Below are 115,343 nucleotides of genomic sequence, written 5' to 3'. Positions count from 1 at the left end.
TCATCACATACAACGACACATCGGAATGGTCCATGATTTCGGTATCCGATTGCCCGATCCCCGACGTTTCGAGGATAATCAAATCGTATTTGGCCGCTTTCAAAACTTCAATCGCTTCGGCTACATATTTCGACAGCGCCAAGTTCGATTGACGCGTCGCGAGTGAACGCATGTAAACACGTGGATTGTTGATCGCATTCATACGGATTCGATCGCCCAAAAGCGCGCCGCCCGTTTTTCTTTTCGATGGATCGACCGAAATCAATCCGATGGTTTTCTCCGGGAAATCGATCAGGAAACGACGCACGAGTTCATCGACCAAAGACGATTTTCCAGCCCCGCCAGTTCCCGTAATCCCGAGCACCGGGGTTTTGGAACCTTTGTTTTTTTCGTGGATCGAAGCCATGGCAGTTTTCGCTACTTCGGGGAAATTCTCCGCCGAAGAAATCACACGCGCAATCGCCGTTGGATTTTTGTCTTCGAGGTGGTTGACTTCGCCGTTGAGTTTGTCGCCGACCGGAAAATCGGAGCGCTTGACCAAATCGTTGATCATCCCCTGGAGTCCAAGTTCACGGCCGTCATCGGGCGAATAGATGCGTTCGATGCCGTATTCGTGCAGTTCGGAAATTTCGCTCGGCAAAATCACGCCGCCGCCGCCGCCGAAAATCTTGATGTGTCCGGCGCCTTTCTCTTTCAAAAGGTCGTACATGTATTTGAAATACTCGTTGTGCCCGCCTTGGTAAGACGTCATCGCAATCGCGTTGGCATCTTCCTGGATCGCCGTGTTGACGACTTCCTCTACGCTGCGGTCGTGCCCGAGGTGGATGACTTCGACACCGGTCGACTGGATGATGCGGCGCATGATGTTGATCGCGGCGTCGTGGCCGTCGAACAAGGAGGCTGCGGTTACGATTCTTACTTTATTGACAGGAGAATAAGGCTGTACTTGTTCCATTTTGAAATTTGTGCTAAAATATGGGCCGCAATTTACGAAATTCTGAAAACGTTGTAGTTGGTTTTTGGGGAAAGTTTTGAGTTGATTTTTTGAGTTGATTTGTTATTTGCTTCGCCAAGCCAACACAACTGCTCCTAGCCCCGATTGCAGCAAGTATCCTCGCAGAGATACTGCGGAAAGCGGGAACAAGCTCCTAAAAAAAAACGCCCACCATAGTGAGCGTCTCTATTTAATTGTTAACCCGTGGATCGGAAAAAGCATTAACTTCATCCATCGTCAAGCCCAGTGCATTCGCAACACCGGTACCGTAGGCCGGATCGGCCTTGAAGCAATTGCGGATGTGGCGGATCTGGATGAATTTTTGTGCGCCACCGACTTGGGCCGCGGTATTCTTGAACAACAACTGTTTCTTCTCATCGGTCATGAGGCGGAATAAATTGCCCGGTTGCGAAAAATAATCCTCATCGACGCGGTGGTCCCAGGCATAGGCGTCGCCGTGCAAGGCCAATGGCGGCTCCTTGTGTTTGGGCTGTTCCTGCCATTCACCGAAACTGTTGGGTTCGTAACTTTTGGCGCTTCCGTAATTGCCATCGACACGCATCGCCCCATCGCGGTGGAACGCATGGAACGGACATTTGGACGCGTTGACAGGAATCTGGTAATTGTTGACGCCAAGCCTATAACGCTGCGCATCGCCGTACGAAAACAATCGCGCCTGCAGCATTTTGTCGGGCGAATAACCGATGCCGGGAACAATATTGGCCGGATTGAACGCCGCCTGTTCGACCTCGGCGAAATAATTGTCGGGGTTGCGGTTGAGTTCGAATTCGCCGACCGGAATCAATGGATAATCGCCATGCGGCCATACTTTCGTCAAATCGAATGGGTTGATTGAATAGTGGTTCGCTTCGGCTTCGGTCATGACCTGGATGAACATTTTCCATTTCGGGAAATCGCCGCGTTCGATCGCGTCGAACAAATCGCGTTGGTGGCTTTCGCGGTCACCGCCGACGAGTTGGGCTGCTTCCTCATCGGATAAATTCTCGATGCCCTGTTGCGTGCGGAAATGAAATTTGACCCAATGCCGCTCGTTGTCGAAATTGATAAAGCTGAACGTATGGCTGCCGAAACCGTGCATGTGACGGTAGGATTTCGGGATGCCGCGGTCACTCATGACAATCGTGACCTGGTGCAAGGCTTCGGGCAATAGTGTCCAGAAATCCCAGTTGTTGTCGGCGCTTCGGAGGTTCGTTTTGGGATCGCGTTTGACGGCGTGATTGAGATCGGGAAATTTCATCGGGTCGCGAAAAAAGAATACCGGCGTGTTGTTGCCCACCAAATCCCAATTGCCTTCCTGGGTGTAGAATTTGATCGCAAAACCACGGATGTCGCGTTCGGCATCGGCGGCACCGCGTTCTCCGGCCACGGTCGAAAACCGCAAAAACAGATCGGTCTTTTTGCCGATGTTGGAAAACAGGTTGGCTTTGGTGTACTTGGTGATGTCGTGCGTGACGGTAAAGGTCCCGTAAGCAGCCGATCCTTTGGCGTGCATGCGTCGTTCGGGGATGACTTCGCGGTCGAAGTGTGCCATTTTTTCAAGGAACCAGAAGTCTTGGAGTAAAACGGGGCCACGTAGTCCGGCAGTCATGATGTTCTGGTTGTCGGGCACTGGGGTTCCGGTAGCCGTCGTTAGTTTTTTGTCGTTGTTGCTCATGATTTAATAATTTTCAGGTTGGTTTCCCAAATTTAAAAAATCATATTGTATAATCAAAATCGATTATTTTAATTTTTTGATAGTTTTACATTATTTTAAAACGGTTTGATATTTGCTAACTTTGGGCAAAATTGAAAAAAAATGAAGAAAATTTTCTGCCTTTGCCTACTCGTTCCATTCATCGGAAATGCCCAATTAAAAGACTTAATCAACCAAGTGGCCGGACAAACGACCGGTTCGACTTTAAACACCAACGGACTCGACATCAGTGCCGGGCTCAAGGAAGCGCTCAACAACGGCATCACCAAACAGGTTTCCAAATTGACTGCCGTGGACGGTTTCTACAAAAACGAAATGGTCAAGATCCTGATGCCTGCCGAACTCCAAAAAGTAGACAAAGCCTTACGCAGCATGGGGATGTCGAAACTCGCCGATGATGGCGTCAAAGCCTTGAACCGCGCCGCCGAAGATGCAGTCAAGGAAGCCACGCCGATTTTTGTCGATGCGATCAAAAACATGAGCATCGGCGACGCCAAGAACATTTTGATGGGCAGCAACAATGCAGCGACTTCTTATTTGCAACAATCGACATCGTCGGCATTGTATGCGAAGTTCAGCCCGGTCGTGCAGCAATCGATTGGCAAGGTCGGTGCCGATCAGATCTGGGCGACCATTATTTCGCAATACAACAAATTGCCGCTTGTAAACGATGTGAATCCAGACATCACCGATTATGTGACCAATAAAGCGATGGAAGGTGTGTTTAAAATGATTGCCGTCGAAGAAGGAAACATTCGCACCAAACTGGGCTCGAGAAGTTCGGATTTGCTCAAACAGGTGTTTGCGTTGCAGGATAAGAAGAAGAAAAAGAAATGATATAGAGGAGAAAGCCAGTTGCGCTTCGGGCAACTTCTTTAAAAATTACTTTTGACAATTATAGTTTTTCTGTAAGGGTTGTGCTTTAAAAAAAAGTATTTTCGCTTTAGGGAAGGGGGCTATGAAGGTATACCCAACAAATTAAAAAAACATATTCAAAACAGAAAATCTGTACTTTTTGTTAAATATTACATTTGCCGACCGACCACTGTATAGTACTAAAAAATTGCCACCAAATACTTCCATAACCAGCCTTTGGACCATGAAAAAAATACTCCTCCTCCCTGCCCTTTTCCTGACCTGGAGCTGTGCCGAATTGCAACAGGTCGCCAATCAATACCCCGAACTCGGCCAAATCGGATCGACGGTTTCCAACACCGATATTGCTGCCGGTCTCAAAGAGGCACTCAACAACGGCATCACCAAACAAGTTTCGAAATTGACAATGACTGATGGATTTTTTAAAAATGAAGCCGTCAAGATTTTGCTTCCCGACGAACTCAAGAAAGTCGACAAGACCTTGCGCGACATCGGGATGTCGAACTTGGCCGACGAAGGCTTGAAAGTACTCAACCGCGCCGCCGAAAATGCCGTCAAGGAAGCCACGCCGATTTTTGTCTCGGCGGTCAAAAACATGACCTTTACCGATGCGCGCAATATTTTGTTGGGCAACGATTCCTCGGCGACGACCTATCTGCAAAATTCGACTTCGACGCAATTGTACGCCAAATTCAACCCGGTCGTCAAAAGTTCGCTCGGGAAAGTGGGCGCCGATAAAGTATGGAACCAGATCATCAGCAAATACAACTCGATTCCGCTCGTGAATAAAGTCAATCCCGACCTCAATGATTATGTCACCAACCAAGCCATGAAAGGCGTTTTCAAGATGGTCGCCGTCGAAGAAAAAGACATCCGAAACAACCTCAGCGCACGCAGTTCGGAACTGTTGAAAAAAGTGTTTGCGTTACAGGACAATCCGCGTTAAAACCAAGACTTAAAATTTTGCTAATCAATAACATATATATAACTAAACCTTAACACATTCGCGAAGATAATTGTCGGACATTTGTACCATATAATAAAGGGTTTTTATTATTTGGTTTAGAGTTAGTTAAAAAGATGCCGGCAGTTCTAGGATTGCCGGTTTTTTTTTCTTTTTCAGCCGAGCCTTTCGTGCAGTTTCTTGAAATAAGCAAACGCTTTGACCAGTCGGCTGCCGTACCACGAAAACATTTCCCCATCGATAAAAACCGTCTTGGCGTGGTGCGTAAACCGACCGATTTCAAAGGCATGTTCTTCCTTGAACGGATAAGGTTCCGACGAAAGAAACACCAAATCGGGGTCGCCTTCCAACCGTATTTTCTTGGGTTCGATTTCAGGATAACGGCCTTTGTCTTCATAAATATTTTTGAAGTGGTTGAGCCGAAGCATTTCGTTGATGAAATTGTCCGAACCCGCCACCATCCATGGGTCGCGCCAAATGAAATAAGCGGCTTTCTTTACCGGTTTGTCTTTGATGAAATTTTGGAAATCCTGGTAGGCGAAATGGGTTTTGTCAATCCATTTTTGCGCCTCGGTCCTTCTGTTGAACAATTTTCCGAAATCGGCGATCATTTGCAGGTTGTCTTCAATCGTGATGATGTTGGTCACCCAAACCGGGGCGATTGCCTTCAATTCCTCGACAATCTCCAATGTATTCTCCTCTTTGTTCGCGATGATGATGTCGGGCCGAAGCGCGCGGATTTTTTCGGCTTTGACTTTCTTGGTTCCGCCAACAATCGTTTTGATCGACTTCAAATGAAACGGATGCACACAGAATTTGGTAATCCCGACAAGGTTTTCTTCCAAACCCAAATCACACAGCAATTCGGTTTGCGACGGAACGAGCGATACAATCCGCTTCGGAACCGATTCAAAATCAAACACATTGCCCAACTGATCCTCGAGTTTCACGTGCATAAAATGTAACTTAACTGTTAAAATCCTGTAAATGCGAAAGTAAGTAATTGATTTAACTTTAAATAAAAATTAATTCCGCAAAAAATGAAGCGACTGCATTTCCTTTTTTTACTGCTGTGCACTTGTATCCTTTCTGCCCAAAACCATAAGCCTTTGCGTGCCGGATTTGACAAGGATGAATACCGTCAGTTGCTGCGCGCGTTCTCCTGCTGGGGCGACAGCACCATTTACAAAGGCATACCAGAAAGTACGGCTTATCGTACCATTTATCGCTCTAAGGTCATCGGCATGGAGAACCAATGGGAATTGTATGAAAACCATACGCACTCGGTCATTTGCCTGCGCGGAACGGCCAGCAACAAAATCAGTTGGATGGCCAACTTTTATGCGGCGATGGTTCCGGCGGTGGGGCAATTCCAGCTCAACGATACGCTGAAGTTCGATTACCATTACGCCGATAACCCGAAGGCGGCAGTGCACATCGGCTGGGCGCTTTCGAGTGCTTACCTGCTTACCGATATCCTGCCCAAAGTCAAGGAGCAATATGCCAAAGGATTCAAGGCGTTCATGATTTTTGGCCACAGCCAGGGCGGCGCGTTGGCCTATTTCATCACAGCCCAATTGCGCCATTACCAGAAAACTGGTTTACTCCCGAAAGACATCGCGTTCAAGACCTATTGCAGTGCGGCGCCCAAACCCGGCAACCTGTATTTCGCCTACGATTATGAAGCGGCTACGCAGATGGGCTGGTCGTTTAACGTGATTAATGCCGCCGATTGGGTGCCCGAAGTTCCTGTAAGCATCCAGAATGTAGGAGATTTCAATACGCTCAATCCGTTTACCGACGCCAAAAAGAAGATCAAGACTTTGCCTTTTCCGCAAGACAAATTGCTCAGTTTTATCCATTCGCAACTGACCAAGCACAACAAAAAAGCGCTCAAGAAGTACCAATTGTATTTGGGAAAAATCGCCTCGAAGATGGTCGAGAAAAATGTACCGGGTTACAAGGCGCCCAAAGAATTCTATCCTTCAAACAATTACATGCGCTGTGGCAATTCGATCATCTTAAATCCAGACGCCGCCTATTACCAGAAGTTCCCCGATCAAAAAGACAAGATTTTCCAGCACCACAGCCTGTTGGCCTATCTGTACCTGCTCGACAAATTACCGCCAGAGTAAAACCTGCATTTCCTTTTGGATTTTGAGTGCTTCTTCCCTGGCCTTTTCAGCAAAATCGGTTTTGCCCGAGGCATAGATGATCCCACGCGACGAATTGATCAGCAAACCTACATTTTTGTTCATACCATACTTGCAAACTTCGCTTAGGCTGCCACCTTGCGCGCCCACGCCCGGAACCAAAAAGAAACTGTCGGGCAACAACGCGCGGATTTCGGTCAAATATTCGGCTTTGGTCGCGCCTACAACATACATCAAATTATGCGCATTCTTCCAAGTCTTGGAAGTTTCGATCACGCGTTTGTACAATTCTTTCCCGTTCGTATCCAAGGTCTGGAAATCGAAAGCGCCTTCGTTCGAAAGTCAGTGCCAACATGATCGTATGCTTGTCCTCAAAGGCCAAAAAAGGCTCCACTGAATCCTTGCCCATATAAGGCGCCACGGTCACCGAATCGAATTGCATGTCCTCGAAAAAAGCCTTCGCATACATCGAGGAAGTGTTCCCGATGTCACCGCGTTTGGCATCGGCTATCGTAAAAATTTCAGGGTAATTTTCATTGATGTATTCGATGGTTTTCTGCAGCGATTTCCAGCCCATGATGCCGTTCGCTTCATAAAAAGCCGTATTCGGTTTGTAGGCCACGGCCAAATCGTGTGTCGCATCGATGATCGCCTTGTTGAATTCGAAAATCGGGAATTCGGCATTCGACAAATGCGCCGGAATCTTGTTCAAATCGACATCAAGGCCGATACAGAGAAATGATTTTTTTTGTTGGATTTGGGTAATGAGTTGTTGTGTAGTCATGGTGCAAAGGTAATTTTTTGGGAGCTTTTTCCCGCTATCCGCTGCAATCTTTTTTGTTAACTGCGCTACGCTTCGTTAACAAAAAAGGATTTTCGCTGCTATCGGGGCTATGCTGCCGCAGGCTTATTTTTGCCTCGCCGTCCCGAAGCGTCGGGATTGCAAAAGGGCGTAGCGCGCAATCGTTCGGCGACATACTCGTTTTCAAGCCCTAAATTGAAAGAACTCGCTACGCTCAGACAGCTTTCAATTTTACGGGTTCTTCAAGCGGTAGGTGCCCGCCTGCCACGATTGAATCGCGCTGACCTCACGTAGAACGTTTTTGGTAATTGAAAAATTATTTTTCGCTTTGCGGGTGAAGTCGTCCAATTCCCAAAAGACGTTCTTAGGAGGATTTTCGGCGCTTCGTTAGAAAGCCGAAAATAAAACAAACATTTCCGCTTAGTTGCGGCATTCGCCAGATGAGCGTTAAAAAAATCAAATGCGTGCGCGTTAAAAGCCAGACGCTGTCTGAGCCGTAGGCGAGTTTGTCTGGCTTAGCAAGCGCATTTGATTTTTAGCGAAGATGGTGTGCCGCTCCGCCTTTTTGCTTCTTTTAGCTCACCAAAATAATATTGGTTTTTGTGTTCGCTGAATCTTCGATTTGTTGCGAGACAAAAGTAGATAGCCCCGATAGCAGCGGAAATCCTTTTGCGGCCGCAGCGCAGCGGAGGCCGTAAAAGATTGCAGCGAATAGCGGGAACTAGCTCCCAAAAAAAAGCCGCACTTAAAAGCACGGCTTCCCTATTCTTAAAAATGAAATTTAAAAAACCTCACTGGCTTCCTTGAGTTTCTCGGTGTTGTTCACCAGTTGCAACTCATCGATGAGTTTCTGCACACCGCCGTTCATTACCCCGTCCAAGTCATACAAGGTCAAACCGATGCGGTGATCGGTGACGCGGCCCTGCGGATAATTGTAGGTGCGGATCTTGGCCGAACGGTCGCCCGAAGAAACCTGGGACGAACGTTTCTTGGCATCTTCTTCCTGCTTCTTGGCGAGTTCCTGTTCGTACAAACGCGAACGCAAAACGGTAAATGCCTTATCTTTGTTCTTGTGCTGTGATTTCTCGTCCTGGCATTGCGCGACCAACCCAGTCGGGATGTGCGTCAGACGTACCGCCGATTTGGTCGTGTTGACCGACTGACCACCGGGACCTGACGAACAGAAAAAGTCGATACGCACATCGTTCATGTCGATCTGCACGTCGAATTCCTCGGCTTCGGGCAAAACCATTACCGTCGCTGCGGAAGTATGGATACGGCCTTGGGTTTCGGTTTGCGGCACGCGTTGCACGCGGTGAACGCCGGCTTCAAATTTGAGCGTTCCGTAAACGTCCTCGCCCGTCACCTCGAAAATGATTTCCTTGAAACCACCCGATGTGCCTTCGCTCATATCGACCACCGAAGTTCTCCAGCCTTTGCCTTCGCAATATTTGGTATACATGCGGAAAAGGTCGCCCGCAAAAATCGAGGCTTCGTCCCCACCGGTTCCGGCACGCACTTCGACCATGACATTCTTGGCGTCTTCCGGGTCTTTCGGGATCAGCATGAATTTGATTTCTTCTTCGAGGATTGGCAGTCGTTCTTTGGCTTCGTCGAGTTGCATCTTGGCCATTTCGACCATTTCGGCATCGCTGCCATCGGATATGATTTCGTTGGCCTCAGCAATATTGCCCATCACATTGACGTATTCGTCGCGCTTTTCGGCCAACGCCTTGAGGTCCTTGTATTCTTTGTTCAATTGTACGTAGCGCTTTTGATCGGCGATGACATCGGGCTGGATGATCAGGTCCGAGATTTCGTCGAAGCGCTGTTTTACGATTTGAAGTCTGTCTAACATTTTGTATCTCCTTTATTTTGGAGGCGCAAATTTACGAAAAATAGTTGAATGAAAAAGCCCACACCAAAGCAGTATTTTTGTTAATTTTGAATGACTTAAAACCGCGCACAATTGGATCCGATTACCATCAGAATGGCCGTGGCCGAGGACTTTCAAACCGTCTACCGTTTCATCAATCTATTGGAAGACGACACTTTTAATGAAACCACGCAGCATTTGCTTTTCGCCGAAAACCTCGCCAACCCGAATGTGGTTTACCTGATCGCTTTCGCAGATGAAAAACCAGTCGGCTTGTTGAGCTGCCACATCCAAAACCTGTTGCATCACGCGGGGAAAGTGGGCGAAATCCAGGAAATGTATGTCGAGGAAAGCGCCAGAAGTTTGGGGGTCGGCAAAAAACTGATCGATGCCTTGAAAGCCATCGCCCAGCAGCGCAATCTCGTCCAACTCGAAGTGACCTCAAGTTTCAAAAGGGCCGATGCGCACCGTTTTTATGAACGCGAAAATTTTATCTTTACGCACAAAAAGTTTACCCTTCCGCTAAAATAAATCGATTTGGATTACCAGGTTTACCAGCCACAGCAAAAGCTCGAACGCTACGTCAAGTATTATTGGACGCTGCACAACGACGATGATCTCGTGCCGCATTCGCGCGAACGCGTATTTCCCGACGGCTGCATCGAACTCATTTTCAATTACGCCGATCCCATGCGCATTTTTGAGAACGACCAAGCCGTCATCCAGCCGCGCAACATCGTGCACGGCCAGCTCAAAAGATTCATCGAACTCGAATCGACGGGAAGGATCGGACTTTTCTGCGCGCGTTTCCAGGCAGCCGGATTCCAACCCTTTATCGATTTTGACGTAAGCGATTTGACGGATCGTTCGATGACGATTGCCGAAATTTGGGGCAAAGAAGGAACAACGCTCGAAAGCGAAATGCAATCGGCCAGCAATACCGACCAGCGCATGGTCCTCGTTGAAGCATTTCTAATCAACCGGTTGGCGAAATCCAAAAAAATAAATACCGAAATCAGCCTTTGCGTAGACGACATCATCGCTTCCGATGGCTTGATGACCATAGATGAACTTTCTCAAAAATACCACATCGGCAAACGGCATCTCGAGCGAAAATTCCTGTCGAGCGTGGGCCTGAGCCAGAAATTATTCGCGCGCATCGTGCGTTTCAACCATGCGCTGCAGATGATCGCCAACAAGGATTTCAGTACGTTTACGCATGTGGCGCACGAGGGCGGTTTTTACGACCAGGCGCATTTCATCCGCGACTTCAAAGACTTTACGGGATTGAATCCGAAGCAATATTTTTCGGAAAACCTCGAAATGGTCAAATTCTTTAATCTAGAATAAAAGTCGTTTTTTTACAATTCCATTCCGATAAAACCAATCATCTTTGCTCCAACTAAAAACAAGACTCATGAAAAAAAATACTTTATTACTGGCTTTAGCGGTGGGCACATTCATTATTTCGTGTGACAAAAAAGCCGAGAAACAACCCGCGCAAATCACCAAAGCCGACTGGCTGCTTGGCGACTGGGAAAACAAAACCCCACAAGGCGACCTCAGCGAAAGCTGGCAAAAAGCCAACGACAGCACATACAACGGCGCGAGTTATTTCATCAAGGGCAAGGACACTTTGTTTGCCGAATCGGTGGTGCTTTCCGAGAAAAACGGCGAGGTTTTGTATACCGTCACAGCCAAAGGCCAGAACAACGATTTGCCGGTGGCATTCAAAATGACGACCGCCACGGCCAAGCAAATCATTTTCGAAAACCCCGCACACGATTTCCCTACCAAGATCCAATACCAATTGGTCAACAAGGACAGCATCGTAGCGCAAATTTCGGGTAAGCAGGAAGGCAAACCGGCTTCGGAAACTTTTGCTTTCGGACGAAAAAAATAAATTAACCGACAAGAAAATTTTAACCGCCAAGCAACAAAGACCTACGCAAAGCCCACAAAGCTTAATCTAACTTTGCGACACGAGACCGCAGGTCGAACTGACGAAGTAGAACTTAGCGTACTTTGCGGTGAAAAAAACAATAAATCAACAAATAAACTAAAAACAAAATGGCTCAGATTAATCCTTACCTCACCTTCAACGGAACCTGCGAGCAGGCGTTCCAATTTTACAAATCGGTTTTCGGGGGCGAATTCGCCTTCATCGGAAAGTTCAAGGACATGCCGTCCGAACAACCGTTGCCTGATCATGTAGGCAACCTGATCATGCACGTCTCGTTGCCGATCAGCAGCGAAACCGTACTGATGGGCAGCGATGCCAACGAACATTTCGGGCAAACCGCTTCGGCCGGAACCAACTTCGCCGTATCGATCAACACCGAAAGCGAAGCCGAAGCCAAGCGTCTTTTCGACGGATTGTCGGCTGGCGGAACGGTCACAATGCCGCTCGACAAGACTTTCTGGGGCGCTTATTTCGGAATGTTCACCGACCAATTTGGCATCCACTGGATGGTCAACTACGATTACGAACAGCAATAATCGTTAGCCACAATGAAATTCGAAACGCACTGTAACCGGTGCGTTTTTTTTATGTCTAAAAGTTAAAGTTTTCTTAGCTTATTCATAATAAATCTAAATAATCATTGGGTTGCCTATATTTGTGTTTCCATAAAACAAACCCATGAAGCAGCAAAAAATACGCGACCTGCACCGCGACCTCGGATATTTTTACGTCGGATTGATTATTTCATTCGCCTTTTCGGGCATCTTGATGAACCACCGCGAAAGCTGGCATCCCGACAAATACACCGTCGAAACCAAAGCGATCAACGTAGGTCCGCTCGACGAAGCCAAACTGTCTCCCAAATTCGCCGAAGATTTAGGAAAACAACTCGGCATCGAAGACAAAATGCGCCGCAGCAGTGTCAAGGAAGGCAAATTCAAAATCTCGTTCGAGAACAACGACGTCGAGATCGACAACGCCACAGGAAAGGGCGAAATCGTCTCGTTCAAGAAAACGCCGCTGATCAGCCACACGATGAAACTGCACAAAAACACCTCGAACTGGTGGATTTACTATTCGGATATTTTCGGTTTGTCGCTCATCACCATTGCGCTCACGGGAATTTTCATGATCAAATACGGCAAGAATACGTTCAAGGCGCGCGGCTGGAAATTGGCCGTCGCCGGGATTGTGTTTCCGCTGATTTTCTTGTTTTTGCTGGCGTAAATTAGGAGCTGTTTCCGGCTTTCCGTTGCAATCTTTCACGGTCTGCGCTGCGCTGCGACCGCAAAAGGATTTCCACTTCAATCCGGGCTAGGGCTTTTGGGTTCCATCTGCATTTATTTTTGATTTTACGATTTTCTCACAATATCAAAAACCGGTTTTTCGTTAGAAAATGTAAACCTCTTGGTTTCATCAACTAACCTTAAAACCAAACGTCATGGCCGAGTTAAACCAAGCTCCAGCCGGAGCCGCAAAACCCAAAAAAATTAGACGCCGGAAACTCAATTCAAGAGTCGATTTGACCGCGATGGTCGATCTGGCCTTCCTGCTCATCACGTTCTTTATGCTGACCACTTCGCTGAGCAAGCCCAAATCGATGAACCTCTCGATGCCCGATCCCAACGGAGAGCCAGGCAATGTAGACGAACACCGTACGATGACCATCCTGATCGGCGACCACAACACCGCCTATTGCTACATGGGTTTCCCATCGGAGAAAAACGAGAAAAAAGTCGTACTGGGCACCAATGCCCTGCGACAGGAATTGGCCCGACGCAACAAGGAAGCGCTCGCCTATTCCGAAGCCAAAGGCAAGAAAGGCCAAGGACTGATCGTCATTATCAAACCGGGCAAGAAATCGAGTTATGGCAACCTGGTCGATGTTTTGGATGAAATGGCGATTTCGAATATCGGGACTTACGCGATTTCAGAAATCGACAAAAAGGAAATTGACCTTTTGGAAAAATAACGAACCATCAATAAATGAAAAAGCCACTCGAAAAGTGGCTTTCTTTTTTAACCGCAAAGGATACAAAAGTTCCGCAAAGTAACACAAAGCTTTGCAAAACTTTGCGGGGCCTTTGCGCCTTTGTGTAAAATTATTTGGCTGGAATATTTTGAAGGATTTCCAAAACGAACTTCCAATATTTCTGCGCCGAGGAAATGCTCGCGCGTTCATCGGGCGAATGCGCGCCGTGGATGGTCGGCCCGAACGAAATCATGTCCATTCCCGGATAATTGGTCCCGAGAATACCACATTCCAATCCGGCGTGGCAGGCCACCACTTTGGGTTTTTCGCCATTTTGCTTTTCGTAAATATTGACCAGGACATCGAGAATTTCAGAATTCACATTGGGTGTCCAGCCTGGATAAGAGCCTGTAAAACTCACTTCGCAACCCGTCAATTCAAAGGCCGAACGCAACGCATTGGCCAAATCGAATTTCGAACTTTCGACCGAAGAACGCGTCAGGCAGCCGATCATGATTTCGCCGTCCTTGATCACGACACGCGCGATGTTGTTGGAAGTTTCGACCAAGTCTGCCATATCGGCACTCATGCGGTACACGCCATTGTGTGCAGTATACAACGCGCGGATGATGCCTTCCTGCACGCCCAAATCCATGACTTTTTTAGGCAAATCCGATTTGGTGATTTCAATCGTCAGGTTCGGTTCGGTCGTTTTGAATTCGGCTTTGATGTCGTTGATCGTTTCCTGCATATCGAACACATAGGCTTCGTCATACATCGACGCAATAATCACCCTGGCCACGCTTTCCCTTGGAATCGCATTGCGCAAACTGCCGCCGTTGATTTCTGCAATCTGCAAACCGAAGTTTTCAAATCCGTCGAACAGCAAGCGGTTCATGATTTTATTGGCGTTGCCCAAACCTTTGTGGATGTCCATACCCGAATGCCCACCGTTCAGACCTTTGACAGTAATCGTATATCCGGTTGAACCTTCTGGCGTTTCTTCTTCGGTGTAGCTTCTTGTGGCCGTCACATCGACACCACCGGCACAACCGATGTCGATTTCGTCGTCTTCCTCGGTATCGAGGTTCAAAAGAATTTCGCCCGTCAGGATGCCGCCTTTGAGATTCAATGCGCCTGTCATTCCGGTTTCCTCATCCACCGTAAACAAGGCTTCAATGGCTGGATGCGCAATGTCTTTGGATTCGAGAATCGCCATAATTGTCGCTACGCCGAGGCCGTTGTCGGCGCCCAAAGTTGTTCCTTTGGCCCGTACCCAGTCACCATCGACGTACATCTCGATGCCTTGGGTGTCGAAATCAAAAACGGTATCGTTGTTTTTTTGGTGCACCATATCGAGGTGGCCCTGCATGACAATCGTCTTGCGGTTTTCCATGCCCTGTGTCGCAGGCTTGCGGATGATGACGTTGCGGATCTCGTCTTCGAAGGTTTCGAGTCCGAGTCTATTGCCGAAGTTTTTCATGAATTCGATCACGCGTTCTTCTTTTTTGGACGGGCGCGGGACGGCATTCAAATCGGCGAATTGGTTCCAAAGTACTTTGGGTTCGAGGTTTCTGATTTCGTTGCTCATGGTATGGTATTCGAATATTGAGCCCCAAAGGTAAACTATTATTTATTGTTTATCTTTAATTATTTAGGAGCGGATGGATAAAAAATAGCCTAAAGCCGTTTCGCATTCGCCCATCACAATTGTCCCATTCAACCCTTTTGTGCGAACCTATTATTGCTCAAATTTGTAAGAACAAAAAACAGCAGCATGAGAAAATTAAAATTACAGATGCAGATGACCATCAACGGCTATGTTGGCGGACGCAACGGCGAAAACGACTGGATGACCTGAAACCCCGATCCAGAATTCATTGCATTCCTAAGTTCGCTGATTGATACGTCGGACACGCTTTTATTGGGCAGAAAAACCGCGGAAGGCATTATCGATTTTTGGAAAAACGAGGCCGAAACGAATCCCGCGCACCCGTTCGCGAAAAAGATTGCCGCCATCCAAAAGGTGGTTTTTACCCAAACACTCGATGCGTCTACTTGGAGCAACACCCGATTGGCCAAAGGAAATCTCGCGCACGAAATCGCCAATCTAAAAGCGCAGGACGGCAAGGACATTTTGGTTTTTGGCGGAGCCGATTTTGTCTCGGCATTGATCAAGGAAAACCTAATTGACGAATTTCACCTGATCATCAATCCAACGGCGATGAGCAATGGGATGACGATTTTCCATGCGGCGGACGGCATCCAAAAATACAGCCCAATCGCCTCCAAACTTTATCCAGGCGGTAAAACGGTGCTGAGTTTCATCCCGAAAAGAGAATAAAACCGTCCAATAAACCAATAAGTAAATTGAAAATAAACTGTTCGGGATTACGCGATGTGCTTTTCGAACAGTTTTTTGGCGTCTTTCTTGGAAACTTTACCGACGCACTCGTTTTTGTGGATGCAGATTACCGGTGCGTGCTTGCACATGCCCTGGCATTCCATTTTTTTGATCGAGACCGAATCCTTGAGCCCGGCTTCCTTGACGAGGTCCTTGAAACAATCCTTGACCTCGCTGTTGTACCTGCAGCATTTTTTTCCGTCACACAACAGAATCACCTTCTCCTTTTTCGCTTTCTTTCCCATGCCGATAACAGAATTCACCGCAAATGTATCGCATAATTCTTATTTGTTCTAAATAAGCGCGTTAAAATTTCAAAAAAGAAATTAACAATGAGCCGGGCTGTGCTTATATTTACGCAACGAAAAAAACGATGCGCAAAAAATTCCTACTTCCCATTTTACTGTTGGTCCAAATCATTCTCGTAAAGATTCTTTCGCTCTTTCCGGATTGGATCGAATGGCATTACAGTTTGGCGGTTTACCAATCGATGTCGAAGTTTTCGCGTTCCGTTTTGGGAAGCGTTCCGTTTTCTGTTGGCGATGTGATTTACTTCATCTTCATTTTCTTGGTCCTACACTGGTTTTGGAAAAAACGCGGCACCTGGAAGATGCAATGGCGTTCACATGCATTGCAGATTTTGTCGTTCCTTTCGGTGTTTTATTTCCTGTTCCATGCCCTTTGGGCACTCAATTACCACCGCGAGAAATTGTTCGACAAATTGGCCATCCAGCGCGAATACACCGATGCCGACCTGCTCCAATTCACCCAAAAATTAATCACCCGAACCAACGAAATCCATTACAAAATCACGCATAACGACAGCGCCAAAGTCGTTTTCCCCTACAGCCAGGAACAAACGTTTCGAATGAATCTGGACGGCTACAACCGAATCGCCAAAATCCATCCGTATTTCGCTTACCAAAATTTATGCGTCAAGAAATCGCTGCTCAGCTTGCCGCTTTCCTACATGGGATTTGCAGGTTATCTGAACCCTTTTACCAACGAAGCGCAGGTCAACGACAAGATTCCGATGTACAATTTCGCAACGACCTCGGCGCACGAAATGGCGCACCAGATTGGCTATGCGTCCGAAAGCGAGGCCAATTTTATCGGGTATTTTGCCTCGGTCCACAACACCGATTTGTATTTCCAGTATTCGGGTTATTCGTACGCGCTCAAATATTGTTTGCGCAATTGGAAAATCCGCGACGAGAAAACACTCGAGAAGTTAATGCCGACCATCCACCCGGGAATCCTCAAAAACTACGAAGAATCCGAACAATTCTGGGCGCAATACGAAACGTTTATCGAAACCGGCTTCAAAATTTTCTACGATAATTTCCTCAAATTCAACCAGCAGAAAGACGGTTTGGAAAGCTATAGCAAATTTGTGGATTTGCTTGTGAATTATTATAAGTTGGAGAAATTTTAGGCGCAATTTGCTTCGCCAGTTCGCTCCAAATATTTTTTATTTGGAGCTCGTGTCCCGCTATTCGCTGCAATCTTTTACGGCCTTCGCTACGCTGCGGTCGCAAAAGGATTTTCGCTGCTATCGGGGCTAGTTCTTCAGCTTTTGCCTCGCCGTCCCGAAGCATCGGGATTGCAAAAAGGCGGAGCGCCCAAATTACAATCTCAAAAACTATCTCAGGAAACACTCCGCGCACCAAGCCGTTCGCCCTGCGGGCTCAACTCCAGGTGCGCTGACGCTTATTCCTTTCGTTGTTTTTTACGATTCTCATTTGACGGCGCGCCAGTCAGGAACTGCATATTTTATTTTCGGCTTTTTTCAAAGCGCCGAAAATCCTCCTAAGAACGTTTTTCGGGAATTTTACGTTTTTCCGTTCCAAGCGAACAATAAATTTTCAATCACCAATAAAAGTTCTCCGTGAGGTTGCGCGATTCAATCGTGGCAGGCGGGCACCTGCAATTTGAAAAAGCCGTAAAATTGAAAGCTGTCTGAGCCGCAGGCGAGTTCTTTCAATTTAGGCTTTGAGAATTAGCAGGTCGCCGAACGATTGCGCGCTAGGCATTTTTGCTTCTTTTGTTGCCAGACAAAAGAAGATTAAATCTCATCACTCGTAAACGCATAAAAACTTTTCCGCTTATACGGCCGTATAATCAACCTACCTTCCCTATCGAAACGAATATAATTGTAAATCCAATTCGTCAAAACCACCGCTTTGTTCTTAAATCCGATCAGTGAAATCAGGTGGATGAACATCCAGACAAACCAAGCAAACACGCCATGAAAATGCACACGCGGCAAATCGACGACGGCCTTGTTGCGCCCGATTGTGGCCATTGAGCCTTTGTCGTTGTAGACAAACGGCATCATTTTTTGGCCTTTGATTTTGCGGATGATGTTTTCGCCCAATAATTTTCCCTGTTGCATCGCGGGCTGGGCGAGCATCGGGTGACCAAGCGGATAATTTTCGCAAACCATCAGCGCGATGTCGCCAATCGCAAACACATTGTCGAAACCCGCCACTTGGTTGCATTCGTTGACTTTGTAGCGCTCGCTTTTTTCGACAAAAGCCGAAGCCGGGAAACCATCGGGTGTGTTGCCTTGCACCCCAGCCGTCCAAATTACGGTGGCCGAGTCAAAAGTTTTGTCGGTGTTGGTCGTGATGACCTTGCCGTCGTAGCCCGTCACGCGGATGTTCTTGTTGACCTTGACCCCGAGTTTGGTCAAATATTCCTCGGCGGCCGCGGATGATTTTTCGCTCATCGTGTTCAAGATGCGGTCGCCGCTTTGGATCAGGTTGATCTGCATTTTGGAAATGTCGAGGTCCGGATAATCTTTATGCAGAATGGCGTTTTTCATTTCGGCCAAAGCCCCTGCCAATTCCACTCCGGTCGGGCCGCCGCCTACGAGACAGAAATTAATCAGGCAATTGCGTTCGTTTTCGTCTTTCGAGCAAAATCGCCTGCTCAAAGTTTTCGAGGATCAAACTGCGGATGTTGAGCGACTGCGGGATCGTTTTCATCGCCATCGAATTGCGTTCGATTTCGGAGTTGCCGAAGAAATTCGTTTTGGAACCGGTCGCAATGACGAGATAATCGTAATCGAGTTCCCCGATGTCGCAGATGACTTTATTGTTTTTGGGGTCGAGTTCGGTGACCATACCGAGGCGGAAATAGAATTCCTTGTGGTGGTGCATGACCTTGCGGATCGGATAAGCAATCGAGCCCGCTTCGAGTCCGCCGGTGGCGACCTGGTACAACAATGGTTGGAATGTATGGTAATTGTGTTTGTCGATGAGCACGACCTGCACGCTTTTGTTTTTGAGTTTTTGGGCGAAGGCGATACCGGCGAAACCACCGCCAATAATGACAATTCTTGGGAATTTAGATTTTGGGATATTCATTTAAAAGGAAACTTTTAGAATCTGTAAGTTACGATTTCTTTTTCTTTTGTAAAAGAAAGAAATGTCGCTGCCACGGGTTTCTCAACTTTTGCCTCGCCGTCCCGACGCTTCGGGACGGCGAGGCAAAAGTAGAAAAATCGCCGAAAGAATTACGAAACGTATTCCCTAGCCCCGATTGAAGCAAAGTAGCTGCGCAGCACTACTGCGAAAAGCGGGACGAAACTTCCCAAAAACCACAAAAGTTTTGCTCCTAAAAATAAAAAACTTACTTTGTAACAAATTTTCACCAACGAACACTAATGCCCTCATGAGCCAAGATTTGGAACAAGCTTTTGTCAAGCAGTTGCGCGAAAACCAGAATATCATCCACAAGATTTGTAGGCTGTATACTTCGGGTGAGGATGCGCACAAGGACTTGTTCCAGGAAATCACGATCCAATTGTGGAAGGCTTATCCCAAATTTCGCGGCGAAAGCAAATTTTCTACCTGGGCTTACCGCGTGGCGCTCAATACGGCGATTACCTTGTACCGGAAAAGTACGCGTTCGGTGCAGACTTCTTCATTCGATACCTCGAACCATTTCATCCGTCAGGAAGATTACAATTATGAGGAGGAGGAACAAATCAAGCTCATGTATCAGGCGGTGTACCAGCTCAATGACATCGAAAAGGCTTTGGTTTTTATGTATCTCGAGGACAAGGATTACCAGGAAATTTCGGAAACATTGGGAATCAGCGAGGTGAATGCGCGTGTGAAAATGAACAGAATCAAGACTAAACTGAAAAAAATATTAAATCCTTAGGATTATGGATGAGTTGGATTTATTAAAAAAAGACTGGAAGAAAAAGGAGCATTCCTTTGCGCAGGTTTCCGATGGCGAGATCAATAAAATGACGCACCGGAACTCGTCTTCTATTGTCAAGTGGCTGCTGATCATCAGCATCGTGGAATTCTCGTTTTGGGGATTCATCACCTTGTTTTTCAACGACGACCAGTACCAGGTGAAATTGCACCGTTACGGATTGGAGGATTGCATGTTTTGGGTCAACGTGGTCAATTACATCATCCTCGTCGTTTTTATATTCCTGTTCTACAAGAACTACCGCACGATATCGACGACCGATTCGACGCGGCAATTGATGAAAAATATCCTGAACACGCGCAAGACCGTTCAGTATTACATTTGGTACAACCTCGGCATTGTTGCAATCAACATCATCTTGTCGATTTTAATGCTGTTCTACCACAACGACCAGATGAAATCGATGATGGAAAACGCCGCCGAGAAAGGGCATCAGGAATTGTTCCTCATTATGTGCATCGGGGTTTCGTTGTTGTTCATCCTGATCATCATCGGCTTGTTCTGGCTATTCTATAGATTGCTTTACGGTATTTTATTGCGCAAACTCAATGCGAATTACAAAGAGTTGAAGAAGTCGGATTTGGAGTAATTTTTTTAGAAGCTATTTACTTCGTCAGTTCACTCCAAATATTTTTATTTGGAGCTCGGGTCCGGCTATCCGTTGCAATCTTTTGCGGCGCCACTGTGTTCTGCCGCAAAAGGATTTCCACTTCTATCCGGGCTAGGGCTTTCGGTAAACAAAAACAATCATCACAATCAAAAACAGAAAGAATCATAATGGCTTTCAAAGGCAAGCAAATCAACAATCCAAAAACCGGACAACACATCCTGTTCCTTCAAACCGCCAAAGACACAAATGGCCAGCTTCTGGAAATGGAAACAACTTACAACGCAAAATCCAAGGAACCTGTCGCGCATTACCATCCGTATCAGGCAGAAGATTTTACGGTTTTATCAGGCGAGCTTACTGTTCGAATCAAAGGACAATTGAAAACGTTGCATGCGGGCGATACCTTACACATTCCCGCCAATCAAGTCCACGCGATGTGGAACGCCTCCACCGAAAAAACCATCGTCAATTGGAAAGTACAACCCGCGATGGATACGGAATATTTGTTCGAAATGATGTACGGATTGGCCCATGACGGCAAGACCAACAAAAATGGCATGCCCAATTTTTTTCAATTGATTCTAACGGCAAGAAAATTTTCAGATGTGTTTAGGTTGGCCAAACCATCGTTTACCATCCAGGAAATCTACTTTTTTTTCTTATCGCCTTGGGCCCACTTGTTCGGTTACCGATCGACCGACAAAAAGTATCTGGATTGAGATTTTGAAACTGTAAGATTTAAAGACTTTTCAACTTGAGGCTTAGTAACTCCAGCGGCGCGTCTCATTGAGTTTCTCCTGTTCCTCGCGTTCTTCGGCCGGAATCACTTTCAAAAAGGACGGATGTTGTTCGATGGCGTATTCGACTTTCTCGACAATCTGCTCGATCGTATCGTTTTCATAATCGATCACAAGCGGTTCCTTGATGATGAACGACTGCAAAATGCCTTTCTTTTTCATGCGCAATCCTTTCTTGTCGAACGATCGGCGGAAACCGTCAATTACTATCGGAACCACCACGGGTTTGTGCTGCTTGATGATGTGCGCGGTGCCTTTCCTGACGGGCTTGAACGATTTGGTCGTACCCTGCGGAAACGTGATCACCCAACCATCTTCGAGTGCGATCTTGATGTTTTCGGTGTCGTTCGGATTGACTTCGCGCTGCACATCTTTGCCTTTGGCGCGCCAGGTTCTTTCTACGGTAATCGCGCCAACGTAAGATAAAATGCGTGGCAGCAAACCTTCGCGCATCGTTTCCTTGGCCGCCACATAATAAATATTGAGTTTGGGCTGCCACAAATAACCGATGTTCTTGATGTTGTCCTCGCGTCCGGCAAGGCTCGCGTTGAACACATGGAACATCGCCACGACATCGGCGAAATAGGTCTGGTGGTTCGAGATGAAAAGGACGTTCTTATCGGGCAGGGCGCGGATGATTTCCGAACCATCGATTTGGAGTTGGTTGAATCCATGGTAACGCCGGTGCGTGATGGAGCCAAAGATGCGGATCAACCATTTCTTGATGAACAGTATGTGGCCAAAAGGGTTTCTTTTGAATAATCCCATAGTTCGCTTATTGTGAAAAAAAATGAACGGCAAACATACAAAAACTTTATCTTTTGTATGATTTTCAGAGATACAGATTTTCAGATTTTCAGAAAATCTTAACCATTCCCGTCCAGTAATCTGACAATCTGATGATCTGATAATCTGATGATCTAATTCACATCCATTACCGACTTCAAAACGTCTTTAAGTTCACCCATCATCATCGCCGTCGCGCCCCAGACGCGGTGTTCGTTGATGGTAAACACCGGCACGTCGATGGCCAAAGAATAGGAAGTCGCCATCGTCTGGCTGTGCATGTTGACATCATCGAGGAAATGGTCGAGTGGCATCTCGATGAGCCCGGCCACTTCGTTCGGGTCGGGTTTGAAAATGAGCTCCTCGCAACTGTACCCCAGAAATGGATGCACGAGAAAATTACTCGGCGGAATATACACTTGCGAAAATTGGCGCACGACGGTAATCTGGCTCGGGGAAATCCCAATTTCTTCTTCGGTTTCGCGCAAGGCGGTTTCCATAAAAGACGCATCCGATTTTTCAATCTTGCCGCCCGGAAACGCAATCTGCGACGAATGCACACCCGGATAGGCATTGCGGATAATCAAAATGAGATTCGTTTTCTCGTTGCGCGGATAGAACAGCATCATCACCGCGGCCTGCTTTGGGTTCTTGGCCTTGAGGTCGAGCGTCTTCATGATTTCGCAGCGTTCGGGCGGCGACATCTTGGCGTGCGACTGCTCGCCGGGAAGAAAAGCATGTTCTATTTTGGGAATCAGGCGAAGAAAATCGGAAAAATCCATGGTAAGGCGTATTTTTGTGCTACGAATTTACGAATAATACCATGTACTCCAAACAGGAAGCCCAACAACTCAAGCAGGAATTCTGGATTGCGTTTGCCGAAAAGTACCCGCGCAAATGGCTGTTGTATGACACCAAGATCAAGGATTTCTCGCTCAAATTCTTTGTCGACAACAAGAAGGCGCAGGTCCTGATCGACATCGAGCCACGCAACGACGAGACGCGTTATGCCTATTTCGAAAAGATCGAAGCCTTAAAAAATATACTCGAGGAAGACCACATCCAGGATCTTGTGTACTACCGCGATTTTACGCTCGAGAGTGGCAAAACCATCAGCCGCATTTTTGTGGAAAAAGACGGTTTGAGCGTGAGCAACCGCAACCATTGGGACGCGATTTTTGATTTCCTGGCTGAGAAAATGAACGCGCTCGAATTGGCGTTCTACGAATTTGAAGACTACATCAAAGACATTTGACCATGTGTGAACACCTCGCCGCTTTAGACAATGAACTGAAAGCCAATGGCATTGCCGAAATCTTCCGCGGACAAGCCTGGAGCGACCATTGCCGCGAGTGGGTGTATTACGATTGTGTGCTCGATTTGGAAAAAATCAGACAGCGCCATCAATTTCCCGACTTTGTCAAAATCCATGTCAACGCCGACAACAAATCGGGTATGGAAGCCGGGTTGGTCTGCGAAATGTGCGCCGACGCGGTCATCGGTGTCCACCCAGATTTGGGAAAAGGAAAAACGGTTGTGGAATAATATGCCTATGAGACAGCGCATCGAAATCATCCCTTTCCAGAAAGAACACCAAACCGGTATCGATTCGATGATGCAAACCATCGCTTTGGAATTTGAAGAACCCATTTTCTCTGCACAATCCAAAAAAATCATCGATCTGTTTGCCTTGCCCAACAACACCTATTGGGTAGCGACTATCCAAGGCCAAGTCATCGGGACCATCGGAATGACCGAACTGGCCCATGGCAACGTGGTGCTCAAATCTATGTTTGTCGATCAGGTGTTTCGCGGACATGGCGTCAGCGGTTTGTTGCTGGCCACCTTAACCAATCGGGTAATGCAAAATAGAGGCAAACGAATTTACTTGGGCACGATGACCCAATTTGCCGCCGGGCAGAGATTCTACGAAAAAAACGGGTTTGCGAAATGCGAAACGGCCGTACTTCCGCCTGATTTTACCATCAACCCGTTGGACACGGTTTTTTACACCAAATCCATCGATCATGCCTAACAGTTGCGTTAGGGGTTGCAGTGGAAATCCTTTGTAGCGCAGCGCAGCGGAGACTATAAAGATTGCAACGCAAAACCCGGCGCGCAGCGCAACGCCCACCCCAAACTGTTAATTTTTACCCACATCCGTCTGATTTGCTTGGCAGTGTCGTGAAAAAATATATATTTGGGAAAACTTTAACAAACAGATGAAAAAAGCACTCTTTATCCTTTTGGCTTCCGGGCTGCAATATGCCTATGGACAAAAGGATTACTCTTTTGTATACCATACCGATTCCATCATCAATACAGGAACGAGACTGCACGATGAAGGTAAATTTGCCGAAGCGATCAAAGAATACGAAAAAGTGGCCAAAACCGATCCCGGCTATGGTACGGCACTGTATGAAAAAGCGCTGAGCCTTTCGAGTATGGGCAAAGATGAGGAAACCAAAAAATTCTTCAAGGAACTCTATGACAAAAAAATCATGGTGGGCGAGCCTGCGATGTTCATGCTCTACGCCAATTTCCTGAGCGACAAGAAAGATTATGAGACCTCGGACAAGATTTTTGCCGAAGCCGTGACCGCTACGCCCAACAATTCGAATGTCTATTTCAACTATGCGATCCTCAAATTGCGCAAAGAAGAAACACAGGCCGCGGCCGATTTGCTCAAAAAAGCGATCACGATCAATCCGAATCACGCCTCGGCCCACTACTTCCTTTCGTTGCTCGCTTTCCAAAGCGGCAAAATTACCGAAGGATGCCTGGCCGCACTGAGCTACCTCGTGATTGCCCCGGACGGCCGCTATGCCGACCAGGCCATCGAGATGCTCAATGCCAAAATGGGGGAAAATTACCTCAAGAAGGACAATGTAGTGTACAGCAAATCGGGGGATAATTTTTCGGACATCGATGAAATCCTGCGCAACCAATTGCCGCTCAAGAAAGCCTATAAAGTCAATTCGGAATTCAACGACGACCCGATTATGCGCCAGTTGCAAGCCGTATGCGAATACAGCCTCGAACACAAGATGGGAGAAGGTTTCTTTGAGAACACCTACCTGCCATGGGTCAAAAAAATGATGCAGGACAAACAATTCGAAAACATGTCCTATTACATTTTGCTCAGCATGGAGGAGAAACTGGGCAAAAAACTGACCTCGCACAAAAAACAGATCATGGCTTTTGCCGATTACATCGCCAAAGATTTCTGGGATTATTTCGCTTTGCGCAAAATGGAGCATTTCGGGAAAGTCGAGACCGTCAACATCAGCATGAAAAATGGCCGACCGTATATCGTGGGCGTCTTGGTGGGCGGCAAAAAAGAAGGCAAGTACAAAGTACTGGACGAACTCGGTCGCACCCTCAGCGAACTCAATTTCAAAAACGATGAATTCGATGGCCTCCAAAAATACTTCGATGCCGAGACCAACCTGGTCACCGGCGAAACCGAATACAAAAACGGCAAGCTCCATGGCACCAAAAAGGACTTTTTCACCAATGGCCAACTCAATCTGGTGCAGCAATACGCCGACGACAAACTCAACGGAATTTCGACGAGCTATTATGTCAACGGCGGCAAACAGTGTGAAGTCAATTTCGTCAACGACCAACGTTCGGGCAAATTGGTTTGCCTCTACCCGAACGGTTCGATGAAAAGCGAGGAAGTCTATGCCAACGGCAAACTCAATGGCACGCACATCAGTTACAACCAGGTCGGCGACATCACCGAAAAATACCAACTCAAGGACGACCTCATTGACGGTCCTTACCTGAGCTATTTTGACGGAAAAGCGCTCAAGGAAGAAGCGACATACGCCAACGGAAAAATCAACGGAAAATTCAAGAGTTATTTTGAGAACCAGGCCATCGACGAGGAACGCACCTACGAAAATGGCAACCTCAGAAAGGTTCTCAGTTATTGGGCAGACGGCAAATTGGCTTCGGAATCGACTTATGACGACAAAGGAAAAATCGAATCTTATCTCTATTTCGACCGCAAGGGGAACAAATACTATGAGGAGCGTTACCGTGGCGGCGAACTCAAAACGGGCATGCAATATGGGGCCGGAAAACCCAAGCCGACAGAGTTTGCGTTGGGTAAAAAACCATTCAAAATCCTGTCTTTCGAGGGCGATGCGCTCGTGACCGGTGAATACGAAGCCGGCAGCAAATCGAAAGAATGGAACTATTATTTCAATTCGGGGACGCTCAAATCCAAAGACAACTACAAGGCCGGAAAAAAAGACGGACTGTCTACGGTGTACAACAAAAATGGCACGCTCACGATGGTGCGTCATTTCAGCGACGATAAAATCAACGGGCTTTACGAGGATTACGACAATGGCGTCTTGAATGGCAAATATTATTTCGCCAATGGGGAGAAAAACGGCCCTTATACGACCTACGAAGCCGATGGCAGCATTGCTTCGGAAGGGTTCAACGAAAATGACGAGAACAATTACGTCAAGACTTTTTACCGTTTCGACGGATCGGTATTGAACAAAAGCACTTACATCAACGGTGTAGAAATCCTTTCGGAGGAATTCAACCGCAAAGGCGAGTCGGTCCACGCTACCGATTACAAAAACAAAACCGGTAAATTCGATTACCTCGAGGCCAACAATATGGTGAACCGTTCGATCGAATTGGTCAATGGCGAGCTCAATGGCAAGAACATCCGGAAAGACAAAACCAATTCGCCGATCATGGACGAAGAATACAAGAACGGGGTCAATGTAAACAAATATTTCTTCTACACGCCGGGTGGCGCTGTCCAAGTGGAACGCAACTTTTACTGCGGCAAATACCACGGCCCGCAAAAATGGTACGACCACGCCGGTAACCTGCGCATCGAGGAAAATTATCTCTTTGGGGACGAATACGGCAAAGGCAAACGCTTCTACCAAAACAAGACGACCATGCTCGAAGAAGAATATGCCGACGACGAACTCGCGGGCGAGGCGACCTATTTCAACCTCAAAGGCCAGCCGATCCTCAAATTGGGATACGACAACAACCAACTGGTCTATTTCATCCGGTTCGGCAAAACGGGCGCGCTTGATGACAAGGTAGCGGTCACCAAGGAAACGGCCGATGTAGCCTCAATGTATGCCAACGGAAAAACAGCGATTGCGTTTAAAATGGTCAAAGGCAATTACGAGGGCAAATTTGTGATCCATTCGGAAGAAGGCAAACCGGTTTTCGAGACCAATTACATCCACGGCCTGACCGATGGCGAACGGACCGAATATTACACTTCGGGTAAAGTCTACAAAAAAGAGCATCTCAAAAATGGCGATTTCGAAGGAACGCAGGAGTATTTTGGCGAAGATGGCAAACCGCTGATCGTCGTCAATTACAAAAACAATAAATTGCACGGAAACACAGTTATCTACAGTAAAACTGGACAGATTACAAAAAAATACGATTCAAATGACTTGGTTGAAATTATCCGCTAAACTGCTTTTGGCATCGGGCCTGATCGTGGTTTCGAAGGTTTCGGCACAGCAAACCCTGGCCGACTACAAAAAACTATACCCCGATTACAATGAATTGGTGCTGCACGATTTACAACAGTACGATTTTTCGATCCAGGACAAGAAGCTGCGCGTGGTGCAGGACAACCATTATGAATCGATGATTTTATCGGACATGGGCATCCAGAACGACCAGGAAACGTTTACGTATTCTGAACTCATCAAGCTCAACAATTACGACGCCTATTCGGTACTCAACACCAACGGGCGCGAGAAAAAGATCAAAGTGACCCAGACCAATGAGAATCCGTACCGCGACAACAGTATTTTTCACAATGAAGTCAAGGAGCGGCAGCTTATTTTCCCGAACCTCGAGGCCGGGGCCAAAAAAGTCTACGATTACCAGGTGGAATTTGTCGATCCGTATCTGCTGCACAAATACATTTTCTACAAAGGATTGCCCGTTCGCAATGCGACACTCGAGATCAAGACCGACAAGAACATCGAAATCGGTTACAAGATTTTCAACGACCCCGAGAATTCGATCGCGTTCAGCAAAACCGAAAAAAAGGGCAAATACATTTATTCCTGGACGCTCAAGGATGCCAAACCGCAACGTTTTGAAGCCGAATCGCCCGGGATTTTGTACCAGTTGCCGCACATCAATGTCTACATCAAAAACTACAAGATCGACGACCAAAACATCACGGTGCTCGACGGCGTAGACCAATTGTACAACTATTACCGCGGCTTTGTCAAGAACCTGAACAAGACCGAAAATGCCGAACTCAAGGCGCTTTCGATCGAACTGACCAAAAACCAACCCGACGAATTAAGCAAGGTCAAAAGCATCTTTTACTGGGTCAAGGACAACATCAAATACATCGCTTTCGAGAACGGCTACGAGGGTTTCATCCCGCGTGAAGCCAGTGTCGTATACGAAAGAAAATACGGCGACTGCAAGGACATGGGCAGCATCATCAGCGCGATGGCGCATTATGCTGGGATCAAGAATGTGGCCATTTCGTGGATCGGGACACGCGACATTCCGTATTCGTATGGGGAACTGCCGACACCGGCCGTCGACAACCACATGATTGCCGTTTACAAGGCGGGCGAAAAATACTATTTCCTCGATGCGACCGACAAATACACGCGGTTTGGCCTCCCGACCGGATTCATCCAAGGCAAGCAGGCCATGGTGTATGGAGACGAAAAATTCACCATTGTCGACGTACCGCTTACCAGCGCCGAAGACAATATGGCATTCGACCAAGCCGATGTAAAAATCGAAGGCGACAAGCTCATCGGAACCGGAAAATTGACACTCGAAGGCTACAACAGGAGCGACATCCTGTCGGCCATGGGCGACATTACCGGGAAGGCGCGCCAAGATTTCATGAAGGAATTGCTGCTCAAGGGCAACAACAAATTCAAGCTTGTCAGCTATTCAGAAGAAAACGCCGCCGACCGCGACTTGCCGTACATCATCAATTCCAAATTTGAAATCGACAATTACCTCGTACGCGTGGACCAGGACATCTATGTCGGGCTTTGCATGGACAAACGCTTTGAAATGCTGCAGCTCGAAGACGACCGCCAGTGGAAATTCGATTTGCACTTTATGGCCAAGTCGGCATCGGCCTACGCCTTGGAAATCCCAGCGGGTTATAAGGTAAAATATGTTCCGGAACCTTTCAAGATCGACAACGAACTGTTTTATGTCGATGCTAAATACACCACCAAAGGCAATAAAATCAAGGTCGACATCCTGTTGCATTCCAAGAAAATCATGCTCGACAAATCCGATTTCAAACTGTGGAATGAAACCATCCGCAAAATGAAGAATTACTTCAGCGAATCATTAATCTTATCACAAAACTAATGAACCAGACCAAAACCAAATGGCTCAGTTTCCTTGTATTTTTTATTGGAACCGGGCATTTCTTTGCCCAGGAATACACGTTCAAGGATTACAATTGGGACGAGAAAAACAAAACCACCGACATCCCCGAAAAGTACAAGAACGAGAATGAAGTCATCCTGAACCGGACGGTGAAAATCGAATTGGTTTCGGACAAATCGGCGCCGCGGCAGTATTATCTGTTGCACGACAAATTGTTTGTCAATGCCGATGACGCGATCGAACGCAACAATAAAATCTACATTCCGCTGGGAGAAAACGACAACATCATCACGACCAAGGTGCGTGTCATCCTCAAAAGCGGCAAGACCATACTGATGGACAAAAAGGACATCAAGGAAGAAGTCGATCAGGAAAAAGGCATGCGTTACCATTATTTTGCCGTCAACGGATTGGAGAAAGGCGCGATCATCGAAAAGATCATCATCCGCGAGGAAACGCCCGAAATCAACGGAAATACTTGTAAGATGCAGGCCGAATACCCGATTGCCCAGCTCGATTTCGAATTGATTTACCCGCACCACCTCGTGTTCAAAACCAAATCGCTCAATGGCGTGCCCGAACCTTTGGTGGTCGAAGATACGGTGGCCGGCAGGAATACATTGCGCATACTCGACAAGGATATTCCGGCACTCGACGACGATGAGCAATACGCCAACTGGAATGCACAGGTCCGGATGTTCCGTTACAAACTCGATGAGAACCTGTATTCGGGTGCGAAAAACATGTTCAGTTTCAAGGCTTTTGCGACGGCCGCTTTCGACCGATTCAATGAAGAACTCGACAAGAAACAGCAGAAAGCCGTAGCCGACTTTTGCAGTTCGATCCCGAAGTCTTCTGATCTGCAGGAACAAATCTGGAACATCGAGAACAAGATCAAGAAGACGATTGTCTACAACCAATACATCGATTCAAGCCCAGGTTTGGCCGATGTGCTCAAAACGAAACAGGCTAACCAAACCGACATTCTGGCTTTGTACCTGGCCGTTTTCAAACAGATGAAAATCGAGAACAACATCGTTTTCACCTCAGACCGTTTTAAGGTGCCTTTCCAGGAAGACTTTGAAAGCTATGAAAACCTGAGCGAAATTTTGTTCTATTTTCCTTCGATCAAGAAATACATGACGCCGACCGAAATCGAATACCGCATCCCGTTATTCCCTTCGCGACTGGCCAACAACAGAGGATTATTCATCAAGAGCCGATTGTTTGGCGGTGTAGCGATGGGCACGGGTGAAATTGCCTATATTGATATTCCGGGGGTTGACGTCACCCATGATACCATGGACATCACGATTGATTTCACCAAGGATGTCGAAAATCCATCCGTGACGCACCAGATTACTTTCGGGGGCTATTCGGCCATTTCGATGCAGCCGATCAAGGATTTCGTGTCGGCCGAGGATTACAAGACCATCCTCAAAAGCATCGCCGAAAACTACACCGTGCAAAAGGATTACAAAACGCTCAAGACCGAAAACGACGGCGTCGACAACATCGGCAAGAAACCTTTCATCTTCAGCGTAGGATTCGAAGGCCGCGACCTGGTAAAGAAAGCCGGAACGACCTACCTGTTTTCGGTGGGCCAAACCATCGGCCGCCAAATGGAACTGTACCAGGAAAACAAGCGCGTGATGCCCGTTGAAATCGATTTCCCGCATGCCTATACCCGAAAAATCCGCATTATTCTGCCAAGCGGCATCACGGTGAAAAACCTCGACAAGCTCGCGATGGATTACAAAACCACGATCAATGGCAACACCGAAGCCGCTTTCAACAGCAAATACGAGCAAAAGGGCAACGAAATCCTGATCGAGAACGAAGAATATTACAAAAAAACCGATTATCCCCTGGAGCAATTCGAGCAATACCGCAGCGTGATCAACGCCGCCGCCGATTTCAACAAGATTATACTGGTACTTAACAAAGCGTAATTATTATTTCAAATGAAATCCGGGGCTGGTCTCCGGATTTTTTTGCTCTTTTGGGCGTGCCGGCGCCGTGGCACTACCCGACAAAGATAGAGCAGATGAAAACGCCGCCGTCGGGCTGTCCGTCCCGAAGCATCGGGACGCGGCACCTTGCTTCCGTACCTCACGCAAACCCGCGGAAGCATTTACTTTTCGTTGTTCAATTCTGATTCTTCATCGTGATCAGGCGTTTCACGATTGAAGAATTCCACCACCGTCTTCTCGTCCTTCTTATTTTGACGGATCAGATAAACAATCAACGTGATGGCGAACACGACAACGAGGACAATAACAATCCAGTTCATTTTATTCATGATTTGGATAAAGATAGACCAATTGCCTGATTTGAAGTTATTTTACTGGTTATTAAATTGTTATCAAGAACCTGAGACAAATCCAAAAAAAGAAAAACGTCCATCAGGATAAGAATTTCAAAAGCCGTAGGGCGAACTGAACATACGATATATAGAGGAGCAAGCACTTTGGGCTTGAGGTATTTTGGATTCATCCAAAAACAAAAAAACCCTCATTGAAGATGAAGGGTTTCTTTAAGAAAGGCGGCGACCCGAGGGCGTAGCCCGAATCGCGCCGCACCTATAAAAAAATAAAGCCCAGCTAAAAAGCTGGGCTTCACAAAAGAAAGGCGGCGACATACTCTCCCACAGGATTGCAGTACCATCTGCGCAGGCGGGCTTAACTTCTCTGTTCGGGATGGGAAGAGGTGAGCCCCGCCGCAATAACCACCTTAGGCCGTTACGCGATCGGATTTCGATCACATTATATTGTTGACACACTGGGATAAAGAATATACTTTGGTTTTAGAAAGTTTGCCCCGGGCCTTGCGGCCCGGGTGCGCGTACATAAGCTTACGGGTTATTAGTACTACTCGGCTATGACATTACTGCCTTTACACCTGTAGCCTATCGACGTGGTCATCTCCCACGACCCTTAAAAGAAATCTCATCTTGTGGTGGGTTTCGCGCTTATATGCTTTCAGCGCTTATCCCTTCCCGACGTAGCTACTCTGCGGTGCCCCTGGCGGGACAACAGATACACCAGCGGTCGGTCCAATTCGGTCCTCTCGTACTAGAATCAGATCCACTCAAATTTCTAACGCCCGCAGTAGATAGAGACCGAACTGTCTCACGACGTTCTGAACCCAGCTCGCGTGCCACTTTAATGGGCGAACAGCCCAACCCTTGGGACCTTCTCCAGCCCCAGGATGTGACGAGCCGACATCGAGGTGCCAAACCCCCCCGTCGATATGAGCTCTTGGGGGAGATCAGCCTGTTATCCCCGGCGTACCTTTTATCCTTTGAGCGATGGCCCTTCCATGCGGAACCACCGGATCACTATGCTCTACTTTCGTACCTGATCGACCTGTATGTCTCTCAGTCAAGCTCCCTTATGCCATTGCACTCTACGCACGGTTACCAAGCGTGCTGAGGGAACCTTTAGAAGCCTCCGTTACTCTTTTGGAGGCGACCACCCCAGTCAAACTACCCACCAAGCAATGTCCCCCGCAGTACGGGGTTAGGCTTCAGATAAGCAAAGGGTGGTATTTCAACAATGACTAACCGACGCCTGGCGACGCCGGATCGAAGTCTCCCACCTATCCTACACATCACTTATCCAAAGTCAATACTAAGCTATAGTAAAGGTGCACAGGGTCTTTTCGTCCCACTGCGGGTAAACGGCATCTTCACCGTTACTACAATTTCACCGAGCTCATGGCTGAGACAGTGTCCAGATCGTTACACCATTCGTGCAGGTCGGAACTTACCCGACAAGGAATTTCGCTACCTTAGGACCGTTATAGTTACGGCCGCCGTTTACTGGGGCTTCAATTCAATGCTTCTCCGAAGATAACATCTCCTCTTAACCTTCCAGCACCGGGCAGGTGTCAGGCCCTATACTTCATCTTACGATTTTGCAGAGCCCTGTGTTTTTGATAAACAGTCGCCTGGACCTCTTCACTGCGGCCAGCTTGCGCTGGCGACCTTTCTCCCGAAGTTACAGGTCTATTTTGCCTAATTCCTTAGCCATGAATCTCTCGAGCACCTTAGGATTCTCTCCTCGACTACCTGTGTCGGTTTACGGTACGGGTTGTATCAATCTAAGTTTAGAGGTTTTTCTTGGAAGCCCTTAGGTACACTATCACTTTGTCCGAAGACTCCGTGTACTATCGCATTTCACCATTCCCTACGGATTTGCCTATAAGGAATATAGCTAGGTGCTTCAACGAACTATTCCGTCAGTTCGCGGTACTTTCATCACTCCGTCACCCCATCACAACTGATACAAGTACGGGAATATTAACCCGTTGGCCATCGACTTCCCCTTTCGGGTGCGCCTTAGGACCCGACTAACCCTCAGCTGATTAGCATAGCTGAGGAAACCTTAGTCTTTCGGTGTGCGGGTTTCTCGCCCGCATTATCGTTACTTATGCCTACATTTTCTTTTCCAGAAGGTCCAGCATGGCTCACGCCACACCTTCAGCCCCGCTGGAATGCTCCCCTACCACAGAATAAATTCTATCCATAGCTTCGGTACTACACTTATGCCCGATTATTATCCATGCTCGTCCGCTCGACTAGTGAGCTGTTACGCACTCTTTAAATGAATGGCTGCTTCCAAGCCAACATCCTAGCTGTCTGGGCAGACAAACCTCGTTCTTTCAACTTAGTGTAGATTTTGGGACCTTAGCTGATGGTCTGGGTTCTTTCCCTCTCGGACTTGGACCTTAGCACCCAAGCCCTCACTGCTGGTAATCATTATATAGCATTCGGAGTTTGTCAGGAATTGGTAGGCGGTGAAGCCCCCGCATCCAATCAGTAGCTCTACCTCTATATAACTGTATCCAGCGCTGCACCTAAATGCATTTCGGGGAGTACGAGCTATTTCCGAGTTTGATTGGCCTTTCACCCCTACCCACAGGTCATCCGAAGACTTTTCAACGTCAACCGGTTCGGACCTCCACTGTGTGTTACCACAGCTTCATCCTGCCCATGGGTAGATCACACGGTTTCGCGTCTAACACTACCGACTAAAGCGCCCTATTCAGACTCGCTTTCGCTACGGATCCACATCTTAAATGCTTATCCTTGCCGGCAACGTTAACTCGTAGGCTCATTATGCAAAAGGCACGCCGTCACCCCACGAAAGGGCTCCGACCGCTTGTAGGCGTATGGTTTCAGGATCTGTTTCACTCCGTTATTCACGGTTCTTTTCACCTTTCCCTCACGGTACTGGTTCACTATCGGTCTCTTGCGAGTATTTAGCCTTGGCGGATGGTCCCGCCGGATTCAGACAGGGTTTCACGTGCCCCGCCCTACTCAGGATACCACTATCCATAACATCGCTTACCCATACGGGGCTATCACCCTCTATGGCGAACCTTTCCAGGTCCTTCCGGTTCACTTTGCATGAAATATCGTGGTCCTACAACCCCAGACATGCCGTAACATTTCTGGTTTGGGCTAATCCGCTTTCGCTCGCCACTACTCACGGAATCACTTTTGTTTTCTTCTCCTGCGCCTACTTAGATGTTTCAGTTCAGCGCGTTCGCCCCCTATCGGGTAATGCATCTTCAATGCATTGGGTTGCCCCATTCGGAAATCCCCGGATCAACGCGTGTGTGCCGCTCCCCGAAGCTTATCGCAGCTTATCACGTCCTTCTTCGCCTGCAAGAGCCTAGGCATCCCCCATACGCCCTTATTTTGCTTATTGTACTTTTCGTTGATGGCATCACTGCCACAACTGTGTTCTTTCTACTTTTTGTATTTTCTTATCCCAATATGTCAATGAACTTCTGTCCGTTTGTTTAACCGTTTAGTCGTCGAACCGGTCAACCGATCAAACGATGCCCCGATTAAACAGGACCAGTGGAGAATATCGGAGTCGAACCGATGACCTCCTGCGTGCAAGGCAGGCGCTCTAGCCAGCTGAGCTAATCCCCCATTTCAGATTCCTTCGCAAGAATCCCAAACGATGGAACCCAACCTCCAGAATTTCCTTAACTTAAGTATCAGTAGTCCCGGGCAGACTCGAACTGCCGACCCCTACATTATCAGTGTAGTACTCTAACCAGCTGAGCTACGAGACTCTGTTTTACTTAAATTGTATTTTGAACCAACAGCGAGAGTAAGCAAAAAACGTCTTCATCCAGACAATCAAGGCGTCGTTTCTCTAGAAAGGAGGTGTTCCAGCCGCACCTTCCGGTACGGCTACCTTGTTACGACTTAGCCCTAGTTACCAGTTTTACCCTAGGCAGCTCCTTGCGGTCACCGACTTCAGGCACCCCCAGCTTCCATGGCTTGACGGGCGGTGTGTACAAGGCCCGGGAACGTATTCACCGGATCATGGCTGATATCCGATTACTAGCGATTCCAGCTTCACGGAGTCGAGTTGCAGACTCCGATCCGAACTGTGACCGGCTTTGTAGATTCGCTCCCCCTCGCGGGGTGGCTGCTCTCTGTACCGGCCATTGTAGCACGTGTGTAGCCCAGGGCGTAAGGGCCGTGATGATTTGACGTCATCCCCACCTTCCTCACAGTTTGCACTGGCAGTCTTGCTAGAGTTCCCGACTTGACTCGCTGGCAACTAGCAACAGGGGTTGCGCTCGTTATAGGACTTAACCTGACACCTCACGGCACGAGCTGACGACAACCATGCAGCACCTTGAAAGACGTCCGAAGAAGGGCATGTTTCCACGCCTGTCGTCTCTCATTTAAGCCCTGGTAAGGTTCCTCGCGTATCATCGAATTAAACCACATGCTCCACCGCTTGTGCGGGCCCCCGTCAATTCCTTTGAGTTTCAGGCTTGCGCCCGTACTCCCCAGGTGGGATACTTATCACTTTCGCTTAGCCACTGAAGTTGCCCCCAACAGCTAGTATCCATCGTTTACGGCGTGGACTACCAGGGTATCTAATCCTGTTCGCTACCCACGCTTTCGTCCATCAGCGTCAATCCACTGGTAGTAACCTGCCTTCGCAATTGGTATTCCATGTAATCTCTAAGCATTTCACCGCTACACTACATATTCTAGTTACTTCCCAGTAATTCAAGCCCTGCAGTATCAATGGCAATTTCCCGGTTGAGCCGGGAGATTTCACCACTGACTTACAGGGCCGCCTACGGACCCTTTAAACCCAATGATTCCGGATAACGCTTGGATCCTCCGTATTACCGCGGCTGCTGGCACGGAGTTAGCCGATCCTTATTCTTACGGTACCGTCAAGCCGGTTCACGAACCGGTGTTTCTTCCCGTACAAAAGCAGTTTACAATCCATAGGACCGTCATCCTGCACGCGGCATGGCTGGTTCAGGCTTGCGCCCATTGACCAATATTCCTCACTGCTGCCTCCCGTAGGAGTCTGGTCCGTGTCTCAGTACCAGTGTGGGGGATCTCCCTCTCAGGACCCCTACCCATCATCGTCTTGGTAAGCCGTTACCTTACCAACTAACTAATGGGACGCATGCCCATCTTGAACCGTTGTGACTTTAATAATAATATGATGCCATACTATAATACTATGGGGTATTAATCCAAATTTCTCTGGGCTATCCCCCTGTTCAAGGTAGGTTGCATACGCGTTACGCACCCGTGCGCCGGTCTCAATGGAGCAAGCTCCATCTACCCCTCGACTTGCATGTGTTAAGCCTGCCGCTAGCGTTCATCCTGAGCCAGGATCAAACTCTTCATCGTATATTTTTATATTATCTACGACGTGATTCCTTGACTTAGTCCGATATTCTAACGTATCTTTCTTACTCTCTTTATTTGTTTCAACATCTCTGCTGAAACGGCTGTCAATCCAATATGTCTATGAACGTGTCATTCTTTTTAATCTCGCCATCCTTTCGTTTGGCGGGTGCAAAAGTACAACCCTTTTTCGCATTTCCAAGTCTTTTCCGAAAAAAATTTCAAACTTTTTTCCTAAGCCCTGATTTACAGTAAAAAATGTGATTTTGCGATGCCTTTCGTAAAAAGCCGGACGGCAAAGATATAAACTCTTATCCTATCCTGCAAAACTTTTTTCTGCTTTTCAAAAATCCGATGAACGTGCTGCTTTATTGCGGGTGCAAAAGTAGTACGCTTTTTCGCATTTCCAAACTTTTGGAGAAACTTTTTTTTATTATTTTCTTCATTTTCCCTTAACACACTGGCAAGACGCAAGTTGTAAATCAAAGTTTTTTTGCCCGCCCCGCACGCGTGAGGGATGGAAGCGGCATCCTTTTGCGGCCGAAGCGCAGCGAAGGCTGTAAAAGATAAAGCGGACAGCCCGACGGCGCTTTTAAAAATGTCATTATATAATCACTAGGTTGATAGCGCCGGCACGCCCATAAATAAAAAATCCGCCACAGGGGACGGATTCATATTGCTTATAATATAGTACATTATTTCTTGACCAAACGAATGTTTTTGACCACCGCGCCAACTTCTATTCTGGCAAAGTAGACACCGTTTTGCAAAGCCGAGAGATCGATAGCGGCTTTATCGGCATCGATATGCTGGCAGAAAACCGCTTGCCCTATCGTATTGTAAATGGCAATGTTGGAGAATGGTCTGTCGTATTCCAAATACAGTACGTCAACAATCGGATTGGGATAGTATCCAAAATTGACCTCATCAAAAGTTTGGTCCGACAAAGGCTGGAACACGCAAGTGATGGTTTGCGGAACAAAACACTGCACACCGCCATCGACCGAATGAACGGTCAAGGTAACCGATTGCCCGACCGAAAGCGGCGTAATAAGCGTGCCCGGGGAAGGTGTTGCGCCCGAAACCAGCGGTCCATTATTTATACTATAAGAATAATTATAGGAAGTTGCGCCGGGAACGGCATCCCACTGGATCATCATATCGACCGGAGTAAACCCTCCTTGACAATGCAGGTTTAAAACCGGCGACGGATTCACAACAATGGTTCCCGCTTCGCTATCGGAAGAACAATTGCCGACGGTGGTAATCATGTAGTTGTAAAAGCCGGGTTCAGTAGGCACTCCCACAATCACTACCTCGCCGACCAAAATCGAAGCGGTTACGCCATCAGGCAAACCTACGGCATTGACTCCGGTCACCCCATTTTCGGTATGATAGGTAATTGGCACGATAGGCATTTCAGCACAAACGGTTTGGTTTTCTGTTCCCGGGGAAGTGAGCGTCAGGACGGCATTGGGCAAGACCGTAATCGTTCCTCCCAAAAATGCAGACGCGCAGCCGTTCCCAGCGGTGACCGCGTAAGGAAATATACCCGTAACTGCAGATGTTCCGGTAATCACACAAGTTTGCGTCTCCGAAAGATAAATTCCGGTGATTCCCGGCGGCAATCCGCTTACAAATACACCTGTCGTGCTATCGCCAAACGTGTAAGTGATAGGGATTATCGGGAAATTTTCGCAAACGATTTGATTGCTCGTCCCGGGAGCAGAAGTGAGCGAAAGGGAAGCATTCGGATTCACCGTAATATTTCCATTTAAAAAAGCCGGACAAGCACCACCAGTTGTCGTGATGGTAAAACTATAGATCCCTGAAGCATTTGGAGCCCCAAAAATCGTCAAAACATTGCTGGACGAATTAAAAGTGTAGCCAACACCATCAGGCAAACCTGTCGCTACAGCCCCCGTTGCCCCATTGCCCACTACGCAAGTGATGGTAGAAATGACCGTATTCTGACAAATGGTTTGCGCAAGAGAAGTCGAAGACGAGGTCAATACCAACGTCGCACAATCGGGTGATTCTGTATTGGCCATTGGAAATACAATCGATTCATTGGCAAATCCCTGAAAGCAAAACACCAACAAGAATAACAAGGCGTAATATTTTTTCATATTTGTTGTTTGGTTGACGTAAATGTACATTTTAGAAATCCTCCAAACAAGACCATCTTCAAAAACGCTAATACATTTCTTTCAAAATCAGTGAAAGCAACGCGCCAAACATTTTATTGCTTGTCTTTCTCGAATGCGCTATATTTGCGCACATAAATTCAAAAACCATGATCAAGATCACACTACCCGACGGTTCGGTAAAAGAGTTCGCTTCTGGCGCAACTCCAATGGATGTGGCCAAAAGCATCAGCGAAGGCTTGGCCAGAAACGTAATTTCAGCTTCGTTCAACGGAACGACGGTGGAAACCGAAACCCCACTGACGACCGACGGTTCATTGGTTTTATTCACCTGGAACGACAAGGACGGCAAGAAAGCGTTCTGGCATTCGACTTCGCACGTGATGGCGCAGGCGCTCATGGAAATGTATCCGGGCGTCAAATTGACCATCGGTCCTGCGATCGAGAACGGTTTCTATTATGACGTCGATTTCGGCGACCAGAAAATCACCGATGCCGATTTCAAGAAAATCGAAGACCGTGTACTCGAAATCGCGCGTGAAAAACACGAATTCAAGATGCGTTCGTCATCGAAAGCCGATGCACTCGCGTTCTATAAAAACGAAAACAACCCGTATAAAGTGGAGTTGATCGAAAACCTCGAAGACGGCACGATCACTTTTTGCGACCATGCGACGTTTACCGATTTGTGCCGCGGCGGACACATCCCGAACACGGGACTCATCAAAGCGATGAAAATCATGTCGGTGGCCGGTGCCTACTGGCGCGGCGATGAAAAAAACAAGCAATTGACGCGCGTGTACGGCATTTCGTTCCCGAAGCAAAAAGATTTGACCGATTACCTCGAGCTTTTGGAAGAAGCCAAACGCCGCGACCATAGAAAATTAGGAAAAGAACTCGAACTGTTTGCGTTCTCGCAGAAAGTCGGGCAAGGCTTGCCATTGTGGTTGCCGAAAGGCGCCGCGTTGCGCGACCGTCTCGAACAATTCCTCAAACGCGCACAGAAAAAAGCAGGTTACGAACAGGTCGTTTCGCCGCACATCGGGCAAAAGGAATTGTATGTGACTTCGGGACATTACGCCAAATACGGCGCCGACAGTTTCCAACCGATCCACACCCCGGCCGAAGGCGAAGAATTCTTGCTCAAGCCGATGAACTGTCCGCACCACTGCGAAATCTACAACAACAAACCTTGGTCTTACAAGGATTTGCCAAAACGTTATGCCGAATTCGGAACGGTATACCGCTACGAACAATCGGGCGAGTTGCACGGATTGACGCGCGTTCGCGGATTTACCCAAGACGACGCGCACATTTTCTGTACGCCGGACCAACTCGATTCGGAGTTCAAGAAAGTGATCGATTTGGTGTTGTATGTGTTCGGATCACTCGGATTCGAAAATTTTACGGCGCAGGTTTCAGTGCGTGACCTCGACAATCCGGACAAATACATCGGTTCGGTCGAGAATTGGGAAAAGGCAGAAAACGCGATTATTTCGGCCGCGAAAGACAAAGGTTTGAATTATGTGATCGAATCGGGCGAAGCGGCTTTTTACGGGCCGAAACTCGACTTCATGGTCAAGGATGCGTTGGGTCGCCAATGGCAACTCGGCACCATCCAGGTCGACTACAATTTGCCCGAGCGTTTCGAGCTAACCTACAAAGGATCAGACAACGAGCTGCACCGACCGGTGATGATCCACCGTGCGCCTTTTGGTTCGATGGAACGTTTTATCGCGATTTTGCTCGAACACACCGCAGGAAACTTCCCACTTTGGCTCATGCCGGAACAGGCTATAATCCTGTCATTGAGTGAGAAATATGAAAATTATGCCAAAAAAGTTTTGGAATTGCTGGAAAATCACGAAATTCGCGCCCTAATTGACAATCGAAACGAAACGATCGGCAAGAAAATCCGGGAAGCGGAGACGCAGAAATACCCGTTCATGCTGATTGTTGGTGAGGAAGAAGAGAAAAACGGAACCATCTCTGTACGCCGTCACGGGCAGGAAGGGAAAGGCAACATCACCGTCTCGATCGAGGATTTCGCCAAGATTGTTCAGGAAGAAATCGACAAAACATTAAAAACATTCAACGTAGAATAAACGTTTAACTTTAAAATTTTAAAGCCATAGCTATTAGAAACAACAGGGGTTTTCAACCCAGAGTGGAGAAAAAAGACGCGCACCGCATCAACCAACACATTCGTGGTGTGCAGGAAGTCAGGCTTGTAGGCGATAACGTCGAGCCAGGGGTTTACAAATTGTCGGACGCATTGAGAATGGCCGATGAGCAGGAACTCGACCTCGTCGAAATCTCTCCCAACGCCGAGCCGCCGGTTTGCAAGATCATCGATTACAACAAGTTTGTATACGAGCAAAAGAAACGCGAAAAGGCACTCAAGGCAAAATCGACGCAAGTCACGATCAAAGAAATCCGTTTCGGGCCGCAGACCGACGAGCACGATTACGAATTCAAGCGCAAGAACGCCGAGAAATTCCTCAAGGAAGGATCGAAAGCTCAAAGCATTTGTATTCTTCAAAGGACGCTCGATCATCTATAAGGAACAAGGCCAAATCTTATTGCTGCGTCTGGCCCAAGACCTCGAGGAACACGGAAAGGTAGAAGCCATGCCGGTTCTGGAAGGAAAGCGCATGATCATGTTCATCGCGCCGAAGAAGAAGAAATAATTTGAAGTGCCTGAGTAGCTGAGTGTCTGAGTGACTGAGCGACGAAGAAACTTGAAAGAACGATAGAGCCCTAGCCCGGATAGCAGTGAAAATCCTTTGCGGAGTTTACGAAGCAAAGATTGTAACGAATAGCCGGATCAGCTTCTAAAAAATAAAATGCCCAATTGCTCAGGAACTCAGCTTCTCAGGCACTCAGGCACTAAAAAAAAAGTAAGTCAAATTAAATAAATTCAGGACACCATGCCTAAAATGAAAACTAAATCCAGTGCCAAAAAGCGCTTCAAAGTGACTGGTTCTGGTAAAATCAAAAGAAAGCACGCTTTCAAAAGCCACATCTTGACCAAAAAGTCTAAGAAGCGTAAGTTGGCGTTGACACACTCTGCTTTGGTTCACCAATCAGACGTTAAGAGTGTTAAAGAACAATTGAGAATTATCTAATTCCCACATTCGTTCTTTCGGTTAAAATTATTTCATAACCCTGGAGTATGGCCTTTAAGTCCCGATTGGGCGCCTGCTACAAAAAAAATTAAAAATTATGCCTAGATCAGTAAATTCAGTTGCTAAAAGAGCAAGAAGAAAAAAGATAATGAAGCAAGCCAAAGGTTTCTTTGGCCGTCGTAAAAACGTTTGGACAGTTGCTAAGAACGCGGTAGAGAAAGCGATGAGCTACGCTTACCGCGACAGAAAGCAAAAGAAAAGAAACTTCCGCGCTTTGTGGATCATGCGTATCAACGCTGGAGCCCGTCTGAAAGGAATGTCTTATTCTCAGTTCATGGGTAAAGTAAAAGCAAACGGAATCGAATTGAACCGTAAAGTTCTTGCCGACCTCGCGATGAACCACCCGGAAGCTTTCAAAGCCATCCTTAACAAAGTAAAATAAACGTTTAACGAAATTTGACTTACTTAAAAAGCCTGTTCTAACGAACGGGCTTTTTTTATTTCAGATTTCAGATTTCAGATTTTAGATTATCACTACAATCTGAAATCTAAAATCAATAAATCTAAAATTGATTGGGCGTGCCGGCGCCATTGGGATTCCGTTACAAGTGGGCATGAATTCTGCGGCGCCGTCGGGCTGTACGCGCTACACGGTAGCTTGCTTCCATCCCTCACGCAACCCCCTGTTAAAATCGACCTATTTCATTGACCGTGAAAAGTTTAAAAGATTTTTTTTAACTTTAATTGTCAAAAATAAAACCGTTCCCAAAATCCTACCGTAAATGACCATCATACTAACACTTCAAACACGCAATCATGAAAAGACCTTTCCAACTCCTGATTTGCCTCAGCGCAATTTTGCTTGCAGCAGCCTTCACCGGTTGCAGCAGCGACGATGACAACAACGACAATCCTGCTCCGCCTACTGTCCAAAAGCCAGACCTGGTTTTCTATGGGCTCACTTCTTCCAATACTTTGGTCAAATACAACGCCAACAACTCTGGAACCGTGATCAGTACCGCTTCGATAACGGGGCTGCAGCCCGCCGAAAATCTACTCGCAATCGACTTCCGTCCCGCTACGGGACAATTGTACGGTCTTGGTGATTCGAGTCGCATTTACATCATCAACGTCAATACGGGCTTTGCCATTCCTTTGAACGCAGCGGCTTTTGCCCCGGCCATTTCGGGCACATTGGTCGGTTTTGATTTCAACCCGACCGTAGACCGCATCCGTTTGGTGACTTCGAGCGGACAAAACCTGAGGCTGCATCCCGAAACCGGCCTGGCCGTCGCGACCGATACGAACCTCAATCCCGGTTCGCCCAACATCGGATCGGCGGCTTACAGCAACAACACCTCCGGAGCCACGGCCACCGAATTGTTTGCGATTGATTTCGCGGCGGCCACGCTGTACAAACTCGAATCGCCCAATACGGGAACACTCGCTGCTGTCGGCCCGCTCCAACTTGCTTCGGCGCCAACCGGAGACGGCGGTTTTGACATCGCCTCGACCAACAACACCGCTTTGGCCAATTTCAAGTCGGGCGGCATGGACCACTTGTACCAAATCGACCTGTCTTCGGGAAAAGCCACCGACTTGGGCATGCTGGCCACCTCGATCATCGGGCTGGCCATCCCGACTTCGCCTGTGGGTTATGCCGTGGACGCCTCGAACAACCTGCATATTTTTAACTTCCTGTCACCCGGTACGCCAATCACCAAAGTCCTCTCCGGTTTTCAACCTGCCGAAACCGTACTGGGAATCGATATGCGTCCCGCCACCGGACAACTTTATGCACTCGGGAGCACCGGAAGAATTTACGTGATCAATACCACCACAGGCATTTCAGCCATGGTGGGTGCAGGCCCGGTCGCCTTGTTGAGCGGTACCGATTTTGGGTTTGATTTCAACCCGCTTGCCGACCGCATCCGCATCGTCAGCGATACCGGGCAAAACCTGCGCGTGAACCCGAACGATGGGATTTTGGTCTCCGCCGATTTGACATTGAACCCCGGAACGCCCAACATCACCGCAGCGGCTTACCTGAACAATTACCCGGGCACCGCAACCACTGTTTTGTATGACATCGATTCGACGACCGATATGCTCTACACCCAGAATCCGCCCAACAATGGAACGCTGACTTCGGTGGGTGCACTGGGCATCAACATCGCGGGCGCGAATGGTTTCGACATTGGCGGCAACTCGAATGTAGGATACGCGATATTGACCGTCGGCTCGACCAGCAAAATCTATTCGATCAATACCACCACCGGTGCGGCGACCGCCATTGCCGATTTCCCTGCAACCGTGAAAGGTTTTGCCGTTGGCGTCGGATTTTAAACAACAGATAGCTGTAATAAACTGGCCCGGAAGAAATTCCGGGCTTTTTCAATAACCATAATTGGCTACATCCGCACAAGGTTTTACTGTTTCGTGAATCGATGCCTTCGATTGGGTGGCTTTCTGGCTGAATTCGTTATATTCGCAAGGCCAAAGCCATTGATCCAAACTTTGGAAAAGGAATAAGCCTTAACCTACAATGAATAAGCCTGCATGAAAAAAATTACACTTGTTCTGCTGTTTGCCTGTGGATTGCTCCAGGCACAAGACCTCGTCAAAATGACCAACGGGGCCGAACTCAACATCAAGATCATCGGCAACAATGCCGAAACCATTTCGTTTTCGCGCGGTATCGAGGGAACGCTGCCGTATTTCATCTCGAAGAAAGAAATCGAGGAAATCCGATACGAAAATGGCACGATCGAAAAACCTGACCACAGTACGATTGCCATCGAGGACGCCAAACGCATCGTCATCGAACAGATCGGGTCGTGGGCAACGGACAAGGACGGCAACAAAATAACCGCTTCTTTCGAAGGCAATTACCTCAAGATTTCCGCCGAAAAAGGGGATTACAAAAAAGGAATGGTGTTCGATTTGCTCAAATTGATCCGTTTTGAAGAAACATCTTACCGGCGCGAAGGTTTTGCGTTCATCAACATCTGGGCGCCGATTTTGATCAATGAGCAGAAAAAAGAATGGGACCGTTTCAAATTGGTCATGCGCATTGAAAACCACGAACAGGCCGCCATCCTAACGGCTTCCCTCAAACAACTCAATAAGACACTGAAGGCCAATCGATAAAAGTCAACCGCCCATACGGCGGTTTTTATTTCATAGAAACCGGGACGATCTTGGCTTTTTCTGAAGCCACGCCCCTGCCCCATTGCGCAATCATTTCGAGCAACGGAATCAGCGTTTGTCCAAAGTCGGTCAGCGAATATTCTACCTTGAGCGGTGGCTTGGTCGTAAACACTTGGCGTTTGATGACACCGTCTTCCTCGAGTTGCTTGAGTTGCAGGCTCAGCGTGCGTTCGGTAACCATCGGCATGAGTTTGCGCAAAAAATTGTAGCGCTGCGGACCGTCTTTGAGGTAAAATAATATGACTGTTTTCCATTTGCCGCCAATGTACTCCATCGTAATGCTGGTGGTGCATGGATAGAGTTTGTCGTTGATATTGAACGCTTCAGATTTGGTATCGATTCCCATTTTTTTCAACCTATCCTTTTGGATAGTTATTGCAAAGGTATAAAACTATACTTAATTTTGTTGCTATAATTTTTATAGTATAAATCATGAACGCAATCATTTTAAAAGAAGCCGGCGATGTGAACCAGCTTCAACTCGTCGAAATCGAAAAACCAATTGCCGCAGTCGGCGAAGTCGTCGTCAAAACCCAAGCGCTTTCGATCAACCCCGTCGATATGAAAACGCGACTCGGAAAAAGTTTCTACAATGAATTCAAATCCAAATACGACCCGATCATTCTGGGCTGGGACATTTCGGGAATTGTAGAATCTGTCGGTGAGAATGCAACCGAATTCAAAGTCGGCGACCAAGTCTTCGGCATGGTCAATTTCCCGGGACATGGCAAAGCCTACGCCGAATATGTCGCCGCACCCGCCAGTCATCTCGCGAAAAAACCATCGAATGTTTCGCACGAAGAAGCCGCCGCTGCCACGCTTGCCGCACTGACTGCCTATCAAATCCTGAACCGCCATATCAAAAAAGGCGACCGCGTGCTGATCCATGCCGCAGCAGGCGGTGTTGGACATTATGCGGTGCAGATCGCCAAAATCCTCGGGGCGGAAGTCATCGGGACGGCATCGGCCAAGAACATCGATTTTGTACAATCACTGGGTGCCGACCAGGTCATCGATTACAGCGCACAACCGTTTGAAAATGCAGTCAAGGATGTCGATTTTGTGTTGGATACGTTATCGGGCGAAACCTTGTATCGCTCCATCAACGTAGTCAAAAATGGTGGCACGATCATCTCTTTGCCATCTGCTGGTTTTAATCAGGAAATGGTCGAGGCGGGCCAACAAAAAAACATCCATATCGCGTTTGAAATGGTCGAAAGCAGCGGCAAGGACATGCAACAGATTGCCGACTGGCTCGAAAGCGGCCAATTGAAATCGACTGTCTCCCAAACATTTCCATTGGTACAAATGAGTCAAGCCCATGCTTCGCTAGAAACCGGAAGAACACGCGGAAAAATTGTAATCACGGTATAATTGGTTATATTTGGTTGACAAAACCACGACCATGTACCTGAGCCTACTCGATCATATCGCCAAATTCGTCAAGCTCGACCACGATGAAACCAACACTTTGCTGACCTATCTCGACCATCATGTGGTCAAGAAAAAAGGACATTTGCTCGTGGAAGGGCAAATCTGTAACGCCCAGTATTTTATCGTCAAGGGCGTGTTCCGACAATACATCATTAATGAGAAAGGCAACGAACAAACGATCCAATTCGGGATTGAAAACTGGTGGATGACCGATTTCCTGAGTTTCCAAAGCCACGCGCCTTCCAATTTTTACATCCAGGCCGTCGAGAATGCCGAGGTCATCATCATCGAAAAGGATGCGCTCGAAAGACGTGCTCGTTCGCATCCCGAAACTCGAGCGCTATTTTAGGTTGTGCATGCAGAAATCGTTTGGCGCGGCGCAGGTCAGGATCAAATACCTGTTTACGATGAGCGCCGAGGAACGCTTCCACCACATGAACATGCTGTTCCCTGAATTCGTGCAGCGCGTGCCGCAGTACATGCTGGCTTCCTATCTGGATTTCTCTCCGGAATTGATGAGTAAGATCCGGGCGGGAAAAGTATAGACCGCTGCGCTGCTAGAACCAAGACCATTTCATTGCAAGACCGCTTCGCTGCAAGACTTCCAAGCTTTGTGCTGAAACTTTAATATTCACATTTTCCTTATTGACAGGCCTTTTTCTCTAGCAGCGAAGCGGTCTTGGCTCTTGCAGCGAAGCGTTCTTTCAGCTTAGCGGTCATTTCTTGAAGTACTTCAAGTTTTTTAAAAGACAAGTGACTGACCTTTGTATCAGAGATTTAATCACACTTTTAAAAAACAACAAAATGACAACTAGAACACTTTTACCGAATTCAATTCCCGATGGATACAACGCTTTATTGAGACTCGAAAAATACATCGGTACGACCTCGCTCGACCCGATCCACAAGGAACTCATCAAGATCCGCGCTTCGCAAATCAACGGCTGTGCGTTCTGTATCAACATGCACACCACCGATGCGCTCCAATACGGCGAAACGGCCCAACGCATTTTCCTCTTGAACGCCTGGCGCGAAAGCGATCTGTTTACCGATGCCGAACGCGCATTGTTGGCCTTGACCGAGGAAGTCACACTCATCCAAAACCACGTTTCCGATGAGACTTACGCCAATGCGGCCCAACATTTTGACGAAAAATACCTGGGCGAAATCATCATGATGATCATCACGATCAACGCCTGGAACCGCGTCGCGATCACCACCGGATTGCGCGCTTGATTTTAAAATTTCATTGTGGAGAAGGCCATCGTTCGCGGTGGCTTTTTTTTGACGTGCCCCTGCGGGTCGCGCTTTCCATTTCAAGTCCTCGCTCGTTCCTCGCTGTGGGCTTTTCATTGCAATCGCTCACGCACACCCGAACAAAATTTCGTACCTTTAATACAAAACCACAAACCATGGGACCCACTTTTCGCTCCGGCTCCAACATCGCCATCAAGATTGCTTCGCCAATTCGGTTCGCTCGGGTCCGAAAAGCAAATTCGACGCGACGGTTGCTTTTCACCGCGATGTACGCCAACTCGAACTATAGGAAAAACCCATCGACAACCCGACGATTTCGCGTACGTGCGAGATCAAGTTCGGCGCCAACACTTTGTGGCTCGGTTGTGTAGACAATTACAGCCAATCCGAAATCTGGCTTGAACTCCAAATGCCAGACGTGGAAAAAGCTACGGCTTATCTGGCCACGCATCACATTTTACCCTACGACGAACCCGAAAAAATACCGGTATCGATGCATTGGATCCAGGATCCGGCCGGAACGGTGTTTATTCTTGGCCCGCAAAAAGACTGATGTTCGGTTCAACTTTACAAGACACAAAGCAAACTTCCCAACCGAAATATCAACGGAATCAACGCGATAAAACTTAAACTTCTATCTTTGTGGTGCATTCAACACCACCACAATGCCGATTCCGTTAAAAATACTCAAACGCAAGGACGAAATCACCGCCGATTTCCTCAAAATCTATGAACAACACCTGGCCGATTTGTTCGCCGGAAAAGTCGACTACCGCATGACCTCGTCCAAATTTGCCGAGAAACTGTTCATCCATCCCGGGCACCTGACCAACACAATCAAACTGACCACGGGCAAGTCGCCTTGTGATTTCATGGAACTTGGTATTGTCAATGAAGCCGAGCGGTTGTTGCGCGAAACCGAACGTTCGGTAGCCGAAATCGCGATGGTTTTCGCCTACGACGAACCGACGAACTTCATCAAATTCTTCAAAGGGATGACCGGAATGACACCGTTGCAGTACCGTAAATCTGTACAATAGACCGCTGCGCCGTTAGAAGCAAGAGGAAAGACCGCCGCGCTGCAAGAGGAAAGACTGGCGAAAATTTGTATTCCGAAATAAATCAAATTATTATCCCAACTTCAACGCAAAGTATGGAAGTCTAACAGCGAAGCGGTCTTGGCTCTTGCAACGAAGTGGTCTTGCAGCGAAGCGGTCTCAAAATTCTGAAGTCTCCACCATTTTTAACTCCCATTCCCATCCTAACTTTGTCCTGTATTTAAAACACGACAAAATGAAAATGCAAAACAAAATCGCACTCGTGACCGGCGGCAGCCGCGGACTCGGGAAAAACATGGCACTGGCTTTGGCCGCCAAAGGAATCGACATCCTCCTGACTTACAATAGCCAACAAGCCGAAGCCGAAAACGTAGTCTCCGAGATTGAATCACTCGGTAGAAAAGCCGCCGCGCTCCAACTCAATGTGGCCGATTCCAAAACCTTCGACGGATTTTTCCAAAATGTGACCGGCGCACTGCAAACCAAATTCGGCACGGACAAATTCGACTTCATGATCAACAACGCCGGTATCGGATTGTATGCGCCATTCGCGGAATTCAGCGAAGAAACCTTCGACACCCTATTCAACATCCACCTCAAGGCGCCTTTTTTCATTACGCAAAAAGCATTGCCCCTGATGAATGACGGCGGCGGCATCGTCAATGTTTCTACCGGATTGACGCGTTTCAGCTTGCCCGGTTATTCGGGCTATGCGACGATGAAAGGCGCGATGGAAACCTTGACCAAATACATGGCGAAAGAACTCGGGGCGCGCGGCATCCGTTCCAACATCATCGCTCCGGGCGCCATTGAAACCGATTTTGGCGGCGGCCGGGTGCGCGACAACGCCGAACTCAACGCTTTTGTTGCCTCGCAAACCGCTTTGGGCCGCGTCGGGCTACCCGATGACATCGGTGGTGTGGTGGCATTCCTGTGCAGTGATGAGGCGAAATGGGTCAATGCGCAACGCATCGAGGTTTCGGGCGGACAGTTTATTTAGACCGCTGCGCTGATAGAGCAAAGAGCGAAGACCGCTGCGCTGCAAGACAAAAGACTCAAGTAAATCTGTATTTAACAACAGTTTCAACGCTAAGTTTCCAGTCTTGCAGCGCAGCGGTCTTGGCTCTTGCAGCAAAGCGATCTTTTCCGTCTTTTGAATGGCCGGATTTGTCATTTTATTGACTAAATTTATATCCAAACATCGCCTAGCTTTGCCCTATCGAAAACAATAATCCGTATGGAAATGAAACCGATCCAAATCATTTTTCTCATCCTCCCGGAAGTCCACCTGCTCGATTTGGCCGGTGCCGACCAGGTTTTTCTCGAAGCCAAAGATTACGGATTGGATATTGACGTATCCTACTGTTCCTACGGTGTCCCGATACAGACATCGACTGGGATCGGTCTGGAAAACATCCAGCATTTTAGCGAAATTAAGGCATCACAAGGCGATTATGTCATCATTCCCGGAGCCGCATTGGGCTTTTTGAACAGTCCTGAAATGAGCCGCCAACAGGAACTGTTCCGATGGATTAACGATTGCTACGACAACAAGGCAAATGTGTGCTCGATTTGTACCGGTTCCTTCTTTTTGGCGATGGCCGGATTGCTCGACGGCAAACGCTGCACGACGCATTGGAAACGCACCGCCGAACTCCAGCAGCAATATCCGAAATTGCAAGTCGTGGATAACATTTTGTTTACCGAGGACGAGCGCATTTTTACCAGTGCGGGCGTGACTTCGGGCATCGATCTGGCCTTGTACATCGTGGCCAAAATCAAGGACGATCTGCTGTCGTATAAAGTCGCGCGCGAACTCGTCGTGTACAACCGCCGCGCGGGCAACGATGCGCAGCAAAGTGTACACCTCCAATACAGAAACCACATCCATATTGGGGTGCACAAAATCCAGGATTGGCTACAGGAAAAAATCGACACCAAAATGATCCTAGACGACCTGGCCGATGTGGCGTGCATGAGTACACGCAACATGACGCGGGTTTTCAAAAAGGAAACCGGCATCACGATCAACGATTACATCCAGTTGTTGCGCAAGGAAAAAATCAGGGAATTGCTCAAGAATCCGGACCTTTCCAGACGGGATATCGCCTTGCAGTGCGGACTCAAGAGCGAACGCCAAGTGAGTCGGATCTTACACAACTAATCCTAAAAATATTGTCCAACCGTACCGGTGTTTCCACATCGGCCACCCCATCATTGCCTAAAAATGAAAAGAAACGTAGCCATTTTGATTTTTAAGGATGCCGAAGTACTTGACTTCACCGGACCTTTCGAGGTATTCTCGGTCGCTTCCAATCTGTACGACGACCAACTGTTCAACGTGTTCACCGTGGCCAAAAATGATGGCCCCGTACATGCCGTCAACGGGCTTTCGGTTCATCCGCATTATTCGATTGCCGAACATCCCAAGATCGACATCCTGATTGTTTCGGGCGGCGTCGGGACCAAAAGTGTATTGGAAGATGCCGAATTGCTCGATTGGATTGCTGCCGTGCACCAAACGACCGAAATGACCGTCAGCATTTGCTCGGGTTCCCGGTTGCTGGGCCGACTCGGATTGCTCGATGGAAAGCCCTTCTGCACGCACCACCAAGTATATGATCACATGGAAATGATTGCACCGCTTGCCATTCCGATGAAAGAAAAGCGATTCATCCAAAGCGGAAAAATCTTTACCTCGGGCGGCATCTCTGCCGGAATCGATCTCTCGTTCCATGTTGTCGAAACTTTATGCGGGCAAAAGGTCGCCGATGCAACCGCAGCCTACATGGAATACAACCGCCAACCGCAACACGCTTGACCCCAAACAATATGTTTATGAAACACTCTTTGCTATTTGTAGTGATGGTCGTTGTCGTTTGTTGCTCCTCAACAACCCGGGCACAAGACAGCATCCGAAAATCACCAGCCGTTTACCAAAAGCGGATGGGTCAAATCGATGTCAAACACCAAGCGATCGATTTAAAATTCGACTGGAAAAAAAAGCAAGCGTACGGCTCGACGACAATCGCTTTTTCGCCATTAAAGCCAACCCCACAAATCACGCTCGACGCCGGCATGTTGTCCATCCACAAAATTACAGCCGATGGGAAACCGCTGCATTTCCGTTACGACGGCAGCGACAATGATGATGCGCTGGCCATTGCTTTGGATAAGGTTTATGAGCCCAATGAATCCGTGACACTCACAATTTTTTTCAACACCAATCATGTCAACGAAGCCGACCCAAACAACATCTGGGGCAGTTTCGGCCAAGGGTTGCGCTTCTTTGGACCGACTGCTTCGGTACCGAATAAACGCAAGCAAATATGGTCGAACGGCGAACCCGAAGCGAACCGCTATTGGTATCCGTGCCACGATGTACTCGATGATTTGCGAACGACCGAATTGACGGCCACCGTAGAAAAACCGCTCATGGTGATTTCTAACGGCAACCTCGTCGACACCAAAGACAACCCCGACGGTACACGCACATTCCATTACCGGGCCGACCAGCCTTATCCCAATTATTTGACTTCGCTTGTCGTGGGTGAGTATGCCGATGTGCAACAAAATTGGGACGGCATTGCGCTGCATACTTTCGGTTATCCCGACGAAAAAGCCGCGGTCGAAGCCACGGTGGAACGGTTGCCCGATATGGTCCATTTTTTCTCCGAAATTACAGGATTGCGCTATCCTTACGTGCACTTTACCCAAGCAGTCGTACAAGATTATCCGTTTCCGGGACTCAACGGCAACCATACGGCGGTGATCCAATCCGATAATATGATCGACGATTTTCGCACGCATGCCGATTTCTTTTATTTGTGGGACGGCATCGAATCGCAAGGTTTGGCCTCCCAATGGTTTGGGAATCTGATTACACCCAAAGACTGGAAAGACATCTGGCTCAACACCGCTTTCTGCCGCTACCTCGACGGTCGGTACACCGATTACAAGAACGGTCACGCCGAATTCCTGACCTATTACGTCAATGCTGATATTGCAACAACAATGGGCGATTGGGCTTCGGGTTACCGCCATCCGATCGTGACTTCCCATTTCGACAATCTCGCCGCTTTTACCTCGGACAATTATGCGAAGGTACGTGGCGCCATGGTGTTGCGGATGTTGCAAAAGGAAATCGGGGAAGAACAATGGGCTAAGGTTTTTCATCATTACGTACAAAATAATGCGGGCAGACAGGTATCAACCGGAGATTTTCAACGCGCTATCGAATCGGTCACCGGCGATAAGATGCAATGGTTTTTTGACCAATGGATTGACCAAATGGGGCATCCGGTTTTTGAAGTTTCCAAATCTTACGACAGGGCCCAAAAACAATTCACGCTTACGGTCAAGCAAATCCAGAAAATAGATCCAAAAGACGATTATCCGCAAACCGAGTTTTTCAAAGGCACGATCGAGGTGGAAATCGACGGCAAGATCGAAACGATTTTACTCCAAGCCCAAGCGCAAAATTCGTTCGCATTCGCTTTGACCAAAGAACCCAAACTGGTCCACTTCGATTTTGAAAGCGTCTGGATCAAGGAAATCCAATTTGAAAAAACATGCCATGAATGGCTTTACCAACTCGAACACAGCCGCAATGTTTTGGCACAATGGAATGCCATTGATGAGCTGGTTAAAATCGCACAATCGAAAGATGTCTCAAAATCTGATGTCGAAAAAATCAGGGCTGCGCTTCGAAAAACCATCACCGGAAAAGACTATTGGCGTTTGCGCGGTTACGCCATCGTGCAACTGCGCAACATCCAACCCATGCCTGACCGAAACACGATTGCGGTGCTGCTCAAGGTCATTTCGAATGACCAACCTTGGGTACGAACCGGCGCGATCAATTCGCTCGGAATGACCAAAGACCCACAATATGCCGATATTTATATCAAAGCGCTTGGCGATTCCAGCGATCGCGTCATCAATGCCGCTGCCAATGCGTTGGGCAAATGCAAAAGCCCCAAAGCCTTCGATGCCTTGGCCCAACTCGAGCACCAACCGTCCTGGAAAAGCCAAAGCCGCATCAGCACACTCAACGGTCTCAAGGAATTGGGCGATCCGCGCGGGGTTGAAATTGCCTATAATGCCTTGGCCGATGTGCGCTCGCCACGTTGGTTTTTGGCCACACCGATTTGGGACTACCCGATTGCCGCTGCGCAAACCCTTGTCGCCTTGGGCAAAGCCGATGTCGCTTTTCCGATGATTGTCGAACGTTTCCGACAATCGATGGCCGATGACGATGTCAATGATATTTTTGCCAATGTGGTGTTGGTGGTTGCTTTGGCCGATCCGCGCGGGCAGGAAATTTTCGACCCGCTCAAAGGCAAGTTTGCCAACGATGCCGACGCGATGCAAGCCATACAGCAATACGAAACCCAATTTCAAAACAACCTCAAAAAATAAACAACATGAAACGATCCGAAATCCACCCGATGCCCGAATACTTTGACCGCTACATCAACCTGACCGACGATGTAACTTTATTGGAAGCCCTCGAAACCAGCCTGTCCGAACTCGAAAATTTCTCCTTGGAAAAATGGATTGCCTTGGGCGACAAAGCCTATGCGCCCGGCAAATGGACCGGCAAGGACTTGCTGCAACACCTGATCGATACCGAACGCATTTTCGCCTACCGCGCACTGGCTTTTTCAAGAAACGAAACGGGAAGAATGCTGTCGTATGATGAAGATTCGTATGCCAAAAACGCGCAGGCCAATCACCGTTCGGTCGAAGATTTATTCGAGGAATTGCTATGGGTCCGCAAAAGTTTCCTTGCGCTGTACCGTTCGTTTACACCAGAAATGTTTGCCAAAACGGGAAAAAGTTTCAAGGGCCATTATTCGGTGACGGACATCGGGTTCATCATTGCTGGCCACCAGCGTTGGCATTTGAAAGTGTTCGAGGAAAAATATTTACCTTTACTCGACTAAGTTTGAAGGATGGAAATCAAAAACCTACAGGAAATCTCGATAACCCTATTGACACAGACTTTCAACGAGTCTTTTTCTGATTATCTGTTCCCGTTTCACTTGTCGGAAGCGGATTTGCGGACCAAAATCAAAACGGAAAATATCATGCTGAACCATTCCGTCGGTGCTTTTGTCGGTCAAAAACTGGTTGGCTTTATACTCATCGGACTCGATGATTCTACGCACAAAACTGTCGCTTATAATGCCGGAACGGGCGTATTGCCGAATTTTCGCGGCCAACATTTGACCGAGAAAATGTATGCATTTTTGATTCCGCATTTGGCGCAACAGCAGATTACCTCGCACCAACTCGAAGTCTTGACCGAAAACCAGCGTGCCATTCCCGTTTATCAAAAAATCGGTTTTGAAGTCAGGCGCCAATTGGGCTGTTTCAAAGGACAAATTTCGGAAACGGCATCATCATACGAAATTAAGTCTATCGATTTTCCGGAGCATCCCGAACGCTTTTGGAATCACGAACCCGCTTACCAAAATGCAATGCACAGCATCCGACGGGATTTGAAAAGCCATACCGTTTTGGGCGCTTTCGCAAATGAAACGCTGGTCGGTTACATCGCCTTTGTCCGGAATACGGGGCGGATCAAACAATTTGGCGTGTTGCCGGCGTTTCGTCATAGTGGAATCGGTCACGGGCTTTTCTACAAAGCGCAACAAATGATGGAAAATCAAACGGTTTCCATCATCAACGTCGACGCAAACGATTCGGGAACCGCCGATTTCCTCCAAAAAATCGGAATGGAATTGACCGTCCGGCAATATGAAATGACAAAGGAAATATAAATTTACACTTACATTTGTTTGAATTGTATAACTTTGCCCAATGAAACCCACCGAATCACTCGAAGATTTTTACAAAAGCAAATCGCTCGACCTGCCCGAGAATTACCAGAAAGGCTTGGGGCATTTCAACATTTTCCGTTCGGAAGATTGCTTCATCAACGGCCAGATGACGGTTCAATACAGCCGCCGTGATTTCTACAAAATCAGCCTCGTGCGTGGCCAATACCGATACCATTATGCCGACAAAAGCATCGATGTCAATGATTGGACTTTATTGTTCCACAACCCTCAGGTGCCCTATACTTGGGAAATGTTCTCGGATGAAATGAGCGGTTTCTTCTGCATTTTTACCGAATCATTCTTCACCGAAAAGATCAAGGGCAGCCTCAATGAACTGCCGATGTTCGCCATTGGCGGTAAGCCGGCTTACCAATTGACCAAGGACGAAGACGCCGAAGTCGCCGCAATTTTTTCCAAGATGACCGATGAGCTCCACTCGGATTATGCCTTTAAATATGACCTGCTGCGCAATTATGTGCTCGAATTGGTGCACTTTGCGTTGAAGCGCCAGCCGTCGGAAGCGTTGTACAAACACCCCGATGCGAATTCGCGCATCACCTCGGTTTTTATGGAATTGCTCGAACGACAGTTCCCGATCGAAAGCACCTCGCAGCGTTTCGGGATGCGTTCGGCCGCCGATTTCGCCGAACAACTTTCGGTACACGTCAACCATCTCAACCGCGCGGTCAAGACCACGACCGGAAAGACCACGACCAACCTCATCGCCGAGCGTCTGGCCAACGAAGCCAAGGCGTTGCTCAAGCATACCAATTGGAACATTTCCGAAATCGGGTACAGTTTGGGTTTTGAGGAAGCGTCTCATTTTACCAACTTCTTCCGCAAGCACACCCAACAAAAACCGTCTTTTTTTAGAAATGTTTGAATTTTGTAAGTTTTGGTTTGAGTTGGGCTAACGCGACGGTATATTGTCGGCCTAATTTTGCTTCATCATTTAACAACATAAATTATGAAGACAAATCAAAAAACATGGTTCATCACCGGTGCTTCCAAAGGATTCGGACTCGAACTCGTTCAACAACTTTTGGCCAAAGGCGAAAAAGTGGCCGCCACAACACGCAACAAAAGCGAACTTGAAAAATTAATCCCGACCAACGAGAATTTCCTGCCGCTCGAAATGAACCTCGTCGACGAAGGCAATGTCAAATTGGCCATTGCACAAACCATCCAAAAGTTCGGAAGACTCGATGTAGTAGTCAATAATGCGGGTTACGGATTGCTCGGTGCCGTTGAGGAATTGACCGATGCAGAAGCGCGCCAGAATTTTGACGTCAACGTTTTCGGTTCGCTCAATGTGATCCGCCAGGCGTTGCCGCAAATGCGCAAACAACAATCGGGACATATTTTTAACGTCTCGTCGATTGGCGGTTATTTGGGCGATTTTCCGGGATTCGGGATTTATTGCGCGACGAAATTTGCCGTCATCGGATTTACAGAATCTTTGGCGATGGAAACCAAGTCGTTCAACATCAATGTTACTGCGGTGTTGCCGGGTTATTTCCGCACCAATTTCCTCAATTCGGATTCGCTGTTGGTTTCCAAGAATGAAATGCCCGAATACGAAACCACGCGCGAATCGCAACGCTTCCACCAACAACAGATGAACAACAACCAGCCCGGCGATCCGGTCAAAGGTGTCGCGGCGATTATCGAAGCGGCCAATGCCCAAAATCCACCGGTGCATTTGTTCCTGGGCAGCGATGCTTACGGTCTGGCCAAACAAAAAATGGAAAGTGTTGCCGCCGAATTGGAAACTTGGAAAACATTGACGACTTCTACTGATTTTTAATTTCCAGCCAAAAAATAAGCCACGAATGCACGAATTCTAAAACCATAATTCGTGCATTCGTGGCTAACTTTTTACTGTATTTTACTTGAATGTTTCAAAAACTTCTCCATCAAAACTTCCGAAAACCATGCTCGGATGCGAGTCCTGGTGGAACATGTTTCCGTTTTTGTCGATGGCTATCGCGCCTGCAAAACCGTCATAAGGCTTGAGTTCGGCGAATGTCTTGGCAAAAGCTTCCTGGAGTGAAAACCCATCAGTCACGCGCGTGACGATTTTGGCCGCCACCGCACCGCTGACGATGTCCTCGCCCACGCCGGTCAGGCTCACGCCGCAAAATTCATTCGCGTAATTTCCGGCCACGGTCGCCGAATCCGAAATGCGTCCCGGGATTTCAAATCCTTTGCCGCCGGTGGAAGTCGCCGCGGCGAGTTTGCCATCGGCATCCAACACCACACAACCTACGGTTCCCACGCCGGTTGCCGCGAGTTTGGCTTCGTATTCTTTTCGGCGTTGTGGAATTTCGGTGGAAAATTGTTCGAATCCGTGTTGGCGCGCAAAATTGGTTGCGCCTTCTCCTCCTAGAATTCGGTCGTCTACCTTTTGCAAAACCAGCGCCACCTGTATCGGATTTTTGACTTCCTCGATGTTGATCACGCCGCTCATTTTCTGCGTCGAACCATCCATGAGCGAAGCACTCATACGGATTTTGCCGTCGCTTTGGATTTGCGACCCGATGCCCGCATTGAACAGTTCGTCATCTTCGAGCAACGAGACCGCATACACCGCCGTTTCTACCGCCGAATGCGTTTGCAAATAATCGTATGAATCCCGGGCAATGCGTTCCAAAGCCTGTTGTTTGGCGACTTTGGTTTCGTTGCTTTGCGAGGATTCAGAGAAAAACCCGCCGTGGATGATGACTTTCATGGTTATACGCGTTTTTCAGAATCGATGTCTTCCTTGGTAAAAGGCAAATCCTTGAAGTATTGCGACGATTGGATGTGCATTTTATAAGTTTTGAGATCGAAGGTATCGTATTTGCTCATGACGTGCGTGACCAGATGATTGATCGAAATCGGTTGGCCGAGTTCGACTTGCGTCAAATTGGTATCCTTGATTTCACGTCCGTCGACGAGAATGACAAGTCCTGAACCAATCGCTTCCATCTCGTTGTTGTGTTTGATCAAAAGTCCGGTATCTTCCCCGAGCCCGATGCCCAACACTTTCGGATTGCCGACAACCGCCTGGAACAAACGCCCGATGCGGCCGCGTTGCACGAAATGCGTATCGATGATGACACCGTCGATGAGTCCGAGTCCGCTCGTAATCTTGACCTCGCCCTTGAGCAAAGCCTCCGAGGACGAACCCTGGTAAATCATACTGCTTGATGCTGCCGCCGCGCCCGCAGACGTTCCGGCATAAATGAAATCTTCGTTATGGTATTTGTCGAGCAAGATGTCGTGAAATGCGGTACCGCCCAAAATCGAGGTCAATCGCAATTGGTCGCCGCCTGTAAACATCACCACATCGGCCATTTTGAGACGCGCGAGCACTTCGGGTTCGATGGCCTGTTCACGGCGTTCGATGTGCAATACATCTACATTCTTCGCGCCAAGGTAATTCAAGGCTTTCACATATTCCGGCCCGATTTCGCGCGGAATTTTCGAAGCCGTCGTGATGATTTCGATGCGCGACTCGTTTTTATGCTTCGATTCGTTGAGAATTCGTTTCAAGATGCCCGTCTCAAAAAAATTGAGGTTGTTGGCTACGTTTTTATCGAGGTCGGTTTCGGTAAAACTGCCTTTGTCTACCGCACCGCCAATAATGATGAGTTTTCCTTTTATATTCATGGGCGTAAAAATAACCAAAACTTTACATTACGCAAGTCAATTTAGGTTTTTTAGGAGCAGAAAATTCGTACCTTTAAAGGCGATTTGTCCCGCTGTTCGCTGCAATATTTTAGATTTCCTTCGCTTTGCTGCGGGCAATCTAAAAGGATTTCCGCTGCCATCGGGGCTAAGAAATTGCGAATCTGCGCTTTAAGAACCTTCCCAAAGTTTCCCAAAACCGAAAATCTTTTAAAAAATAAAATAAATTTTGAGAAACCGTCTAAAAAATCTATTTTAGTCGGTGTGAGTTATCATACATTTAACAAAAAACTTGACAAATACCGAATAACCCTTTCACATCCTTATGAAAATATTAAAAATTCAGGCGCTGCGTGGTCCAAACATCTGGAGCGTCCAAAGAAAAAAACTGATCCAAATGCGCCTCGACCTCGAGGAAATGGAACAATCCCCAACCAATAAAATAGACGGTTTCCGCGAACGCATCGAAAAGATGTTTCCGACCATGATCGAGCACCGTTGCTCCGAAGGCGTGCGCGGCGGTTTCTTCATGCGCGTCGACCGCGGCACTTGGATGGGCCACGTGATTGAACACATCGCACTCGAGATACAAACGCTCGCAGGTATGGAAACCGGTTTTGGCCGTACGCGCGAAACCAAGACACCGGGCGTGTACAACGTCGTGTTCAGCTATACCGAGGAAAACGTCGGGTTGTTTGCGGCGGAATCATCCGTTCGCATCGCCGAAGCGCTCATCGCCGGTACCGATTACGACCTTGAGGCCGACATCCAGAAAATGCGCGAAATCCGCGAACGCGTGCGTCTCGGGCCATCAACCGGAAGTATCGTTGAGGAAGCCGTGGCGCGTGACATTCCATGGATCCGTCTCGGGACGAACTCGCTCGTACAGCTCGGTTATGGCGTCAACCAGATGCGTTTCCAGGCGACAATCACGTGCAAGACCTCGAACATCGCCGTCGATATCGCATGTAATAAAGAAGAAACCAAACGCATGCTCGACATGAACTCGATTCCGGTAGCCAGCGGCAGCATTTGCGTTGATGAGGAAGATTTGGAGAATTGCATCGCCAAAATCGGTTTCCCGATTGTGATCAAACCACTCGATGGCAACCATGGCAAAGGCGCGTCGATCAATGTCTTGAACATGGAAGACGCGAGGGCCGGACTCGAATTTGCCAAGAAATACAGCCGCCGTGTCATCGTCGAGAAATTCATCACGGGATTCGATTTCCGCGTGCTCGTCATCGACAATAAACTCGTCGCTGCGGCCAAACGCGTTCCGGCGCACGTCGTCGGGAACGGAAAAGACCACATCCAACATTTGATCGATGAAACCAACAAAGATCCGCGCCGCGGTTACGGGCATGAAAATGTATTGACCGAAATCACCGTCGATCGCGATACCGAAGATTTGCTCGAAAAATTGGGCTATACGTTGGAAACCGTTCCCAAAACGGGCGAAATCGTCTACCTCAAATCGACCGCGAACCTTTCTACAGGTGGCACCTCGGTCGATGTGACCGATATGATGCACCCTGAAAACATCTTTCTGGCCGAACGCATCTCGCGCGTCATCGGGCTCGACGTCTGCGGCATCGACATCATGGCCGAAAACCTCACACAGCCCTTGAAAGACAATGGCGGTGTGATCCTCGAAGTCAACGCTGCGCCGGGTTTCCGGATGCACTTGGCGCCGTCGGAAGGCTTGCCGAGAAACGTGGCCGCACCGGTCATCGACATGCTGTATCCGCCCGGAAAACCAAGCCGCATCCCAATCATTGCGGTGACCGGAACCAACGGAAAAACCACTACCACCCGATTGCTCGCGCACATCGTCAAGAACAACGGTTACAAGGTGGGATTCACGACTTCGGACGGCATTTACATCCAAAACCACATGATGGAAAAAGGCGACACGACCGGACCGGTTTCCGCCGAATACATTCTCAAAGATCCGACGGTGGAATTTGCCGTGCTCGAAACCGCTCGTGGTGGTATTTTGCGTGCCGGACTCGGTTTCAGCCGTTGCGACATCGCCGTAATCACCAATATTCAGGAAGATCATTTGGGCCTCAACGACATCCATACACTCGAAGATTTGGCACGTGTAAAAAGCACCGTGGTTCGTTCGGTCAAGAAAGACGGCTGGGCGATCTTGAATGCCGAAGACGAATACTGCCGCAAGATTTCCGACGATTTGAGCTGCAATATCGCGTGGTTTTCGATGGATGAGGAAAACGAATTCGTCAAGAAATTATCGAAGGAAGGAAAAATCGTCGCCGTCTACGAAAACGGATTCATCACCGTCAAGAAAGGTGAATGGAAAATCCGGGTCGAACGCGCGACGCATGTCCCGCTCACGCTTGGCGGGAAAGCCAAATTCATGATCGCCAATGCGCTCGCCGCTACTTTGGCTGCTTACCTCCACGGATTCAAGACCGACGACATCAGCCTGTCGTTGCAAACGTTTATTCCGAGTGTGGCGCAAACGCCGGGCCGTATGAATATTTTCGACTTCAAGCGATTCAAGGTATTGATCGATTTTGCGCACAATCCGGCCGGTTACCGCGCTGTGGAAGATTATTTGAGCAATGTCGACGCGAACAAAAAAATCGGGATCATTGCCGGGGTGGGCGACCGTCGCGATGAAGACATCCGCGAATGCGCGAAGATTGCAGGCCGTATGTTCGACCACATCATCATCCGTCAGGAAAAGCATTTGCGCGGACGCACCGAACAGGAAATCATCGATTTGATCCTCGAAGGCATCGCCGAATCGGGACGCAACGTCACGCATGAAATCATCACCAAGGAAATCGAGGCGATCAAGCACGCGATCAATTCGGCCGAGGAAGGCACTTTCATTACGGCACTCAGCGATGTGGTGACCAACGCGATCGAGATTGTCCAGGAATACCTCGACAAGGAAATGGAACAAGGGGAAATTTAACGATTCCTTCTAAAATATGGATTGCACAGATTGACACAGCAAAACTGTGCGAATTTGTGCAATTCGTGTTTAAGACCTCCGCAAGAATCGGTTGCAAAAAACGTCTAAGCTATCAATCGGAAAACCCATGAGAACAATAGCGCTGTTTTTAATCTGCCTTTTGTGCTGGCCAGTCCAAGCCCAAAGCGACTCTGTGCGACACATCGATTCACTTAAACAGGTATTGCAGAAACCGATGTCGGACAAGCAACGTGTACAGGCATTGATCGCCATGACCGAAGCTTGTTATGGTGGTGCGCCATCGACTTCCATCAAATATGCCGAAGAAGCTGGAAAACTATCCCAAAAAATCAACTACGCCGACGGGTTGCTCAATGCCTATGGTTGGCTCGCCTACTTGTACGAACAGGAAGGCAAAATCAAGATAGCGCTCGATTTCTACGCCAAAGCCCTGTCCATCGCACAAAAGGTGGACGATCAAAAGGAAATAGGTACGATCCTGAACAATATCGCCGCGATTTACAAAGACCAGGGCAAAATTCTCGAGGCGCTCAACGTGCACCAGCAAAGCCTAGAAATCAAGAAAAAGATCAACGATAAGAACGGCATTGCGACTTCCTACAACAACATCGGGCTCATTTATGCGGGCCAGGGAAGAATCGCCGAAGCCCTCGATTATTATGCACGCGCGCTCAAAATAGAGGAAGAATTGCAAAACGCAGAAGGCATTACCACCGGATTGGGCAATATCGCTTCGGTCTACAAAGACCAGCACGAATACCAAAAAGCCAAGGAATATTTGCTGCGTGCGCTCCAAATCAATACCGAGACAGGCGACAAATATTCGATGGGCTATGCCTTGAACAGCCTCGGTTTATTGTATGTCGAGATGGCAAACCTTCAGACGGCGCTCGATTATTTCAATCAGGCATTGGCCATCCGGCGTGAAATCGGCGACAAGCAAGGCATCGCGCACAGCCTCAAAAACATTGGCAACATTTACAAAAAAAACGGGAGTATTGCCGAAGCCGAGCAATCTTTTACAGAAAGTCTCAGAAATTTCGAAGAACTCGACGACAAACTGGGTCTGGCCACCGTGACCAACCTTTTGGGTGAAATCATGGCGGTCAAAGGAAATCCCGTTGAGGCGGAAAAACAATTCAACCGTTCGCTCACACTCGCACAAAAACTCGGTTACCCGATCAATATCAGTGAGGCAGCCAAAAACCTGCAGCAGTTGTACCGTTCGAAATCGCAATGGCAACGGGCGCTCGAGATGAACGACCTCTACATTACGATGCGCGACAGCATCCGCAACAGCAACAACCGCACGGCAGCGATCCGGGCGCAGTTCAAATATGATTACGAGAAGAAAATCCGCGACGAGAAAATCGCCAAGGAACTCAAGGAAACCGAGGAAGCGCGTACGCGGAACATCCAATATGCACTCATTGCGCTCGGGATTTTGGTTTTTATTGTATTGTTTTTACTCGTGAGCCACACCATTGTCGCAACCCCGCGAATGATCCAGTTTTTTGGTGTCATCACTTTGTTGATTGTGTTCGAATTCATCAACTTGCTGCTGCATCCGTTCTTGCATGAAATCACGCACCATTCGACTTTGCTGATGCTGCTCGCGATGGTTTGTTTGGCGGCCGTACTTGTCCCGATGCACCACAAAATCGAACATTGGGCCACGCATACCTTGATCGAAAAAAACAAGAAAATCCGGCTGGCCAACGCCAAACGTACGATTGAGGAACTCGAGCAGCCCCCGCTGGCCGAAGAAACCAACCAAGATCCCGGTTAATTTTTACGCAATTGTAACAAAGCGACCGGTTGACCGACAAACAGCACTGTTTGTATTTCCCTTTTTAATACATTTGTTACCCATCAAAAACATTCGATCATGAACAAAAATTTGCTGGCTGTTTGCAGCTTTTTCCTTTTCGTTTCGGCTTTCGGGCAGAAAAAAATCACGCTGGAAGACGGCGTATTGCAACAAAATCGTGCCTTTCGCGCCGACAAGTTGCTCGGTTTCCAATGGATTCCGAATTCCACCCAATACATTTATTTCGGTGATTCCGGGAAAAAACTGATGACCGCCACAACCGCCAATGCTTCGGCTTCCGAACTCGTGACTCTGGCCGATTTGAACAAAGCGACCGGCGCCGATTTCAAGAGCTTTTTTGGCATCGACTGGAAAAATGCCAACACGTTTATCCTGGCCAACGGCAACAAAATTTACGAATACAACACCACTTCCAAAACAGGTAAATTGGTGACCGATTTGGGTGAAAATGCCGAAAACACCACATTCGACGATTCGAAAAACAAGATTGCGTTCACCGAAAAAAACAACCTGTATTTCCTCGATGGCAGCACAAAAGTGGCGATCACCAACGAAACCAACGAGGCGATTGTTTCGGGACAATTTTTCGCGAGAAATGAATTCGGCATCAACCACGGTATTTTCTGGTCGCCCAAATCGAACCTGATTGCATTCTACCAGAAAGACCAGACCGAGGTCGCCGATTATCCGTTGCTCGACATCACCGTGACGCCGGGCAAACTCGACAACATCAAATACCCGATGATCGGACAAAAGAGTGAAAAACCACGTGTAGGGATTTACAACACCGCCACAAAGAAAACGGTTTTCATTTCTCCGAAAGGCAAATCGGACGATTACCTGACGAACCTCGCTTGGACACCGGACGAAAAATACGTCATCATCGCCGAACTGAACCGCGGCCAGAACGACATGCACCTGAACTTGTATGATGCCAACACGGGCGCATTCATCCGTACTTTATTGGATCAGGAAAACGGCACTTGGGTGGAACCGGAACATCCTGCATTTTTCCCAAGCGAGAAATCGAACAACTTCGTGTGGATTTCTGAGGAAGAAGACGGTTTCAACAACCTGTACTATTACAACATCGAAGGCAAACTCATCAAGAAACTGACTTTCGAACAAATTCGTCACCAAAGAAATCATCGGCGCGAATCCTGCCGGAACCGAAGTTTATTTCTATGCTACCGGCGCGAATCCGACGAATACGCTCGCCTATAAAGTCGATTTGAAAGGCAAACAGACACTTATTTCGAAAGACGAAGGCACGCACACCGTAGCGGTATCGACTGACGGCAATTGGATTTTCGATGAATTCTCGAGCCATTCGATCCAATCGAAATCATTGCTGTACGACAAAAACGGCAAAGCCAAAACGTTGCTCGAAAGCGCCGACAAATATGCGGGCTACACGATGGGAACGGCCGAAATCAAAACGATCAAGTCTGCCGACGGGGTAACCGATTTGTACACGCGTCTGATCAAACCAAGCAACTTCGACCCGACCAAAAAATACCCGGTCATGGTGTATGTTTACGGCGGTCCTCACGCACAAATGATTACCAATTCCTACCTCGATGGTGCCAATTTGTGGATGTACTGGATGGCCGAACAAGGTTACCTCGTATTCACTGTTGACAACCGTGGTTCTGAAAACCGAGGTGTGGCGTTTGAAAAAGTGATCCACAAAAGACTCGGTGTCAATGAAATTGAAGACCAGATGAAAGGCGTCGATTATTTGAAATCATTGCCGTATGTGGACGCGAACCGTTTGGCGATCCACGGCTGGAGCTACGGCGGTTTCATGACAAGCTCGATCATGTTGCGCAAACCCGATGCGTTCAAAGTAGGCGTTGCAGGCGGGCCGGTAACCGACTGGAAATGGTATGAAATCATGTACGGCGAACGCTACATGGACACGCCGGCAGAAAACCAGAAAGGGTTCGACGAAGCCAGCGTCTTGAATTACGTGAAAGACCTCAAAGGAAAATTGTTGTTGATCCACGGCACCAGCGATGACGTCGTGGTCGAGCAGCACAACCTCGCGCTCGTCAAGAAATTTGTCGAGGCGCAAAAGCAGGTCGACTTTTTCCCTTACCCGATGCACAAACACAACGTACTCGGCAAGGACCGCGTGCATTTGATGACAAAGGTTTTGAATTACATTATCGATAACAACAAATAAGATTTTGAGGAGCAGTTCCTGCTGTCCGCTGTATCTTTTACGGCCTCCGTTGTCCCGAAGGGTCGGGACGGCCGCAAAAGGATGCCGCTTCCATCAGGGCTAGGCATTCGAAACAAAAACGCCAATCGCAATGGATTGGCGTTTTTTTGTTTTATTTCGTTTTGATCAAAACTTTCTTACGGCTGATCACGGAAAAGTCCTTATTCCACGCGTCTTCCACAATATAAAATTTGCCCCCCGATTTTACAATCCGGTTTTCGTAATCTTCATCATCGCCCAGGAAAACATTAACGCTTCCGAGCAACTTCCACTCATTTTTGTAAAGCGAATACAGGCTAAGATCGCCCCAATTGTATTGCTGCAGTTCGCGAAAAATTAAAATTTCGTCTTTCCCGTCGTGGTTGATGTCGAACGTAGATTTCACGGATAAACTGTAGCCCTCGATAATCATTTCAGGAATATTGCTGCCAAATTGAATGCGGATGTAACACACATTCTGGCCACATTCCTTGACATAAGTGCTGTCGGGAGCAACGACGCGTTTGTATTGTATCAACGCGCTGTCTTTGATTTGGTCGCCATTGATATCGCCCAGCAATTGGGTTTTCAGTATCCGTTCCAGTTTTCCTTCATACGGTCGGAGCAGGTTTTCGGTAGAATCCAAATCGGCCATCGAAGCCAGCCCATTCACATCTTGCGCCAGATTTTTCGAACCACACAAAAAGCAGAAAACAATGAAAATTATTTTGGATATTTTCAGAGCATTACTTTCCATTGATTTACGTTCGATTGTTTAGGTCTTCTGTTTCTTCTTGCGTGCGGCCGGAAACAACACATTGTTCAAAATCAAACGGTAGCCCGGTGAATTCGGGTGCAAATCCAGAACGGTCGGCTCATCGCCTACGCGGTGCTGGTAATCTTCGGGGTCATGGCCGCCGTAATAGGTAAACATGCCTTTGCCGATTTGCCCGTGAATGTAACGCGCCTCACTGTTGAGTTGGCATTCGCCCAACACCAGCACATTCGATTTGACCAGGTCGCGTTCAAAAGCCGTCGATTGTCCCATGAATCCTTTGACGAGTTGCGTGTGGTTTTGGCACAGCATACTCGGAATGACGTCCCATTTGGCTGAGAATTCCATCAAGGTAAAATAATCCTTTTCCATCGGGAGTTTGCGTTTTTCAGTCATATCGATGTCCGAAAACTCGTAGCGTTCGGGCCTTCTTTCGAGTGTGAAATTCTTGAATGCAAACGACTTGGTATAATCGATCTTCGATTGGTAATTGGCCTCGCTTGGGTCGCCGTCGAACATCGGTTCGCAAATGTCTACGCCTTCGGCCGCAAGTGCGATATCGAAACTGTCGGTCGCCGAACACATCGCAAACATGAATCCGCCACCAATGACGAAATCACGGATTTTTTTGGCTACGGCCAATTTTTCCTGCGATACTTTGGCGTAGCCCAATTTGGCAGCCAAGGCTTCGGCATCTTTCTTTTGTTCGATGTACCAAGGTGCGTTGCGATAGGCGCCGAAAAACTTGCCGTATTGTCCCGTGAAATCTTCGTGGTGCAGGTGCAGCCAATCGTACAACAACAATTGGTCGCTGAGTACTTCCTCGTCATAAACCGGTGTGAATGGGATTTCGGCATAGGTCAATACCAGCGTCACCGCATCGTCCCACGGCTGTTTGCCTTTGGGCGTATAAACGGCCACTTTAGGCGCTTTTTCGAGCACGACCGTTTCCATATTTTGCGACGGGCTTGCGATTTCGTCGAGGATCTGGTTGGCTTGCGCATCCGACAAAACCTCGAAACTCACGCCACGGATTTGGCATTCCTTGCGGATTTCGGGCGCATCGGGCAACAGGAACGAACCCCCGCGATAGTTGAGCAACCAGCTCGCCTTGTATTGCTTGTCAAGACACCAATAAGTGATGCCGTAAGCTTTGAGGTGGTTTTGCTGGGTGGTTTCGTCCATCGGAAGCAGGATGAAGTTGGCCTTCACCGATAGCGAAACAAGCAAAATCAGGACGTAAAATATTCTTTTGGAAAGCATTCCCGCAATTTTAGTTTTTCCAAAGATAGCAGATTTTGTGTGAAGGAAAAGATAATTTTTAGACCCGCCCATCGGCTTTGGATTTATGCTTTTACGCATCGCAACAATACATCATTGCTTCACGGTCGCCATCGAGTTGACCGTCATCGTTTTAAAAATCTTGAGATCGATGTCACTCAATTTCTTGACATACACACAGGCTTTCGAGCTTCGGTGTTTCCCGAGTTGGGACAGCAAAAGCTCGCGGTCCTTGAATTCATTGGCAAAATACAACACCAGATTGTCCTTTCGCGGCGAAAAAGCAGCCAGCGGGGCATCGCCTTCGTGTCCACTGGCATATTTGTAATGGTAGCTTCCAAACCCGATGATGGTGGGGCCCCACATCTTGGGCGCAAACCCGGTCAGCGATTGCAGGATCTCGATGAGTTTGAAACTGTCGTTGCGCTTGACCTCATTCTCGACTTTGTTGACAAATTCGGTGACGTTGGCGTCGGTTTCGTTGGTTTTGTTCTTGGCCATGGTGTGCTGTTTTATTGGTAACCGATGGTTTCGGTCAATTCGATTTTACTTTTCATAAAATTCCCCGAACCTCTGCCCACTACCCTGCCTTTTTGGTCATACAAAACCGAATCGGCGATGAACAGGTTGCTTGATTTGAACTGAAGCTCCCCGACCGCCCGGACCAACCCTCCCGTCACCGGTCGCAACAACTGGATATTGAACGAAACCGTGTAGACAAAAACGTCATTTACGATCGAATTGACGGCAAAAAAAGCCGCGTCGTCGAGCAGCTTGAAATAAACCGATCCATGGATGGTATGGGCGGCGTGGAAAAATTTATCGGATATGGGCAGCGTCAATTCGGCCCTTTCGTCCGAGACCGCAATGGTAATTCCATCGTAAATTTCCCTATTGACCGGAGCCGACAGGTACATGCGTTCGAGTTTGCGGTGGTGGTTGGTTGATTCTTCCATTTTGGCGTGGAGGTTTGCTGAAATGTTCCCGCCTAAGGTAAGGATAATTCGCAAAAACTAAAGCCAAAAGCGCGGGTCTAATTAAAACGGCACATCACTATCATCATCCGGCGCCGTATTCATATTGCTGCCGAATGCCTCATTCGCGCTTGGCAAATGTTTGGTCGTAAACGGATTGTCCTCGTGGTTCATCTTCAATGGCAAATCGTCGTAGCTGCCGCCAAAATCCTCGAGGTTGTCGAACTTACCCAGACTGCCTATGAATTTAAGACGCACGTTCTCGAGCCCACCGTTACGGTGCTTGGCGATGATGAATTCGGCCTGGCCCGCGGTTGGCGTTTGTTCGTCGTCGTCCCATTCGTCGATCTTGTAGTATTCGGGACGGTAGATGAACGACACGATATCGGCATCCTGCTCGATCGCCCCCGATTCACGAAGGTCGGACAGCAAAGGTCGCTTACTCGATCCACGGGTTTCGACGGCACGCGACAACTGTGACAGCGCGATGACCGGGACGTTGAGTTCTTTGGCGAGTGCCTTGAGGTTTCGCGAAATCGTAGAGATTTCCTGTTCACGGTTGCCGCCGCCTTTGCCGTTGCTGCCGCCGGCGGTCATCAACTGGAGGTAATCGACAATAATCAGTTTGATGCCATGCTGCGACGACAAACGACGTGCCTTGGCACGAAGGTCAAAGATGGAAAGCGAAGGCGTATCATCGATAAACAAAGGCGCCTTTTCGAGGTTTTTGACCTTGATCGACAATTGTTCCCATTCGTGCTTTTCAAGTTTTCCCGTTCTGAGTTTTTCAGACGACAATCCCGTTTCCGAAGAAATGAGACGCGTAATGAGCTGTACCGACGACATCTCGAGCGAGAACACCGCCACGGGATGCCCAAAATCGATTGCGATGTTCCTGGCCATCGACAAGACAAAAGCCGTCTTACCCATACCCGGACGGGCCGCGATGATGATCAAATCCGAAGGCTGCCAACCCGAAGTGACATCGTCGAGTTTGGTAAAACCGGTTGCCACACCCGAAAGTCCTTCTTTTCCGGCGATTTCCTCGATTCGTTTTTTGGCCTGGATCACCAAACTTTGCGCGGTTTCGGACGAACGTTTGATGTTGCCCTGCGTGACTTCGTACAGTTTCGATTCGGCTTTGTCGAGCAAATCGAACACGTCGGTGGTTTCGTCGTAGGATTCCTCGATGATTTCCGACGAGATTTTGATCAGTGAACGTTGGATGTATTTCTGCAAAATAATGCGCGAGTGGAATTCGATGTGCGCCGAAGACGAAATCTTCTGCGTGAGCTGGATCAGGTAAAAATCGCCACCCGCGAGTTCGAGTTTCGCGTTCTTTTTGAGCTGGGCCGAAACCGTCAACAAATCGATCGGTTGCGTGTCTGTGAATAACTGCACAATCGCTTCGAAAATGTACTTGTGCGCGTCCTTGTAAAACGCGTCTGGTTGCAAAATATCAATCACCTCATCGACCCCTTTTTTGTCGATCATCATCGCACCGAGTACCGCCTCCTCAAGTTCGAGCACCTGCGGCGGGAGCTTGCCTTTTTCGAGGTTGATGATCGTCGTTTTATCGACGCGAAGTGGGTTGATATTTTTGAAATTTTCCATGAAGCGAAAATAGGCTAATTTTTAAAAAACGAATTTTATAGTTATTACTACAACGTGTTGATAAATCGCGATATTTTGTTGATATCGCAAAAAAAATCCGAAACGGTAAGGCTTCGGATTCAATTGCTTTGAGAATAAGGCTTATTCTTTGTATTCGCCCATTTTGCTGTATTTATCCATCCTTTTGTTGACCAATTCGGTTGTTGATAAATCTTTGAGCTCGTTGTAATTCTTGAGGATGTATTCTTCGACGGTTTTGAAAGCCGTTTCGCGGTCGTAGTGCGCACCGCCCAATGGTTCCGGGATCACATCGTCTACGAGTTTTTGTTTTTTCATGTCTTCGGAAGTCAGCTTCAGCGCCTCGGCAGCCTGCTCTTTGTACTCCCAGCTTTTCCACAAGATCGAAGAACAAGATTCAGGAGAGATTACCGAATACCAAGTGTTTTCCATCATCAGTACGCGGTCGCCCACGCCAATTCCGAGCGCTCCACCCGATGCTCCTTCGCCCACGATCACACAAATGATCGGCACTTTGAGGATGCACATTTCGTAGATGTTTCTCGCAATCGCTTCCCCTTGGCCGCGTTCTTCGGCCTCGAGACCCGGATAAGCACCCGGCGTGTCGATAAATGTCACGACAGGCACACCGAATTTCTCGGCCATTTTCATCAGACGCAAAGCCTTACGGTAACCGTCCGGATTCGCCATCCCGAAGTTGCGGTACTGGCGTGTTTTGGTGTTGTAACCCTTTTGTTGGCCGACAATCATAAACGACTGCCCGCCGATTTTACCGAGTCCGCCGATCATCGCCTTGTCATCCTTAAAGTTGCGGTCGCCGAACAATTCCAGGAACGTATCGCCACAAAGTGCACGAACGTGGTCCATCGTATATGGACGGTTCGGATGACGCGACAATTGTACGCGCTGCCAAGCCGTGAGGTTCTTGTATATTTTTTTCTTGGTTTCTTCTAGTTTTTTCTCGATTTGTTTGCAGGTGGTAGAGACGTCTACGTTCGATTCCTGTCCGATAATCTGGCATTTATCAAGCTGGTCTTCCAGCTCTTTTATAGGAAGCTCAAAATCTAAATATTCCATAGGATTTGTGCGTTAAATTTGAAATTGGAAAGGCAAAGATAACGTAAATTTTTTATTGCAAAATTTTATTTGGGAGCTATTTCCCGCTTTTCGTTTCAATCTTTTTACTCCGTTGCACTGCGTAAAAAGGATTTCCACTGCAATCGGGGCTATGCTGCCGCAAGCCTACTTTTGTCTGGCAACAAAAGTAGCAAAAATGCCCGGCGCGCGATCATTCGGCGACCTGCTAATTTTCAAGGCCGAAATTGAAAGAACTCGCATGGAAGAAAATACCTGAAGCCCACTGGGCTTCCTCCTCTTAATATCAAATGCTCAGACAGCTTTCAATTTTTGCGGCCTTTTCAAATTGCAGGTGCCCGCCCGCCATGATCAAAGCGCGCTGCCTCACGAAGAACATTTTTGGTAAGTGAAAAACTATTCTTCGCTTGGAGTGATAAATCGTAAAATTTCCGAAAAACATTCTTAGAAGGATTTTCGGCGCTTTGCAAAAAAGCCGACCCGAGCCGCAGGCGAACTGGCGAAGCAAAATACAAATATAACTTTCCTGATTGGCGCGGCATACGCCAGATGAGTGTTAAAAAATCAAATGAGTGCGCGTTAAGAGCCAGGCGCTGCTTGAGCCGCAGGCGAGTTTGGCTGGCTTAGCAAACGAATTGGATTTTTAGCGAAGATGGCGTGCCGCTCCGCCTTTTTGCAATCCCGACGCTTCGGGACGGCGAGGCAAAAGTTGAAATAGCCCCGATAGCAGCGAAAATCCTTTTCAAAACTCGCACAGCGAAGTTTTGAAAAGATTGCAGCGAATAGCGGGATAAAGCTCCTAATGCTGAACCGCCTTTTTACGATAATAATTTTTAACCACACCGTTAGCGATTACCGTCGTCAAAATAATCCCCGACACAATATAAAACGGCACACTCATTTTCTCACTGTCGCCAATGATTAGGTAGGCCAGGAAAATGCCATAAACCGGTTCGAGGTTCGTCGTGAGCATGACCGTGTAAGGCGACAGTTTCTTCATCACATTGACCGAAGCGGTGAACGCATAGGCCGTGCAAACCGAAGATAAAATAACGAGCAGTATCCAATCGTTGCCCGACAAATCGAAGAATTCGGGCGAAAAACGGCCATCGTACAAAAGGTACAGCGACACAAAAAAGAAACCCGAGAAAAACTCATACAAGCTGATGACCGTCGAATCGTGTTGTTGGATCAGCTTGCCGTTGAAGATGGTAAACATCACGCCCATGAACACCGAAAACAGCGCGCAGATCATGCCTTCGAGGTATTTGATCTCGACGTTCATGATCAGGCACAAACACGCAATGATGATCAATCCGAACAGAATTTCATACCACAGCATCTTGCGTTTGTAGAAAATGGGCTCGAGGATTGAGGCGAAAAAGGCGCCCGTCGAAAACATCGCCAGCGTGACCGAAACGTTCGACACATCGATGGCGCGGAAAAAGAAAATCCAGTGGATCGCAATGAGCAACCCCACCAAAACCAAATTGCGCATCGACCGCAACGGCAGTGCAAAAGATTTTTTGGTAAGCAACAAATAAGCGAGCAGGAAAACCGCCGCGAGCAGCATGCGGTACCACACCAGCGAGGCATCACGGATGGTGATGAGTTCGCCCAAAACCGCCGTAAAACCCCAGATGAAAACGATCAGGTGGAGATTGAGGTAGCTTTTGAGGTTGTTATCGTTTCGCATTTCTGAGCAAATAGACGGCCAGTATGCCGAAGACGAAGTTTGGAATCCAAACGGCAACAATTGGCGGGATACTCGACTTCTCGGCCATTACGCCAAAAATCTTGTCGAAGAAGACAAACGTAAACGCGAGCAAAATCCCGATCGCGAGGTTCATTCCCATTCCGCCGCGGCGTTTCATCGATGACACCGCTACGGCAATGATCGTCAGGATAAAAGCCGAAACCGGGATGCTGTATTTCTTGTACAACACTACGAGATAAGTATTGATATTGCCGTTGCCGCGTTTGCGTTCCTTGGCAATGAAATCGTTGAGTTCGCCCAGCGTCAGGGTTTCGGCGATGTAGACCACCGGTGTCAAATCGTCGAGTTCGAACGTAAAAACGGTGTCTTTCTTTTCGCCGCGCTCCACTTTGTCATCGAGCGGACCGACGGTTCTCTTGGTGTAATTGTAAATCGTGTAGGTGCTGTCTTTCGGATTGAACTTGATGCGGCTCGCGTTGATCTTGGTCTTGAGCTGCTGGCCCTCGAAACGCTCGAGCGAAAAGTTGAACGCCATCTTCGAAAAGCGTGTTGAAGTTGCTCACATAAATAAACTCGTTGTCGTTGATCTGGCGGAACACGTTGTAATTCTCGCGCATTTCTTCCCTACCGTTGCCCTTGAGGTACATGTAGCGGAAGTTGTTGAACCCCTCGCTGGCCTTGGGTACGATAAAGAAACCCATCAACAACGCAAAAACCGAAACGATCGTCGCCCCAATAATATAAGGCCGCAAGAAGCGTGTAAACGAAATCCCCGAACTCAGGATCGCAATGACCTCGGTGTTGTTGGCGAGTTTCGACGTAAACCAGATCACCGAAAGGAACAGGAAAATCGGGAACAGCAAATTCGCGAAATAAATCGTAAAATGCAGGTAATAAAGCGAAATATCCCAAAAAGGCACCTTGTTCTCGATCATCTTGTTGACCTTCTCGGACACGTCGATGACAATCCCGATCGGGATAAACAACAACAACATCACCACGAAAGTGGCGAGGTAGCGTTTGAGGATGTAGCGGTCAATGATTGAAAGCACGTTGCACGTTGAATCGTTGAATCGTTGAATCGTTGAATCGATTTGTTGGTTACGTATCGGTTAAACGATTAAACGGTTAAACAGTTAAACAATTTTATCGTTGTTAATCGGTTAATCGGTTAATCGTTGAATCGATTAAACAAATCAACGGTTAAACGATTAAACAAACTATAATCGTTGGTCCATTTGCTTGACCATTCTGTTTTTCCATTCGCGGAAATCTCCCGCTAAGATATGTTTTCTGGCCTCACGAACCAACCACATGTAAAAACCGAGGTTGTGGATCGTCGCGATCTGCTTGCCCAGGTATTCATTGGCGGCAAACAAATGGCGTAGGTACGCCTTCGAATATTCGCGGTCGACAAAGGTGTGTCCCATCTCGTCGAGCGGCGAAAAATCGGCTTCCCATTTTTTATTTTTGATGTTGATTGTCCCGTTGGCGGTAAACAACATCCCGTTTCTGGCATTTCGTGTCGGCATCACGCAGTCGAACATGTCGATGCCGAGCGCGATGTTTTCGAGAATGTTCGCCGGAGTGCCCACGCCCATCAGGTAACGCGGTTTGTCCTCGGGCAAAATCGCCGTCACGACTTCGGTCATCGCGTACATTTCCTCGGCCGGTTCGCCTACCGACAAGCCGCCGATGGCATTGCCTTGTTGTTGTGTATTGGCGATGTATTCGGCCGATTGTTGGCGCAAATCCTTATAGGTCGAACCTTGTACGATCGGGAAAAAAGCCTGTTCGTAACCGTACTTGAACGGCAAGTTGTCGAGGTGCTTGATACAACGGTCGAGCCAGCGGTGCGTCATGTGCATCGAACGCGTCGCATAGCGGTAATCGCACGGATACGGCGTACATTCGTCGAACGCCATGATGATGTCGGCGCCGATGGTGCGCTGGATTTCCATCACATTCTCGGGCGTAAAGAAATGGTACGATCCGTCGATGTGCGATTTGAATTTAACGCCTTCTTCCTTGATTTTTCTATTGGCCGACAGCGAATACACCTGGTAGCCGCCCGAATCGGTCAAAATATTGCGGTCCCAGTTCATGAACTTGTGCAATCCGCCCGCCTTTTCCAAAATATCGGTTTGCGGACGCAGGTACAAATGGTAGGTATTGCCCAGAATGATGTCGGGATTGATTTCCTCTTTGAGTTCGCGCTGGTGCACGCCCTTGACCGAAGCCACCGTGCCCACAGGCATAAAAATCGGCGTTTCGATGACGCCGTGGTCGAGCGTGATTTTGCCCGCGCGCGCCTGCGTTTGCGGGTCTTTGTGTAATAAATCGAATTTCATGTTCATCGCTCCCGACTTTTCGGGATGGGACGGCAAAGATAATGCAATTAGACAATTAGAAAATTGAGATGATTAGAAAATTTAACATTCGTTCCGTTCGACCTGCTGTCTCGGGTGGGCGTGCCGGCGCCAGAACGATCCTTACTGATTTACATTTTCGGTGCGCCGTCGCGCTGTCCGCTGCAATATTTTGCTTTCGCTTCGCCAGCTCACGACCGCAAAATGATTTCCGCTTCCATCGCTCACGCGGACACCGCAGCCTCGATTTGGGGAAATTCACGATCGTGCGGCCGCGTGAAGGATGGCAGCAGCATCCTTTTTTGTTGGTCCAACAAAAAAGATAACGTATTTGAAATTAAAAGGAGGAAGCCCTGTGGGCTTCAGGTATAAATTCGCCATAAGAAAATAATAGCTCCCTTGTATTGTATTCACGGGTTTGCGTGAGCGATAGAGGCAGGCACCGTGTGCAGCCGATAGCGCGACCCGCAGGGGCACGCCCCAATTTTTAAAAATATTTCTGTATGTTTGCCGCAAACAAACCCGATGCTTTTCAATTCCTCCGATTTTGCGATATTCCTGCCAATCGTTTTTGTGCTGTACTGGTTTGTGGCGCGCAACAACCTGAGGTTCCAGAATATTTTGCTGCTCGTGGCGAGCTATTTCTTTTACAGTTGCTGGGATTGGCGCTTCCTGTTCCTTTTGGTTTTTTCGACCGGGCTCGATTATTTCACCGGAATCAAGATGGCCGAGGCCAAAACGCAACCGATGAAAAAGTTTTGGTTTTGGCTCAGCGTGGGCATCAACCTGTCGTTCCTCGGGGTTTTCAAATACTACAATTTCTTTGCGGAATCGTTTGCCGCCTCGGTCGCGCATTTGGGCTGGGTCGTGCATCCGACGGCGCTCAATGTGATTTTGCCGGTCGGGATTTCGTTTTACACTTTCCACGGCTTGTCGTATGTGATCGACATTTACAAGGACCGCATCAGACCCGAGAAAGATTTTGTCGATTATGCGGTTTTCGTGAGCTTTTTCCCGTTGCTCGTGGCCGGACCGATCGAAAGGGCGACGCATTTGTTGCCGCAAATCCAGAGCAAACGCGTGTTCGATTACCAGGCTTCGGTGGATGGTTTGCGCCAGATCCTATGGGGTTTGTTCAAGAAAATCGTGATCGCCGACCAGTGCGCGCGTTACGCCAACGGCATTTTCGACCACCATACCGATTATTCGGGAGCCGACCACGTGCTGGGCGCGCTCTTTTTTACGTTGCAGATTTATGGCGATTTTTCGGGTTATTCGGATATTGCGCTCGGGACGGCGCGGCTTTTCGGCATTGAACTCTTGCGCAATTTTGCGTTCCCGTATTTCTCGCGCGACATCGCCGAGTTCTGGCGCCGCTGGCACATTTCGCTCTCGACCTGGTTCCGCGATTATTTGTACATCCCGCTCGGCGGCAGCAAGGGCGGCAACTGGATGCGCATCCGCAATACCTTTATTATTTTTATCGTGAGCGGTTTTTGGCATGGCGCGAACTGGACGTTCATTATTTGGGGATTCCTCAATGCGTTGTACATCATGCCGTCGATCTTGTTCCATACCAACCGCAACAACCTCGATATTGTGGCGCAGGGCAGGCATTTGCCGACCGTACGCGAATTGATTGCGATGCTCGTCACCTTTTCACTGACGGTACTGGCGTGGATTTTCTTCCGCGCGCCCAGCGTCGAATTTGCGTTTGATTACATCGGCGCGATTTTTTCCGAAAGTTTGTTTACCAAACCGATGATCAAGATGCAGTTGTACCTGCTCATTGTGTTTTTCATACTCGTCGAATGGTTCGGGCGCGAAAAGCCGTACGCCATCGCGCGTCTGGAATTGCATTTCCCCAAACCGCTGCGCATTGCGTTTTATTATGTGCTCGCGCTGGTTATTTTTTACTTCTCGCGCGGCGAAGAACAATTCATTTATTTCCAATTCTAAGCCATGAGAAAGTTCCTGATCAACGTCGTGTTGTTTGTAGTTCCGCTGCTGGTTTTGGTAGTCGGGATAGAGGTTTACCTGGGCAATTATCCGTCGGGGTTCCAGTGCAAGGCACAATACCTGAACCAACACCTCGACAAAATCGAGATTTTGGCCGTGGGCAGTTCGCACAGCCAGGACGGCATCAACCCCGAATTTTTCAGCAAGCACAATGCGGCGAATGTTTCGTTCAGCGGACAGGATTTGCGGCTCGACCAAAAGTTGCTCGAATTGCAGGTGCCGCGTTTGCCGAACCTCAAATATGTGTTGCTTGAACTCGGTTACCATTCGCTCGACATCATGCACCGCGGCGATTATGACAAGAACACGCTGTATTTGCGGTTTTACGGCATCAATAACTTTGACCGACGTGCCAAATTGGGCGATTACTCGATTTTCCTGTCGAGCCCGCAGTTTTATCTGGGCTTCCTGAACCCGAACCACAAAAGGCTAGAAATCAACGAATATGGCTTTGAGACCGGGCTTTCGGACGACCCGAACCACAACCGTTTCAAGGACATGGAATATAATGAGGCGACCATCGACAAGGACCGAGAGAACATCCTGATCCAGCGACACCGCGAACGTTATCCCGAAGCCGAGAAGGAAAACCTGGTTATTTTTGAACAGATGGTCGATTATTGTGTCGCGCACAAACTCCAGCCGATCATCAACATCCCGCCGGTTTACCAGACATATTACGAGGAGATGGTGCCCGATAAAAAAAAGACACGCGACGATTTGATCCAGAAACTCCGCAAAAAATACCCGCAGCTCATTGTTTTCGACTACGAGCACATCCCTGATTTCAAGGTGACCGATTTTTACAACGAGGACCATTTGAACCCGATCGGGGCCAAAAAATTTAGCTTAATGCTCGACGAAGCGATTCAAAAACTGTAAACGATTTTCGTTTTCCGGTTTCGGCGGCGTAGGCCAACGGCAAATGTCCGATGAAAGTTTCCAATCTTTTCTGCAACCCACTGGATTTTAGTATATTTGGCTGGTATGGGAGCCAACACCTTTAATTTCAATATCTACAACAGCATCATTCTGGCGGGTATCATCCAGGGATTGGTGTTCGGCGCGGTGGTGGTGTTCTCCAAAAAATACCGGCAAACCAGCACGCTTTTGCTTGCGGCGCTTATCGTTTTGTTTTCGCTCAACAACCTGCAATACTACCTGACTTCTACTTGGCTCATCAAGGCAAGTTGGTCTTATACGCATTTGTGGACGCCGGGCCAATTGTTTATGGGGCCGTTGCTGTATTTTTATGGACTCAAAGTATTGCATCCCGAAAAACCGATTGCCCAAACCACGATTGTTGGGTTGTCGGCTCCTTTTGTTCTTGGGCTGATTGCCGTCAATTGGTTCAAATTCTTTGTCGATTACAGGCAAAACCAATACACGTATCTTTTGCTCGAAGCCATCATCGAATTTGCGAGTATCATCCTCACGACGCTATTGGTCGGCCGGTTGCTCTGGATGACGCGCAAGGCCGAATTGGAGGCGGTATTCGAAAGCACCAAGGTATTGCCCAAACTGCAATGGTTCCGCAACACGCTGATCGCCTTTTTCATCCTGTGCTTCATTTGGCTGTATGTCACGATTTTGATGGTGGCTGACGATGCGCCCCAAAGCATCTGGTACACCATCTGGATTGCGCTCTCGGTCATGATTTACTGGATTGGACACATCGGGATTTACAAATACGGCATCGAGGAAGAACGCAAGAAAATCCGTCATTTCTCGATCGAGCACAAAACCTTGTACCAACCAGAGAAACGCAAAAATGAACACATCGCCGCTTTGGAAAAACTGCTGGTCGATGAGAAGCGTTTCCTCGATGCAACGCTGACCCTCGATAAGATCGCCGATGAACTGCGTTTGAGCAAAAGTCACCTCTCGCGCATCATCAATACCGAGCTGCAGATGGGCTTCCCGGATTACCTCAATGCGTTGCGCGTGGAGGAAGCCAAATCCTATTTGACCAATCCGGAGTTTGCCAATTACACCTTGCTCGCCATCGGGCTTGAGGCGGGTTTCAATTCGAAAACGACCTTCAATACCACCTTCAAGAAAGCCACTTCGCTTACCCCATCGGAATACCGGAAATCGGCCACGAAATAAGTGCGTTCGCGGCTGTCATAATCTGCCCTGTATTTGTCGGAATTTCACCCTTTGGGTCGTGGACAACCCAGCTAACTTTGCGGAACAACGTCAAAAAAATACAACAACTTAAAAAAATCTTTCCTATGAATACACCTCATCAAAAAATCGCTCCTTTTTTGTGGTTTGAAAACCAGGCCGAGGAAGCCGTCAACTTTTATGTTTCGACCTTCACGGATGCCAAAATCATCAGCACGACCCGTTACGGCAAGGAAGGCCCGGGACCCGACGACGCCGTCATGGTCATGAACTTTGAACTGTTCGGGCAGGAATTCGTGGCGCTCAACGGCAATACGCAGAGCAAATTCAACGATTCGGTTTCGTTTTACGTCAAATGCGAGACCCAACAGGAAATCGACACCTATTGGAACGCCATCGAAAAAGAAGGGCAACCGCTCGCCTGCGGCTGGATTAGAGACAAATACGGCGTCGCCTGGCAAATCACCCCGCCGATGCTGCCCGAAATGTTGCAAGACAAAGACAAGCAAAAAGCCGGTCGAGTGATGCAGGCGATGATGCAGATGATCAAGATCGACATCCAGAAACTCCAGGACGCTTACGACGGAAAATAATTCGACGAGAAACCACAAACCAATCCCTGCTTTTGCGGGGATTTTTATTTGAATCGTTACAAAATTGTTTACATTTATCCCCAATTAAAATGCTCATTTTGAACGCAGAACCCAAATACAAGGACGTCAAATTCTTTTTGATTTTTATTGCCTTCGCGAGCGCGTTCAATTATTACCTGTCGTACGAAAACATCCGCTTAAATGGTTACCTCGCCCTGACCTATACCTTGGATACGCTGCAAGGCTGGGCGGCCTGGTGGGCCATGCGCAGCATCGTGATTTACCTCGACCGCACGATGCCGTATGAGCAAAACCTCATCAAACGCATCACCGTGCAGTTTCTCGTGACGACTTTTGTGGGCATGCTGATTATCACGGCGCTGACCGAAATCTGTGCCTTTATCATTAAGGGCCGATCGGCGACGCTGTCCTTTTACACCTTCGACCTGTTCATCGTATTCATTTGGTTTATGGTCATGAACGGCATCTACATCGGGATGCATTTTTACCACCAATGGAACGCATCGGAAACCAGCCGACACGAAGACAAAAAACTCAAGGCGACCGGCTTTTATGTCAAACAGGGCAAACAGGATTTGCAGTTGCCTTTTGAAGAAATCCTCGGTTTTTATTCCGAGGAAGGATTTACCTATGTGCAGACCACAAGCGAGCGTACTTTTTTGTCCGACCGTTCGATGGACAAAGTCGAACAACTGATTCCCGCCGAATTGTTTTTCCGGCTCAACCGCAAGTACATCCTGCACCGCAATGCCGTGATCGGCTTCAAGCGCGTGGGCGACGGCAAGCTCGAAATCAATACGCGCGCCGCCGGAAACATCCCCGATTGGATTCCCGTGAGCCGGTTGCGCGCCGTGCCGTTCAAACGTTGGTTCCAGCTCGAGGAAAATTAGGCTGCATTTCGTCTGGAAATTTGCTACACTTCATGGTTTCTGCCCGAAAAAACCGAATGGGATTGGGGTTTGCGTTGTTTCTTTGCTTCGAGTTTCATCACCATCACAATCAAAAAATCAGAAAAATGAAATCGATTTTTACCCCCATTTTGTTACTTACCGCCATCTTGGTTTTGGCACAATCGGCTAAAAAACCCCATTTGGGCGTCGACCTCAACCCGAATTATTCCAAGGCGGCCAAACTTGACTCCATCCTCAAAAGTTTTGCACCAAACATTTTGCCCGGTGCCACCATCGCGCTGTATTCCGAAAAAGAAGGCTGGTGGGCCACGAGTGCGGGCTATGCCGATGTCAAAAACAAAACCCCGATGCGCAACGACCACCTGCAATACCTGCAAAGCGTTTCGAAAATGCACATGGCCGTCGCAATTTTGCAGTTGCGCGAGCAGGGCAAGATCGACCTCGACCAACCCATGACGAAATACTTGCCAAAGCAGTACAGCCGGTACATCACCGACGCCGACCAAATTACGGTACGCATGCTGCTCAACCATACTTCGGGTATTCCCGAATACAATGAAAATCCAGAATTCCTGTCGGAGGTGCTGCTGCATCCGCTCAAAAATTTCACGGCGGAAGAAGCACTCAGTGGAATTGAAAATCTGCCTTTGCAATGGAAACCTGGGTCGAAATACCGCTACGTCAACACCAATTACATGCTGCTGGCACTCATCGGCGATGCGGTCACGGGCGACCATGCGCAATACATCCGCGAGCACATTTTCAAACCGCTCGGGCTACAGAACAGCCATTACGGCAATGGTTCCGATTACCTCAAGGGATTGCACCTGCCGCGCTCCTACTGGGATGTCTTCAACGCGGGTCTGCCGATTGACGTGACGCCTTTCCAGCAAATGACCGTGGTGTGTTCCAAAGGCGATGACGGAATCGTGTCTACGCCGGTCGATGCGGTGTTGTTTCTCAAAGCGCTGTTCGAAGGCCGACTGCTCAAACCCGAATCGTTCAACGAAATGATGCGGTTCGTCAAGGATGAAAAGGGGCGCGACCGTTATGGCATGGGCATGATCGCCTTCGACATCAACGGCACGCCGGCTTACGGACATGGCGGCGGCGGTGTGGGTGCGGGCTGCGGATTGGTCTATATCCCAAGCAGAAAAGTGTATGCGTTTTATGCGATCAATCTGGCGGTATTTCCCAATGGCGAATTGCCGAACAAGGCTGGCGAGATGAAAAATGCGATAGAGCAGGTTTTGATGAAGTAAGTCCCAGGCTTGAGCAGAAAAGTAATATCTTCGCCAAACCAACCTACTGATTATGAAAAAACTATTCCTTTTCCTATTGTTCCTAACCACCGCCACACAGGCGCAGCAACTGCAATCGATCACCTACCAAAATTGGGAAAATGCCCATTGGCAGGATTGGTTCAAACAGGAAATCACTTATGATGCCGAAGGTTTTGCCGTGCAGCATTTGTACAAAGTCTGGGATGAAGCGACACTGGCGTGGCTGTCGAGTTCGCAAACCCTGATGACCAACAATGCCTCGGGATTGCCCACGGTGCTCATCAGCCAAAGCTGGATGGCCGAAACAAACAGTTGGGAAAATGCCTCGCGTTTCACTTACACCTACAACGAACAAAACCAAACGGCCTCGCTGAACTTCGAAACCTGGCAGGACGGCAATTGGCTGCCCAACTGGCGCGATAGTTATACTCACGACGCCAACCATTTCCTGACGGAACTGTTCACCCAAGTCTGGAATACCGATCTGTTGCTTTGGGAAAACAGCACCAAAGTCACGTACACCAATGACGCCAACGGCAATCAGTTACAGTCCGTCAATGAGCAGTGGAACCAAAACGCCTGGGTCAATTCGCAGAAAGTAACATCGACTTTCAATGGCCTGAACCAACAGACCACTGCGCTGACGCAGAACTGGAATGGATCGGTTTGGGAGAATGCGGGCCGCAGCCAATACACTTACGACGCCAATCAACTCATCGGCTCGCTGTTCCAGAACTGGCAAGCCGATGTCAATAACTGGATCGACAACAACCGCGGCCAATACACCTACAATCCCGACGACACCATGGCGCAATACATCATCCAAATGTGGCAGAACAACCAGTGGGTCAATTTCCAGAAGGCGATTTACACCTATAATCCGCTTGGGGTCGCCGAAAATCCTTTGGCTGAAATCGGCTTCTTCCCCAACCCGGTGCACGATCATCTTTATTTTGTAGGTCTCGATGGACAAACAGTGAACAATCTCCGGGTAATCGATTTACAAGGACGAATGATTCCGATCCACGCCAACCAACAAACCATCGATGTAAGCGGTTTGCCAACCGGAGTCTATTTGCTGCAATTCGAACGCAACGGCCAAACGGTTTCCCAAAAGCTCTTAAAAAATTAGATCATTCGATCTTAACCGGCAGCTTGTTCTCGTCGATCGCGACAAACGTAAAATCGCCACTGACGGCTTTCTCACGCCCGTCGCAGTACATCTGCTCGATGTAAATATCGACCTTGACCTTGAGGCTGGTATGGCCCAGATAGCTCACTTTGCCCACCAATTCGATGATGGTTCCGGCCGGAATCGCCTTTTTGAAGTCGATGCGGTCGCTGCTCACGGTGACCATCTTTTGACGGCTGTAGCGCGTGGCGGTAATAAAGGCCACCTCGTCCATCAATTGCATGGCCGTTCCGCCGAACAAGGTGTCGTAATGGTTGGTCGTACTCGGAAACACGGCCTTGAAAATGCGCGTTTCGGATTGTTGGATTCTTTCTTCCCTGGTCATATTAATTTTTTAAGAACCGGATGATTTGCTGATGGTTTGAATCGATTCGGATTAGGTAAACACCAGCCGATAAAGTTGAAATATCAATTTGTTTGTCAACCGAAACGATCAGCAATTTTCCACTGCTGTCAAAAATCGATGCAGTGAACTGTTCGATACTTTCGATACAAATAAAGTGGGTTGCCGGATTCGGATAAACACGAAAATATTGTCCACTAAAGTCATCAATACCCAATGCCTGCTGATGAATCACGCCCACGGCCTGCAGATCAAAACCGCCCGAGGTAAACGGCGTCGGAAACGAATCGTTGACCGCGTTGCCAAAACTGTCAAACCCTGCATAGGCTGGATCAATCGACCCGACCACGTCTATCAGTTTCACATGGGTAATGTGCTGTTTGTCGAGCAGTGGATCATCGGGCAATTCTGAAAGGTCGAATGGCGTGCCGAAACTCCCTTCGTATTTTCCGGCGAGATTGTTCAGGTATTGCGGCAATGGCGAGGCAAAAGTCCCCAATTGCGTATCGGTTTGCGTCTGGCTGTGGCTCGGGAACCGAAAAAAATGTTCCCCATCGGAACTGACTTCGACAAAAGCCAATTCGAGATAAGTCGCCGAACCATTTTCAAACACGGCAAAATCGAAACCATCCCCGTCGACAATCGGCGAGGCAAAAGTAAGCACCGCCGTACCGCCATCGCCCAAGCTTACGGTATTGCCATCGGGAAAACCAATGGCAAATTCGGGTTGGCCGGCAGAAGCGAATGAACTTCCGCCTGCGGTAAAATCGGGATTCGAACTATTGACATGACCGCGAGTGACCGAAACACCCGTTGCCCAAGCGACGAAACTTGAACTGTTGGCCGCAATGGCCGTAGCGCCCGGAAGACCTGCGGCGGGTGGATAATCCTGCGCATAAACCATGGCCAGTCCTCCAAAAAATACGGCTAAAAACCGCATCACTTCACAAGCAATTTTTGGGTGTGTGTGGTTTCCTTATCGCTGATGCGGATCATGTAAATGCCCGACGGGAGATTCGAGACATCGATTCCGGTTTCAGTATAGGTTTTCTGGAACACCCTTCTGCCCGAATAATCATAAACGGCCACAGTCGGGTTTTGGTTCGTATGCAAGAAGAAACGGTCGGTGGCCGGATTTGGATAAAGTGCGATGGAAGTCGATGCGAACTGGTCGACGGCCAAATTGCTTTCGGCTTTGTAGAAACTATTCGGAATGACCCCCACCGTGTATGCGTTGAGCAATCCGCCCGCAGGGGTATAAACATAAGCCGTTCCGGGCGATACATAATCGGCGGCATCGGCCACGAAAAGTTGGTTGTCGATCAAATCCATTCCGTAAATGCCGTACGTGCCTTGCGGTTCGAGTGTGATGATTTCGGTATAATCCAGCGGTGTTGCAATCGGTGCTTTGTAGACTTCGGCGTCGGCGGTGAAATACAGATCGGTTTCGTCCATCTGCAAATTGGCCGTGTTCAAACCGGTAAATGTATCGGTAGAAATTACCGAATGGTCGGCCAGATCGACTTTAACCAAAGAACCGTCGGTTGGTGTGGGCGCCCAGAACGGTTTGCCACCGCACAGTACATACAGCAAGTTGTCTTTTACGATCATGCGGTTGGGCACATCGCCTACAGTAATCGTCGTTTCGACCGCATCGGTCTCTGGATTGATGACCGAAATCGTATTGCCGAAACCATAACCGCCCTGGTGCGCGACATACAATTTGCCATTCGGGTTGATGATGCGCTCGACGCCTTCGGGCAATGGAATCGTTCCTGTGATGGTATTGGTTTGCAGATCGAGAATCGCGACATAATCGTCATTCGGGTCGGTGCCGCTGCCCCAATTGGTGATGTAGCCCTTGCCGTTGGCGAAGGCCATGTAGCGCGGATTTTCCAAGCCTGCGCTTACGGTGGCTACATATTCGAATGTATTTTTCTTGATGACTTTTACGGTGTTTGAAATGTTGAGCACGATGTAAATGTAATCGCCTTCGAAATTCATGCTTTGCGCCGTATCGCCGAGCGGTCCTTCGTTTGGGTTGACCGACGCAAAAATGCCGTTGCTGATCGAGGTCGTTTCGGGAACGATAAATGAAACCGAAGCGTTGTTGCTGCCCGCACCGCCTTCATTGAGCACGAAAACGCCATTGGTAAAAGGTTGTGAAAATGCGGCGCATGAAGCCAGTAAAAGAAAAGCAAGCAGTGTGTTTTTGATGGTGTAGTTCTTTCTCATCTTATCAAGTTTTAATTAAAAATTAAGGGCTAAGATGAGTATGCATTGATCCGCCGAACCCTAAGGCCCGACGATTAAAAGACAAAACCCGATCCTTTACCCGAGGATACAAAATTTGAAACGGTAAAGGCAGGTCTCCTGGCTCGCGTCTTGTTGTCGGGCCTTCCCATCGCAAGCGACAGTGGCATGAGGATGACAACAAGCTTTTTAGCTTACAGTTGCGGGAACAGCTTAGGCTTATTTATTTTAGATTTTACCTAATTCCCTTTTAATGCATTCCAACATCGGAACGCAACCTTTAGCGGCGCAAATATACGCCAATAAATGGTTTGATGAAGCTTTTTGCAAAAACATTGAACACAATTTGAAAACGCCCGTTTTTCTTAACAAGTATTCAAAACTTTCGCTTGCCGCGCCGCAAATAAAAAATTACTTTTGCAGCAGTTTAATTTTCATACCAAAAATGGCTCGAACGCAGCGACTGCATTTGACCTTTAAAAAACAATAGCAATTACTAAATGAAACGTAACACACAACAATTAAACAGCTTAGCCATTCAGGTGCGCCGCGACATCCTGCGCATGGTACATGCCGTGAATTCAGGACATCCGGGCGGTTCTTTGGGCTGTACCGAATTTTTCGTCGCCCTGTACCAAAATTTGATGGACCGCAAGGAAGGTTTTGATATGGACGGTATCGGCGAGGATATTTTCTTCCTGTCGAACGGACACATCTCGCCGGTTTTTTACAGCGTATTGGCCAGAAGCGGTTATTTTCCGGTTTCGGAACTCGCGACTTTCCGTCACATCGATTCGCGTCTGCAAGGCCACCCGACTACCCATGAAGGATTGCCGGGTGTTCGCGTAGCTTCGGGTTCGCTCGGACAAGGTTTGTCGGTAGCCATCGGTGCCGCACAAGCGAAGAAACTCAACAACGACAGCCACCTCGTTTACAGCCTCCACGGTGACGGCGAATTGCAGGAAGGACAGAATTGGGAAGCCATCATGTATGCCTCGGCCAAGAAAGTCGACAATCTGATTGCGACGGTCGACCTCAACGGCAAACAGATCGACGGTTCTACCGACGAAGTATTGGCGATGGGCAACGTCAAGGCCAAATTCGAGGCGTTTGATTGGGACGTGATCGAAATCGAGAAAGGCAACGATATTGAAGCAATCATCGCTGGAATGCTAGACGCCAAATCGCGCACCGGAAAAGGAAAACCCGTTTGCGTCTTGTTGCACACCGAAATGGGCAACGGCGTCGATTACATGATGTACAGCCATGCATGGCACGGAAAAGCGCCAAACGACGCACAGTTGGAAGCCGCCCTGTCACAAAACTACTGCGCCGACGAATCTGATTATTAATACCGAAACACAACAATGAAAAAATACGAAAATACAGGAAGTAAGGATACGCGTTCGGGCTTTGGCGCCGGACTCACCGAACTCGGGCAAAAGAACGAAAATGTCGTGGCGCTTTGTGCCGACCTCATCGGTTCTTTGAAAATGGACGACTTCAAGAAAAACCATCCGGAGCGTTTTTTCCAGATCGGGATCGCCGAGGCGAACATGATCGGGATTGCGGCCGGACTCACCATCGGTGGAAAAATCCCGTTTACGGGAACCTTCGCGAACTTTTCTACGGGAAGGGTTTACGACCAGATCCGTCAGTCGGTGGCTTATTCTGATAAAAATGTCAAGATTTGCGCTTCGCACGCCGGATTGACCTTGGGCGAGGACGGTGCGACCCACCAAATTTTGGAAGACATCGGACTCATGAAAATGTTGCCCGGAATGACCGTCATCAACACCTGCGATTACAACCAGACCAAAGCCGCAACGATTGCGATTGCCGAGCACCACGGTCCGGTTTATCTGCGTTTTGGAAGACCAGTTGTGCCTAATTTTATGCCAGCCGACCAACCGTTTGAAATCGGGAAAGCGATTGTACTCAACGAAGGTTCGGATGTCACCATCATCGCGACCGGCCATTTGGTCTGGGAGGCGTTACAGGCCGCCGAAGCATTGGAAGCCAAAGGCATCTCAGCCGAAGTCATCAACATCCACACGATCAAGCCGCTCGACGAGGAAGCCATCTTGAAGTCCTTGTCAAAAACCAAATGCGTCGTGACGGCCGAGGAACACAACATTCTGGGCGGGCTTGGCGAAAGCGTTTCAAGGGTTTTGGCCTTGAACCATCCGAGACCACAGGAATTCGTGGCCGTTCAGGACAGTTTTGGCGAAAGCGGAACACCGGAGCAATTGATGGACAAATACAAACTCAACAGTGCTGCGATCATCGAAGCGGCCGAGAAAGTGATGAAAAGGAAATAATCCGATTTGGTTATAAATAAAAAATCCCGTTTCGATTGAAACGGGATTTTTTTATGTTATTGGTTTTCCTTGGTACAGAAATAATCGAGGTGTCTTTTGAGGCGGCCTGTTGTCGACTGATCCCCGGAACAATCTGGAATCTGATCGAATTCGTACAAATCACCGGCTTCATTTCTGGAGATTTCACGACGGGTAGGACGTCCGTCCCCATCGTCATCGGAGTCGAGGTAATTGGGAATGCCATCGCCATCGGTATCGTCGTCGTGGAAATAGCCATCGCCATCGATGTCTTCATCATTGGAAAGGATACCGTCACCGTCCTCATCGGCTTCCTTGACCTCATACAATTTGAACTTGAACATGAGCTGCGCATAGGCCGGAATGTTCGTCGTCGAATAATTATAGTAGGCCAATCCCGGCGGGAGAAACATTACCCCGGCGCCAAAATTCTCATAGGCAAGCGGCTCGCCCGGATCGTTGTTGATCAGTGTTCCTGCCTTGAACAACGGCAGTATTTCCCTCCAGCCTCTTACCAGACGGCTCAACCACATATAACTGGATGGAATCTGGACGCTTTCGACCGAATTGAACAAAACGTCTTGGTCTTCAAATTTGAGATAACCCACTTCATAAGGCGCCAATATTTGATCGACCCTTGAAGGACTCGCGCCTACACCCACACGTTGCTTGATGTAATAAATGGTGTATTCTACCCCATGCTCCTCTACATTTACCTTGACCGAGTCGAGCAACGCGCTGTTCCAGATGGCCTCCTGGGTACCGCCTGCGGGGATCTTTTCCAACACGATGTCCTGGTCGTTTACCGATCCCGGTTCATCGATGATTTCTTTGATATAATGGGTCTTGAGATAAGTTTGGATGACTTGCATGTCATAACCGTACTGGTCGGCGTAGGGACGCGGTGTGAAGATGAGTTCCTTGTCGTCTGATTTATTGCAAGAAAATAAAATGGACAGCGTTATTAGCGCAATAAAATAAAACTTAAATTTGTTCATTATACCTTATTTTTTAGGTGCGCAAGATACAATATTGATTTATTTTTGTAAACAATTTAACGCTGAATTTAGAAATAAGCATGAGAGTTGACAAGTACCTATGGTGCGTCCGGTATTACAAGACCCGAAACATGGTGACAGAGGCTTGCAAGAAAAACCAGATCACGGTGAACGGGCAGGTGGCCAAGCCATCCAAAGAGGTGTTCCCTACCGATACCATTACCTTCCGCAAGGAACAGATTACCCATACGGTAACTGTGCTGGACATTCCGCCGAACCGCGTGGGCGCCAAACTCGTAGACATCTACCGCAAGGACGAAACCCCACCCGAGGCATTCGCCCACCTCGAAATGCTGCGGCTCTCGAAAGAGCATTACCGAAAGACCGGGGACGGCCGTCCGACCAAGAAAGACCGGCGCGACCTCGAAGATTACGAAATCGGGAACGATTTCTTTTTCGATGAAGATTAAACAACAACACAATTATTGATATGAGCCAGAACATCATCCTGACCCATCAGGAAATCGAGCACAAAATCAAGCGCATCGCTTACCAGATTTACGAAACTTTTGTCGAGGAAGACACGATTGTGATCGCCGGGATAGCCAACAACGGTTATCTGCTGGCCGAAAAACTCGCCCAACAATTAAAGGAAATTTCAACCATTAAGGTATCGCTTTGCGCTGTCAATATCAACAAACTCGAACCGGGTTCGGCCATCACGACTTCGCTTGTACAAGCCGATTATGAGAACAAAGGATTGGTTTTGGTGGACGATGTGCTCAATTCCGGGACCACCTTGATCTATGGCGTCAAACACTTCCTCGATGTGCCGCTCAAGAAATTCAAGACTGCCGTATTGGTCGACCGCAACCACAAAAAATATCCTGTCAAAGCAGACTTCAAAGGCATTTCGCTGAGCACTTCGCTACAGGAACACGTTCAGGTGGTCTTTGACAAAAAAGGCGATTACGCGTACCTAAACTAGTATTTTTTCAATCTCCGAAACGACTTGTGCTGGCGTTTTGCCATCGGTTGTCACCGTATGCGTGGCCTGCAGGTAATAATAACTGCGTTCGAACAGGCTGATGGCGATGAATTCCTTCATGGTTTCATCCGCCATGTGGGCAATGAGCGGACGTTGTTGCTTTTGGGGAAGCAATCTGTGGTACAATTGGTCGATCGAGGTCTTGAGGTACACCGAGACCACGTTTTCACCTTTGAGCAATTCATGGTTATTCGCATAACAAGGCGTACCACCGCCGAGGCTCAACACAAAACTTTGGTCATTCTGCATCAGTTGCTGGAACAATGCATGCTCGAGTTTGCGGAATTTGATCTCGCCCTGCTTTTCAAAGATGTCACTGATGGTGGCTTGTTCTTTTTCTTCGATCATTTGGTCGAGATCCACCCACGGCAGTGCTGTTTTTTGGGAAAGCAACTGGGCGACAACCGACTTTCCAGCCCCCATATAACCCAGCAAAATTATTTTTTTCATGCAATAAATCCTTATATACTAAGGCATTAACGTTGAATATTAAAAAAAGGCAAATTTAAAGTAAAATTGGTTTGAAAAATAAATAATAACCTCTTATATTTGCACCCGCAATTAAGCCGCAAGGCGCATCACTGAACTCCTTTGAAAATAGAAGCCAGTGAAGTATTGAAGGAATGACATTTGACTCGATAGCTCAGTTGGTAGAGCACAACACTTTTAATGTTGGGGTCCTGGGTTCGAGCCCCAGTCGGGTCACAAAATTGCATTCATTCCTTTAAAACTAAGACTCGATAGCTCAGTTGGTAGAGCACAACACTTTTAATGTTGGGGTCCTGGGTTCGAGCCCCAGTCGGGTCACAAATCAAACGCAAGTTTGATCGTTCTTATCGGCGATGTGGAGAAATTGGTAGACTCGCCATCTTGAGGGGGTGGTGCTGCAAGGCGTATGGGTTCGAATCCCATCATCGTCACGGATAAATAAAAACAAGCCTAAAAATATAAAGCTCGCTTTAATATTTTTAGGCTGTTTTATTTTCAAACCGGAGGTTTGGAGGATGTGCGCAGCAAATCCCATCATCGTCACATTTGAAATTAAAAGGAGGACAGCCAGTGGCTGTCAGGTACTTTTTAAAAGCTAAGCGGATTTTATATCCGCTTTTTTTATTTCCTTGAATTAGACACAAAGCTCGCTTTAATACTTTTGGACTTTTTCATTTTCAAAGCGCTAGCTTTGGGATCACCGCAGGTAATCCCTCATAATAGAACCGATTACTCGCTTTAATATTTTTAAGCTGTTGATTTCCAAACCAAACCCCAAAAATTCTCACAAACCCCAAAAAACTGTAAATATTTTCGGACTTTCCATTTCAAAAACCCTAAATTCGCGCGCCGATACAATCATACCCAAAACTGACCATTCTATGTTCCTTAAAACTTCCAAAGTACTGTCTTTATTCGTTCTTTTTGCATGCACCATATTGACCGCCTGCTCCGAAGACGACAACCCACAAGGGCAACCAGCCCCAATGCAAAACTGCAAAGTAACGAGTGTACACTACTCCACCTTATTTTACGACGACCTTGTCTTCCATGGCAAAGCCGATCTTTCTTACAATGGAGTTATTGCTTTTGAATACGATCCCTACAACCGCATTTACAAAGTCAAATCGGGTTTATTCCGTCTGCCGCCTGGCGGGGATTTTGACGGTTGGTTTTTGCGCGAAGGAATCCAGGATTTCATTACGTATTCGGGCAATACGGTCACGGTCAAACATTCCGCCAACTATACTACACGGCCCTACGATAAAGTATTCACCATCGAAAACGGACAATTGTTGAACCGCACGACCACCAATGTCCACAATTATCCGGCTTTTACTTATCATTTTACCTACGAATACAACGGCAATCAGATCACCGAGAAAAGAGATGGCAATGTTTACCGCGTCTTTACAATAGAAAACGGCAATTTGGTCAAAACGGAGCGTCTGCTTTACGGCATCGATGGCATCAGCGGAAAAGAAGAATATGTGTTCTCCAATTACGACAGCAGTCCCAATCTGCTCAAGGGGAAATATTACATCAATGGCTCACTTTTAAAGGCTTTTTCCGAAAACAATTACCGAAAAGTGGACCGTTACACCTATACCTACAACAACGGCACCTTTGAGCCACAACAGCACAGCGGCTACAGTTTGGATTTCGGTTATGACCAGCAAGGCTTCGCTGATCTATTCGGAAAAGACTGCCCTTAATACTTCTCATAAAAAAAACGCCCGGCTCTAATCAGACCGGGCGTTTCCATTATAAAGAGAACTTGTTATGATTTCAAGAATTTAGCCGACACCGTTTCGTTTTCGCCAACGATGCGCAGCACATACTGTCCCGAGGCCAAATCCGATACCTCAATGGCATCGGTAGCGAGTGTTCCCATTTGGACCGACCTGCCCGACAAATCGTAAATCGCATACGTATTTCCGCTGTATTTGTCGTTTCCAACACGCAGTACATCCGAGGCTGGAACCGGATACAAACCAATTGACTGGTTATCAAACGAAACATTACTCAAATTCGCCGGTTGCCACATCATCCGCAATCCCAAAACCGGCTTGATGCTTTGGAACAATCCGCAAAAATCGGCCATGGACGTACCAGGCTGGGTCTGCGACCAATCGGTAGTGGTTTGGCGTACATTGAAATCGGTATCGGAAGTTTTCATCCCGACTTCGGCCCCGAGCGCAAAATTCGGATTGAGCGTAAAACCGCCATAAGCCAATTCGACACTGTTGCTGGTTTCGTGCAGACGGATCTGGAAACTCATGTCGGCCGGGCCTTGCGGATCGAAAAGCGCATCGATATTGGTCGTGTTGGCCCATTCGACGACAAAGATACGGTTGGGCGCCGTGCCATAATAGCCCGAACGCACTTTGGTCGCATTGTTGTCGAGTGGATGCAAATCGAAACCGATGGCCGAAATGATTCCTTCTACCGAAATGTCCTGTGAATTCATCATCGGATTGATCAACACCACGGCCTCGTCGGCATTAACGCCAAACCATACAAAACCGTTTTCACCGATACCGATCGATTGGTGGTCGGTGTTTCCGAGCTTGAACGTAAAAGGCAAATTGACCCGCTGCGGTGTAATGAGGTCGTCTTCGACACTGTGGTCTACCACCGTAGCACCGGGAACCGTAGCCAATGGCTGGTAAGTCAGCGGTGCGCTGAAGAAATTGTAATCGCTGACCTGTGCCTGCGTGGCCAGCGTCGAAAGGAATAAGGAAAAAAGCGTAAGTTTTTTTAACATCTGATTGTTTTTTTAATGATTAATGATGGTGTGAAGTGATTAGATTCCCTGCAAAAATAAGGCGCAATCGGCGGCGATGTCTTTGCGACGTAATGAAAGGCGCATTTGGTGTCTTCAATGCCCAATTCTCACCGATGAAAGCAAATCGGCTGCAACCAAAACCGCCATCAAAACCCACTTTCATGACAATCAAAACGGCTTTTGTTCCCTGTTTCGAACCAATTTATATGGACAGCTATAGCTAACGCACTGATTATTTCTGTTTTATTCAAAAATAACAGCGAAAAAAAATAGCCTCCAGCCCATTACTTTAACATTTTTTTATAAATTAGTCGAATCGAATATCAATCAGCGATGAGACAGCATTTTACTGTCAACCCGAAATGAGATTGGTACATTGGCCAGCCATTCGGCAAACGGCCAGTAAAGATTCCCCTAAATCTGTTACCCTGATCGTATCGCTCAAAGCGCCCGGGCAGTCCTGCGACTTTCCGGATGCCATACATTCCTAATCAAACACTAACTATTATCCTATGAACACAAAACAGTACACCAAACTCCCGAGCACCCGAGCACTGTGGCCATTGCTCCTCGTGTTCGGATTGCTTTGCACGGCCAGTATCCAGGCGCAAGATTGCACCTTGTTGCCGATGACATTACAGCAACGCATCCAAGCCTCGCCAATGATCATCGAAGGCGAAGTCCTCTCGCAGGAATCTTTCTGGAGCCAAGGACACCAAACCATTTACACGCTCAACAAAGTCAAGGTCTACAAGATTTTCAAGGGCACCGCCACTTCCGACATCATCGATGTGATTACCGAAGGCGGAACCGTCGGCATGAGCCGCATCGTCCATTCGGCCACGCTTTCACTAGCCGTGGGCGACATGGGCATACTGATGTGCATCCCGAACCCGTTCACCGATTCAGGCGTATCGGGCTACACGCCTTACGGCAGTTTGGCGGGTTTCTTCAAGTACGAGCAGGACGGCAGCGCTCATGATCCGTACCGCAATTACAATACAATCGAAGCCGACCTGTACCAGGACATCAAGAACATCACCAACAAAAAATACACGATCCTCAATGCCAATCCGAAACTGACGGCCGTTTTGAACAAAAATGCCAGCGGAAATGGCAATGGCTTCAACAAAAATAGCACTGTGGGCGGCAACCAGGTCGAAGCCACCCCATCGATCACCAGTTTTACACCGACCTCGATTGCGGCCGGGACAGGCAGTACGATTACGATCACCGGAAATAATTTCGGTGCCACACGCGGCAGCGGAGCCGTAGAGTTCAAAAATGCCGATGACGGTGGTGCCTCATGGATGCGTCCCCTCAGCACCGATTATGTCTCGTGGAGCAACACGACGATTGTCGTCAAGGTTCCAAGTACGAATGCCTCTGGAAACGGCGCCGGAACGGGTCAAATCAGGGTCGTCAATTCAGATGCTTCTTCGAACACCGCGACGAGTTCACAAACCCTTACAGTAACTTATGCCTACACCAATTTAGTGTATGACAACAGTGCCCGGATGGCCACGCACATCAAGGACAATACAGCCGGCGGGTATACTTTCCTATTGGACCAATCGTCCAATTTTGCATCGACCACAGGCGCGGTGAACAAATTGCGGTTGGTCATGGACCGTTGGACCTGTGCTTCGGGCATCAACTGGCTCATCGGGGCCAACACCACGGGCAGCGTAGCCGAAGATGATGTAAACATCGTTTGCTATGCCTCGAATTTACCGGCCAGCGTCTTGGCGCGATGTACGAGTTATTACAGCGGTTGCGGAACCACGCCTTTCGACTGGTATGTCAAGGAAATCGATGTGGCCGTCAAAAGCAATATGCCCGCGGGCACTTCCTGGTATTACGGCACGGGCTCACCTTCGGGCACCGAATACGATTTTGAAACGGTCATGCTGCACGAAATCGGGCACGGCCACCAACTCAACCACGTCATCGATGCCACGGCCGTGATGCATTACGCCGTGGGTGCGGGTGAAACCAAGCGTACATTGAGCTCCAATGACAACACCGGGGCGAATTTCATCAAAAACCGCGACCTTTCAGTAGGCGGCATTTGCGGCCAGTCGGCAATGACCGTCTTGGCATGCGGTGCCGGAAACGGTGCGCCGATCGTTAATTTCTCGGCCAACCGAACCAATATAACCGTAGGCTGTTCGGTAACATTTACAAGCGAATCATTGCCACAGGCGACGAGCTGGAACTGGAACTTCGGTGGAGGCGCGACCAATTCCACACTGCAAAATCCAACGGTGACTTTCAATACACCGGGAACCTACACGATTTCGCTCACGGCGAACAATTCGGTCGGCCCGGGCTCGCTTACGCGTACCAATTATATCGTGGTATCCGCATTGACCTGTAGTGCCACGCAGACCAATTGGGTCGGTTCGAATGCCGATTACAATTATCCGGGTGTGAGCGGCAAATTGGTCGGTCACAATTCCGGACTCGAGACTGCTTTTGCCGATAAATTTCTCTACTGCGGAACTGCGACCAAACTCACCCAACTCAAATATTATTTCAACCTCAGCACCGGCACCGGTAACATCACGGCCAAAGTCTGGAATGCCGATGGCGCGGGCGGTTCGCCGGGAACACAATTGTTCAGTCAGGCCGTACCGATTGCGTCGCTTCCCGATTTTGCCACGCCTACCACGGTCAACATCCCATCTGGATTGTTGATTACGGGCGATTATTACATCGGTTTTGAAATCGCCTATGCCGGTTCGGATGCGGTGAGTTTGATCACCAACCTGCAAGGCGAAAGTACCGTCAGTTCGGCCTGGAGAAAATCCAGTGCAGGTACTTGGGAATCGTATCTTTCGGCTTATGGATCTTCGTTGAGTTTAAGAGTGGAAGGCGTCATCAACAATGCCCCTACGGCGACGATCACTGCAGGCGGCCCGACGACTTTCTGTTCGGGAAGCAACGTACAGCTCAGCGCCAACACCGGCAGCGGATTGACTTATATGTGGTTCCGCAACGGCTCGCCACTCGGCGTAAACACCTTCAATTATGTCGCCACCGTGGGCGGCAATTATACCGTCGAGGTGACTTACGCGGGTTGTTCGACGACTTCATCGACAACCGCGGTAACAGTCAATACCTGTGCTTCTACGAATGCCAATTTGTCGAACATCGTATTGAGTTCAGGAACATTGAATCCGGTTTTTGCGCAAGCGACAACGAGTTACACCGCTTCGGTTCCGAATGCCACGACCTCCATCACACTGACGCCAACCGTAGCCGATGCAACCGCAACGGTTAAAGTAAACAACGTAACGGTAGCCAGCGGCGCACCATCACAAAGCATCGCGCTCAATGTGGGCAGCAATGTCATCACCACCGTCGTTACCGCAGAAGACGGAACCACGACCAAAACCTATACAGTTACGGTAACCCGCGCGCAATCCTCAAATGCCAACCTGACAAATCTAGTATTGAGTTCAGGAACCTTGAACCCCGGATTTGCAGCCGCCACCACCAGTTATACCGCGACGGTAACCAATGCCACGACTTCGATTACGGTAACGCCAACGGTAGCCGATGCAACCGCTTCGGTTACGGTCAATGCCGTTGTGGTCAGCAGCGGCGCACCATCGGGTTCAATTGCCCTGGCCGTAGGCCCCAATGTAATTGCAACCGTTGTGACGGCACAAGATGGCACGCAAAAAACCTATACCATTACAGTGACCCGCGCGGCTTCATCGAATGCCAATCTTTCGAATTTGACCGTCAGTAGCGGCACCTTGAATCCGGTATTTGCAGCCGGAACTAACGGTTACTCGGTCGTTTTGGGCAGTGGCATCCCATCGATTACTGTGACCCCAACCACCGCCGATGCCAATGCGACGCTTACCGTAAACGGAGCTTCGGTGACCAGCGGCAATCCGAGCGGGGCCATTACCCTCAATCCGGGCAACAATACCATTACAATTGTGGTAACGGCGCAAAATGGAACAACAAACACCTATACGATAACTGTAACCAAACGCCCTTCTGCAGTGATTTCGGGTTCGCAGAGCATTTGCTCGGGCGCAACCTCGGGACCAATCAGCATTGCCTTGACGGGCCAGCAACCTTGGAACCTGACCTATACCGACGGCACTACGCCGGTAACCGTAAACGGCATTACAACCACTCCGTACACTTTTACGGTAAGTCCTCCGTCGACCAGAACGTATACCGTTACCGCATTGAGCGATGCCAATACTTCGGCAGTGGCGGGAGATTTGTCCGGTAGTGCGACCATTACGATACTCACCTCGGTGACCTATTATGCCGATGCAGACGGTGACGGATTCGGAAATGCGGCCATTTCGCAACAAAGCTGTACCGGCGCACCGATCATTTCAGGAAATCTGGCGGTGACCAACAATACCGATTGCGACGATACCAATTCAAATATCTACCGAACCGCCATTTTCTTTATTGATACGGACGGTGATGGCTACGACAACGGTACGGCATTGAAATGCTACGGTGTGGCTATTCCGTTGGGCTATTCCAATGCCACCGGTGGCAGCGATTGCAATGACAATGACGAGACCATGCATGCGCAGTTCTCGTTCTACCCCGATAACGACGGGGATGGTTACGGAAGCGGCGCACTGATGAGTACTTGTGCGGTAAATGCGACAACACCTCCTCTGGGCTATTCGCTCAACGATACCGATTGTGACGACAACAACAACGAAGCTTACCAAACCGCATTCTTGTTTTTGGACAACGATGCTGACGGTTACCACGGATCAAGCGGTGTTATTTGTTATGGCAACAATTATCCACCGGGATATTCAGATACCACTTTAGGCCAGGATTGCGATGACTTCAATGGTAGTATTTTCACAATGGTTACTTTGTATATTGACAATGATGGGGACGGTTACGATGTCGGAAGTCTTTTGACTTGTTCCGATACTTCTTTGCCTCCAGGCTACTCATTTACCACCAACGGTCCGGACTGCGACGACAACAATCCGCTCGGCCATACGCTGTACACTTTCTACATCGACAACGACCGCGACGGTTACGGCAGCGAATTGACTGGTTCGGCTTGTACAACCAATGCAGCCACCCCTCCTGCCGGTTATTCGCTCAACAATACCGACTGCGACGACAACAATGGCAACGCTTTTCAAATCGGCTTCCTGTTTTTGGATGCGGACGGCGACGGCTACCATTCGACGACGGGATTTGTGTGTTATGGCGCGACTTTCCCTCCGGGTTATTCCGATAGCACGCTGGGCGAAGACTGCGATGATTCCGACAGCAATGTCTACATCGGTTTCACGGCTTTCATCGATGCCGATGGTGATGGATACGATGCCGGAAGCACGTTCATTTGTTCCGATTCGACATTGCCTCCGGGTTATTCGCTTACGACCAACGGAAGTGATTGCGACGACACCAATGCCGCCGTCCACGAACAGTTTGCATTCTATGCCGACAACGACGGCGATGGTTTCGGAAGCGGAAGCCTTGTGAATGTGTGTGCAGCCAATGCGGCCACGCCTCCGACCGGATATTCACTCGACAATTCCGATTGTGACGACAACAATGCTAGCATGCACATGCAGTTCTTGTTCTACAGGGATTTTGACGGCGATGGTGTAGGTTCGGGCATTCTGACCAATGTTTGTGCGGTCAATTCGTTTACGCCTCCGACAGGCTACGCCAACGAAGGCGGTGATTGCGACGACGATAACAGCAACGTTTACCAAAGCAACTTCGTCTACATAGATGCCGACAATGACGGGTACGACAACGGAAACCTCATCCTTTGCTATGGTGCCACTTTGCCGACTGGCTATTCTTTTACTTCGCTCGGAACCGATTGCGACGACAATAACAATCTGACTCACCAGATGTATGCGTTCTACGTGGATGCTGACGGGGACGGTTATGGCGCAGGCAACTTCGTCATGGTCTGCGCGCAAAACATCCCAACTCCGCCGACCGGTTATGCCTTAAACAACGCCGATTGCAACGACAACGACAACACCGTTTACCAATATGCAGAATTGTATGTTGATGCCGATAACGACGGCTATACCTCGGGTGTGGTGCAGATGATTTGCTATGGCGCTGCGATTCCTTCGGGTTATGTGGTGGCACCGACGGCCATCGATTGCGACGACAACAATACGGCCGTTTACCAATCGGCTACCTTATACATCGATTTTGACGGGGACGGTTACGATGCAGGATCGGCATCGATTTGCTACGGCGCAACGGTTCCTGTGGGCTACAGCGTCTCGACATTGGGCAGCGATTGCGACGACACCAACCATCTGACCCATCAGACCTATGCATTCTATGTGGATGCCGATGGCGACGGTTATGGTGCAGGCGACTTCGTGATGGTTTGTGCGCAAAACATCCCTACGCCGCCAACCGGTTATGCACTCAACAATGCCGACTGCAACGACAACGACAATACCGTGTACCAATATGCCGTACTGTATATCGATGCCGATGGCGACGGTTATACCAACGGTTCTACCCAATTGGTTTGCTATGGTGCCGCGATTCCTGCGGGTTATGTGGTGGCACCGACGGCCATCGATTGCAACGACAACGCGGCTTCGGTGCATCCTAATGCGGCTGAAATCCTCGGCAATGGAATCGACGACAACTGCAACGGCGCAACCGATGAAGGCGGAACTGGTGTGACCACTACCCTATTGCCAGCTTCCTGCGGCGTGACCTTGTCCGCAATCGGTACCTTGATCGGGATCCAAACCGTGGGTGGTCATCCGATAACAGGATACCGTATCCGTGCGACAAACGGCGCGCAGGTCCAAATCATCGAAACCAATGTGCCGCATTTCACGATGCCGCAATTCCCGTCGTACGCTTATGCGACGACCTACACCATTGACATCCAATTGCAGCGCGCGGGTATTTGGCAAACGAGCTGGGGTGCTCCTTGTTTCGTCTCGACCCCGGCCATTTTGGAAGCCGGCGGTGCAGCCGCGATTTCACCATCGCAATGCGGCATTGTTTTGCCTAAAATCAATACGCTGATTGCCACGACCAGTATCGCGGGCGTTACCGGATACCGTTTCCGTGTGACCAACCTGACCGATACCGTAGGACCGAATGCGGTTCAGACCATCGATCGTACGCAAAACTGGTTCAGCCTGCAAATGCTGACGCGCTATAATTATGGCACGACCTACCGCATTGAAGTCGCCGTCAAAACAACGGGTACTTTCGGCGGTTACGGTACGCCTTGCCAAGTCACCTCACCTGCGGTGCCTTCGTTGACCAACTGTGGCGCAACCATCGTTTCGGGAACCACAACGATTGCCGCAACGAGCTTGTCGGGGGCGACCCAATACCGTTTCCAGATCACGCGTGATTCCGACGGCGCCTCGACAACCATCGACCGAAATACGAATTATTTCATCTTCAATTCGGTTCCGGCTTCTTTGTTCACGCCTGGTGCACTATACAACGTCAGGGTTGCGGTCATGACCACTGCGACCTGGTCTCCGTATGGTGATGTCTGCCAGATTACCGCTCCGGGTGGCGTTGCTCCGGCCGTCACTTCTGGGGTCAACCAATCGGCGGAAAATGTGTTTCGCATTGTGGCCCATCCGGCGCCATTTACAGCCGATTTCGGGCTCGAGCTCACTAGTTCGAGCAGGGAGCGTGTCGACCTCAAAGTCTATGACATGCTCGGCAAACTGATCGAATCGCGCGAAATACCATTTGAAGATTTGAGTCTGGCGAAAATCGGGGCGACTTATCCTTCGGGCGTTTACAATGTGATTGTAAGCCAGGACGGAACCGTCAGGTCGCTGCGCGTGGTGAAGCGATAATTTTAACATCACAACTGTAAAAAGCCCCTTCGGAAGCGGAGGGGCTTTTATTTTGGCCATGCGCCAATGAAAATCCATTTATTGAATTTACCACAGGTTCGTGTTAGGGATTCCTTCGGCAATTGCTTCGCTCGTGTAGAGCAAGGCGCCGCATCCCGATGCTTCGGGACGGAGAGCCCGGGCCTCTGGCAACGCCCAAAATCAAGCGCCCACCTTCCCTGTTTTGACGGTACCGGCGCGTTTATAATTGGCCAGGATGACCCCAGTTTTGGTAACGGTACTGTCGGTTAAGGTGAAGGTTGCCGGATGTGCGTCGGTATCGAACAATTTCTTGCCTTTTCCGAGCAACACCGGATAGATCTTGAGCCGCAATTCATCGACCAGGTCATGCGCCAACAGCAAATGGACGAGTTCGCTGCTGCCCCAGACGTGGAGGTCTTTCCCTAAAGATTTTTTAAGTCTTTTGAGGTCTTCGAGGTCTTCGATAAAGACGGAATTCTGCCAATCGGATTTGTTTCTGGTTGTGGACAGCACATATTTTTGCCCCTGGTTGATGGCAGGCCAAAAATCGTTGTGTTTGGGCCAGTATTTTTCCCATATCTCAAAAGTCTTTCTGCCCAAAAGGTAAGCCGCCGGTTGCAGCTCTCTTTGTACGGCCTGGCGGTAAATATCGTCTGTGAAGGGTACGGTCCAACCGCCGAATCGGAAACCTCCCGATGCATCTTCGTCACGTCCTCCGGGTGCTTGTAGGACGCCGTCTAAGGAAACCATCGACAAAACAATAATTTTTCTCATGCGATCGTTTATTGGTGATCTGGCAAATTTCGCAATCCGACTCCGTTTCCTGGCGGGCTGATTGTGACAATCAACAGGGGCGAATGCGAAAAGAGAATCACAAAAAAATCACAAAAGTTTTTACCAATCGAAATACATCGATACATTTGCATACATAATTTTGAAAATGGACCCAAAAGCATTCGAGAAAATATCCAAAGCATTAGGCGACCCGTATCGACTCAAAATCATCGAGAAGATACAGAAAGGGGATGATTTCGTACCGTGCACTTCGATATTGGATATGTGTGGAAGTCTATCGCAATCGACGGTCTCGCACCACATCAAGCAATTGGTCGACGCGGATTTGCTAATTGCAGTCAAAGAAGGCAGAAACGCCAAATACGTGATCAACAAAGATGTTTTTGCCGAATACGTTCGTTTTTTGAGCCGTTTCCAGAATTAAAAAATTTTACATTAATATATCGATAATTATAAATATATCGATTTTAATCATCATCACAGCCATGAAACAAATTTTTAAAACCGTTGCCATGCTTCTCGGATGTACCGGATGTATCGCCGCCCAAACCACCAAAACGTCGCTGACGGACAACAACACCGACGCGACTTCGGAAACCAATGAAACCGAAACGACTGTCGAAGCCAACAATCCTTCGCGTGCGTTGGCTTTTCTTCAGGACATCGACAAGATTTACTTCCTATAAAATTTCGGGTAAAAAAATAACGGGGCATTACGCCCCGTTATCTACCCAAATTTAATAGTAACTCTAACTTAATATTCCTTTCAGGGTATTTTGGTTGCCGCGATCGGGCTGAATTTAATCGCCGCCCCGCCTCCGGCTGCTAGATTCAGTTTCAAGACAGAATTACTGTCTACTGTCTTGCTCGAAATCGTTACGGGATACGGGTTGGTTTTGTAATCGGCGCCCGGACCGTCGCTGTAGATTTCTGCCTTATACGATTTACCGGCTTCGAGGAATGAAAGCGAAACCTCCATCTGTCTTGCATTCTTATCGGTGATCGAACCGAGGTACCAGTTCTCTCCTTTCCAATCTTTACGCACAATGGTGGTGTATTCGCCAATCTTCGAATCGAGCACTTGGGTCTCTGCCCAGATGCACGGCACGTCTTTTACGAACTCGAATTCGGGTTTGCCTTCATAGTTTTCAGGCAGATCGGAAGCCATCTGTAATGGGCTGAACAACACGACATACAGAGCCAATTGGTTGGCCAGTGTCGATTGCACCTTGGCTTTGTTCGTCGTCACATAATCGAAATTGAAATTGCCCGGGGTATAATCCATCGGTCCAGACAACATGCGGGTAAATGGCAAAGTGACCGTATGTTCGGGTACATTGCCGCCATCGGCCGACCAGGCGTTGTATTCCTGACCGCGACCGCCTTCCTGCGTCATCAGGTTGGGCCAGGTGCGCTGCAATCCGGTGCCTTTGACTGGCTCGTGGTTGTCGATCATGATGTGGTATTTGGCCGCCGTTTCGACCACTTTGCGGTAATGGCGTACGCCGTATTGGCTGTCGTGCCACTCTTTTTTGTCGAGAAATTTGTTGACATAGCCCGTCTTGACGGTGTTCACCCCGAGTTTGTTGTACAACTGGAAAGCTGCATCCAATTGCGTTTCGTAATGTTTGGCCGCACCTGCCGTTTCGTGGTGGCCGATGAGCCGCACATTCTTCATCGCGGCATATTTGGTGATGTCGTCGATGTCGAAATCGGGATAGGCTTTGGTGAAACTGAAGGCCGAACCGTCCTTGGTCCAGTCGCCGTCCCAGCCGATGTTCCAGCCTTCCACAAGTACGCCATCGAGTTTGTGCGTCGCGGCAAAATCGATGTAGCGTTTGGTGTTTTCGGTCGTAGCACCGTGGATCGGACCTTGTCCCCAAGTGTATTTGTCGAGGTGCATGCCCCACCAGATGCCGATGTATTTGGACGGCTGGATCCATGAAACATCCTTGATCTTGCTCGGTTCATTCAAATTGAGCATCAAGGTCGATGTCACTAAATCACCTGGTTTTTCACCCACGATGACCGTGCGCCAAGGCGTTTCAAACGGTGTTTCGGCATATACTTTCACGCCATCGGCCCAAGGCACGAGCTCGCTTTTGTATTGATTTGCTAATGATTTATGAAGCGTCATCGAGGCAAAATCGGTCAGGTTGGCTTCGTGGATCGCGACAAACAGGTTGTTCTTGGTTTCAAAAGTTGCCGGCGTATTGATCGTATCGGTCTGGCTCATCGGTGTCTTGCGGTAGTAACTTTCGTAATAACTGTTCTCGCGGTGCACCGGAATCCACCAAACGTCATTGTCGTGCGGAAAGGTAAATTGCGTCACTTCGTTGGCGATTTTGACCTTGCCGAGGTTGGGCTGTTTGGGAAACGAATAACGGAAACCGAGCCCGTCGTCAAATACCCGGAAGACCAGGTCAACCAACCTTTGTTGTCCCTCCGACTCTTTCAGATGGACCACGAGCTGGTTGTGGTGGTCGCGCACTTTCTTGAATTCGCCCCAAGGTTGCTCCCAAACCTGATCTACGGTATTTTTTTCGGTGCCGAGGACTTGGAAACCCTCGGTCATTTTTTGGATGTCGTGGAATTCGAAACCCAACAACGAGGGTTCGATCACCGATTTTCCGTTAGACGTAAATCGGTATTGCGGCTGTCCTTTTTGGGTCAGCTCGAAAACCAGTTCGTTGTTTTTTCCGGGCGATTGCACGGCGTATTTGTTGCTGCCGCAGGACCAAATCATCGCACAGGCGAGGACAATCAGACTACAGCTATATGGTATTTTTTTCATTCTTTTTGGTGTAACTTTATTGGATTTCATTGAGGGTTTGTACGGCTTTATCGGTTTGCATCGAAACAAAATATCCGAAAGCCTTATCGAGTTTGGCCTGGATTACCGGATTGGCTTTGTGCTGTTTCCTGAGGTTGAACAACCGGCTGATTTCGCTGAATACATTACCGCCCTGTACCCCGGCAAACGCCTTGATCTTGTTGACATAAGTGTATTGGAATTCGACGGTCGGCTCGATCATCGTGCCTTCGCCAAAGTCATTCCAGGTCACCAATTGCAAATAATCGACTCCCGAACTTTGTGCCAAGGCCAAGGTTTCATCGAGCGTTGCGCCGTTGTTGTGGTCGATCGTCCAACCGATGACATTGCCCGCGCCGCCTTCTTCATAAAAATCGTGGAAACCCGGATAGGCGCTTCCGAAGGCCAATTGCAGGTTGGGCATGTTGTTCGTATAAAAATTCGACAGGTGTGTGTTGTTTTGGTACACCCACGCATATTCGCCCATCGCATTGCTGCCCGCCTCTGCCGATTCATTCCACAACGTCAGGAAGGCCGGCTTCGGATTGATGTTGGCAAACACATTGGTCCACTGGTCGGGCGTAGTGAGCGTAATCGGGCCGAAATTGAGCAGCAACGGCTTGCCGCCAATCTTGATGTAATTGGCATCGCCGAAATAATTCGCCTGCATGTAATTCAAATCGGTTTTGGCCGCCCCGGTGACCGTTGGTGCGAGCCCGGCATTGACGATGTTGGGCAGGAAACGGTCTTCGTAAACGATCGCATAATCAAGACCGACTTTGTCGAGCATCGCGATGAGCTGTTCCGAATTTTCCTTGTTGATGCGGTAATCGTTCAGGTTATAGGTGCCGTACCAATCGATCAGCACGCCATCCACCCCAGCATATTTCATCATCAGCAAATGGTTTTCGATGACTTCCTTATCGCCCGAATGATACGGTCCGATGAGCGGATAATAATGTGAGGCAATGTCGCGCTGTCCATCGCTGCCGATGTTATTCGGGTTGCGGTTGGCCATCGTCCAGTGGTAACCCCATTGCCCATTGGCACTGCTTTCGTTGGTCTCGAACCACGGCATGTAGTGCATGTAGATTTTGGTGTCGTTCGTTTTTGAAACCGGAACCGGTTCGAAAGTTTCGGTAGCCGGGACGGTTGGCACGACCGGATTCGACGAATCGTCGCCCCCACAGCCCAAAGCCATCGAAACACCCATACCGAGTGACCAAAGCAGGAAATTGATTTTCATAGCTGATGCGTAAAAAAATGCCAGCCCTCAAAGACTAATTCAAACTTTGAAGACTGGCATCGTGATTAATAGCCTGGGTTTTGTACCAGGTTTTGGTTGGTTGCTAAAATAGAAGTCGGGATTGGGAAAATCGCACGCGTCGGTGGCGTCACGCCTTTTTCCCACCACGGCTGGAAGAACGTCCCGAAACGGATGTTGTCGGTTCTTCTTCTACCCTCGAACGTGAATTCGCGCAGCAATTCCTTGTCGATGAACGCCAGGTCGATCGTGGCCGGCATTTCGGTTCCCGCACGCGAGGTGATTTGCTGGATGAATGGCGCGGCCAAATCAGGCTGCCCCAGACGCACATAACATTCGGCCTGCATCATCAGGATTTCGGCATAACGGATCAGGACGAAATCGTGGTCGCGTTCCCATTGTTCGCCTGCTTTCTGTTCGTATTTGCCCAGACGTACACCTTCGTTTTGTTTGGCATCGGTAAAATTGACGATGTCTTCGGTGTAATCGAGCGGTTCGCCGCTGTCCATGATGATGACCGATCCGGTCGCACGGTTGATTTGCGGTCCGGCGATCATGCATTTCTTGCGTTTGTCCGTGTCAACAAAAGACGAATATACGCCCGGCTGCGCGCACATACCGTTGGCACTCCACGGGTAATCGCCCGTAGCCGAAACCGTCAATTTGTGCAGGTAATGGCAGCTCATCGAGTTCATGTAGTTGCCCACCGTTCCTGCTTTGGAATCGTAAGGAATCGAGAAGATGATCTCGTTACAGGTTTGGTTTTCGGTCGCGAAATTGGCAAAGAAATCAGCGGCCAACGAATGTCCAGTGATGTTCTGGCACATGTCGATGCATTCCTGCCAACGTGGTGTACCGATGAACGCCTCGGAGTTGAGATACAAACGGGCCAACATCGCATAAGCGACATTCTTGGTGAACTTCGAATACACGATTTCCGAACGCAGGTACGGCAAGGATTCGAGCAATTCGGTTTCTACGAACTCGTACACCTGGGCGCGTGAAGAATTGGCTGGCAACCCTTGGTCTTCGAAGTTCGTCACGATCGGCACATTGCCGAACATGTCGAGCAACATATAATAATAGTACGCACGAACCGAACGCAATTCGGCCAAAATGGGCGTCTTGGCCTGTTCGGTAAGCCCCGATTTGTTGACCTGGTAAATGATCGCATTGACTTTGGCGATGCCGGTGTAGCAGTAGCGCCAAGAAGACAAGATCATTCCGTTGTCGGCGCCCCATTGGTGGCGTTGGGTTTGTTGGTAACGTCCGCCGTCGAACCAGTCGGTGCCGCGGGTTGGGATCGTTGCCTCATCCGAAGCCACTTCGTTGAGGAAAAACACATATTCGCAGGTCGGGAACGAATTCGAAATCGCATCGCTGAATCCGCGGAGCGAAGAATAGGCACCACCCACCAAGGCTTCGATTTCATTTGGTGTCGTTCCAAAATTGTCATCGGCTACCCTGTCGTACAAGTCCTCATCGAGGTTTGTACACGAAAAAGTAAAAAGTGCGCTGAGCAATACAGCAGTTATTTTGACTTTCATTTTCTTTATTTTATAGTGATTAATTTTTTAGTTTCCGATGGTCAAATTGAGTCCAAGCGAGAAGGTTCTCGGGCGCGGATAATTGTTGAATCGGTCGATGCCCGGACTGGCCAATCCTGTCAATTCGATTTCAGGATCGACACCGCTGTAATCGGTAAACACAGCCAGGTTCTGGCCCAAGGCGTAGATGCGCAAAGACGATTTGTTTTCCTTGAACGGAATCGTGTAACCCACGCTCACGGTTTGCAAACGGAAGAACGAAGCGTCCTCGATCCAATAGCTCGAATATTTCGGTGCGGCTTTCACGTCGTTGTAGATGTAATCGTCCGGAATGTTGTAGGCCGGCATACGGTTCGAATCGCTGAGCATCATGTTAGTCGCGTTCAAAACGTCCTGGCCAAAAATCCCGTAACCGGTGATGCCGAGGTCGAAATTCTTGTACGTAAAATTCATGCCCACACCCATCGTGAAATCAGGCTGTACATCGCCGATGGCTTTGTCTTCGCTGCTCAGGATGTAATCGCCGTTTTCATCAAGACCGACATATTCCTTGCCCCAGAACGTTCCCACGGCATAACCTTCGGCGATGATTTGGGAGAATTGGTTTGACATGCCCGAAAGACCGTGCAACGAGCCGCTATAGATGACGTCGGCTTTGTAGGTCTCGTTCGACAGTTTTTCGATTTTCTGCTTGTTTTTGGCGAAGTTGAAGTTGGTGCTCCAACTGAAATTGTCGTTTTTGATGATGTCGGCGTTGAGGGAAATCTCGATTCCCTTGTTCGACAAATCGCCCACGTTGGCCAGCATGGTTCCCACGAGGTATGGCGGTTGCGGCACTTGGTACGTGTACAGCAAATCGGTGGTTTTCTTGTTGTACCATTCGAAAGTACCATAGATTTTGTTGAACAAGGTGAAATCGACACCGATGTTGGTTTGCTTGGTCGATTCCCATTTCAAATCCGGGTTCGGGTTTTGGATCGGTGAATAAGCCAAACTCCAACTGTCGGTCACCGGATCATAGTAGCTGTCCTGCCCCACGCCGAGGATCGACAATGATTTGTATTCGCCGATGCCGTCCTGGTTACCCGTAACCCCGTAACCAACACGGAATTTGAGGTTGTTGAGCCAGTTTTCGGTCGACTTCATGAATTCTTCCTTAGAGATGTTCCACGCCACCGAAGCCGATGGGAATGTTCCCCATTTGTTGTTGTCCCCGAAGCGGCTCGATCCGTCGCGACGGATGGTTCCTGTGAACAAATACTTGCCGTCATACGAATAATTCACCCTTCCGAAAACCGAAACGAGGTTCGACTTTCCTTTGTACGAATACACATCACCGAGGCGGTAATTGTAACCCGCGCCGAGGTTGTTGTAGCTGAAAAAGTCGGTTTCAAAGCCTGAACGCTGTGCGCCGAATCCGTCGTACACATTTTCGAGAAAAGAATATCCGGCCATGGCTGCAATGCTGTGTTTGCCCAAGGTTTTGTTGTAATTCAAATAAACTTCAGCCTGAGAGGTCGTATATTCTGAATAGGTTTTCTGGCCATAACCGTCTTCGGTCCTGCCTTCCATCACCGCATAAGACGGTTTGTAGATTGCGCCTTGCATGGCGTTGTGCTCGAGCGACAAATTGACCACGGCAGAGAAATCGTTCCAGAATTTGGCTTCGGTCTTGAAGGTTCCGAGCAAACGGTGACGCTCGTTATCGGCATCGCGGTTGGCGAGGATTTCGACCGGATTCTCGTTCAAGGTTCCGCCTACGGAAGTATATTGCCCGAATTGGTCCTTGACCGGAATCGTCGGATTGAGGTTGAACGCGCGCTCAAAAATGCGGTAATCGAGCGGATGCCATTTGTCGATGTTGGCAAAAATTCCTACGTCGAATTTAAGTGCTTTTTCCATTGCGTATTGGTAACCGCTCAGGTTTCCGCTCAAACGCTCCAATTTGGTCGTTTTGATGATCCCTTCGTTTTGCAGGTACGAAATCGACGCACGCAGTCCGCTCATTTCGGCACCCGAGGTCAACCCCAAGGTGTGCGATTGCGTAAACGCCTGTTGTTGCAATTCTTTTTGCCAATCGGTGCTGCCGCCGTAATCGATGGCATCGGTCATGTTGTTTTCGCGGACGTAAGCGCGCCACTGGTCGGCCGAAAGCATGTCGAGGTTGTTCGAAGCTTCGCTGATGCTGGTGTAGGCATTGTAGGTCACCGATGATTTTTTGGTTCCTGCCTTGGTCGTGATGATGATGACCCCATTGGCACCACGCGAACCGTAGATCGCCGTTGCCGAGGCATCTTTGAGGATGTCGATCGATTTGATATCGGATGGCTGGATGATGTTGATGTCGACTCCGGCCACACCGTCCACTACGACAAGCGGACTGTTGCTGGCCGTAAGCGAAGTTCCACCACGCAAACGCATGCTCGAACCGCTGCTTGGATCCCCGGTGCTTTGGATGATCGTCAAACCGGCGACTTTTCCTTGCAAGGCTTGCTCGGTGGAAGTGATGACTCCTTTGACCAAATTATCGCCCTTGATGGTCGTAATGGCTCCGGTCAAATCAGATTTTCTGACACTTCCATATCCCACCGAAACCAATTCCACGGCATCCAGCATGACGGTATCTTCCGCCAATCGGATGTTGATCACCGAAGTGGCGGCATCTACCGCTACATTTTGTGTTTTGTAACCGATATAGGAAATCTGTACGGTATGGCCGGCAGTTACTTCAAGTGTAAATTTTCCGTCCCCGTCGGTGGTCGTCGCGCTTTTGGTTTCGGTATCCATGACAGTTACCCCTGGCATAGCGAGTCCCGCATTGTCGGTAATCGTTCCCGTGACCAGTTTTCCCTGCGCAAATGCCCCAACGGAGAACAGCGTCATGAAGAACAGGAATACGAGCGATTGATGGCCCCGGATCGCATCGAGGGCCGATTGTATATTTTTGCTATTCATCAGAATGTGTGTTTTAATGATGTTGAATGATTAATCTACCGTTTTCAATGGTATGGTCGTATCCGAAATGGTGCGGTTGGTGTTGTCCTTGACCAGCACATGGATTTCGGTCGCATTGACATTTTTGAGTGGGGTCACCAAGTCTACAAAGCCTTTGATTTCGCTCACCCCTCCTGTAAACTCCCCGTTCAGAACCGTAGTCCCGGCGGTAATGGTGTAGATCAATTTGATGATGCCCGGTTCATTGTTGGTACGGATAATGCCCAGGAAGTCTTTCTTGCTGAGTTGCATCGGGAAATAGCTGAACACGGGTGGCGGTGGCGGTACATATTCGGCGGCGTTGATGACCTGATCAGGAATCGTTCCGGCCCAATTGTCCTTGACCATCAGGAATACGAGGTTCTGCATGATGTAACCATCGGGTGCGTTGTAGTATTCTTTAGGAACCAAATCCATTTTGTAGAAACCGCCGCCCATGTTCTTGAGTTGGGTTTTGGTCACGATTTCAGGAATCCACGCCTGGTATTCCACTTTCAAATCCCAATTGTTGAGTCCGCTGTGGAAGTGCACCGTGGTGGCATCTGCAAAGCCCGGAGCAAGGTTGGCGTTGAATAAAATACTAATGCCTGCATCCAAACTCGGTGCGGTCGGATAAGAACGGATGAGCTCATTGGCCGTGTAAAACGAATCGAAATTGGTGTAAGCGATGTTGGTCACATCCGATTGCTTCGTTCCTGTCTTGCTTTTGAGTCTGCACCAAAAACCGGCACTGGCCGCGATGGCTTCGGGCGTCATCGAGAAATAAGTTGTTGGCGTGAGTGTGAATTTCCATGTCATGCCGCTCACGTAAGTCAATTTGGCGAATTCGGAAGAATTCTCCCAGTTGCCAGCGTCTGGCTCAGAAGGCGACCAAATCCAGAGGTAAATGTCTTCTCCGGGCGTATAGGTCGTAGTGGTCAAATCGAAATACCAGGTCACTTCCTCGTCATATTTATAGACTACGGGAAACGACCAGGTCTTGGCAACCGGCCCCATCTCTTGCTGTGCCGCCATCAGGTTGGGCAACAGCATCAGGACCAGTAAAAAAGTATGTATAATTTTTTTCATGTTTCTTGAGTGTTAATTGGAACCTAACTTGAAAATGTAGGATACGAATGGCACCCCGCCGGATTGACGGTTCAATTGGATTTCCATTTCGTTGTTGCTGCCCGGGACAGAAGTGATGCGCAACACGTCGGTGACTTGCGTGCGCGCTGCATCCTTGCACAGCAGGATTTTTATCGCTCCTGCATCGGCTTGCTGGAAGGCTGAGCTCAAAACCCAATACCCGCTTGGCTCGAACAAAGGCGGGACGTCGCCGATCACTTCATAGGTTGTCGGGTTGTTGTTGGCGTCAACATTGAACTTGATCTTGAAATCTTCGTAGTTGAACAGCGCACTCAGGTTTTGTTCATTGGGTTGGATGTTGCTCGCCTTGGCAACCTCATCAACCATCTTGAGGCTCATCAGGCTCCATTGCCCATCAATTTTTTCATAGATGGTAATCGGGTCTGTGTGATTGCCGTCATCGGGTTCGTTGCACCCTGCGGCGAACAAACTGATGGCAGCAAGTACATAAAAAATTCTGCGTCTCATAATTTGGTGTTTTTGTTAGTTATAATTGAATTGTTCGCAAAGAACATAACGAAGCTAAACGTTAAAAAAATCTAAAAAAAAATATTGAAGAAAAATCAAGACACTACAACGTTTGAAATTAATTTAAAGTATTGATTATCAATTTTTTAATATATTTGAAAATCAAGAAAAATCAAGTCAAAATCGAGGTCAAAAAATCTTGATTTTTAGACTGCTGATTGTGAATTTGAAAAAAATAGTAGTGATTTTTTTCGGATAATTACAATTGTACAATTGGCTTTTATCGAATTAAAAATTTTAGCCTATATTTAACCAATTTTAGAAATTTCGGACCAAAAACAGCTTCCGACTAAGGAAGTTTAACCCAACCACAAATGTTCAGAATACTCGCTTGCTTTTTGCTTTTTTCCGGTGCCAGCCTTTTTGCAAAAGACATCCATCCTGTGCTTAACGATCTCGACAAGGCACTCCAGAAAAAGGATTTGTACATGAAGCAGAAATACGCCCGGATCAAGGCGCTGACCATTAACGTGCACAAATTCACCTTGAGCAAGGACCAACGCAACCTGTATCAGTCTTATATGTCATTATTTGAGGAATACAAATCCTTCAAATACGATTCGGCCTATTATTATCTCGAGGCGGCCAAAGGAAAAGCATTCGGATTGAAAGATGTGCAATTGATTGCCAAAGCGCGCATCAAGGAAGGCTTTGTGCTGCTTTCCTCGGGTTTGTTCAAGGAAGCCATCGATACGCTCAACAGCATTGACACTTTGCGGTTGAATCCGCGCAATAAATTCGAGTATTATTCGATCAAGGCGCGTGCTTATTACGACTTGGCCGATTACAACAAGGACCAGCGCTACAACATCCATTACATCCAGAAAGGAAATTTATACCTCGAAAATGCGATCCGTCTGGTCAGTCCGAATACCAATGAATATTGGGCCACCGAAAGCCTCAAGCGGCTCAAGCAGCAGGATTGGAAAGGCGCCGAATTTGCATTCAGTTATTGGATCAACAACTTTAAATTGCCGCCGGATTATTATGGGATTGCCACTTCAAGCCTGGGCTATATTTATTCGGAGCGCGGATTCAAGGATAAAGCCATCGAGTATTTGGCGCTTGCCGCGATTGCCGATGTCAAGAATGCGACCAAGGAAACCGTTGCGCTACGGAACCTGGCCAACGAATTGTTCAAATTGGGCCATCTCGAAAAA

Annotated in this window: 94 protein-coding genes, 5 tRNA genes, 3 rRNA genes, 4 pseudogenes and 1 riboswitch (2 of these 107 only partly in view); of the genes and pseudogenes, 64 read left to right on the top strand and 42 right to left on the bottom strand. The window is 48.4% G+C overall.

Annotated elements, in window-relative coordinates; translation table 11 throughout:
• Both QM717_RS05455 and QM717_RS05450 read right to left on the bottom strand, forming a co-directional pair.
• On the bottom strand, positions 1–955 hold the beginning of the coding sequence (locus tag QM717_RS05455; RefSeq protein ID WP_415035605.1) for a methylmalonyl-CoA mutase family protein. Its footprint begins 2,474 nt before the window's first position; the window shows 955 of its 3,429 coding nt (coding positions 1–955); the start codon lies at positions 953–955; its stop codon lies off the left edge, out of view.
• A 229-nt stretch (positions 956–1,184) separates the two neighbouring features.
• Positions 1,185–2,669: a catalase gene (locus QM717_RS05450; protein ID WP_415035603.1), complete on the bottom strand. Its 1,485-nt coding sequence runs from the start codon at positions 2,667–2,669 to the stop codon at positions 1,185–1,187.
• A 141-nt stretch (positions 2,670–2,810) separates the two neighbouring features.
• Here QM717_RS05450 and QM717_RS05445 point away from each other — a divergent pair, with 141 nt between their 5' ends.
• Both QM717_RS05445 and QM717_RS05440 read left to right on the top strand, forming a co-directional pair.
• Positions 2,811–3,545, top strand: coding sequence for a DUF4197 domain-containing protein (locus tag QM717_RS05445; RefSeq protein WP_415035601.1), 735 nt, complete (start codon positions 2,811–2,813; stop codon positions 3,543–3,545).
• A gap of 262 nt (positions 3,546–3,807) precedes the next feature.
• Positions 3,808–4,530, top strand: a complete 723-nt coding sequence (locus tag QM717_RS05440; protein WP_415035599.1) for a DUF4197 domain-containing protein — start codon at positions 3,808–3,810, stop codon at positions 4,528–4,530.
• A 173-nt stretch (positions 4,531–4,703) separates the two neighbouring features.
• Here the strand turns inward: QM717_RS05440 and QM717_RS05435 are convergent, their stop codons facing one another.
• A complete protein-coding gene (locus QM717_RS05435; RefSeq protein ID WP_415035597.1) occupies positions 4,704–5,504 on the bottom strand; it encodes an ABC transporter substrate-binding protein in 801 nt (266 codons plus the stop codon).
• An 84-nt stretch (positions 5,505–5,588) separates the two neighbouring features.
• Here QM717_RS05435 and QM717_RS05430 point away from each other — a divergent pair, with 84 nt between their 5' ends.
• A complete protein-coding gene (locus QM717_RS05430) occupies positions 5,589–6,683 on the top strand; it encodes a lipase family protein (protein WP_415035595.1) in 1,095 nt (364 codons plus the stop codon).
• On the opposite strand, the pseudogene pyrF reads toward QM717_RS05430, so the two are convergent.
• Positions 6,669–7,485 (bottom strand): annotated as a pseudogene (gene pyrF, locus QM717_RS05425) (orotidine-5'-phosphate decarboxylase). The gene QM717_RS05430 and the pseudogene pyrF sit on opposite strands and share 15 nt — an antisense overlap.
• A gap of 799 nt (positions 7,486–8,284) precedes the next feature.
• Positions 8,285–9,361, bottom strand: coding sequence for a peptide chain release factor 1 (prfA, locus tag QM717_RS05420; RefSeq protein WP_415035593.1), 1,077 nt, complete (start codon positions 9,359–9,361; stop codon positions 8,285–8,287).
• A 111-nt stretch (positions 9,362–9,472) separates the two neighbouring features.
• On the opposite strand from prfA, the gene QM717_RS05415 reads away from it, so the two are divergent.
• The 6 genes from QM717_RS05415 to QM717_RS05390 all read left to right on the top strand — a co-directional run bounded on the left by QM717_RS05415 (position 9,473) and on the right by QM717_RS05390 (position 13,314).
• Entirely contained in the window at positions 9,473–9,910 is a 438-nt protein-coding gene (locus tag QM717_RS05415) for a GNAT family N-acetyltransferase (RefSeq protein ID WP_415035591.1), read from the top strand.
• Between the two features lie 6 nt (positions 9,911–9,916).
• Complete coding sequence (locus tag QM717_RS05410; protein ID WP_415035589.1) at positions 9,917–10,729, top strand: DUF6597 domain-containing transcriptional factor; 813 nt, start codon at positions 9,917–9,919, stop codon at positions 10,727–10,729.
• 67 nt (positions 10,730–10,796) lie between these two features.
• Entirely contained in the window at positions 10,797–11,282 is a 486-nt protein-coding gene (locus QM717_RS05405) for a DUF6265 family protein (protein ID WP_415035587.1), read from the top strand.
• 167 nt (positions 11,283–11,449) lie between these two features.
• Positions 11,450–11,878 (top strand): VOC family protein, encoded by a 429-nt coding sequence (locus QM717_RS05400; RefSeq protein ID WP_415035585.1) that lies wholly within the window; start codon positions 11,450–11,452, stop codon positions 11,876–11,878.
• A 142-nt stretch (positions 11,879–12,020) separates the two neighbouring features.
• Positions 12,021–12,569: a PepSY-associated TM helix domain-containing protein gene (locus tag QM717_RS05395; protein ID WP_415035583.1), complete on the top strand. Its 549-nt coding sequence runs from the start codon at positions 12,021–12,023 to the stop codon at positions 12,567–12,569.
• Positions 12,570–12,783: 214 nt separating this feature from the next.
• Positions 12,784–13,314 carry an ExbD/TolR family protein gene (locus QM717_RS05390; RefSeq protein WP_415035581.1) on the top strand — a complete coding sequence of 177 codons (531 nt, stop codon included), beginning with the start codon at positions 12,784–12,786 and terminating at the stop codon, positions 13,312–13,314.
• Between the two features lie 130 nt (positions 13,315–13,444).
• On the opposite strand, the gene QM717_RS05385 is transcribed toward QM717_RS05390, so the two are convergent.
• The gene (locus QM717_RS05385; RefSeq protein WP_415035579.1) at positions 13,445–14,905 is read right to left on the bottom strand and encodes an aminoacyl-histidine dipeptidase; all 1,461 of its coding nucleotides are present in this window, start codon (positions 14,903–14,905) and stop codon (positions 13,445–13,447) included.
• Between the two features lie 288 nt (positions 14,906–15,193).
• On the opposite strand from QM717_RS05385, the gene QM717_RS05380 reads away from it, so the two are divergent.
• Positions 15,194–15,658: a dihydrofolate reductase family protein gene (locus QM717_RS05380; protein ID WP_415036020.1), complete on the top strand. Its 465-nt coding sequence runs from the start codon at positions 15,194–15,196 to the stop codon at positions 15,656–15,658.
• A 47-nt stretch (positions 15,659–15,705) separates the two neighbouring features.
• Here the strand turns inward: QM717_RS05380 and QM717_RS05375 are convergent, their stop codons facing one another.
• Positions 15,706–15,963, bottom strand: coding sequence for a (2Fe-2S) ferredoxin domain-containing protein (locus QM717_RS05375; RefSeq protein ID WP_415035577.1), 258 nt, complete (start codon positions 15,961–15,963; stop codon positions 15,706–15,708).
• Positions 15,964–16,091: 128 nt separating this feature from the next.
• Here QM717_RS05375 and QM717_RS05370 point away from each other — a divergent pair, with 128 nt between their 5' ends.
• Positions 16,092–17,153 carry a DUF3810 domain-containing protein gene (locus QM717_RS05370; protein ID WP_415035575.1) on the top strand — a complete coding sequence of 354 codons (1,062 nt, stop codon included), beginning with the start codon at positions 16,092–16,094 and terminating at the stop codon, positions 17,151–17,153.
• A 630-nt stretch (positions 17,154–17,783) separates the two neighbouring features.
• Here QM717_RS05370 and QM717_RS05365 read toward each other — a convergent pair.
• A pseudogene (locus tag QM717_RS05365) lies at positions 17,784–19,089 on the bottom strand (NAD(P)/FAD-dependent oxidoreductase).
• Positions 19,090–19,396: 307 nt separating this feature from the next.
• Between QM717_RS05365 and QM717_RS05360 the strand changes: the two are divergent.
• The 3 genes from QM717_RS05360 (at position 19,397) to QM717_RS05350 (ending at position 21,280) form a co-directional block, all read left to right on the top strand.
• Positions 19,397–19,891, top strand: coding sequence for an RNA polymerase sigma factor (locus QM717_RS05360; RefSeq protein WP_415035573.1), 495 nt, complete (start codon positions 19,397–19,399; stop codon positions 19,889–19,891).
• Between the two features lie 4 nt (positions 19,892–19,895).
• The gene (locus QM717_RS05355) at positions 19,896–20,540 is read left to right on the top strand and encodes a hypothetical protein (protein ID WP_415035571.1); all 645 of its coding nucleotides are present in this window, start codon (positions 19,896–19,898) and stop codon (positions 20,538–20,540) included.
• 188 nt (positions 20,541–20,728) lie between these two features.
• A complete protein-coding gene (locus QM717_RS05350) occupies positions 20,729–21,280 on the top strand; it encodes a cupin domain-containing protein (RefSeq protein WP_415035569.1) in 552 nt (183 codons plus the stop codon).
• A 42-nt stretch (positions 21,281–21,322) separates the two neighbouring features.
• On the opposite strand, the gene QM717_RS05345 is transcribed toward QM717_RS05350, so the two are convergent.
• Both QM717_RS05345 and QM717_RS05340 read right to left on the bottom strand, forming a co-directional pair.
• Complete coding sequence (locus QM717_RS05345) at positions 21,323–22,126, bottom strand: lysophospholipid acyltransferase family protein (protein ID WP_415035567.1); 804 nt, start codon at positions 22,124–22,126, stop codon at positions 21,323–21,325.
• 152 nt (positions 22,127–22,278) lie between these two features.
• Positions 22,279–22,926, bottom strand: coding sequence for an NUDIX hydrolase (locus QM717_RS05340; protein WP_415035565.1), 648 nt, complete (start codon positions 22,924–22,926; stop codon positions 22,279–22,281).
• Positions 22,927–22,967: 41 nt separating this feature from the next.
• Here QM717_RS05340 and QM717_RS05335 point away from each other — a divergent pair, with 41 nt between their 5' ends.
• The 6 genes from QM717_RS05335 to QM717_RS05310 all read left to right on the top strand — a co-directional run bounded on the left by QM717_RS05335 (position 22,968) and on the right by QM717_RS05310 (position 31,497).
• Positions 22,968–23,399, top strand: a complete 432-nt coding sequence (locus QM717_RS05335; protein ID WP_415035563.1) for a DUF4268 domain-containing protein — start codon at positions 22,968–22,970, stop codon at positions 23,397–23,399.
• A gap of 2 nt (positions 23,400–23,401) precedes the next feature.
• Complete coding sequence (locus tag QM717_RS05330; RefSeq protein WP_415035561.1) at positions 23,402–23,689, top strand: hypothetical protein; 288 nt, start codon at positions 23,402–23,404, stop codon at positions 23,687–23,689.
• 1 nt (position 23,690) lies between these two features.
• Positions 23,691–24,179 carry a GNAT family N-acetyltransferase gene (locus QM717_RS05325; protein ID WP_415035559.1) on the top strand — a complete coding sequence of 163 codons (489 nt, stop codon included), beginning with the start codon at positions 23,691–23,693 and terminating at the stop codon, positions 24,177–24,179.
• A gap of 187 nt (positions 24,180–24,366) precedes the next feature.
• A complete protein-coding gene (locus tag QM717_RS05320) occupies positions 24,367–27,621 on the top strand; it encodes a hypothetical protein (RefSeq protein WP_415035557.1) in 3,255 nt (1,084 codons plus the stop codon).
• Entirely contained in the window at positions 27,605–29,524 is a 1,920-nt protein-coding gene (locus QM717_RS05315) for a DUF3857 domain-containing protein (protein ID WP_415035555.1), read from the top strand. Before QM717_RS05320 ends, QM717_RS05315 begins: the two co-directional genes overlap by 17 nt.
• Positions 29,524–31,497, top strand: a complete 1,974-nt coding sequence (locus QM717_RS05310) for a DUF3857 domain-containing protein (RefSeq protein WP_415035553.1) — start codon at positions 29,524–29,526, stop codon at positions 31,495–31,497. The genes QM717_RS05315 and QM717_RS05310 overlap by 1 nt, the downstream gene beginning before the upstream one ends.
• A gap of 182 nt (positions 31,498–31,679) precedes the next feature.
• Here QM717_RS05310 and QM717_RS05305 read toward each other — a convergent pair whose 3' ends face one another.
• The 7 genes from QM717_RS05305 to QM717_RS05275 form a co-directional block, all read right to left on the bottom strand.
• The gene (locus tag QM717_RS05305; RefSeq protein WP_415035551.1) at positions 31,680–31,838 is read right to left on the bottom strand and encodes a hypothetical protein; all 159 of its coding nucleotides are present in this window, start codon (positions 31,836–31,838) and stop codon (positions 31,680–31,682) included.
• A 333-nt stretch (positions 31,839–32,171) separates the two neighbouring features.
• Positions 32,172–32,281 (bottom strand): 5S ribosomal RNA (gene rrf / locus QM717_RS05300).
• Between the two features lie 108 nt (positions 32,282–32,389).
• Positions 32,390–35,262, bottom strand: a 23S ribosomal RNA gene (locus QM717_RS05295).
• Positions 35,263–35,418: 156 nt separating this feature from the next.
• A tRNA-Ala gene (locus QM717_RS05290) sits at positions 35,419–35,492 on the bottom strand.
• 72 nt (positions 35,493–35,564) lie between these two features.
• Positions 35,565–35,638, bottom strand: a tRNA-Ile gene (locus tag QM717_RS05285).
• Between the two features lie 87 nt (positions 35,639–35,725).
• Positions 35,726–37,241: ribosomal RNA gene (locus QM717_RS05280) — 16S ribosomal RNA — on the bottom strand.
• The 16S, 23S and 5S rRNA genes sit together here with 2 tRNA genes alongside, the layout of an rRNA operon.
• A 692-nt stretch (positions 37,242–37,933) precedes the next feature.
• A complete protein-coding gene (locus QM717_RS05275; protein ID WP_415035549.1) occupies positions 37,934–39,367 on the bottom strand; it encodes a T9SS type A sorting domain-containing protein in 1,434 nt (477 codons plus the stop codon).
• A 167-nt stretch (positions 39,368–39,534) separates the two neighbouring features.
• Between QM717_RS05275 and thrS the strand changes: the two genes are divergently transcribed.
• The 6 genes and pseudogenes from thrS (at position 39,535) to QM717_RS05245 (ending at position 45,663) form a co-directional block, all read left to right on the top strand.
• Positions 39,535–41,490 carry a threonine--tRNA ligase gene (gene thrS, locus QM717_RS05270; RefSeq protein ID WP_415035547.1) on the top strand — a complete coding sequence of 652 codons (1,956 nt, stop codon included), beginning with the start codon at positions 39,535–39,537 and terminating at the stop codon, positions 41,488–41,490.
• An 86-nt stretch (positions 41,491–41,576) separates the two neighbouring features.
• A pseudogene (gene infC, locus QM717_RS05265) lies at positions 41,577–42,075 on the top strand (translation initiation factor IF-3).
• 240 nt (positions 42,076–42,315) lie between these two features.
• On the top strand, positions 42,316–42,513 hold the full coding sequence (gene rpmI, locus QM717_RS05260) for a 50S ribosomal protein L35 (protein WP_014164268.1): 198 nt from the start codon (positions 42,316–42,318) through the stop codon (positions 42,511–42,513).
• Positions 42,514–42,610: 97 nt separating this feature from the next.
• Entirely contained in the window at positions 42,611–42,955 is a 345-nt protein-coding gene (rplT, locus tag QM717_RS05255) for a 50S ribosomal protein L20 (RefSeq protein ID WP_415035544.1), read from the top strand.
• A 374-nt stretch (positions 42,956–43,329) separates the two neighbouring features.
• Complete coding sequence (locus QM717_RS05250; RefSeq protein ID WP_415035542.1) at positions 43,330–44,859, top strand: DUF4394 domain-containing protein; 1,530 nt, start codon at positions 43,330–43,332, stop codon at positions 44,857–44,859.
• Between the two features lie 213 nt (positions 44,860–45,072).
• A complete protein-coding gene (locus QM717_RS05245) occupies positions 45,073–45,663 on the top strand; it encodes a hypothetical protein (RefSeq protein WP_415035540.1) in 591 nt (196 codons plus the stop codon).
• Between the two features lie 25 nt (positions 45,664–45,688).
• On the opposite strand, the gene QM717_RS05240 is transcribed toward QM717_RS05245, so the two are convergent.
• Positions 45,689–46,069, bottom strand: coding sequence for a winged helix-turn-helix transcriptional regulator (locus QM717_RS05240; RefSeq protein ID WP_415036018.1), 381 nt, complete (start codon positions 46,067–46,069; stop codon positions 45,689–45,691).
• 86 nt (positions 46,070–46,155) lie between these two features.
• Here QM717_RS05240 and QM717_RS05235 point away from each other — a divergent pair, with 86 nt between their 5' ends.
• From QM717_RS05235 to QM717_RS05170, 14 genes are all read left to right on the top strand, one after another.
• The gene (locus QM717_RS05235; protein WP_415035538.1) at positions 46,156–47,097 is read left to right on the top strand and encodes an NADP-dependent oxidoreductase; all 942 of its coding nucleotides are present in this window, start codon (positions 46,156–46,158) and stop codon (positions 47,095–47,097) included.
• Between the two features lie 10 nt (positions 47,098–47,107).
• The gene (locus QM717_RS05230; RefSeq protein WP_415035536.1) at positions 47,108–47,506 is read left to right on the top strand and encodes a Crp/Fnr family transcriptional regulator; all 399 of its coding nucleotides are present in this window, start codon (positions 47,108–47,110) and stop codon (positions 47,504–47,506) included.
• Entirely contained in the window at positions 47,454–47,702 is a 249-nt protein-coding gene (locus tag QM717_RS05225) for a hypothetical protein (protein ID WP_415036028.1), read from the top strand. Before QM717_RS05230 ends, QM717_RS05225 begins: the two co-directional genes overlap by 53 nt.
• Positions 47,703–47,961: 259 nt before the next feature.
• Positions 47,962–48,393: a carboxymuconolactone decarboxylase family protein gene (locus QM717_RS05220; protein WP_415035534.1), complete on the top strand. Its 432-nt coding sequence runs from the start codon at positions 47,962–47,964 to the stop codon at positions 48,391–48,393.
• A gap of 439 nt (positions 48,394–48,832) precedes the next feature.
• Positions 48,833–48,967: a hypothetical protein gene (locus QM717_RS05215; protein ID WP_415035532.1), complete on the top strand. Its 135-nt coding sequence runs from the start codon at positions 48,833–48,835 to the stop codon at positions 48,965–48,967.
• Positions 48,968–49,079: 112 nt separating this feature from the next.
• A complete protein-coding gene (locus QM717_RS05210; protein ID WP_415035530.1) occupies positions 49,080–49,454 on the top strand; it encodes a helix-turn-helix domain-containing protein in 375 nt (124 codons plus the stop codon).
• A 253-nt stretch (positions 49,455–49,707) separates the two neighbouring features.
• Positions 49,708–50,472: an SDR family NAD(P)-dependent oxidoreductase gene (locus tag QM717_RS05205; protein ID WP_415035528.1), complete on the top strand. Its 765-nt coding sequence runs from the start codon at positions 49,708–49,710 to the stop codon at positions 50,470–50,472.
• Between the two features lie 243 nt (positions 50,473–50,715).
• Positions 50,716–51,636, top strand: coding sequence for a GlxA family transcriptional regulator (locus tag QM717_RS05200; protein WP_415035526.1), 921 nt, complete (start codon positions 50,716–50,718; stop codon positions 51,634–51,636).
• A 63-nt stretch (positions 51,637–51,699) separates the two neighbouring features.
• On the top strand, positions 51,700–52,293 hold the full coding sequence (locus tag QM717_RS05195) for a DJ-1/PfpI family protein (protein ID WP_415035524.1): 594 nt from the start codon (positions 51,700–51,702) through the stop codon (positions 52,291–52,293).
• Positions 52,294–52,310: 17 nt separating this feature from the next.
• On the top strand, positions 52,311–54,893 hold the full coding sequence (locus QM717_RS05190) for a M1 family aminopeptidase (RefSeq protein ID WP_415035522.1): 2,583 nt from the start codon (positions 52,311–52,313) through the stop codon (positions 54,891–54,893).
• 5 nt (positions 54,894–54,898) lie between these two features.
• The gene (locus QM717_RS05185) at positions 54,899–55,420 is read left to right on the top strand and encodes a DinB family protein (RefSeq protein ID WP_415035520.1); all 522 of its coding nucleotides are present in this window, start codon (positions 54,899–54,901) and stop codon (positions 55,418–55,420) included.
• Positions 55,421–55,429: 9 nt separating this feature from the next.
• Complete coding sequence (locus tag QM717_RS05180) at positions 55,430–56,260, top strand: GNAT family N-acetyltransferase (RefSeq protein ID WP_415035518.1); 831 nt, start codon at positions 55,430–55,432, stop codon at positions 56,258–56,260.
• Between the two features lie 40 nt (positions 56,261–56,300).
• Positions 56,301–57,203: a helix-turn-helix domain-containing protein gene (locus QM717_RS05175; RefSeq protein ID WP_415035516.1), complete on the top strand. Its 903-nt coding sequence runs from the start codon at positions 56,301–56,303 to the stop codon at positions 57,201–57,203.
• 84 nt (positions 57,204–57,287) lie between these two features.
• The gene (locus QM717_RS05170; RefSeq protein ID WP_415035514.1) at positions 57,288–58,127 is read left to right on the top strand and encodes an oxidoreductase; all 840 of its coding nucleotides are present in this window, start codon (positions 57,288–57,290) and stop codon (positions 58,125–58,127) included.
• Between the two features lie 81 nt (positions 58,128–58,208).
• Here the strand turns inward: QM717_RS05170 and QM717_RS05165 are convergent, their stop codons facing one another.
• Both QM717_RS05165 and QM717_RS05160 read right to left on the bottom strand, forming a co-directional pair.
• Complete coding sequence (locus tag QM717_RS05165; RefSeq protein WP_415035512.1) at positions 58,209–59,051, bottom strand: isoaspartyl peptidase/L-asparaginase; 843 nt, start codon at positions 59,049–59,051, stop codon at positions 58,209–58,211.
• Between the two features lie 2 nt (positions 59,052–59,053).
• The gene (locus tag QM717_RS05160; RefSeq protein ID WP_415035510.1) at positions 59,054–59,974 is read right to left on the bottom strand and encodes a cyanophycinase; all 921 of its coding nucleotides are present in this window, start codon (positions 59,972–59,974) and stop codon (positions 59,054–59,056) included.
• A gap of 343 nt (positions 59,975–60,317) precedes the next feature.
• On the opposite strand from QM717_RS05160, the gene cphA reads away from it, so the two are divergent.
• The 4 genes from cphA (at position 60,318) to QM717_RS05140 (ending at position 66,982) form a co-directional block, all read left to right on the top strand.
• Positions 60,318–62,942: a cyanophycin synthetase gene (gene cphA, locus QM717_RS05155; protein WP_415035508.1), complete on the top strand. Its 2,625-nt coding sequence runs from the start codon at positions 60,318–60,320 to the stop codon at positions 62,940–62,942.
• Between the two features lie 127 nt (positions 62,943–63,069).
• A complete protein-coding gene (locus QM717_RS05150) occupies positions 63,070–64,752 on the top strand; it encodes a tetratricopeptide repeat protein (protein ID WP_415035506.1) in 1,683 nt (560 codons plus the stop codon).
• A gap of 99 nt (positions 64,753–64,851) precedes the next feature.
• Positions 64,852–66,018 (top strand): DPP IV N-terminal domain-containing protein, encoded by a 1,167-nt coding sequence (locus QM717_RS05145; RefSeq protein WP_415035504.1) that lies wholly within the window; start codon positions 64,852–64,854, stop codon positions 66,016–66,018.
• Positions 65,939–66,982: an alpha/beta hydrolase family protein gene (locus QM717_RS05140; protein WP_415036016.1), complete on the top strand. Its 1,044-nt coding sequence runs from the start codon at positions 65,939–65,941 to the stop codon at positions 66,980–66,982. Before QM717_RS05145 ends, QM717_RS05140 begins: the two co-directional genes overlap by 80 nt.
• A 151-nt stretch (positions 66,983–67,133) precedes the next feature.
• Here the strand turns inward: QM717_RS05140 and QM717_RS05135 are convergent, their stop codons facing one another.
• The 9 genes and pseudogenes from QM717_RS05135 to tgt form a co-directional block, all read right to left on the bottom strand.
• Positions 67,134–67,757, bottom strand: coding sequence for a hypothetical protein (locus QM717_RS05135; protein WP_415035502.1), 624 nt, complete (start codon positions 67,755–67,757; stop codon positions 67,134–67,136).
• A gap of 18 nt (positions 67,758–67,775) precedes the next feature.
• Entirely contained in the window at positions 67,776–69,038 is a 1,263-nt protein-coding gene (locus QM717_RS05130; RefSeq protein WP_415035500.1) for an asparagine synthetase B, read from the bottom strand.
• A gap of 111 nt (positions 69,039–69,149) precedes the next feature.
• Positions 69,150–69,557: a DUF1801 domain-containing protein gene (locus QM717_RS05125; RefSeq protein ID WP_415035498.1), complete on the bottom strand. Its 408-nt coding sequence runs from the start codon at positions 69,555–69,557 to the stop codon at positions 69,150–69,152.
• Between the two features lie 11 nt (positions 69,558–69,568).
• Positions 69,569–70,012 carry a PaaI family thioesterase gene (locus QM717_RS05120; protein ID WP_415035496.1) on the bottom strand — a complete coding sequence of 148 codons (444 nt, stop codon included), beginning with the start codon at positions 70,010–70,012 and terminating at the stop codon, positions 69,569–69,571.
• An 81-nt stretch (positions 70,013–70,093) separates the two neighbouring features.
• A complete protein-coding gene (gene dnaB / locus QM717_RS05115) occupies positions 70,094–71,644 on the bottom strand; it encodes a replicative DNA helicase (RefSeq protein WP_415035494.1) in 1,551 nt (516 codons plus the stop codon).
• A 141-nt stretch (positions 71,645–71,785) separates the two neighbouring features.
• Positions 71,786–72,739: an acetyl-CoA carboxylase carboxyltransferase subunit alpha gene (locus tag QM717_RS05110; protein ID WP_415035492.1), complete on the bottom strand. Its 954-nt coding sequence runs from the start codon at positions 72,737–72,739 to the stop codon at positions 71,786–71,788.
• A gap of 817 nt (positions 72,740–73,556) precedes the next feature.
• Positions 73,557–74,453 (bottom strand): DMT family transporter, encoded by an 897-nt coding sequence (locus QM717_RS05105; protein ID WP_415035490.1) that lies wholly within the window; start codon positions 74,451–74,453, stop codon positions 73,557–73,559.
• A pseudogene (locus QM717_RS05100) lies at positions 74,440–75,526 on the bottom strand (LptF/LptG family permease). The gene QM717_RS05105 and the pseudogene QM717_RS05100 overlap by 14 nt, the downstream one beginning before the upstream one ends.
• Positions 75,527–75,694: 168 nt before the next feature.
• Positions 75,695–76,825: a tRNA guanosine(34) transglycosylase Tgt gene (tgt, locus tag QM717_RS05095; protein ID WP_415036014.1), complete on the bottom strand. Its 1,131-nt coding sequence runs from the start codon at positions 76,823–76,825 to the stop codon at positions 75,695–75,697.
• Positions 76,826–77,368: 543 nt separating this feature from the next.
• Here tgt and QM717_RS05090 point away from each other — a divergent pair.
• The 7 genes from QM717_RS05090 (at position 77,369) to QM717_RS05060 (ending at position 84,929) form a co-directional block, all read left to right on the top strand.
• The gene (locus QM717_RS05090) at positions 77,369–78,802 is read left to right on the top strand and encodes an MBOAT family O-acyltransferase (protein WP_415035488.1); all 1,434 of its coding nucleotides are present in this window, start codon (positions 77,369–77,371) and stop codon (positions 78,800–78,802) included.
• Between the two features lie 3 nt (positions 78,803–78,805).
• Positions 78,806–79,744, top strand: coding sequence for a hypothetical protein (locus tag QM717_RS05085; protein ID WP_415035486.1), 939 nt, complete (start codon positions 78,806–78,808; stop codon positions 79,742–79,744).
• Positions 79,745–79,849: 105 nt separating this feature from the next.
• Positions 79,850–80,971 (top strand): helix-turn-helix domain-containing protein, encoded by a 1,122-nt coding sequence (locus QM717_RS05080; RefSeq protein WP_415035484.1) that lies wholly within the window; start codon positions 79,850–79,852, stop codon positions 80,969–80,971.
• A gap of 125 nt (positions 80,972–81,096) precedes the next feature.
• Positions 81,097–81,582, top strand: coding sequence for a VOC family protein (locus QM717_RS05075; protein ID WP_415035482.1), 486 nt, complete (start codon positions 81,097–81,099; stop codon positions 81,580–81,582).
• Positions 81,583–81,680: 98 nt separating this feature from the next.
• Positions 81,681–82,493 (top strand): LytR/AlgR family response regulator transcription factor, encoded by an 813-nt coding sequence (locus QM717_RS05070; RefSeq protein ID WP_415035480.1) that lies wholly within the window; start codon positions 81,681–81,683, stop codon positions 82,491–82,493.
• Positions 82,494–82,618: 125 nt separating this feature from the next.
• A complete protein-coding gene (locus QM717_RS05065; RefSeq protein WP_415035478.1) occupies positions 82,619–83,776 on the top strand; it encodes a serine hydrolase domain-containing protein in 1,158 nt (385 codons plus the stop codon).
• Positions 83,777–83,828: 52 nt separating this feature from the next.
• Entirely contained in the window at positions 83,829–84,929 is a 1,101-nt protein-coding gene (locus QM717_RS05060; RefSeq protein ID WP_415035476.1) for a T9SS type A sorting domain-containing protein, read from the top strand.
• Between the two features lies 1 nt (position 84,930).
• On the opposite strand, the gene QM717_RS05055 is transcribed toward QM717_RS05060, so the two are convergent.
• Genes QM717_RS05055 through QM717_RS05045 form a run of 3 tightly spaced genes read right to left on the bottom strand, consistent with a single transcriptional unit; the run spans position 84,931 to position 87,567 of the window.
• Complete coding sequence (locus QM717_RS05055) at positions 84,931–85,314, bottom strand: acyl-CoA thioesterase (RefSeq protein ID WP_415035474.1); 384 nt, start codon at positions 85,312–85,314, stop codon at positions 84,931–84,933.
• Between the two features lies 1 nt (position 85,315).
• Positions 85,316–86,272, bottom strand: coding sequence for a T9SS type A sorting domain-containing protein (locus QM717_RS05050; RefSeq protein ID WP_415036012.1), 957 nt, complete (start codon positions 86,270–86,272; stop codon positions 85,316–85,318).
• The gene (locus QM717_RS05045) at positions 86,272–87,567 is read right to left on the bottom strand and encodes a DUF5074 domain-containing protein (protein ID WP_415035472.1); all 1,296 of its coding nucleotides are present in this window, start codon (positions 87,565–87,567) and stop codon (positions 86,272–86,274) included. Before QM717_RS05045 ends, QM717_RS05050 begins: the two co-directional genes overlap by 1 nt.
• Positions 87,568–87,677: 110 nt before the next feature.
• A riboswitch (cobalamin riboswitch) is annotated at positions 87,678–87,882 on the bottom strand.
• Here QM717_RS05045 and QM717_RS05040 point away from each other — a divergent pair.
• The 3 genes from QM717_RS05040 to QM717_RS05030 all read left to right on the top strand — a co-directional run bounded on the left by QM717_RS05040 (position 87,839) and on the right by QM717_RS05030 (position 89,906).
• Complete coding sequence (locus QM717_RS05040; protein WP_415035470.1) at positions 87,839–88,075, top strand: hypothetical protein; 237 nt, start codon at positions 87,839–87,841, stop codon at positions 88,073–88,075. It overlaps the preceding riboswitch by 44 nt.
• 10 nt (positions 88,076–88,085) lie before the next feature.
• Positions 88,086–88,937, top strand: a complete 852-nt coding sequence (locus tag QM717_RS05035) for a transketolase (RefSeq protein WP_415035468.1) — start codon at positions 88,086–88,088, stop codon at positions 88,935–88,937.
• A gap of 15 nt (positions 88,938–88,952) precedes the next feature.
• Positions 88,953–89,906 carry a transketolase family protein gene (locus tag QM717_RS05030; protein ID WP_415035466.1) on the top strand — a complete coding sequence of 318 codons (954 nt, stop codon included), beginning with the start codon at positions 88,953–88,955 and terminating at the stop codon, positions 89,904–89,906.
• A 56-nt stretch (positions 89,907–89,962) separates the two neighbouring features.
• On the opposite strand, the gene QM717_RS05025 is transcribed toward QM717_RS05030, so the two are convergent.
• Positions 89,963–90,922 (bottom strand): FKBP-type peptidyl-prolyl cis-trans isomerase, encoded by a 960-nt coding sequence (locus tag QM717_RS05025; protein ID WP_415035464.1) that lies wholly within the window; start codon positions 90,920–90,922, stop codon positions 89,963–89,965.
• Positions 90,923–91,002: 80 nt separating this feature from the next.
• On the opposite strand from QM717_RS05025, the gene QM717_RS05020 reads away from it, so the two are divergent.
• Positions 91,003–91,392 (top strand): RNA-binding S4 domain-containing protein, encoded by a 390-nt coding sequence (locus QM717_RS05020; RefSeq protein ID WP_415035462.1) that lies wholly within the window; start codon positions 91,003–91,005, stop codon positions 91,390–91,392.
• Positions 91,393–91,412: 20 nt separating this feature from the next.
• A complete protein-coding gene (locus tag QM717_RS05015) occupies positions 91,413–91,910 on the top strand; it encodes a phosphoribosyltransferase family protein (RefSeq protein ID WP_415035460.1) in 498 nt (165 codons plus the stop codon).
• On the opposite strand, the gene QM717_RS05010 is transcribed toward QM717_RS05015, so the two are convergent.
• Positions 91,902–92,420, bottom strand: a complete 519-nt coding sequence (locus tag QM717_RS05010) for a shikimate kinase (RefSeq protein WP_415035458.1) — start codon at positions 92,418–92,420, stop codon at positions 91,902–91,904. The genes QM717_RS05015 and QM717_RS05010 overlap by 9 nt on opposite strands.
• A gap of 182 nt (positions 92,421–92,602) precedes the next feature.
• Here QM717_RS05010 and QM717_RS05005 point away from each other — a divergent pair.
• From QM717_RS05005 to QM717_RS04990, 4 genes are all read left to right on the top strand, one after another.
• Positions 92,603–92,675: transfer RNA gene (locus QM717_RS05005), tRNA-Lys, on the top strand.
• Positions 92,676–92,704: 29 nt separating this feature from the next.
• Positions 92,705–92,777: transfer RNA gene (locus QM717_RS05000), tRNA-Lys, on the top strand.
• A gap of 31 nt (positions 92,778–92,808) precedes the next feature.
• Positions 92,809–92,890, top strand: a tRNA-Leu gene (locus tag QM717_RS04995).
• 555 nt (positions 92,891–93,445) lie between these two features.
• The gene (locus QM717_RS04990; protein ID WP_415035456.1) at positions 93,446–94,174 is read left to right on the top strand and encodes a hypothetical protein; all 729 of its coding nucleotides are present in this window, start codon (positions 93,446–93,448) and stop codon (positions 94,172–94,174) included.
• 65 nt (positions 94,175–94,239) lie between these two features.
• On the opposite strand, the gene QM717_RS04985 is transcribed toward QM717_RS04990, so the two are convergent.
• On the bottom strand, positions 94,240–95,226 hold the full coding sequence (locus tag QM717_RS04985; RefSeq protein ID WP_415035454.1) for a T9SS type A sorting domain-containing protein: 987 nt from the start codon (positions 95,224–95,226) through the stop codon (positions 94,240–94,242).
• 533 nt (positions 95,227–95,759) lie between these two features.
• On the opposite strand from QM717_RS04985, the gene QM717_RS04980 reads away from it, so the two are divergent.
• Entirely contained in the window at positions 95,760–103,094 is a 7,335-nt protein-coding gene (locus QM717_RS04980; protein WP_415035452.1) for a cadherin-like beta sandwich domain-containing protein, read from the top strand.
• Positions 103,095–103,295: 201 nt separating this feature from the next.
• Here the strand turns inward: QM717_RS04980 and QM717_RS04975 are convergent, their stop codons facing one another.
• On the bottom strand, positions 103,296–103,889 hold the full coding sequence (locus QM717_RS04975) for a dihydrofolate reductase family protein (RefSeq protein ID WP_415035450.1): 594 nt from the start codon (positions 103,887–103,889) through the stop codon (positions 103,296–103,298).
• 166 nt (positions 103,890–104,055) lie between these two features.
• On the opposite strand from QM717_RS04975, the gene QM717_RS04970 reads away from it, so the two are divergent.
• Complete coding sequence (locus QM717_RS04970; protein ID WP_415035448.1) at positions 104,056–104,334, top strand: ArsR/SmtB family transcription factor; 279 nt, start codon at positions 104,056–104,058, stop codon at positions 104,332–104,334.
• Positions 104,335–104,395: 61 nt separating this feature from the next.
• A complete protein-coding gene (locus QM717_RS04965) occupies positions 104,396–104,596 on the top strand; it encodes a hypothetical protein (RefSeq protein WP_415035446.1) in 201 nt (66 codons plus the stop codon).
• An 80-nt stretch (positions 104,597–104,676) separates the two neighbouring features.
• Here QM717_RS04965 and QM717_RS04960 read toward each other — a convergent pair whose 3' ends face one another.
• The 6 genes from QM717_RS04960 to QM717_RS04935 form a co-directional block, all read right to left on the bottom strand.
• Positions 104,677–106,704, bottom strand: coding sequence for a glycoside hydrolase family 97 protein (locus QM717_RS04960; RefSeq protein WP_415035444.1), 2,028 nt, complete (start codon positions 106,702–106,704; stop codon positions 104,677–104,679).
• A gap of 16 nt (positions 106,705–106,720) precedes the next feature.
• Positions 106,721–107,968 (bottom strand): glycoside hydrolase family 71/99-like protein, encoded by a 1,248-nt coding sequence (locus tag QM717_RS04955; protein ID WP_415035442.1) that lies wholly within the window; start codon positions 107,966–107,968, stop codon positions 106,721–106,723.
• A gap of 65 nt (positions 107,969–108,033) precedes the next feature.
• On the bottom strand, positions 108,034–109,533 hold the full coding sequence (locus QM717_RS04950) for a RagB/SusD family nutrient uptake outer membrane protein (protein WP_415035440.1): 1,500 nt from the start codon (positions 109,531–109,533) through the stop codon (positions 108,034–108,036).
• Between the two features lie 27 nt (positions 109,534–109,560).
• Entirely contained in the window at positions 109,561–112,488 is a 2,928-nt protein-coding gene (locus QM717_RS04945) for a SusC/RagA family TonB-linked outer membrane protein (RefSeq protein WP_415035438.1), read from the bottom strand.
• 30 nt (positions 112,489–112,518) lie between these two features.
• Complete coding sequence (locus QM717_RS04940) at positions 112,519–113,595, bottom strand: hypothetical protein (protein ID WP_415035436.1); 1,077 nt, start codon at positions 113,593–113,595, stop codon at positions 112,519–112,521.
• A gap of 12 nt (positions 113,596–113,607) precedes the next feature.
• A complete protein-coding gene (locus QM717_RS04935; RefSeq protein WP_415035434.1) occupies positions 113,608–114,123 on the bottom strand; it encodes a DUF5004 domain-containing protein in 516 nt (171 codons plus the stop codon).
• Positions 114,124–114,497: 374 nt separating this feature from the next.
• Between QM717_RS04935 and QM717_RS04930 the strand changes: the two genes are divergently transcribed.
• Positions 114,498–115,343, top strand: the 5' portion of a protein-coding gene (locus QM717_RS04930) for a DUF6377 domain-containing protein (protein ID WP_415035432.1). Its footprint extends 753 nt past the window's final position; only the first 846 of its 1,599 coding nucleotides appear in the window; the start codon lies at positions 114,498–114,500; its stop codon lies off the right edge, out of view.

The organism is Flavobacterium sp., from assembly GCF_047602195.1.
Lineage (GTDB): Bacteria > Bacteroidota > Bacteroidia > Flavobacteriales > Flavobacteriaceae > Flavobacterium.
The sequence above is the reverse complement of the archived record's forward strand: the minus strand, read 5'-3'. Positions and strand labels throughout refer to the sequence as shown.

Coding starts and splice junctions, on each gene's coding strand:
- QM717_RS05450 (WP_415035603.1), bottom strand. CDS start 2,669: ATGAGCAACAACGACAAAAAACTAACGACGGCTACCGGAACCCCAGTG.
- QM717_RS05445 (WP_415035601.1), top strand. CDS start 2,811: ATGAAGAAAATTTTCTGCCTTTGCCTACTCGTTCCATTCATCGGAAAT.
- QM717_RS05440 (WP_415035599.1), top strand. CDS start 3,808: ATGAAAAAAATACTCCTCCTCCCTGCCCTTTTCCTGACCTGGAGCTGT.
- QM717_RS05435 (WP_415035597.1), bottom strand. CDS start 5,504: ATGCACGTGAAACTCGAGGATCAGTTGGGCAATGTGTTTGATTTTGAA.
- QM717_RS05430 (WP_415035595.1), top strand. CDS start 5,589: ATGAAGCGACTGCATTTCCTTTTTTTACTGCTGTGCACTTGTATCCTT.
- prfA (WP_415035593.1), bottom strand. CDS start 9,361: ATGTTAGACAGACTTCAAATCGTAAAACAGCGCTTCGACGAAATCTCG.
- QM717_RS05405 (WP_415035587.1), top strand. CDS start 10,797: ATGAAAAAAAATACTTTATTACTGGCTTTAGCGGTGGGCACATTCATT.
- QM717_RS05400 (WP_415035585.1), top strand. CDS start 11,450: ATGGCTCAGATTAATCCTTACCTCACCTTCAACGGAACCTGCGAGCAG.
- QM717_RS05395 (WP_415035583.1), top strand. CDS start 12,021: ATGAAGCAGCAAAAAATACGCGACCTGCACCGCGACCTCGGATATTTT.
- QM717_RS05390 (WP_415035581.1), top strand. CDS start 12,784: ATGGCCGAGTTAAACCAAGCTCCAGCCGGAGCCGCAAAACCCAAAAAA.
- QM717_RS05385 (WP_415035579.1), bottom strand. CDS start 14,905: ATGAGCAACGAAATCAGAAACCTCGAACCCAAAGTACTTTGGAACCAA.
- QM717_RS05375 (WP_415035577.1), bottom strand. CDS start 15,963: ATGGGAAAGAAAGCGAAAAAGGAGAAGGTGATTCTGTTGTGTGACGGA.
- QM717_RS05370 (WP_415035575.1), top strand. CDS start 16,092: ATGCGCAAAAAATTCCTACTTCCCATTTTACTGTTGGTCCAAATCATT.
- QM717_RS05360 (WP_415035573.1), top strand. CDS start 19,397: ATGAGCCAAGATTTGGAACAAGCTTTTGTCAAGCAGTTGCGCGAAAAC.
- QM717_RS05355 (WP_415035571.1), top strand. CDS start 19,896: ATGGATGAGTTGGATTTATTAAAAAAAGACTGGAAGAAAAAGGAGCAT.
- QM717_RS05350 (WP_415035569.1), top strand. CDS start 20,729: ATGGCTTTCAAAGGCAAGCAAATCAACAATCCAAAAACCGGACAACAC.
- QM717_RS05345 (WP_415035567.1), bottom strand. CDS start 22,126: ATGGGATTATTCAAAAGAAACCCTTTTGGCCACATACTGTTCATCAAG.
- QM717_RS05340 (WP_415035565.1), bottom strand. CDS start 22,926: ATGGATTTTTCCGATTTTCTTCGCCTGATTCCCAAAATAGAACATGCT.
- QM717_RS05335 (WP_415035563.1), top strand. CDS start 22,968: ATGTACTCCAAACAGGAAGCCCAACAACTCAAGCAGGAATTCTGGATT.
- QM717_RS05330 (WP_415035561.1), top strand. CDS start 23,402: ATGTGTGAACACCTCGCCGCTTTAGACAATGAACTGAAAGCCAATGGC.
- QM717_RS05325 (WP_415035559.1), top strand. CDS start 23,691: ATGCCTATGAGACAGCGCATCGAAATCATCCCTTTCCAGAAAGAACAC.
- QM717_RS05320 (WP_415035557.1), top strand. CDS start 24,367: ATGAAAAAAGCACTCTTTATCCTTTTGGCTTCCGGGCTGCAATATGCC.
- QM717_RS05310 (WP_415035553.1), top strand. CDS start 29,524: ATGAACCAGACCAAAACCAAATGGCTCAGTTTCCTTGTATTTTTTATT.
- QM717_RS05305 (WP_415035551.1), bottom strand. CDS start 31,838: ATGAACTGGATTGTTATTGTCCTCGTTGTCGTGTTCGCCATCACGTTG.
- QM717_RS05275 (WP_415035549.1), bottom strand. CDS start 39,367: ATGAAAAAATATTACGCCTTGTTATTCTTGTTGGTGTTTTGCTTTCAG.
- thrS (WP_415035547.1), top strand. CDS start 39,535: ATGATCAAGATCACACTACCCGACGGTTCGGTAAAAGAGTTCGCTTCT.
- rpmI (WP_014164268.1), top strand. CDS start 42,316: ATGCCTAAAATGAAAACTAAATCCAGTGCCAAAAAGCGCTTCAAAGTG.
- rplT (WP_415035544.1), top strand. CDS start 42,611: ATGCCTAGATCAGTAAATTCAGTTGCTAAAAGAGCAAGAAGAAAAAAG.
- QM717_RS05250 (WP_415035542.1), top strand. CDS start 43,330: ATGAAAAGACCTTTCCAACTCCTGATTTGCCTCAGCGCAATTTTGCTT.
- QM717_RS05245 (WP_415035540.1), top strand. CDS start 45,073: ATGAAAAAAATTACACTTGTTCTGCTGTTTGCCTGTGGATTGCTCCAG.
- QM717_RS05240 (WP_415036018.1), bottom strand. CDS start 46,069: ATGGGAATCGATACCAAATCTGAAGCGTTCAATATCAACGACAAACTC.
- QM717_RS05235 (WP_415035538.1), top strand. CDS start 46,156: ATGAACGCAATCATTTTAAAAGAAGCCGGCGATGTGAACCAGCTTCAA.
- QM717_RS05225 (WP_415036028.1), top strand. CDS start 47,454: ATGCGCTCGAAAGACGTGCTCGTTCGCATCCCGAAACTCGAGCGCTAT.
- QM717_RS05220 (WP_415035534.1), top strand. CDS start 47,962: ATGACAACTAGAACACTTTTACCGAATTCAATTCCCGATGGATACAAC.
- QM717_RS05210 (WP_415035530.1), top strand. CDS start 49,080: ATGCCGATTCCGTTAAAAATACTCAAACGCAAGGACGAAATCACCGCC.
- QM717_RS05205 (WP_415035528.1), top strand. CDS start 49,708: ATGAAAATGCAAAACAAAATCGCACTCGTGACCGGCGGCAGCCGCGGA.
- QM717_RS05200 (WP_415035526.1), top strand. CDS start 50,716: ATGAAACCGATCCAAATCATTTTTCTCATCCTCCCGGAAGTCCACCTG.
- QM717_RS05195 (WP_415035524.1), top strand. CDS start 51,700: ATGAAAAGAAACGTAGCCATTTTGATTTTTAAGGATGCCGAAGTACTT.
- QM717_RS05190 (WP_415035522.1), top strand. CDS start 52,311: ATGAAACACTCTTTGCTATTTGTAGTGATGGTCGTTGTCGTTTGTTGC.
- QM717_RS05185 (WP_415035520.1), top strand. CDS start 54,899: ATGAAACGATCCGAAATCCACCCGATGCCCGAATACTTTGACCGCTAC.
- QM717_RS05180 (WP_415035518.1), top strand. CDS start 55,430: ATGGAAATCAAAAACCTACAGGAAATCTCGATAACCCTATTGACACAG.
- QM717_RS05175 (WP_415035516.1), top strand. CDS start 56,301: ATGAAACCCACCGAATCACTCGAAGATTTTTACAAAAGCAAATCGCTC.
- QM717_RS05170 (WP_415035514.1), top strand. CDS start 57,288: ATGAAGACAAATCAAAAAACATGGTTCATCACCGGTGCTTCCAAAGGA.
- QM717_RS05165 (WP_415035512.1), bottom strand. CDS start 59,051: ATGAAAGTCATCATCCACGGCGGGTTTTTCTCTGAATCCTCGCAAAGC.
- QM717_RS05160 (WP_415035510.1), bottom strand. CDS start 59,974: ATGAATATAAAAGGAAAACTCATCATTATTGGCGGTGCGGTAGACAAA.
- cphA (WP_415035508.1), top strand. CDS start 60,318: ATGAAAATATTAAAAATTCAGGCGCTGCGTGGTCCAAACATCTGGAGC.
- QM717_RS05150 (WP_415035506.1), top strand. CDS start 63,070: ATGAGAACAATAGCGCTGTTTTTAATCTGCCTTTTGTGCTGGCCAGTC.
- QM717_RS05145 (WP_415035504.1), top strand. CDS start 64,852: ATGAACAAAAATTTGCTGGCTGTTTGCAGCTTTTTCCTTTTCGTTTCG.
- QM717_RS05135 (WP_415035502.1), bottom strand. CDS start 67,757: ATGGAAAGTAATGCTCTGAAAATATCCAAAATAATTTTCATTGTTTTC.
- QM717_RS05130 (WP_415035500.1), bottom strand. CDS start 69,038: ATGCTTTCCAAAAGAATATTTTACGTCCTGATTTTGCTTGTTTCGCTA.
- QM717_RS05125 (WP_415035498.1), bottom strand. CDS start 69,557: ATGGCCAAGAACAAAACCAACGAAACCGACGCCAACGTCACCGAATTT.
- QM717_RS05120 (WP_415035496.1), bottom strand. CDS start 70,012: ATGGAAGAATCAACCAACCACCACCGCAAACTCGAACGCATGTACCTG.
- dnaB (WP_415035494.1), bottom strand. CDS start 71,644: ATGGAAAATTTCAAAAATATCAACCCACTTCGCGTCGATAAAACGACG.
- QM717_RS05110 (WP_415035492.1), bottom strand. CDS start 72,739: ATGGAATATTTAGATTTTGAGCTTCCTATAAAAGAGCTGGAAGACCAG.
- QM717_RS05105 (WP_415035490.1), bottom strand. CDS start 74,453: ATGCGAAACGATAACAACCTCAAAAGCTACCTCAATCTCCACCTGATC.
- tgt (WP_415036014.1), bottom strand. CDS start 76,825: ATGAAATTCGATTTATTACACAAAGACCCGCAAACGCAGGCGCGCGCG.
- QM717_RS05090 (WP_415035488.1), top strand. CDS start 77,369: ATGCTTTTCAATTCCTCCGATTTTGCGATATTCCTGCCAATCGTTTTT.
- QM717_RS05085 (WP_415035486.1), top strand. CDS start 78,806: ATGAGAAAGTTCCTGATCAACGTCGTGTTGTTTGTAGTTCCGCTGCTG.
- QM717_RS05080 (WP_415035484.1), top strand. CDS start 79,850: ATGGGAGCCAACACCTTTAATTTCAATATCTACAACAGCATCATTCTG.
- QM717_RS05075 (WP_415035482.1), top strand. CDS start 81,097: ATGAATACACCTCATCAAAAAATCGCTCCTTTTTTGTGGTTTGAAAAC.
- QM717_RS05065 (WP_415035478.1), top strand. CDS start 82,619: ATGAAATCGATTTTTACCCCCATTTTGTTACTTACCGCCATCTTGGTT.
- QM717_RS05060 (WP_415035476.1), top strand. CDS start 83,829: ATGAAAAAACTATTCCTTTTCCTATTGTTCCTAACCACCGCCACACAG.
- QM717_RS05055 (WP_415035474.1), bottom strand. CDS start 85,314: ATGACCAGGGAAGAAAGAATCCAACAATCCGAAACGCGCATTTTCAAG.
- QM717_RS05050 (WP_415036012.1), bottom strand. CDS start 86,272: ATGCGGTTTTTAGCCGTATTTTTTGGAGGACTGGCCATGGTTTATGCG.
- QM717_RS05045 (WP_415035472.1), bottom strand. CDS start 87,567: ATGAGAAAGAACTACACCATCAAAAACACACTGCTTGCTTTTCTTTTA.
- QM717_RS05040 (WP_415035470.1), top strand. CDS start 87,839: ATGCATTCCAACATCGGAACGCAACCTTTAGCGGCGCAAATATACGCC.
- QM717_RS05035 (WP_415035468.1), top strand. CDS start 88,086: ATGAAACGTAACACACAACAATTAAACAGCTTAGCCATTCAGGTGCGC.
- QM717_RS05030 (WP_415035466.1), top strand. CDS start 88,953: ATGAAAAAATACGAAAATACAGGAAGTAAGGATACGCGTTCGGGCTTT.
- QM717_RS05025 (WP_415035464.1), bottom strand. CDS start 90,922: ATGAACAAATTTAAGTTTTATTTTATTGCGCTAATAACGCTGTCCATT.
- QM717_RS05020 (WP_415035462.1), top strand. CDS start 91,003: ATGAGAGTTGACAAGTACCTATGGTGCGTCCGGTATTACAAGACCCGA.
- QM717_RS05015 (WP_415035460.1), top strand. CDS start 91,413: ATGAGCCAGAACATCATCCTGACCCATCAGGAAATCGAGCACAAAATC.
- QM717_RS05010 (WP_415035458.1), bottom strand. CDS start 92,420: ATGAAAAAAATAATTTTGCTGGGTTATATGGGGGCTGGAAAGTCGGTT.
- QM717_RS04990 (WP_415035456.1), top strand. CDS start 93,446: ATGCAAAACTGCAAAGTAACGAGTGTACACTACTCCACCTTATTTTAC.
- QM717_RS04985 (WP_415035454.1), bottom strand. CDS start 95,226: ATGTTAAAAAAACTTACGCTTTTTTCCTTATTCCTTTCGACGCTGGCC.
- QM717_RS04980 (WP_415035452.1), top strand. CDS start 95,760: ATGAACACAAAACAGTACACCAAACTCCCGAGCACCCGAGCACTGTGG.
- QM717_RS04975 (WP_415035450.1), bottom strand. CDS start 103,889: ATGAGAAAAATTATTGTTTTGTCGATGGTTTCCTTAGACGGCGTCCTA.
- QM717_RS04970 (WP_415035448.1), top strand. CDS start 104,056: ATGGACCCAAAAGCATTCGAGAAAATATCCAAAGCATTAGGCGACCCG.
- QM717_RS04965 (WP_415035446.1), top strand. CDS start 104,396: ATGAAACAAATTTTTAAAACCGTTGCCATGCTTCTCGGATGTACCGGA.
- QM717_RS04960 (WP_415035444.1), bottom strand. CDS start 106,704: ATGAAAAAAATACCATATAGCTGTAGTCTGATTGTCCTCGCCTGTGCG.
- QM717_RS04955 (WP_415035442.1), bottom strand. CDS start 107,968: ATGAAAATCAATTTCCTGCTTTGGTCACTCGGTATGGGTGTTTCGATG.
- QM717_RS04950 (WP_415035440.1), bottom strand. CDS start 109,533: ATGAAAGTCAAAATAACTGCTGTATTGCTCAGCGCACTTTTTACTTTT.
- QM717_RS04945 (WP_415035438.1), bottom strand. CDS start 112,488: ATGAATAGCAAAAATATACAATCGGCCCTCGATGCGATCCGGGGCCAT.
- QM717_RS04940 (WP_415035436.1), bottom strand. CDS start 113,595: ATGAAAAAAATTATACATACTTTTTTACTGGTCCTGATGCTGTTGCCC.
- QM717_RS04935 (WP_415035434.1), bottom strand. CDS start 114,123: ATGAGACGCAGAATTTTTTATGTACTTGCTGCCATCAGTTTGTTCGCC.